This window comes from Sphingobacterium chungjuense (genome assembly GCF_011316935.1).
In the GTDB taxonomy this organism is placed as follows: Bacteria; Bacteroidota; Bacteroidia; order Sphingobacteriales; family Sphingobacteriaceae; genus Sphingobacterium; species Sphingobacterium chungjuense.
The window spans coordinates 519,043-634,385 of sequence record NZ_WLYS01000001.1 but is presented as its reverse complement, the minus strand read 5'-3'; the positions used below and the strand labels follow the sequence as shown (position 1 = coordinate 634,385).

The 115,343-nt window shown below is 41.2% G+C and carries 100 protein-coding genes, 1 pseudogene and 1 riboswitch (1 of these 102 running past the window's edge); of the genes and pseudogenes, 83 read left to right on the top strand and 18 right to left on the bottom strand.

What is annotated here, in order from left to right:
• Positions 1-596: the 5' portion of a UDP-glucuronic acid decarboxylase family protein gene (locus GKO22_RS02890; protein ID WP_166332587.1), read on the bottom strand. The gene continues 400 nt to the left of window position 1, outside the view; the window shows 596 of its 996 coding nt (coding positions 1-596); its start codon is at positions 594-596; its stop codon lies beyond the left edge, outside the window.
• 84 nt (positions 597-680) lie between these two features.
• Here GKO22_RS02890 and GKO22_RS02885 point away from each other — a divergent pair, with 84 nt between their 5' ends.
• The gene (locus GKO22_RS02885; RefSeq protein ID WP_206367813.1) at positions 681-1,727 is read left to right on the top strand and encodes a Stealth CR1 domain-containing protein; all 1,047 of its coding nucleotides are present in this window, start codon (positions 681-683) and stop codon (positions 1,725-1,727) included.
• A 20-nt stretch (positions 1,728-1,747) separates the two neighbouring features.
• Positions 1,748-2,530: a glycosyltransferase family 2 protein gene (locus GKO22_RS02880; protein ID WP_166332586.1), complete on the top strand. Its 783-nt coding sequence runs from the start codon at positions 1,748-1,750 to the stop codon at positions 2,528-2,530.
• Position 2,531: 1 nt separating this feature from the next.
• Here the strand turns inward: GKO22_RS02880 and GKO22_RS02875 are convergent, their stop codons facing one another.
• Positions 2,532-3,449: a glycosyltransferase family 32 protein gene (locus GKO22_RS02875; protein ID WP_166332585.1), complete on the bottom strand. Its 918-nt coding sequence runs from the start codon at positions 3,447-3,449 to the stop codon at positions 2,532-2,534.
• Positions 3,450-3,726: 277 nt separating this feature from the next.
• On the opposite strand from GKO22_RS02875, the gene GKO22_RS02870 reads away from it, so the two are divergent.
• The 5 genes and pseudogenes from GKO22_RS02870 to GKO22_RS02850 all read left to right on the top strand — a co-directional run bounded on the left by GKO22_RS02870 (position 3,727) and on the right by GKO22_RS02850 (position 9,637).
• Complete coding sequence (locus tag GKO22_RS02870; protein ID WP_166332584.1) at positions 3,727-4,938, top strand: glycosyltransferase family 2 protein; 1,212 nt, start codon at positions 3,727-3,729, stop codon at positions 4,936-4,938.
• A gap of 8 nt (positions 4,939-4,946) precedes the next feature.
• Positions 4,947-5,603: a glycosyltransferase gene (locus tag GKO22_RS02865; RefSeq protein ID WP_166332583.1), complete on the top strand. Its 657-nt coding sequence runs from the start codon at positions 4,947-4,949 to the stop codon at positions 5,601-5,603.
• Between the two features lie 119 nt (positions 5,604-5,722).
• Positions 5,723-7,009 carry a glycosyltransferase family 4 protein gene (locus tag GKO22_RS02860; RefSeq protein WP_166332582.1) on the top strand — a complete coding sequence of 429 codons (1,287 nt, stop codon included), beginning with the start codon at positions 5,723-5,725 and terminating at the stop codon, positions 7,007-7,009.
• A gap of 28 nt (positions 7,010-7,037) precedes the next feature.
• Positions 7,038-8,285: a glycosyltransferase family 4 protein gene (locus tag GKO22_RS02855; protein ID WP_166332581.1), complete on the top strand. Its 1,248-nt coding sequence runs from the start codon at positions 7,038-7,040 to the stop codon at positions 8,283-8,285.
• Between the two features lie 269 nt (positions 8,286-8,554).
• Positions 8,555-9,637, top strand: a pseudogene (locus GKO22_RS02850) (IS3 family transposase).
• A 123-nt stretch (positions 9,638-9,760) separates the two neighbouring features.
• Here the strand turns inward: GKO22_RS02850 and GKO22_RS02845 are convergent.
• Positions 9,761-10,309, bottom strand: coding sequence for a hypothetical protein (locus GKO22_RS02845; RefSeq protein WP_166332580.1), 549 nt, complete (start codon positions 10,307-10,309; stop codon positions 9,761-9,763).
• An 832-nt stretch (positions 10,310-11,141) separates the two neighbouring features.
• Between GKO22_RS02845 and GKO22_RS02840 the strand changes: the two genes are divergently transcribed.
• The 4 genes from GKO22_RS02840 to GKO22_RS02825 are packed head-to-tail and all read left to right on the top strand — an operon-like array spanning position 11,142 to position 16,714.
• The gene (locus tag GKO22_RS02840; protein WP_166332579.1) at positions 11,142-11,774 is read left to right on the top strand and encodes a TlpA family protein disulfide reductase; all 633 of its coding nucleotides are present in this window, start codon (positions 11,142-11,144) and stop codon (positions 11,772-11,774) included.
• Positions 11,771-14,953 carry a SusC/RagA family TonB-linked outer membrane protein gene (locus GKO22_RS02835; protein ID WP_166332578.1) on the top strand — a complete coding sequence of 1,061 codons (3,183 nt, stop codon included), beginning with the start codon at positions 11,771-11,773 and terminating at the stop codon, positions 14,951-14,953. The genes GKO22_RS02840 and GKO22_RS02835 overlap by 4 nt, the downstream gene beginning before the upstream one ends.
• A 12-nt stretch (positions 14,954-14,965) precedes the next feature.
• The gene (locus GKO22_RS02830; protein WP_166332577.1) at positions 14,966-16,324 is read left to right on the top strand and encodes a RagB/SusD family nutrient uptake outer membrane protein; all 1,359 of its coding nucleotides are present in this window, start codon (positions 14,966-14,968) and stop codon (positions 16,322-16,324) included.
• A gap of 39 nt (positions 16,325-16,363) precedes the next feature.
• Positions 16,364-16,714 carry a hypothetical protein gene (locus GKO22_RS02825; RefSeq protein ID WP_166332576.1) on the top strand — a complete coding sequence of 117 codons (351 nt, stop codon included), beginning with the start codon at positions 16,364-16,366 and terminating at the stop codon, positions 16,712-16,714.
• 276 nt (positions 16,715-16,990) lie between these two features.
• On the opposite strand, the gene GKO22_RS02820 is transcribed toward GKO22_RS02825, so the two are convergent.
• From GKO22_RS02820 to metF, 5 genes are all read right to left on the bottom strand, one after another.
• On the bottom strand, positions 16,991-17,344 hold the full coding sequence (locus GKO22_RS02820) for a hypothetical protein (protein WP_166332575.1): 354 nt from the start codon (positions 17,342-17,344) through the stop codon (positions 16,991-16,993).
• A 268-nt stretch (positions 17,345-17,612) separates the two neighbouring features.
• Positions 17,613-18,221: a Crp/Fnr family transcriptional regulator gene (locus GKO22_RS02815; RefSeq protein ID WP_166332574.1), complete on the bottom strand. Its 609-nt coding sequence runs from the start codon at positions 18,219-18,221 to the stop codon at positions 17,613-17,615.
• A 580-nt stretch (positions 18,222-18,801) separates the two neighbouring features.
• Positions 18,802-19,719, bottom strand: a complete 918-nt coding sequence (locus GKO22_RS02810; protein ID WP_166332573.1) for an AEC family transporter — start codon at positions 19,717-19,719, stop codon at positions 18,802-18,804.
• On the bottom strand, positions 19,706-21,241 hold the full coding sequence (locus GKO22_RS02805) for an FAD/NAD(P)-binding protein (RefSeq protein ID WP_166332572.1): 1,536 nt from the start codon (positions 21,239-21,241) through the stop codon (positions 19,706-19,708). Before GKO22_RS02805 ends, GKO22_RS02810 begins: the two co-directional genes overlap by 14 nt.
• Before the next feature lie 37 nt (positions 21,242-21,278).
• Entirely contained in the window at positions 21,279-22,235 is a 957-nt protein-coding gene (gene metF, locus GKO22_RS02800; protein ID WP_166332571.1) for a methylenetetrahydrofolate reductase [NAD(P)H], read from the bottom strand.
• 60 nt (positions 22,236-22,295) lie between these two features.
• Positions 22,296-22,401: riboswitch (SAM riboswitch) on the bottom strand.
• 163 nt (positions 22,402-22,564) lie between these two features.
• Here metF and GKO22_RS02795 point away from each other — a divergent pair.
• The 52 genes from GKO22_RS02795 to GKO22_RS02540 all read left to right on the top strand — a co-directional run bounded on the left by GKO22_RS02795 (position 22,565) and on the right by GKO22_RS02540 (position 83,963).
• The gene (locus GKO22_RS02795; RefSeq protein WP_166332570.1) at positions 22,565-23,041 is read left to right on the top strand and encodes an adenylyltransferase/cytidyltransferase family protein; all 477 of its coding nucleotides are present in this window, start codon (positions 22,565-22,567) and stop codon (positions 23,039-23,041) included.
• Positions 23,042-23,110: 69 nt separating this feature from the next.
• Positions 23,111-24,403, top strand: a complete 1,293-nt coding sequence (locus tag GKO22_RS02790; RefSeq protein ID WP_166332569.1) for a nucleotide sugar dehydrogenase — start codon at positions 23,111-23,113, stop codon at positions 24,401-24,403.
• Positions 24,404-24,554: 151 nt separating this feature from the next.
• Entirely contained in the window at positions 24,555-25,019 is a 465-nt protein-coding gene (locus GKO22_RS02785; protein ID WP_166332568.1) for an adenylyltransferase/cytidyltransferase family protein, read from the top strand.
• A 33-nt stretch (positions 25,020-25,052) separates the two neighbouring features.
• Positions 25,053-26,102, top strand: coding sequence for a dTDP-glucose 4,6-dehydratase (rfbB, locus tag GKO22_RS02780; protein ID WP_166332567.1), 1,050 nt, complete (start codon positions 25,053-25,055; stop codon positions 26,100-26,102).
• Positions 26,103-26,170: 68 nt separating this feature from the next.
• Complete coding sequence (locus GKO22_RS02775; RefSeq protein WP_166332566.1) at positions 26,171-27,049, top strand: beta-1,6-N-acetylglucosaminyltransferase; 879 nt, start codon at positions 26,171-26,173, stop codon at positions 27,047-27,049.
• 256 nt (positions 27,050-27,305) lie between these two features.
• Positions 27,306-29,792, top strand: coding sequence for an SLBB domain-containing protein (locus GKO22_RS02770; RefSeq protein ID WP_166332565.1), 2,487 nt, complete (start codon positions 27,306-27,308; stop codon positions 29,790-29,792).
• 12 nt (positions 29,793-29,804) lie between these two features.
• Positions 29,805-30,866: a GumC domain-containing protein gene (locus GKO22_RS02765; RefSeq protein ID WP_166332564.1), complete on the top strand. Its 1,062-nt coding sequence runs from the start codon at positions 29,805-29,807 to the stop codon at positions 30,864-30,866.
• Positions 30,867-30,932: 66 nt separating this feature from the next.
• The gene (locus GKO22_RS02760; RefSeq protein ID WP_166332563.1) at positions 30,933-32,456 is read left to right on the top strand and encodes a lipopolysaccharide biosynthesis protein; all 1,524 of its coding nucleotides are present in this window, start codon (positions 30,933-30,935) and stop codon (positions 32,454-32,456) included.
• 230 nt (positions 32,457-32,686) lie between these two features.
• Positions 32,687-34,000 (top strand): Coenzyme F420 hydrogenase/dehydrogenase, beta subunit C-terminal domain, encoded by a 1,314-nt coding sequence (locus GKO22_RS02755; protein WP_166332562.1) that lies wholly within the window; start codon positions 32,687-32,689, stop codon positions 33,998-34,000.
• Positions 34,001-34,024: 24 nt separating this feature from the next.
• On the top strand, positions 34,025-35,167 hold the full coding sequence (locus GKO22_RS02750; protein WP_166332561.1) for a polysaccharide pyruvyl transferase family protein: 1,143 nt from the start codon (positions 34,025-34,027) through the stop codon (positions 35,165-35,167).
• A gap of 15 nt (positions 35,168-35,182) precedes the next feature.
• Positions 35,183-36,088, top strand: a complete 906-nt coding sequence (locus GKO22_RS02745; RefSeq protein WP_166332560.1) for a glycosyltransferase family 2 protein — start codon at positions 35,183-35,185, stop codon at positions 36,086-36,088.
• Between the two features lie 18 nt (positions 36,089-36,106).
• Positions 36,107-37,282 carry a glycosyltransferase family 4 protein gene (locus GKO22_RS02740; protein WP_166332559.1) on the top strand — a complete coding sequence of 392 codons (1,176 nt, stop codon included), beginning with the start codon at positions 36,107-36,109 and terminating at the stop codon, positions 37,280-37,282.
• Positions 37,283-37,305: 23 nt separating this feature from the next.
• Positions 37,306-38,232 (top strand): glycosyltransferase, encoded by a 927-nt coding sequence (locus GKO22_RS02735; protein ID WP_166332558.1) that lies wholly within the window; start codon positions 37,306-37,308, stop codon positions 38,230-38,232.
• Positions 38,229-39,014 (top strand): glycoside hydrolase family 16 protein, encoded by a 786-nt coding sequence (locus GKO22_RS02730; protein WP_166332557.1) that lies wholly within the window; start codon positions 38,229-38,231, stop codon positions 39,012-39,014. Before GKO22_RS02735 ends, GKO22_RS02730 begins: the two co-directional genes overlap by 4 nt.
• Positions 39,001-40,062 carry a glycosyltransferase family 2 protein gene (locus GKO22_RS02725; RefSeq protein ID WP_166332556.1) on the top strand — a complete coding sequence of 354 codons (1,062 nt, stop codon included), beginning with the start codon at positions 39,001-39,003 and terminating at the stop codon, positions 40,060-40,062. Before GKO22_RS02730 ends, GKO22_RS02725 begins: the two co-directional genes overlap by 14 nt.
• An 8-nt stretch (positions 40,063-40,070) precedes the next feature.
• Positions 40,071-41,150 carry a glycosyltransferase family 4 protein gene (locus GKO22_RS02720; protein ID WP_166332555.1) on the top strand — a complete coding sequence of 360 codons (1,080 nt, stop codon included), beginning with the start codon at positions 40,071-40,073 and terminating at the stop codon, positions 41,148-41,150.
• A complete protein-coding gene (locus tag GKO22_RS02715) occupies positions 41,129-42,241 on the top strand; it encodes a glycosyltransferase (RefSeq protein ID WP_166332554.1) in 1,113 nt (370 codons plus the stop codon). Before GKO22_RS02720 ends, GKO22_RS02715 begins: the two co-directional genes overlap by 22 nt.
• Entirely contained in the window at positions 42,231-43,334 is a 1,104-nt protein-coding gene (locus GKO22_RS02710) for a hypothetical protein (protein ID WP_166332553.1), read from the top strand. The genes GKO22_RS02715 and GKO22_RS02710 overlap by 11 nt, the downstream gene beginning before the upstream one ends.
• 2 nt (positions 43,335-43,336) lie before the next feature.
• The gene (locus GKO22_RS02705) at positions 43,337-44,563 is read left to right on the top strand and encodes a hypothetical protein (RefSeq protein WP_166332552.1); all 1,227 of its coding nucleotides are present in this window, start codon (positions 43,337-43,339) and stop codon (positions 44,561-44,563) included.
• A 47-nt stretch (positions 44,564-44,610) separates the two neighbouring features.
• Complete coding sequence (locus GKO22_RS02700) at positions 44,611-45,795, top strand: glycosyltransferase (protein WP_166332551.1); 1,185 nt, start codon at positions 44,611-44,613, stop codon at positions 45,793-45,795.
• A 101-nt stretch (positions 45,796-45,896) separates the two neighbouring features.
• Positions 45,897-46,625, top strand: coding sequence for a DUF3575 domain-containing protein (locus GKO22_RS02695; RefSeq protein ID WP_166332550.1), 729 nt, complete (start codon positions 45,897-45,899; stop codon positions 46,623-46,625).
• A 40-nt stretch (positions 46,626-46,665) separates the two neighbouring features.
• On the top strand, positions 46,666-47,217 hold the full coding sequence (gene rfbC / locus GKO22_RS02690) for a dTDP-4-dehydrorhamnose 3,5-epimerase (protein WP_166332549.1): 552 nt from the start codon (positions 46,666-46,668) through the stop codon (positions 47,215-47,217).
• A gap of 12 nt (positions 47,218-47,229) precedes the next feature.
• Positions 47,230-48,093 carry a dTDP-4-dehydrorhamnose reductase gene (rfbD, locus tag GKO22_RS02685; protein ID WP_166332548.1) on the top strand — a complete coding sequence of 288 codons (864 nt, stop codon included), beginning with the start codon at positions 47,230-47,232 and terminating at the stop codon, positions 48,091-48,093.
• A gap of 12 nt (positions 48,094-48,105) precedes the next feature.
• Complete coding sequence (gene rfbA, locus GKO22_RS02680) at positions 48,106-48,987, top strand: glucose-1-phosphate thymidylyltransferase RfbA (RefSeq protein WP_166332547.1); 882 nt, start codon at positions 48,106-48,108, stop codon at positions 48,985-48,987.
• A 59-nt stretch (positions 48,988-49,046) separates the two neighbouring features.
• On the top strand, positions 49,047-50,423 hold the full coding sequence (locus tag GKO22_RS02675; RefSeq protein WP_166332546.1) for a nucleotide sugar dehydrogenase: 1,377 nt from the start codon (positions 49,047-49,049) through the stop codon (positions 50,421-50,423).
• An 8-nt stretch (positions 50,424-50,431) separates the two neighbouring features.
• A complete protein-coding gene (locus GKO22_RS02670; protein ID WP_166332545.1) occupies positions 50,432-51,340 on the top strand; it encodes an NAD-dependent epimerase/dehydratase family protein in 909 nt (302 codons plus the stop codon).
• A 33-nt stretch (positions 51,341-51,373) separates the two neighbouring features.
• A complete protein-coding gene (locus tag GKO22_RS02665; protein WP_166332544.1) occupies positions 51,374-52,348 on the top strand; it encodes an MraY family glycosyltransferase in 975 nt (324 codons plus the stop codon).
• Positions 52,349-52,350: 2 nt separating this feature from the next.
• Positions 52,351-52,791 carry a WxcM-like domain-containing protein gene (locus GKO22_RS02660; protein ID WP_166332543.1) on the top strand — a complete coding sequence of 147 codons (441 nt, stop codon included), beginning with the start codon at positions 52,351-52,353 and terminating at the stop codon, positions 52,789-52,791.
• A gap of 506 nt (positions 52,792-53,297) precedes the next feature.
• A complete protein-coding gene (locus tag GKO22_RS02655) occupies positions 53,298-54,872 on the top strand; it encodes a polysaccharide biosynthesis protein (RefSeq protein ID WP_240920088.1) in 1,575 nt (524 codons plus the stop codon).
• 262 nt (positions 54,873-55,134) lie between these two features.
• Entirely contained in the window at positions 55,135-56,736 is a 1,602-nt protein-coding gene (locus tag GKO22_RS02650) for a tetratricopeptide repeat protein (protein WP_166332542.1), read from the top strand.
• Positions 56,737-57,174: 438 nt separating this feature from the next.
• Complete coding sequence (locus GKO22_RS02645; RefSeq protein ID WP_262886470.1) at positions 57,175-58,593, top strand: exopolysaccharide biosynthesis polyprenyl glycosylphosphotransferase; 1,419 nt, start codon at positions 57,175-57,177, stop codon at positions 58,591-58,593.
• A 35-nt stretch (positions 58,594-58,628) separates the two neighbouring features.
• The gene (locus tag GKO22_RS02640; protein ID WP_166332540.1) at positions 58,629-59,369 is read left to right on the top strand and encodes a hypothetical protein; all 741 of its coding nucleotides are present in this window, start codon (positions 58,629-58,631) and stop codon (positions 59,367-59,369) included.
• Positions 59,370-59,399: 30 nt separating this feature from the next.
• On the top strand, positions 59,400-61,016 hold the full coding sequence (locus tag GKO22_RS02635) for a hypothetical protein (protein WP_166332539.1): 1,617 nt from the start codon (positions 59,400-59,402) through the stop codon (positions 61,014-61,016).
• 186 nt (positions 61,017-61,202) lie between these two features.
• Positions 61,203-61,946, top strand: coding sequence for a tyrosine-protein phosphatase (locus GKO22_RS02630; protein ID WP_166332538.1), 744 nt, complete (start codon positions 61,203-61,205; stop codon positions 61,944-61,946).
• Between the two features lie 32 nt (positions 61,947-61,978).
• On the top strand, positions 61,979-62,794 hold the full coding sequence (locus tag GKO22_RS02625) for a polysaccharide biosynthesis/export family protein (RefSeq protein WP_166332537.1): 816 nt from the start codon (positions 61,979-61,981) through the stop codon (positions 62,792-62,794).
• A gap of 56 nt (positions 62,795-62,850) precedes the next feature.
• Positions 62,851-65,217: a GumC family protein gene (locus GKO22_RS02620; RefSeq protein WP_166332536.1), complete on the top strand. Its 2,367-nt coding sequence runs from the start codon at positions 62,851-62,853 to the stop codon at positions 65,215-65,217.
• Positions 65,218-65,226: 9 nt separating this feature from the next.
• Positions 65,227-66,177: a GDP-L-fucose synthase family protein gene (locus tag GKO22_RS02615; RefSeq protein WP_166332535.1), complete on the top strand. Its 951-nt coding sequence runs from the start codon at positions 65,227-65,229 to the stop codon at positions 66,175-66,177.
• A 42-nt stretch (positions 66,178-66,219) separates the two neighbouring features.
• On the top strand, positions 66,220-67,332 hold the full coding sequence (gene gmd, locus GKO22_RS02610) for a GDP-mannose 4,6-dehydratase (protein WP_166332534.1): 1,113 nt from the start codon (positions 66,220-66,222) through the stop codon (positions 67,330-67,332).
• Positions 67,333-67,372: 40 nt separating this feature from the next.
• Positions 67,373-68,743, top strand: coding sequence for a lipopolysaccharide biosynthesis protein (locus GKO22_RS02605; protein ID WP_166332533.1), 1,371 nt, complete (start codon positions 67,373-67,375; stop codon positions 68,741-68,743).
• Positions 68,744-68,754: 11 nt separating this feature from the next.
• The gene (locus GKO22_RS02600) at positions 68,755-69,660 is read left to right on the top strand and encodes a polysaccharide pyruvyl transferase family protein (RefSeq protein WP_166332532.1); all 906 of its coding nucleotides are present in this window, start codon (positions 68,755-68,757) and stop codon (positions 69,658-69,660) included.
• A gap of 13 nt (positions 69,661-69,673) precedes the next feature.
• Complete coding sequence (locus GKO22_RS02595) at positions 69,674-70,720, top strand: CgeB family protein (RefSeq protein WP_166332531.1); 1,047 nt, start codon at positions 69,674-69,676, stop codon at positions 70,718-70,720.
• Positions 70,710-72,275, top strand: a complete 1,566-nt coding sequence (locus GKO22_RS02590) for a hypothetical protein (RefSeq protein WP_166332530.1) — start codon at positions 70,710-70,712, stop codon at positions 72,273-72,275. The genes GKO22_RS02595 and GKO22_RS02590 overlap by 11 nt, the downstream gene beginning before the upstream one ends.
• 42 nt (positions 72,276-72,317) lie before the next feature.
• Positions 72,318-73,313, top strand: a complete 996-nt coding sequence (locus tag GKO22_RS02585) for a glycosyltransferase family 4 protein (RefSeq protein ID WP_166332529.1) — start codon at positions 72,318-72,320, stop codon at positions 73,311-73,313.
• 1 nt (position 73,314) lies between these two features.
• Positions 73,315-74,460 (top strand): glycosyltransferase family 4 protein, encoded by a 1,146-nt coding sequence (locus tag GKO22_RS02580; RefSeq protein WP_166332528.1) that lies wholly within the window; start codon positions 73,315-73,317, stop codon positions 74,458-74,460.
• Between the two features lie 15 nt (positions 74,461-74,475).
• A complete protein-coding gene (locus tag GKO22_RS02575; protein WP_206367783.1) occupies positions 74,476-75,651 on the top strand; it encodes a glycosyltransferase in 1,176 nt (391 codons plus the stop codon).
• Positions 75,639-76,211 (top strand): WcaF family extracellular polysaccharide biosynthesis acetyltransferase, encoded by a 573-nt coding sequence (locus GKO22_RS02570; protein ID WP_166332527.1) that lies wholly within the window; start codon positions 75,639-75,641, stop codon positions 76,209-76,211. The genes GKO22_RS02575 and GKO22_RS02570 overlap by 13 nt, the downstream gene beginning before the upstream one ends.
• Before the next feature lie 3 nt (positions 76,212-76,214).
• The gene (locus GKO22_RS02565; RefSeq protein WP_166332526.1) at positions 76,215-77,120 is read left to right on the top strand and encodes a glycosyltransferase family 2 protein; all 906 of its coding nucleotides are present in this window, start codon (positions 76,215-76,217) and stop codon (positions 77,118-77,120) included.
• A gap of 10 nt (positions 77,121-77,130) precedes the next feature.
• Complete coding sequence (locus tag GKO22_RS02560) at positions 77,131-78,366, top strand: WcaI family glycosyltransferase (protein WP_166332525.1); 1,236 nt, start codon at positions 77,131-77,133, stop codon at positions 78,364-78,366.
• Positions 78,367-78,379: 13 nt separating this feature from the next.
• Complete coding sequence (locus GKO22_RS02555) at positions 78,380-79,834, top strand: capsule assembly Wzi family protein (RefSeq protein WP_166332524.1); 1,455 nt, start codon at positions 78,380-78,382, stop codon at positions 79,832-79,834.
• A 50-nt stretch (positions 79,835-79,884) separates the two neighbouring features.
• Positions 79,885-81,270: a nucleotide sugar dehydrogenase gene (locus tag GKO22_RS02550; RefSeq protein ID WP_166332523.1), complete on the top strand. Its 1,386-nt coding sequence runs from the start codon at positions 79,885-79,887 to the stop codon at positions 81,268-81,270.
• A 66-nt stretch (positions 81,271-81,336) separates the two neighbouring features.
• Positions 81,337-82,335 carry a mannose-1-phosphate guanylyltransferase gene (locus GKO22_RS02545; RefSeq protein ID WP_166332522.1) on the top strand — a complete coding sequence of 333 codons (999 nt, stop codon included), beginning with the start codon at positions 81,337-81,339 and terminating at the stop codon, positions 82,333-82,335.
• A gap of 71 nt (positions 82,336-82,406) precedes the next feature.
• Positions 82,407-83,963, top strand: coding sequence for a gliding motility protein RemB (locus tag GKO22_RS02540; protein ID WP_166332521.1), 1,557 nt, complete (start codon positions 82,407-82,409; stop codon positions 83,961-83,963).
• A gap of 86 nt (positions 83,964-84,049) precedes the next feature.
• On the opposite strand, the gene GKO22_RS02535 is transcribed toward GKO22_RS02540, so the two are convergent.
• Positions 84,050-84,550, bottom strand: a complete 501-nt coding sequence (locus GKO22_RS02535) for a hypothetical protein (protein WP_166332520.1) — start codon at positions 84,548-84,550, stop codon at positions 84,050-84,052.
• Between the two features lie 247 nt (positions 84,551-84,797).
• On the opposite strand from GKO22_RS02535, the gene GKO22_RS02530 reads away from it, so the two are divergent.
• On the top strand, positions 84,798-85,451 hold the full coding sequence (locus GKO22_RS02530) for a hypothetical protein (protein ID WP_166332519.1): 654 nt from the start codon (positions 84,798-84,800) through the stop codon (positions 85,449-85,451).
• Between the two features lie 81 nt (positions 85,452-85,532).
• On the opposite strand, the gene GKO22_RS02525 is transcribed toward GKO22_RS02530, so the two are convergent.
• Positions 85,533-87,980 (bottom strand): TonB-dependent receptor, encoded by a 2,448-nt coding sequence (locus tag GKO22_RS02525; RefSeq protein ID WP_166332518.1) that lies wholly within the window; start codon positions 87,978-87,980, stop codon positions 85,533-85,535.
• 333 nt (positions 87,981-88,313) lie between these two features.
• Between GKO22_RS02525 and GKO22_RS02520 the strand changes: the two genes are divergently transcribed.
• From GKO22_RS02520 to GKO22_RS16620, 8 genes are all read left to right on the top strand, one after another.
• On the top strand, positions 88,314-89,486 hold the full coding sequence (locus GKO22_RS02520) for an amidohydrolase family protein (RefSeq protein WP_166332517.1): 1,173 nt from the start codon (positions 88,314-88,316) through the stop codon (positions 89,484-89,486).
• A gap of 85 nt (positions 89,487-89,571) precedes the next feature.
• Positions 89,572-89,850 (top strand): acylphosphatase, encoded by a 279-nt coding sequence (locus tag GKO22_RS02515; protein WP_166332516.1) that lies wholly within the window; start codon positions 89,572-89,574, stop codon positions 89,848-89,850.
• Entirely contained in the window at positions 89,851-91,386 is a 1,536-nt protein-coding gene (locus GKO22_RS16795; protein ID WP_166332515.1) for a lipopolysaccharide biosynthesis protein, read from the top strand.
• A gap of 25 nt (positions 91,387-91,411) precedes the next feature.
• The gene (locus GKO22_RS02505) at positions 91,412-92,725 is read left to right on the top strand and encodes a dicarboxylate/amino acid:cation symporter (protein ID WP_166332514.1); all 1,314 of its coding nucleotides are present in this window, start codon (positions 91,412-91,414) and stop codon (positions 92,723-92,725) included.
• A gap of 179 nt (positions 92,726-92,904) precedes the next feature.
• A complete protein-coding gene (locus GKO22_RS02500; protein WP_166332513.1) occupies positions 92,905-93,672 on the top strand; it encodes a sulfite exporter TauE/SafE family protein in 768 nt (255 codons plus the stop codon).
• Positions 93,673-93,830: 158 nt separating this feature from the next.
• On the top strand, positions 93,831-95,195 hold the full coding sequence (locus GKO22_RS02495) for an ATP-grasp domain-containing protein (RefSeq protein ID WP_166332512.1): 1,365 nt from the start codon (positions 93,831-93,833) through the stop codon (positions 95,193-95,195).
• Positions 95,196-95,207: 12 nt separating this feature from the next.
• On the top strand, positions 95,208-95,552 hold the full coding sequence (locus tag GKO22_RS02490; RefSeq protein WP_166332511.1) for a response regulator: 345 nt from the start codon (positions 95,208-95,210) through the stop codon (positions 95,550-95,552).
• Between the two features lie 79 nt (positions 95,553-95,631).
• On the top strand, positions 95,632-98,193 hold the full coding sequence (locus tag GKO22_RS16620) for a hybrid sensor histidine kinase/response regulator (protein WP_166332510.1): 2,562 nt from the start codon (positions 95,632-95,634) through the stop codon (positions 98,191-98,193).
• 24 nt (positions 98,194-98,217) lie between these two features.
• On the opposite strand, the gene dusB is transcribed toward GKO22_RS16620, so the two are convergent.
• The gene (gene dusB / locus GKO22_RS02480; protein WP_166332509.1) at positions 98,218-99,219 is read right to left on the bottom strand and encodes a tRNA dihydrouridine synthase DusB; all 1,002 of its coding nucleotides are present in this window, start codon (positions 99,217-99,219) and stop codon (positions 98,218-98,220) included.
• Positions 99,220-99,256: 37 nt separating this feature from the next.
• Positions 99,257-99,901, bottom strand: a complete 645-nt coding sequence (locus tag GKO22_RS02475) for a 4'-phosphopantetheinyl transferase family protein (protein ID WP_166332508.1) — start codon at positions 99,899-99,901, stop codon at positions 99,257-99,259.
• Positions 99,902-100,003: 102 nt separating this feature from the next.
• On the opposite strand from GKO22_RS02475, the gene dcd reads away from it, so the two are divergent.
• From dcd to GKO22_RS02450, 5 genes are read left to right on the top strand one after another with little or no spacing between them, the layout of a single operon-like run.
• A complete protein-coding gene (gene dcd, locus GKO22_RS02470; RefSeq protein WP_166332507.1) occupies positions 100,004-100,540 on the top strand; it encodes a dCTP deaminase in 537 nt (178 codons plus the stop codon).
• A 36-nt stretch (positions 100,541-100,576) separates the two neighbouring features.
• The gene (locus GKO22_RS02465; RefSeq protein WP_166332506.1) at positions 100,577-102,523 is read left to right on the top strand and encodes a polysaccharide biosynthesis protein; all 1,947 of its coding nucleotides are present in this window, start codon (positions 100,577-100,579) and stop codon (positions 102,521-102,523) included.
• A 35-nt stretch (positions 102,524-102,558) separates the two neighbouring features.
• Positions 102,559-104,535, top strand: a complete 1,977-nt coding sequence (gene dnaG / locus GKO22_RS02460; protein ID WP_166332505.1) for a DNA primase — start codon at positions 102,559-102,561, stop codon at positions 104,533-104,535.
• Between the two features lie 9 nt (positions 104,536-104,544).
• A complete protein-coding gene (locus GKO22_RS02455; protein ID WP_166332504.1) occupies positions 104,545-104,901 on the top strand; it encodes a YraN family protein in 357 nt (118 codons plus the stop codon).
• Positions 104,902-104,935: 34 nt separating this feature from the next.
• On the top strand, positions 104,936-105,979 hold the full coding sequence (locus GKO22_RS02450; protein WP_166332503.1) for a glutaminyl-peptide cyclotransferase: 1,044 nt from the start codon (positions 104,936-104,938) through the stop codon (positions 105,977-105,979).
• A gap of 1 nt (position 105,980) precedes the next feature.
• Here the strand turns inward: GKO22_RS02450 and def are convergent, their stop codons facing one another.
• The gene (def, locus tag GKO22_RS02445) at positions 105,981-106,604 is read right to left on the bottom strand and encodes a peptide deformylase (RefSeq protein WP_166332502.1); all 624 of its coding nucleotides are present in this window, start codon (positions 106,602-106,604) and stop codon (positions 105,981-105,983) included.
• A 137-nt stretch (positions 106,605-106,741) separates the two neighbouring features.
• Between def and ruvX the strand changes: the two genes are divergently transcribed.
• The gene (ruvX, locus tag GKO22_RS02440) at positions 106,742-107,158 is read left to right on the top strand and encodes a Holliday junction resolvase RuvX (RefSeq protein WP_166332501.1); all 417 of its coding nucleotides are present in this window, start codon (positions 106,742-106,744) and stop codon (positions 107,156-107,158) included.
• Positions 107,158-107,595, top strand: coding sequence for an rRNA maturation RNase YbeY (gene ybeY / locus GKO22_RS02435; protein ID WP_166332500.1), 438 nt, complete (start codon positions 107,158-107,160; stop codon positions 107,593-107,595). Before ruvX ends, ybeY begins: the two co-directional genes overlap by 1 nt.
• A gap of 104 nt (positions 107,596-107,699) precedes the next feature.
• Here ybeY and GKO22_RS02430 read toward each other — a convergent pair whose 3' ends face one another.
• The 5 genes from GKO22_RS02430 to mutY form a co-directional block, all read right to left on the bottom strand.
• Positions 107,700-108,119, bottom strand: a complete 420-nt coding sequence (locus GKO22_RS02430; RefSeq protein ID WP_166332499.1) for a nucleoside-diphosphate kinase — start codon at positions 108,117-108,119, stop codon at positions 107,700-107,702.
• A gap of 77 nt (positions 108,120-108,196) precedes the next feature.
• Positions 108,197-108,772: a TetR/AcrR family transcriptional regulator gene (locus GKO22_RS02425; protein WP_116775130.1), complete on the bottom strand. Its 576-nt coding sequence runs from the start codon at positions 108,770-108,772 to the stop codon at positions 108,197-108,199.
• Positions 108,773-108,824: 52 nt separating this feature from the next.
• Positions 108,825-109,865, bottom strand: coding sequence for a phenylalanine--tRNA ligase subunit alpha (gene pheS / locus GKO22_RS02420; RefSeq protein ID WP_166332498.1), 1,041 nt, complete (start codon positions 109,863-109,865; stop codon positions 108,825-108,827).
• 81 nt (positions 109,866-109,946) lie between these two features.
• Positions 109,947-110,390 carry a single-stranded DNA-binding protein gene (locus GKO22_RS02415; RefSeq protein ID WP_166332497.1) on the bottom strand — a complete coding sequence of 148 codons (444 nt, stop codon included), beginning with the start codon at positions 110,388-110,390 and terminating at the stop codon, positions 109,947-109,949.
• 18 nt (positions 110,391-110,408) lie between these two features.
• Positions 110,409-111,461 carry an A/G-specific adenine glycosylase gene (gene mutY / locus GKO22_RS02410; protein ID WP_166332496.1) on the bottom strand — a complete coding sequence of 351 codons (1,053 nt, stop codon included), beginning with the start codon at positions 111,459-111,461 and terminating at the stop codon, positions 110,409-110,411.
• A gap of 128 nt (positions 111,462-111,589) precedes the next feature.
• On the opposite strand from mutY, the gene GKO22_RS16945 reads away from it, so the two are divergent.
• From GKO22_RS16945 to GKO22_RS02390, 4 genes are all read left to right on the top strand, one after another.
• Positions 111,590-112,444: a M23 family metallopeptidase gene (locus tag GKO22_RS16945; RefSeq protein WP_166332495.1), complete on the top strand. Its 855-nt coding sequence runs from the start codon at positions 111,590-111,592 to the stop codon at positions 112,442-112,444.
• 30 nt (positions 112,445-112,474) lie between these two features.
• Positions 112,475-112,876, top strand: a complete 402-nt coding sequence (locus tag GKO22_RS02400; protein WP_166332494.1) for a bactofilin family protein — start codon at positions 112,475-112,477, stop codon at positions 112,874-112,876.
• A gap of 25 nt (positions 112,877-112,901) precedes the next feature.
• Positions 112,902-113,339, top strand: a complete 438-nt coding sequence (locus GKO22_RS02395) for a hypothetical protein (protein ID WP_166332493.1) — start codon at positions 112,902-112,904, stop codon at positions 113,337-113,339.
• Between the two features lie 94 nt (positions 113,340-113,433).
• Positions 113,434-115,299 (top strand): M1 family metallopeptidase, encoded by a 1,866-nt coding sequence (locus GKO22_RS02390; RefSeq protein ID WP_166332492.1) that lies wholly within the window; start codon positions 113,434-113,436, stop codon positions 115,297-115,299.
• Positions 115,300-115,343 lie beyond the last annotated feature (44 nt).

Genomic DNA, 115,343 nt, shown 5'->3' with positions numbered 1-115,343 from the left:
GCGATAAAAGTAGGCAAAGCTCGCCCATCATTAAGGCGCATTCGCGGTCCGAAGGTGTTGAATATGCGAACAATACGCGTGTCTATACCATGGAAGTTGTGATAAGCCATCGTCATCGCTTCTTGAAAACGCTTAGCTTCATCATAAACGCCTCGCGGGCCAACGGGGTTGACATTTCCCCAATAAGTTTCAGCCTGCGGCGAGACCAGCGGATCGCCATATACCTCAGATGTGGAAGCGACCAATATTCGCGCTTTTTTAGATTTTGCCAATCCCAAAAGATTGTGCGTGCCTAAGGAACCTACTTTGAGCGTTTGTATCGGGATTCGTAAATAATCTACCGGACTGGCTGGCGAAGCAAAGTGCAGAATATAATCCAGGTGCCCCGGAATGTGTACAAACTTGGAAACGTCGTGCTGATAGAATTCGAAATTTGGTAGCTTGAAAAGGTGTTCAATATTGCGCAAGCTACCTGTAATCAAGTTGTCCATGCCTATCACTTGGTATCCTTCACGAATAAACCGATCACTAAGGTGCGAACCCAAAAAACCGGCTGCACCAGTAATAAGTATACGTTTAGGAAAAGCTTGCTCCACAGTATTTCAAGACATGTTTTAGTGAACGAATATAGGCATTATTTCTAGGGCTTAGAATACATATGCTGGAAAATATCTATCTTTATGCACTCCAAAAAAAGTGAAAGACAGGAGCACGCTATGGACATAGATTTTGTGATCACTTGGGTAGACATGAATGACCCGATCTGGCAGGAGAGCTTTGCAAAACATTCTGGAAAGATCAACAACGCTAAGAACGAAGTGTCAGAAGCACGTTTTCGTGATCATGGACTTTTAAAATATTGGTTTCGTGGCGTAGAGCAGTTTGCTCCTTGGGTGCGTAAGATTCATTTCGTGACTTGCGGACAAAAACCAGATTGGCTCGATGCCAATCATCCCAAGTTGAATTTGGTGCATCATAAAGATTATATTCCGGAGCAATTCCTTCCGTTATTCAATTCAAGTGTGCTTGAAGTGCACTTGCATCGTATCCCTGATCTCGCAGAGAACTTCGTGTATTTCAATGATGATTTCTTTATTATCAATGACTTGAAGCCAAGCCGTTTCTTTAGCAAGGATGGAGTTCCACAGGATATTGCTGCGTTTCGGATGAATCTCGGCATGTCTTTATGGAGCAAATGTTTGAAAAATAATATCCGCATAATCAATCAGCGGTTTGATAAGCCTGCCGTGATGAAACGCGATCACGATAAGTGGTACAACCCGATGTATGGAAGCAAAGCGAGGTTGACGTATCTGCTATCTTGGTACAATAAATTCATTACTTTGCGTACACCGCATAATGCGCAGCCGTATACGAAGAGCACCTTTCAGGAGGTGTGGGACTATGCGGAAGCGGAGTTGATGGAAATGTCGAAACACAAATTTCGTTCTCCAGAAGATTTCACGCAAGAATTGTTCAGAACTTGGCAAATCTGCCAATCTAACTTTGAAGCGTACAATACCTATCAGGATACCAAGATGTTTCCGTTATTATTTCGCTCCAAAAAAGCAATCAAAGCGATTAGAGAACAAGCTTATTCATTGGTATGCATCAATGATAATGAACATATGCCAAATTTTGATCAAACCATGATGGAGATCGAAAAATCATTTGAAAGTATTCTATCGAAGCGGTCGCAATTTGAGTTGGCTGACCGTTTAACATAATTATTTTATCTTATCCTTATATGACGCAAGGGCCTTTGATTTCTGTTGTTATTCCTGTTTATAACGGAGAGGAGTACGTCAAATCATGTTTGGACAATATGTTTGCGCAGAGCTACAAAAATCTAGAGATCATTGTTGTAGATGACGGTTCGTCCGATCGCTCTGGCCAAATTGCATTGCAATATCCCGTGAAGTTAATCCGCTTGGATGAAAATCGAGGTTTGTCTGCAGCAAGGAATACGGGGATCGATGCGGCATCAGGTACTTACATTCATTTTATGGATGTAGACGATGGTATCAACTTAGCGTACTATCAGCAGATGGCTGATGCGGTGATGGCAACTCAAGCTGATATCGCCTGTGGCGGCATGCTCAACGAAAAGCATAGTTACAAAACGTGGCGTTTTAAGAAGCAAGTCGTATATCACACTGCAAAGGACAAATTAAAGGCAACATTTGTCGGTAAATGGGGCTATGTTTGGCGCTATCTGTTCCGTTTAGACTTTCTCAAAGAGCAGAGCTTACGTTTTGAAGAAGGGCGATTTATCGAAGACCTGACTTTCTCGCTTCCAGCAGTGTTTTATGCAAAGAGTATCGTGGTCGTTCCAGGTGCAGAATATATCTACTATCACCGCGAAAACTCAATCATGAGTAAGAAAGAGAAAGCACATCGAGAAAAGAGAAGGTTGGATTGGTCGCACGCGAAAGCGTTTCGGAAAGAGTTTGCCCGCGAACACAATCTTAAGATTCCGGGAATAGATACGGGTAGGTTCGCATATTTGTTAAGAAAGGTTTTTCGGTAGATTATTTTGACTCTTTTTTTAAGATAAGGTCTCCCATCCACGAGCCTTCTTTATACATGCCTCTTTTAATATAGAAGTCCAACCTTCTTCGTGCATAGCGTATTAGCTTTACCGTTTTAGGTTTTGGATCAGGAGTTTTATTTAGTAATAATATTTCTGCCATGGCCACTTCCCCCCATTTTTTTCTAATTCCAAGAGAATAAAGGAAAAAATCATCTTCTGCTCTTATGATGCTTAACCTAAAATTTTGATCTCTGCGCATTAATACTTGAGCAGTCAGGTAGATTGGATAATAGTCTAGATCTAGCGGGAATTCTGTGATATCAAAATTTCCAAACTTGTCCATGTACTCTATCGAAGAATCCTCCGACAAACATTTTTCGAATTCGGCCAACCATTCTTTAATAAATCGGGAGCCTTGTATAGCACCGATAAAAGAACTTTCTAACATGGGATGTTGTTTGCTAATAGTATTCTCATCGGTATAATATAGGACGGCTTCAGATCCATCCTGCTGTTGTAGCGCGCTCACCCAATCTAGATTTTCAGACAATAGCGTGCTAGCGTCTAAGTAGAATCCGCCATGTTCTGCCAACAGTTTAAGTCGAATCAAATCCGAACTCAGCGCTGGAGATTTTTTTAAAATTTCGAGCGGAAAGTTGGGCAGATAATCCGATAAAGTTTCTTTATGCAACACGAAAATGGTATAGTCTGGATGTAGTCTCTTGATTTCGGCAAGGCAGATCTCCACGGTAGGAGAATCAATCGGATAATTATTCCAATAAATCCAGATTTTTTTAGGAATCTGATCGTTTTGCTTATTTGCTGTACCCCAATTTTTTATATATACTTCATCTATGCTTGGCGTTTTCTCTCGGAGCGATGGAAGTATATAACGAATCCAATGGGATAATCTCATTTATTTTTTTTATTAAAACAGTTACTTACTAATGTAAAGGTCAGTTTTTTTGATGAAATTGAATCAAAGTAATTTGAACGATGATTAATTGTGCCGGCAAATTGATGTGTATTAGTCATCTTTTAAAAATTTATCTCACACTTCTGCTGTTTTGAAAGTAATCTTAAATTCCGGTTTTTAGATTTAAATATCAAGTTTCTAGGATTGGTCGATTTCTTTCTTATATCGGATTTTGGAAATTTTTAGTGGAGCAACATAAAACAATTATCTTTACCTAATGGAAAAACAGAAAGAAGATCAAGCTACTTTATCATTAATTGTTGGGTTGAGGAATAATCTGGATTATACCAAACACTTTTACAAAACATTACGCGATAAATACCCACGAGTTGAATTGGTCTTTGTGAGTTATGGGAGTCAAGACGGTACGCACGATTGGTTGGATAGCTTAGAAGATCCCTATCTAATATTTTATTATTCACAGTTTTCCAAAACGCTATCGGATACCTATAATAAAGGCGTTTCTATGGCTACGTCAGATTTAGTCGCATTTCTTCACAACGATATGGTCGTCGGAAATGGTTTTGTAGAGTCCCTTTTATCAGTTTGGCTACCAAGAACACTATTGTTCTATACGGTGGTTGAGCCCCCATATTTTGAAGAGGATAAGCATGACTGGAAAATCACCAAGGACTTTGGAACAGATTTGAAATCGTTTCACATGGGGGCATTTGAAGATTATCTTCGGGAAAATTCAAGTGTTTCAATTCAAACCCCACACCTCACAACGGATGGAACTTTTTTTTTATGTGTAGAGAAAAAATGGTTACTGGACATGGGAGGCTTAGATCCGGTTTTCAACCCTATGTTTTGCGAAGATACGGATCTTTTACTACGGTTTCACCTACAGCATGCAACAATGTATGTGGTGCCGGGAGCTAAAGTATACCATTTTGTGAGCAAGACATCCAGGTTCTCTTCCGAATACGAAGCAAAAACTCGTCAAGTCGAAAATGAATCTATAAATAATTTTTACCGAAAATGGCGTTTCGGACTTCATTCTTCTATAAAAGAAAGATATGATTTGGCTGCGATTGTGAAGTCGACAGATCCTTTAAAACTTGATAAGATCGAGCCCTATTTTGGCACTATATATCTAGACAGCAATTCAAATATAGAACACTATATTGGTTTACACCAATCCAGTACCGACTTCGATTTACGGAAGCGAATTTTGCCAAGGAATAAGTTGAAAACACATAGCATTCTGGTTGAATTTGATATGAGAAACCTTAAAGATTGGGATTACGATAATATCAAAACACTTCCGCAAATTATTCATCAAAAAATCTCGAAAAAAAGAAGTTTTTTTGGAAAGCTGTTTTTTAACAAAAGAAAATTCCGAATAGGAAGACTGAAGTTTAATATTAAAGACCTAAATTCTACGGCACAGGAACTTGTTTGCAAAAACTTGGTGATAGATAAATAAATCAATATATGGGCATAATATCTTTTTTTACACAAATACCTTCAGTTACCTTTGGAGTCACCGTCTGCAATGAGGAGCACGAGCTTGAACGTCTCCTATCACATCTTTGTCAGCACATTCATAAAAACGATGAAATTATTGTGCTACAAGATGTTACAGACCCTCATGCTGGAGTGTCTACAATTATCGAAAAGTTCAAGCCGCGTGTAATCCATATCGAGGATAAATTAAATCACGATTTTTCCCGATTTAAAAATAGTCTGATTAAGCACGCTACTAAGGATTATCTGTTTCAGATCGATGCCGACGAAATTCCTGCTATAACTCTCTTAAAAAAATTACACCATTTCTTAAGAAGGCATCATAAATTCGACTGTTTTTGCGTACCCAGAATCAATATTGTGCACGGCATAGATGAAACGTTACTCAAGAAATGGAACTGGAAACAAAATTCGGAAGGATACGTAAATTTCCCAGACTATCAAATGCGATTATTCAAAACCGCAGCAAAAGAAATAGTCTGGAAGAACAAAGTGCACGAAGAGCTTCACGGATTTAAGAGATTGATGGATTTACCTATCGAAAGTTACAATTATTGTCTGTGGCATGAAAAGACAGTCAAAAAGCAGATTCATCAAAATGATTCGTACGAAAGTAACTTCTAATGGGTGATAAAGTTCGTTTAGGATAAAATAGAAGCAGCTATATAATAAAGTAATGAACAAGGGTAGGTCTGTTTTTCCTTGGCGATGTATCACTATGCTACTTCTATTCGTTACCTTCTATGAGTGAAATATTGAGCAATTATGGCGATTTAAATGAATTTATGGATAAAATAGGAATAGTGGTTCAGCGGTACAGTGAGGAAGTTAATGGTGGGGCTGAGCTTCACGCTAGACAATTAGCAGAACATTTACAATACAAATATGAAGTTGAAGTATTGACTACGTGTGCAATAGACTATGTGTTTTGGGAAAATTACTATCCGGAAGGTGAGGATTTTGTTAATGGAGTCAAGGTCATTCGTTTCAAAACAAAGGATAGAAATGTTAAAATGCATCGCAGATCCTCCAGGTACTTACGAGGCCATGTAAGATCAAATAATAGCGACAAGGGTTCGAAGAATTTTTTGATCCAATCGTATTTAAAACTTCGCTATAGACGAAGAAATGAACACGAAGAAATCTTTAGCCGGTGGATTGATGAAATGGGGCCAAATTGTCCTGGTTTGATTACTTTTTTAACGAAGGAAAGCAAACAATATAAGGCAATTGTTTTTTTTACCTTTATGTACTATCCAACAGTTAAGGGTCTTCCCGTGGTCGCAGAAAAGAGTATTTTTATTCCTACGGCTCATGATGATCCATACTTCCACATGGATGGATACAAACAGATTTTTTCGATTCCTCGATTTATCATGTATAACACTCTTGTCGAAAAGGAGTTGGTACAATCTGCCTATCCGGCGTCTAAAAATATAAAATCTGATGTGGCTGGAGTTGGCTTTGATACAAGTCCGAGAGGAATAGTTGCTGAGAGACCAATAAAGGAACGGTACTTTGTTTATATTGGAAGAATAGATATTAACAAAGGATGTAAAGAACTGGTATCCTTTTTCCTGAAATTTAGGAAGAATATTCGGGAACACGTGCGTCTCGTAATGATTGGCAAAAATAGCATGGAAGAGATAACAGTTCATCCAGATATTGTCTACACTGGTTTTATTAGTGAGGAAGAAAAGTTGGTGTATCTCCAATATAGTGAGGCCTTAGTCATTCCTTCACCATACGAGAGTCTATCAATGGTAACATTGGAAGCGATGGCATTAGGAAAGCCAGTACTTGCTACTGAAGAGTCTTTAGTCTTGAAAAAACATATTGAGCTTAGTAAGGCAGGATACATCTACAAGACCAATAAGAACTTTTGTGAATTATTACTTAAAATTTTAAATTTACAGGAGCAAGAAAAAAATGTCATTGCTACCAATGGTATAGAATATGTGGATAAAAACTATAAATGGGAAACGATAATTAGTAAATTTGAGGACGCAATCAACTATGTCAGCAAATAGTTATTTAATAATCCTTAGAAGTTAAGCCTTGAATAAGATAGCTATCATCGTGCATCGATATGGACCTGAAATTAATGGCGGTGCAGAAGAGCATGCCAGGCAATTAGCAGGTCATCTAAAGATCAACTATAAGGTCGATGTACTTACATCATGTTCGTTAGCATATCCAGAATGGGATAATTATTATCCTGCTGGAAAGCAAGATATTGACGGAATAGATGTGTTGAGGTTTCACCATGAATCAAGCAATTTAAAACTATCTCGCCAATCGGGACGTTATCTGCAAGGCAATTTGAAATACTATCACAGAAAATTTAATCTCAGTAATTTTTTTTATCTGCTTTTGAAAAGAATATGGTACAAAAGGCGCAAAGACCACGATCAGCAATTTGAAAAGTGGATAGATAACGATGGGCCAATTTGTACAGAAATGTTGTCTTATTTGAGAAAAGAAAAGGATAGTTATAGGGCATTCATATTCTTTACATATATGTTCTATCCAACTTTTAGAGGCTTACCTCAAGTTGCTCAGAAAAGTATTTTAATACCAACAGCTCATGATGAACCTTTTTTTTATTTAGACGGTTTCCGAGCGTTGTTTGCTAGTCCTCGATTCATTATGTATAATTCTATTGTAGAAAAGGAATTGACCGAATCTGTTTATCCTACTACAAAAAATATTCGATCAGATATCGCTGGCGTAGGTTTTGATGACATTTCATCAAATCTCGCAAGAAAAAGGCCTATGACAGCAAGATACGTCGTATATCTCGGCCGGATAGATGAAAAAAAAGGATTTAAAGAACTTTTTTCCTATTTTGTAAATTTTAGGAAGACTAGTGGCGAAGATATTCAGCTAGTTGTGATTGGGAAAAACTATATGAAGAGCAAGCCACAAGCTCAAGGCATACTGTATACAGGGTTTATTAGTGATGAGAAGAAAATCGAGTATTTACAGCATAGTGAAGTATTAATCATTCCTTCGCGTCTCGAAAGTTTGTCTATTGTGACTTTAGAAGCGTTGAGTTTAGGGAGACCAGTCTTAGCCAATGGGTACTCTCCTGTATTAGCCATGCACGTTGCGCGTAGTAATGCCGGTTTCATTTATTATAATCAACGAGATTTCAATGACGGGCTAATATACCTTTTAAATTTAAGAGAAGAACAGAAAAACCAAATTTCAAAAAATGGAATCACTTATGTAAGGGATAATTATAATTGGGACAGCATTGTGCATAAGTTTAATGATGCAATTAATTATGTTGGGAGACAGTAGTGGGGATTTCAAACTCTTATCTGCTTGTAATATCAATTTTTATGTCATGAATACTTACTTTATCGAAATGTTGAGATTTATAATTTGGATAAGACTTACCTGTAGCTTTTATTCGATTCATCATTAATTGAATCGTTAATATTTGGGGTCACTGAAAAGTGAATTGATCCCTATTTTTTTATGTTTACCTGACCACCTTCCATAAAACTGGAATATTTAAAGTAAAGAATTTGGGATCGAATTATTAATTTTTAATAGGAGGAAACAGGATGAAAAGCTCGAAGTTTACCGAAGCGCAGATTGCCTTTGCAATAAAGGAAGCAGAGCCGGGTACCCGTGTTGAAGAGGTTTGTCCAAAGATGGGTATTAGTGGAAGCGACATCTTACAATTGGAAGAAGAAATACGGCTGTCTTGGTGTGGCAGAATTACGCAAACTTCGCCAGTTTGAAGCAGAGAAAGAACAACTTAAGAAACTTGTTGCAGACCTAAGTTTGTACAAGCAAATGTTACAGGGCGTCTTCAAAGAAGTATTGAAGCCTTCTCAACGTTGAAAGATAGCAAGTGGGCTCGTTTCGAATTACAGTGTTTATTTTATGCATAGCATGTCAAATTTCTTATAAAGCACATCGCCGCGAGGATCATCCTTTACACTCAAGAATTCGTAATATTGCTGAAACTCGTATCTGTTATGGGCTTTGGCGCATCTACTTTTTGCTTCGATGTGAAGGCTGGTTCGACACCCATAAACGTGTTTGTAGGATCTATAAAAAAAGGGTGAAACCTCAGATGTGGACGTCCAAGCCGCTGCCGTGCAGCTACATACCTCTCTGAAAAACATACTTATTCTAACTTACACGACCGCTGGAGCATGGACTTTGTCGCTGATGCATTGTTCGACAGAAAAAAATTCGCTGCTTAACAATAGTGGATAATTATAGTCGCAAATGCATGGCAATTCATGTTGCACAAGCAATAAAGGGATGTCAGATGGCCGAATTTTTTGGAAGATTTCCGACTTTTTAAAGAAGTAAAGCCCTAAAAATTACCAGTTGATAGTGGCTCAGTTATATCCAAAGAAATGGATCTTTGGGCTTACCAGCAGCAAGTGGAGTTAGTATTCTCTAGACCTGATAAGCCCACGCATAATACGTATATTGAATCATTCAATGGTAGCTTCAGATAAGAATGCTTCAATACGCATTGGTTTCTATCAGTAGAAGATGCCAAACAGAAAATTGAAGATTGGCGAGTGGGATATAACACCTTCAGACTCCATAGTTGTTTAGGTGATTTAATACCTGACATGTACTTACAGAAACAGGATACAACAGCAGGTTTTTCTATTTTATAATACTCCTAAATTTGGGATGAGGTCAGTTAAAGATTACAGAAGTTTAAAATATGAATTTATCTGATTATAGATTTTGCAAGTTTATAGTGAGTGTTGATTACCTTGATCTACTTAATGCATGGCTTATTTTTTCCGGCGTTCGTTAGCTCGTTTGTTATATTCTTTCAACATTTTTAGTCGAAGCTGATAGTCCTTCTTATTATTTAGTTTTATTTTTGGAAATTGTAGATTGCATATGGCACCTACCTCTTCACCAAGCGCTATTTCCAATCGGGTTATTTCTTCAATTTTGATATTTTGGTCATCCTTCTCAATTAAATAATCTATCCTACTAGATGCGAGATTCGTAGCCTTCACAAGCTCCTTTTTGGGTAGTATTTCAAATTGATGTCGTTCCTTAATAATCTTGCCTAAACAAGTTAATTCAGGCTTATACACAATCTTTCGTATGTCTTCAAAATAGTCGGCACCAAAAATTTCTTTGATTAATTGAGAATGCTCCTTACGCAGTAAAAGTTTAAGAATTAAAAACTCCTTACAATGCAAGCTTGGGTGTTTCATGTTTTTCATTGCAGAAATTTTTGGCATATCAAGGTTTGTCCACGCTGAGATTTCAATCAATTGAAATCCCGAATTAATTATGACTTCCGATAGGTTTTGTTTCCATGTCATACTACACTTTTTTTATTTTTAATTTGATTATATTGAAAGTGTTTTTTATATTTGATTAACTAATGCGACACCGAGTAGGGAAGTTCCCTACAGAAACGATGTTGACTCGTTCGAAATCCGCCAGATTGCCACGAGTTGACCGAGTGATCGCCTATTACTGGGATTTACTATCTTTGCGATATTCCAGTATGGCGTTCCTCGTTAACTTTTGAGGCAACCTTGATTCTTTTGATGATAGGGGTTTCTGGCGGAACCACGAACAGAAGTAGCGAGGACGCTTACTGGTTTTTGATAATCAATTCGTTTTCCTTCAAACTTATCGAGTTCTCATTGTTATCATAAACCAGAAAGAATTATGAAAACGAACCGTAAGTACAGTACAAAGACCACTTGCCTGATTCAAGATCAGCAACCATGGTTTTCCCGGAAACATCAAACAAAGAACATCACTTGTGCCCCAGAATAAGTTAGGATATGGAAGATAGGGCAAGGTATATAAAAATAAGCATCTTGAGATACCCATGAGGTACAAGTTGATTTGCTATTGAAATAGCAAACCAATATATTCCCCCTTAAATACGGAGATAGTACTACCTGAAGATGATACCATTGCGGTTATTCCTGAACTCTAAATCTACATTAGTAAAATTTGCCAATCCTTCTATTTTACAAGGCAAAAATAAACTGTAGATTCTTTTTCTTAAGCACTTTAAAATTAGCTTTTCTTTTTCAATACTCAAAGATGATTTTGGCCTGAGTCACTAGTGCCTATAGTTTGAGGCGTGGATGAGATATAGCTAGTTGCAATATCAATATTATCAATCCTATTAAAATGACGTATCAATACGCCTTGGCCGCGCTTTGGCCTAAATCCAAATACATTTATAGAGCCTTTACACGAATAGCCATAACAGTCATTATTACTTCATACGTGTTTGTTAATAGTGCCTTTGCCCAGTCCCGCGATGATAGTGGGGCTGAGGCGGAGGTTACTTTTTCAGCTCACCTATTAATTGGTGCACAGCTTCCTGAAGCCTTTTGGAGCATGGAGCATCTGATCTATCAAGACGGTGATACCATCCGCACTAACCTAGAATCTTACCGCGGTAAGCTGCTGATTCTGGATTTTTGGGCAAGCTGGTGCGGCGCTTGTTTAGTAGAGCTAGGTAAACTGGAATCCCTATCTAAAGACTTTGCCGGCCAGGCAAACATCCTGCTGGTAAATTCTGCCGACACGCGAGACGACTTCCAAAAGGTAGCGAGTAGCTATCAGAGATCTAAAGGGAGTTACTGGCGTGGAACGCTTAACAGTATTATCGTGGATAGCTATATCAAATCTCTTTTTCCGCACATTGGTATCCCTTATCAAGTATGGATTAATCCTAAAGGGACAGTATATGCCTTTACCCGTTCGAGTTTTGTTGATCCCAAAGTCATTACCACTATAAATCAGATTTACCGATGAGTATCCGCTATCTATTGACCACGATCGCTGCTGTACTTGTTATTACTTTTTGTTACGGGCAGCAAGATACACTCTCTGGTAGAATTAGAAACCAATCAGGACGCTTTCTACCCGGAGTAAATGTTACTGTTCAGGCTCGCGGTATTACCCAGCAAAGCGATACACAAGGAGTTTTTCAGCTTATCGGACTTAGTTCGGGTGATTTAGTATCCTTTAAATTCATTGGATTTCGTGACACCGCCATCGTTTACTCTACAGGTTTGAGAACGCTGGATGTAGTACTTACAGAAGATTCAGGGGTAATTCAGCAGGTGGATATCGCTGCCAGCACCGGTTATCAGCGCATTCCCAAAGAGCGGGCGGTGGGTGCTTTTGAGACCATTGATGCGGCAAGGTTGGAGAACGTCGTATCTCATAAGATTTTAGATAAACTGGAAGGACAGACGAGCTTGCTTTTTGATAAGGCAGCATCGCGCCCAGCACTTACTCTTCGGGGCATAAATACGATGGAAGGAAATACCCAGCCCTTAATTATTCTAGATAATTTTCCATATCAAGGAGATATAGAATCGATTAACCCGCTGGATGTCCAAAACATTACTTTACTAAAAGATGCTTCGGCGGCTTCGATCTGGGGTGCCCGGGCCAGTAATGGAGTAATTGTCATTACTACCAAGCAGGGTACTAGCGGCCCGCGCAGCAGTATTACGGCCAGCTCCATCATCACTGTGGGTGAAATCCCGGATCTATATTATCCCAACGTGATTGATAGCCGTAGCTTGGTTGAGTTAGAACGGGAAATGTTTGATCGGGGAGTCTACGACTCCTTTTTAAACAATGTTCAGCGCACCTGGCTGTCTCCGGTAGTGGAAAGTTTGTTTGCTCACCGAGATGGCAGGCTGGATGAACAAACTCTGCAAGGGCGGCTCGCTGATATTGCGGGTACCGATAACCGCCAGCAGTATGGAGAGTTTATGTACCGTCCATCATTCAATCAGCAGCATTATGTCTCGTTAAGTTCAGCTACCCGCGGGTCAACCTACTACGCCTCGGCAGGCTATGACCGAAATGTCAGTAATCTTGCCAGCCGCCTGCAAAGATTCAGCATGCGGGTGAACTACAACTACCGGTTGCTGGAAGGCTTACACTGGAATAATAGCCTGCAACTAGCTCATAGCATCCAGCGAAGTGGGCATAGCGGATATCCTGCTGCAGGTTACCACGACCGGCCATACCTAAACTTGGTGGATGATAACGGTCAGCACATACCTCACTATAATCTGGAGCGGGGCTATGCCGATAGCATGCTGGAGAGTGGTCAGCTGCTGGACTGGCGGCGCTACCCGTTACAGGAAAAGGACTTGGATCGCCAGCAGACCATCACCCCATCAGCGGTTATCTCTACGGGTTTGACCTACACCATTATGGATGGATTGAGCGCCCAAGCGGTATACCGCTATGACCGCCAAAGACAGGAATTGCTGCACATGCGTGAACTAGGTAGCTACTTTACTCGGAACCTGATCAATACCTTTACCCAGCTTAGCGATAACGGTCCTTTGCGCAGAGTACCTATCGGTGGGATCCGGCAAGACGGTACAATGGATCTGCGGAGTCATAACTTGCGGGGTCAACTGACATGGGCCAAATCCTGGGGGCGTCATCATTTGAACGCACTAGCCGGCGGCGAGGTGCGTAAGACTAATGAATCATTGGTGCAGGGTGGGGTATATGGTTATGATCCAGGTACACTAACCTCCGGACTGGTAAATTATATAGATCCGGTGCGCCACCTGTTGCTAGGCACCAACCAGTTCATTCCAGATCCCCACGTGTTTCGCTCGCGACAGGACAACTTTGTTTCTGGCTTTTTTAATGCCGGCTACGACATGGATGGTAAGTACCTATTGACTGTCAGTGCACGGCGGGATGCTTCTAATAATTTCGGGATGGCTGCGAACGAACGCTGGAACCCCATGTGGTCGTTTGGTGCGGGCTGGAATCTGCACAATGAGTCGTTTATCTCGCAGGGGCTTTTTGATTTGTTCAAGCTGCGGCTGACCTACGGCATGACCGGGAATATGGATCCCAGCAAAAGTGCACTGACGATTATCCGCTTTGCAGGCCAAGACCCGTTATCTCGACAACCCCGGGCAGCGGTTGCCCAAGACGCTAATGATCAGCTGCAATGGGAAACCACGCGAACGATCAATGGCGGGCTGGACTTTTCCATGTGGTCGGCACGTGTATCAGGACAGCTTGATGTATACCGCAAGTGGAACGAAAACCTCTTTGCTCCAGCACTCAACGATTTAAGTAATGGCGCTAATCGGTATGTGGTGCGTAACGTCGGCAGCATGCAGGCCGAAGGAGTGGAGGCTTCTTTGCTAGTGCGCTGGATAAGCCGCCAGCATTTGAACTTCGAAACCCGCTTTTTATACAATTACAACCGCTATACAGTTACTGAATACCGAAGCAACTTTGACCGCGTCAGCCGAAATAACATCAACGATGGTCTTAATCTACTGCGTATCAGGGAAGGACAATCGCTCTACCCGGTGGTATCGTATCCTTTTGAAAGGCTCGATGAAAACGGGCAGATGATATCGCGCCTCATGGGAGAGCCTTCCGCCGATTATTCGGCAATACTGAATGCCGATATAGACAACTTGGTGTACTCTGGGATGGCTACTCCATTGCATTTTGGTAATGTTAACCTACATTTGAGCTACCATCGCTGGCAGTTGGGAGCGATATTCAACTGGAAGGCGGGCTATGTGTATCGCAGGCCGACGGTACGGTATGGCGTGCTCAGCACGCAGCAGCCGCTGGGCATGGGGTCAGGATCGGGAGACTTTGCTAGGCGGTGGAAGCAGCCCGGTGATGAGCTGTACACCACCATTCCTAGGTTTGACTACCCTATCTCACCATCGGATAACCTTTATCCACTTTCTGAGGCTACCGTAGCATCAGGCAGTCATGTACGTCTACAAACAGTACACCTGCTTTACAATCTGAATTTAGATCCTCTTAAGGCTGTGCAATCTGTTCGAGTAGGGGTGAATATCACCAACCTCGGGCTACTATGGCGCGCTGGGAATGGGGATATTGATCCGGATTTTCCGACAGGCATATCCCTGCCGCGCACCTATTCCTTGAATCTGCAATTACAATTTTAATGCAATACTCCTATGAATGATATAAAGATAAAAGTCAAATCCATTTATTTAGTTGCCCTGCTGCTTAGCACGTTTTCTGGATGCAGCAAAATCCTCGAAGAGAAGTCTGATCAGAGCCTCAAACAGATGGAAACCATCGATGATCTTCAAGCGCTGTTGAACAATTCAGGTATTTTTAATGATGTTCCGGCTGGAATGGGAGAGGTGTGTTCGGATAATGTCTATTTTGTGCCCGATTTTATCAATGCTCAACCTGAGTTCGACCAAAACCTGTATGTATGGCATGCACCGAACTCGTCTGCGGATGGTCTGCTGGCTGATGCATGGAATAATTGCTATCTGGCTATTTACTATTCAAATCTGGTTATTGAGCAGTCTCAGCGAATCAGTCTAGCACATACAGGAGATGTAAACCGCCTGGAGCAGATCAAGGGATGGGCACATTTTCTTCGGGCATATTACCATTTGGCGTTGGTGTCTACTTGGCGCGGGCCGTGGACTGCGCAGCGAGACCAGATGCTGGCTATTCCCATTCGGGTGGTTTCCGACATTAATGCTCCAAATATCCGCAACACTTTGGGAGAAGTGTATCATCAAGTAGAGCAGGATATGCTGTATGCCATAGCAAGGCTACCCAGTTCGGTAAGCATTGTTACTGCGCCTGATAAAGCGGCAGGGTATGCGCTTGCTAGCCGATTTTACCTGCTAAAAGGAGATTACGAAAAAACGCGATTGTATGCAGATAGTACGCTAAGTTTGAAAAACAGTATCATGGACTACGCTACACTGGATCAATCTGCGAACTTTCCTTTTACTGCCATGAATGCTGAGGTCATATTCCATGTATATCGCGGGATTAACCTAGTGAACCGCGCACTTACGGATGGAGTTTCCCCGGAGCTTCATGCGCTATACGGAGGAGGTGATCTTCGCAGAGAACTGTATTTCAGACGCAATCCAAACGGTACGCCCCGTTTTAAAGGGCTTTATAATGGGACACTAGGAATTTTTACTGGTCCTACCACCAGTGAGGTTGTTCTTAATCAGGTAGAAGCGCTATGGCGGACGGGTCAAATTGAAGAGAGTAGAACGGCTTTGGAAAAATTCCTGCGTCATAGATACCGGTCGGAGTTTGATCTGCCGGGGTATGTAAGCGGCGCGCCGATAGATAGTTTGATCAAAGTTGAGCGTCGCAAGGAGCTTGCCTTTCGAGATATTCGCTGGCAAGACATGCAGCGCTACCATTATACAGATGGCGATGAGTATATTATGATCAGAGAGTTACGAGCCGAGAAATACTCGTTTGATGTGGCAAATTTCAACATACCTTATCCAGAAAACTTCTTAGTTTTTAATCCTCTTTACCGGTAGAAATTTGGATAAGAAGGGGATTTGTCTGAACTCCTAACTATGAGGATTTACTTCACCTATGTGCTAGGAAAATATAAACATTGTTTGCAAACAATATTAAAAGAAATGATAAATCGTAGAATTATTGAAGATTATTTACAGAGCCATGCTATTGTTAGCAAGCTGGAAAAAAAGGATGCTGCGCTGTTGCGGCGTATTTTGATGATTTTTGAAAAGTATCATGATTCAGAGTTTTTGGAAAGGGTGGACATCTTGATGGCTTGTTGCAATAGGGGATTAATAGGTTCCTACTTTCCCGATACAGCGATTGCCAAGGTGGCCACTAAAGCTTTGGAGATGTTACTAAAAGATTTTGATCGGCAGATATTTTTGAATTACGGAAAGGGATAGTGCGGCGCAGTTGCTTTAAAAGACACGAGAATTTGAGAAAAGTACTTCCATAGCTTGTAGCCTTAAATTTTGATGCGCAGTATTTACTGTAGAACTGGTTCAGACATCATGTTATAATGTGTCATGGCGGATATAGTTTTGATCCGTTTCATGAACTTCTTTCACATATATCCAATTTGACTGCATCGGGGTGCATTCTATTTATTAGGGCTAATTGTGAGGGGAGGTTTAAAGAAGCTATAGATCCACAAAGTGAACCTATAGCTCATTATCGCATTAATCAACTCTGAATGATTTTTGGTAAAGGTCTCCAGTATCTTGATTGACCTGGCCATGAGTCATGTTGGGTTGATTCGAATTTGAAGGATCGGCTTGATCCACGATGCTACAGACTGTAGGTGAACTACCACCACATTGTACACCATCTATGGGCTCAAGAGAATACAAAGTTGGATCATTAGGGTCATTTTGATCGGTGCCCGTAAAATACCAGGTTTGATTCACGGTGCCAACTAATTCAACTTTATTACCTTTATTATTCATCACTGCGGTAAATGCAAACGTTCCGATTGCAATTAGCGCTAATATTAATGTGAAGAGTGATGTCTTCACTGCTAATGTATTTTTCATATGTTTAAAATTTTGAATGTTTGTTATTTGCCTATGCAGATCCTTGCCCAGAAAAGGCGTTTGATCTTTTTTACTGTGGTGGCCTACCTGCCATTAGTGTTTAGCAAGTAGACCTTCAGCCAGAAGAGCGCAAATTTCATCTTGAACTTTTTCATATTAAATATCTTAGGTAATTCAATAATTCAATCGTATTAATACTATTGTTAAATGTTGATAGTCAAAATTATATAAGTCAAAATGCGTGAGTTGCACATCAAATGTGCAATTTTCAGCGGTTTAAGCTTTTTAGGAAAAGATATTGGCATTCTTGCAGGGTTCGTTTGGATATACCCAAATAGTCTGCTTGTTCCTGCTGGGTCATAACTGACTGTATGCCCGCGAGCTGTTCGCGGAAAAGCCTATACCGATCAAATGGCGATTTTGATAGCAAAATGGAGATATGACTTCTATGCTGTCTTATTTCTCTATTTGTGAGAACATCAAATAAAATATCAATTACGGGATCACGGTTTTTAAGTTTTTTTACACGTTCGTATGCTATGCGCAGAATTAAGCTTGATCGGAGTGCTATGATACTCCCTGCTCTGGGGGTGTTCGTGTAAAGGTGATTGGTAGTTTTTATGGAGTTATGTGCTAGAGCAACACTTTCAATTTTTCTTTTTTTGATAGAAGGATCAGTCGATACGAATGCGATAATTCCTTGGCAGACAAAATATAGGTTTCTTTGTGGGGATAAATGGCTGTATAAAAGTTCGCCACGACTTACATGCATTGGGTGCAGATTGTCTCGAGCCCATTGCCTCTGATATTCGTCGGTCTGAACATACTTTGACCAGAATTGAAAAAAGATATTGAGGGCTTTGGGGTCTTTCTTCATAGAGTAAATGTATTGTCTAATATTCTAATAGTAGCAGGCTAAATATTCATATATAGTTGGTTTTCAAAGGTAATTAACCTTTTCGGGGGATAGGTTTGACATGCGCATAATGCCATTTGATAGAAGTGAACTGCCATTTGCATAGGGCGAAATGCTATTTGATCCTTTGAACTTGAGAGAGTTTGCAGGTTGAAACTTGGCTAAAAACCTTAATTTCACTCATAAAATCTAAAGTTTGACAAGGGAAACTGTAAATGGGAGGGCGCGTAGGTTTTCTTTTAAATGTCGACAGAATCCGAAAAACTATGTGTCTTTTGACTGATCTGTATCAAACATAAAATAGATAAACGTTAACCAAAATTCTACTTTCAGCCTATCATAGTATTATGGTGAAGGCTAACAGCTATCTATCTTCATTATCTACTACTTCTACGCCTGATCACGCATTGTTTCTAAGGGAAATTAGTCGACGATGCGATGAGCAACAAGTAAATGTCGGTGAACTGTTTGTTTTCAGATATGAATTGCGAAAACAGCTATTTGAGTCAAAATGACTATTAATGAGGGTTGCTAAAGCCAGCTAGAACAATAGTACACTGACGATCGGAACGAGGATTAATGAAACAATAGATGAAATTCCTACTAGCAATGCCGCATTCTCTTCCTCCGTTTCTAAAAAGGACGCAAATACCACTAGATTGGCTGCGATAGGAAAACTGGCCATCAGCAGCATTAACATCGACTGATCATCATCCAACACGCCGACCCATTGCGCTTCCGCGAAAACCAAAAGGCCCAAGAATATGGCGCCAGCTACATAACGCAGACCTAATATCTTGCTAAATGTGGCGTAAGCTACTTTTTTAAAGTCAATCCCGCCCAGCGTAACGCCAATGATAAGCATGCCCAAAGCAGAGACGATCCAACTTACCACATTACCCACCGGTTGGACGCTTTCGGGTAGTTCTACAGAAAGTAAATTGAGCCCGATCGCGACAATGCATGCATAGACAGCGGGAATTTGAAACACTTTTTTAACCGCTTCTTTAGTCGGCACATCTTTGGTGCGCGACATCAAATAGAATCCAATTGTATCACCATACAAGGCATTGCCCACATACGCGGAAATAATCAGTGGCATTTGTTCGTCGCCAAATAGTGCCATCACCACTGGGATACCAAACCAACCAATATTATAATAGGAAAATGATCCCTTTAAAAGGCTGCCATCATAATCCGAAGCAAAACTTTTATTTGCAATAATCGCTGGAATGTTCATGACTAAGGCCAACAAAAAAATCATGGAACCGGATACCGCTGTTTCGGCCAGATCAGCTTTCAACAAATTCTCAATAATTAGTATCGGAATCAACGCGTATAGCAAGACTTTGGAAATCCATTTGCTCTTCAAATTCCATTTGGCATGTGCAAACCAGCCTACTAGGATAAATCCATAGAGCGGAAGTACACGAGTCGCTAATTCGTTAATGATATCCATGACCGAGCTGTAAGAGTAAATCGTTAGTCAGAAGGTCTGCCTGTTCGACGTTGAACCACAGTGAATTAATGTCCAACTGCGCGCCAGCAAGCTGATGGCCGATTACATAGAAAGGGGATAATTCATTCTGGGAGGAAGTCCATACGCGCATAGTATTCAGATCGGCTAAAACGCCGGAAATGGGATGCGGTTCGATGTGTTTTTTCGCCAGTAAATCGGGCCACAACGGCTGATCTTGCATTTTTTCAATGTCGCTGGACGGACCAGAAGCGTTGATAACATAATCTGCTTCGTGCGTTCTACCATCTTGTTGTTTCAGGATAAATCGATCGTTTTTCCACTCAATATCATCGGTATGGCCAATGATTTCTAACTGTCCTGAACGCAGGATGTTGCGAATCTTGATTGCATTTTCCAGCGGAATAGCATGTCTGTTGATGTCGAAATGTGTTTTTACCCATTTGCCAAAAAGCATTTTCTGGTCGGGTGGCAACAGACGCCAGATGCTGTAGGAGTCTTCTCGCAAGGAATACAAGATTGTCTGAAAAATGTTGCCATCGCCTGTCGCATCTTGAATGTCCTTCTCTAACAGGGTCAACTGATCTTTATTGATGCGATCTTCGTTGCCCCAATCAATGTGTTTTTCCAAAGCACTTTCTACTTCAGAGCGGAAAAGTCGGATCAGATCGATGATGCGAAGTGTTCTTTGCTGTTGGCGGATGATGCTGCGAATGCTGGACAAAGTCAACACTTTCCGTTCGTACGGTATTTCGGAAGGCGTCTGCACGCGTGGCAATAAGCCAGTGAGTGAGAAAAATTCAATCGGTCCTTCGTGTCCGTTGTCCACCAAAGTGATTAATGCGTCAATCGCCGTCAGGCTGCTACCTACAATGCTGACGCGCGCTTGCTTATCTTGAATCTCTTGGAGCAAGCGGCTGGTAGGCCAGGGCGAGCAAAAGAAATGATCGGTCTTTTTCAACTTCGCAAATGTAGAAGATTCTGGATTTCCTGTGGCAAGAATGACGTAGTCAAACGGTAGCTTACGTTGGTCTTCGGTTTGTAGTATCACAGTGTTTTCTCCGGTGATATCCGCGGCGATGATTTCGGTGGGTTCTGTTTTGATATCGATACCAGCTTCCAATCCCCATGTACGATAGGCATCCAACATCGCTTGCACATAATTGCCGTACAACATCCGAGGCGGATAGCTGTCGGGATGCGTGCTTACCTGCGGATAATTTTCTTCAATCCAATCACTATGTTGATGCATCCATTGCACGAAGTGCATGCGCTCTTTTGGGAAAATGCCCATAAGCCCTGCTTTCGTATTGAGAAGATGACCTTGTTGTTCTGTGCCAAACGCCAATCCATCACCAAATTCTTTTCGTTTTTCAAATAGGGTGATAGAAAGTGGAAATGGATTTCCTTGCGTCAGGTGCTTTTGTACCAATTGAAGAAAGCAGGCTACACCGCTAGCTCCCGAACCCACAATGGCAATGTTTTTTTCTAGATGTTTGACCATACAACTAGAAGAACAGCAATTAGTAGCGATTGTTTAACTAAGCCAATTGCTGCACAATGTTTTTAGTTGGCCCTGGGTTACTCATCGTGTAAAAATGTAATACAGGCGCGCCAAAGGCAATAAGTTCGCGACATTGATTTACCAACCATTCTTCACCGACTTGTCGTACTTCCGCATTATTCTTACATCCTTCTACTGCCTCAGACAGTTCTTCGGGTATATCTAGATGAAATATACGTGGTAACGTGATGAGTTGTTTTTTAGTAGTCAATGGTTTCAATCCTGGGATGATCGGCACATGAATATCGTGTTCACGGCACTTCGTCACAAATTCTTTATAGCGCTCTACATTGAAGAACATTTGCGTCACGATGAATTCGGCGCCCATATCCACCTTCTTTTTTAGCCACTTGAAGTCGGCCTGTGCATTTGGTGCTTCAAAGTGCTTCTCAGGATAGCCAGCTACTCCGATACAAAAATCAGTTTTCGACGATGTCGTGATATCTTCATGTAGGTATTTGCCATCATTCATATCCTTCACCTGTTGCAGCAAATCAGTGGCATAGGCATGTCCACCTTCAGTCGGGATAAAATCGGCGTCGCCTTTTCGCGCATCACCACGAAGCACCAATACGTTATCTATTCCCAAGAAATCCAGATCAATGAGTGCGTTTTCGGTTTCTTCTTTGGTAAAACCGCCACAGATCAAATGCGGTACGGCATCGACCTTGTATTTATTCATAATCGCTGCACAAATAGCTACCGTGCCCGGACGCTTACGATAGGAAACGCGCTCCAACAACCCATTCGGATGTTGTTTATATAAATAATCTTCGCGGTGATAGGTGACGTCGATAAAAGGCGGTTTGAATTCCATCAACTCATCCATGGTTTGGAAGATGTTTTGGATTCCCTGACCTTTTGCAGGAGGTAGCAGCTCAAAAGAAAACAAGGTCTTTCCTTGTGCATTCGTGATATGATCAATGATCTTCATATGTGTCTGTTTCTTGAATGGAAGGCTTGCAGAGAAGAGGTGCTGGTTAGTGCTTCTGTTCGCTTATCATTCCCTTCGTTGTGAACGGGTAGATTGTAGCACCTTGACATGCGCCAGGTTGCTAAGGCGTCCGCGGGTCTAATCCCTCAGCCTTTCTCTATAAGCAATCACAAATATGGGAAAACGGTTTGGGATAACAAAATGCTGAATGATTTTAATTCGAGATCGTGCTTTGTCCACCTTTTGTCCACGGCCGTTTCGACGTTGTCCACCTTGTGTACTGAAAAAATAATTTATCCTTGTGAACACAAATAGACAAACGTATCAACATGGAAAACAAGAATCACCCCGATTACAATCCTGGGCCACGCATTGGCATTACTTTCTCTACTTTCGATTTATTGCATGCTGGTCATATCATGATGTTGGCCGAAGCCAAACGGCAATGTGATTACCTGATTTGTGGTTTGCAGATGGATCCCACCTTAGATCGTCCGGAGAAAAATGCCCCAACACAAACCGTCGTAGAACGCTATATACAGCTGCGAGGTTGTCAATATGTCGACGAAATCGTGCCTTATTCTACAGAACAGGATTTGGAGGATATCCTACGATCTTTCAAACTGGATGTACGTATTGTGGGCGATGAATATCAGGACAAAAACTTTACGGGTAGACAATATTGTGAGCAAAAGGGAATTGAGTTGTATTACAACAGCCGTGATCACCGATTTTCTAGTTCTGGTTTGCGTCGTATCGTTGCCGAGAAAGAGGCTGAAAAACTAGTACGCGAAATAGCTCCTTAGTACGTTGAAAACTACATTACGGATTTTCAATTTTCTGAATTATCAGACTATTTAGTACATTCGTAGAGAATGAAGAAAATAGCCGTTATCGGACAAGGATACGTCGGGTTGCCTTTGGCATTAGCGTTTGCCGAGCATACGCAGGTCGTCGGATTTGATATTGATGAAGCGCGCGTTGGCGAGCTAAACAATGGTGTTGACCGCACGAAAGAAGCAGATCGGGAAGCTTTACGTTCGGCTCTTCAATTTTCGGTGGATACAGACGATCAGAATGGTTATATTGCTTCATGTGCTGTGGAAGATCTACGCTCCTGTACGATCTACATCGTAACTGTTCCTACACCAATCGATGAATTTAATGCGCCAGATCTTAGGCCCTTGCGCAGTGCAACGCGTATGTTGGGCAAAGTCTTGAAAAAAGGCGATATCGTGATTTACGAATCTACGGTATATCCGGGCTGTACAGAGGAAGATTGTGTACCTATCTTGGAGCAAGAATCAGGATTGCTATTCAATGAAGATTTTTTTGCTGGTTATTCTCCCGAACGGATCAATCCGGGAGATAAGATCAATACCTTGACTACCATTAAAAAAGTAACTTCTGGATCTACGCCGGCTATTGCCGAAGAAATCGATCAGCTTTATCAAGTTATTATTCATGCAGGTACGCACAAAGCACCAAGCATTAAGGTAGCAGAGGCGTCTAAAGCGATCGAAAATGCGCAACGTGATGTGAACATCTCCTTTGTTAATGAATTGGCGCTGATTTTTGATCGGGTCGGAATTGATACGCAAGATGTATTAGCCGCGGCTGGTACCAAGTTTAATTTTCTCCCCTATAAGCCGGGTTTAGTTGGCGGACATTGTATATCAGTAGATCCTTACTATCTCGCACACAAAGCGGTTCAGCTCGGCTACCATCCCAATGTTATTCTTTCTGGTCGACGTGTCAATGATTCTGTGGCAGAATTTATTGCTTCCAAAGTCGTCAAGTTGATGATTCGTAAAGACATCGCAGTAAAGGGTGCTAACGCTTTAATATTAGGCATCACGTTCAAAGAAAACTGCCCAGATATCCGCAATACAAAAGTGATAGATTTGCATACGGCCTTAGAGGATTATGGTGTGCAGGCTGATATTGTTGATCCCTGGGCCATTGCGGATGAAGTACAGCATGAATATGGTTTACGTTTAAAATCCATGGATGAAGCAAGGCAATCCGGCGGTTATGATGCGATTATCATGGCCGTAGCACATCAAGAGTTTTCAGGATTGGATTTGACGAGCTTTTGTAGGGAGCGTGTCGTGGTTTTTGATATTAAAGGGATTATCGCACGTGAAATCGTAGACGCGAGGTTATAATTGAAGTTTCTAGATAGCCGCTGGCATATTTTTTGATATTAAGGCGCAGTACGAAGGCAACTATTCATTCACTTTCTTAACATTCATAAGAGGGGAAATACTCATCATAATAAATAATAGTTAACTAGGTAAATTATACGTACAATACACTATGGAAAAAAATAAGAATAAAGATTACAATCCCGGGCCGCGAGTTGGCATTACCTTTTCTACTTTCGACTTATTGCACGCGGGGCATATTATGATGTTGGCTGAAGCTAAAAGGCAATGCGACTATTTGATATGCGGTTTGCAGATGGATCCTACATTGGATCGTCCAGAGAAGAATGCGCCTACTCAAACAGTCGTAGAACGGTACATACAACTGAGAGGATGTGAGTATGTAGATGAAATAGTACCATACTCAACAGAGCAAGATTTGGAAGATATTTTGAAATCCTTTAAATTGGACGTCCGTATAGTGGGAGACGAGTATGCGGAAAAAGACTTCACAGGGCGCCAATATTGCGAGCAAAAAGGGATTGAGCTTTACTTCAATAGCCGCGATCACCGGTTTTCCAGTTCAGGATTGAGAAGAATTGTGGCTGAAAGAGAAGCAGAGAGAAACAATAAATAAACCTTGCCATCACAATTTTATCTAACAATCGATATGAATAAAACGATATTGATTACCGGCGGAGCCGGATTTATCGGTTCCCACGTGGTCAGAGAGTTTGTCAATAAATACCTCGACTATCATATCATAAACTTAGATTCGCTGACGTATGCAGGGAATTTGGAGAACCTAAAAGATATTCAGGACAAAGCGAATTATACCTTTGTTAAAACGGATATTACCGACGCGGCTCATATTTTTGAAGTATTTAAAAAATTCCAACCCGATGGCGTGATCCATTTGGCAGCAGAATCTCATGTGGATCGTTCGATTGCAGATCCTTCTGCCTTTGTGATGACCAATGTGATTGGTACTGTCAATTTATTGAATGCTGCTCGTGAAATCTGGAAAGACAATTTCGAAGGAAAACGTTTTCATCACGTATCTACGGACGAGGTTTTTGGTGCTTTAGGTAGTACAGGTTTGTTTACAGAAGAAACGAGTTATGATCCGCATTCGCCATATTCGGCTTCGAAAGCATCATCAGATCACTTCGTGCGCGCATACCATGATACGTACGGCTTGCCCATCGTGGTGACGAACTGCTCGAATAACTACGGGCCAAACCATTTTCCTGAGAAGTTGATCCCATTATGTATTCACAATGTTTTAAATAATAAACCTTTGCCAATCTATGGTGATGGTAAATATACACGCGATTGGTTATTCGTGATCGACCACGCCAAAGCCATCGATTTGGTATACCACAAAGGTAAGAATGGCGATTCCTACAATGTGGGTGGTTTTAACGAATGGCAAAATATTGATCTGGTTAAAGAATTGTGCCAACAGATGGACGAAAAGTTAGGCAGGACGAAAGGAACTTCCGAAAGCTTAATCACCTACGTGAAAGATAGACCAGGTCATGACCTTCGTTATGCGATCGATGCCACTAAAATTAACAAGGAACTAGGATATGTGCCGTCCGTTACTTTCCAGCAAGGATTATCACTCACTATCGATTGGTTCTTAAACAATGAAGAGTGGTTACATAATGTAACTTCTGGTGACTACCAAAAGTATTATAAGGATCAATATTCCTAAGTGGAACTACATTATAGGGAGGTCATCGAGTCAAGGTAAATTGTAACGATTGACAAACAAATTTGGACATGAGACACGCTATTTTAATAACCGCTTATAAAGACGTAGAATCGATAGTGGATCTCATTGAAACTATGGGTAGTTATTTTAATTATTACATACATTTTGACAGAAAAAGTCGGATAAATTTTGAGAAATTAGCTGACCTGCCTAACGTATTCATTACAAATGAATTAGAAGTGAACTGGGGTGGTGTAAACCACTTTTATGTAATTTTGGGTTTAATCGAGGAGGCCTTAAAAAATGAGGATAACGATTTTTTCCACCTAATTACTGGTGAAGACTTCCCCATTAAGACGACACAATATATTTTGAAGTTAGATAGATCAAAATCTTTTATTAAATCCTCCTCTTTTCCATTTTATAACTGGGATTCAAGCGGCGGGCATGATAGATATCGAAGGTACCATTTTTATGACTTCTTTAATGCAAAAACTAAATTTGGAGCTCGACTGATCTACACTTTAACGCTTCTTCAAAAAATATTTCAGATAAAGCGCAAGGATTTTTCAGTTAAAAAAAAGTTTGGCGGTTCAACCTATTGGAGTCTTAATCGGGAGGTGTTAGGTTATTTATTAAATCAATTGGATAGCAATAGACTTAAAAAGCTTCGATATACCTTTTGCGCGGAAGAATTCGTTTTTCAGACTCTGTTGCAAGACTCTCCATATAAACACACCATTGTGAATGACAATCTTAGGTTTATTGACTGGACTTCTAAAAGGGGCGGAGATCCGGCGTTCTTAGATGAAACAGATTTTGAGAAACTAAGGTTGTCTAACGCAATTTTTGCGAGAAAAATACGTAAAATACCAAATAGTCCATTATTGGGATTGTTGAAGAAACATCTGAAAATTGAAAGCAAGATTTCTGAATATAATACATGATGTCATTACTGTTTCGCGATACCCCTAATTAACTTAATTTATGCTTTTAGTCGATAGACACATGTCCCGCATTTTAACTACATTTGCAAATATGTAACTTATGAAACAGCGCTTGCGATGAGGTTGTTTTTATAAATTACCTATAAAAGATTGCATAATCATGAGACATGAATGGGTATACAATTATTTAAACAGATATTAACTTTAAAGCGCGTAATCCTGTGTGTTTCACTTAGATAAGCGATTACTTTTTTATATGATGGAGAGATTCATACTTAATAGCATAGCTGTATTTATTCTTGTGTTAGGTGGTTTTATTAACCAATCTTTAGCGCAGGCAGTGGATTACAGTAAGGTCAAAGTAGAGACGCTAAGTAATACACAAGTGTTACAATTAATGACTCGCGCAGAGGAGGAGGGACTTTCACAAGATGAAATGTTTGCTAATCTGATTAATCAAGGAATGCCTGAGAACGAGATTTCTAAATTACGAACTCGTGTGGCAAGAATCAGGCGAGATCAGCTCGGCAAAGATCAGCTTACACTGATGGTTGATCCTTCTGAGCAGGGGCGTAAGGCAGACAACTCCGGAGATCTATTAAATACATCTAATGGAGAGCTTGTTGAGAATGAAGATGCACCACCTATTTTTGGTTCATCTCTATTTAGAAATGGAAATATTCGATTCGAACCTAACCTGAATATGGCTACTCCGGAGGACTACATAATAGGAACGGGTGATCAGTTATTGATTGATTTAACCGGTGATAATGAAGCGAGTTATCAACTTACTGTTTCTCCAGAAGGGACTATCCGCGTGGAATATGTGGGTATTGTTTCGGTAAGTGGCTTAACTATTCAAGCTGCTCGCGCCAAACTAAGGAGTCAACTAGCACAAACTTATACATCTATACGAAGTGGTCGTACGCAAGTCAACTTGAACCTAGGCAATATCCGAAGTATAAAGATAACATTAACCGGTTTCGTTACACAACCTGGGACGTATACACTACCTTCCGTGGCGACTGTATTCAATGCGCTCTATGCTGCTGGAGGACCATCCGACAAAGGAACTTTCCGTAACATTCAGGTCATTCGAAATAATAGAATTTTGGGTAATATTGATGCTTACGATTTTTTAGTCAACGGAATCCAATCCGGAAATATCCGCCTAGAGGATCAAGATGTGATCCATATTCCCGTTTATAGAAATAGAGTCGAATTTCAAGGCTTCATTAATAGACCGGGATTTTATGAAGCGAAAGATGGGGAGCGGTTTGCCGAACTCTTGGAATATACAGGCGGTTTTACTGCGAACGCTTATACCGCGAAAATACGCGTGTTTTCTACTACCGACAGAGATCGTAGAATAAACGACATATATCAGGCTGATTTTTCTAGCTATCAGCCTAAAAATGGCGATCAATATATCGTGGAAGAAATTTTGGATAGATACGAGAATCGTGTTCAAATGGAAGGCGCCGTATTTAGGCCAGGATTTTATCAACTGGACGATGGACTTACGGTGAAGCAGCTCATCCAAAAAGCTGATGGTATTAAAGAGGATGCTTTTATGAGTAGAGCGTACATCAATAGGCTCAATTCTGACAATACGCAACGCTTGATTTCTTTTGACCTAAAAGGCTTGTTAGATGGGACGATAGAGGACATATCGTTAAGACGCGAGGATAGGGTTATTATATCGTCCATTTTTGATCTTCGAGAAGAGTACAGTGTCAATATCGATGGCGAAGTTCGTAAACCTGGTAAATTCAGCTTCGCAGAAGACATGACGCTAGGCAATGTGATACATATGGCGGGAGGATTATCGGATGCCGCCAATATAGAAAGAATTGAAATCGCCCGTCGTATCCGTAAAAATGTCAATCAAAGGGATTCAGTTTTATCTGAACTATTGATAGTCAACTTTGATAATAAGGAAGAGGCGCTTCAGTCCGATTTTGAACTGAAACCTTTTGACATTATCAATATTCGCACCAGCACTGGTTATCAGTATCAGAAGCAGATTCGTATAGAAGGAGAAGTTCTGTATCCGGGAGTTTATACGCTAATTTCACGGGAAGAGACTATATCGGATATCATCCAGAGAGCTGGTGGGGTTACTGATATAGCGTATTTAGAGGGATCTTCTTTGCAAAGGAAAATATCAGATTCTCGTATCGCACTTGATAATAGCCAAAGCTCGGTTGATGCAGATTCTGCTATTAGTGAAGTCTTGGAAGACGACGCCATAACTAAGGAGAAAATTCTAGCCAGCACTCCAGGATCGGCGGCGCGAAATACACCATTAAATTTTAGTAGCTATGTGGGTATTGATTTGGATAAAATTATTTCTAAACCACACTCTAGACATGATTTATTGATGGAAGACGGCGATATTATTATCGTGCCCAGACAATTGCAGACAATTACTGTTCGGGGCGAGGTTTTGAATTCCAATCGTATTGTATATCGGAAGGGTAGGCCTTTAACTTACTATATCAATCAAGCTGGGGGATTTACTAGTAGAGCCCACAAAAGCAAAACGTTTGTACAGTATGCGAATGGAGAAGTTAGATCAACAATAAAGGGGTTAGGCAGAATTTACCCGGAAGTCACACCTGGAGCGGAAATTATTGTTCCACAAAAACCACTGAAATCTCCTATGTCTGCGCAGGCCGTAGTCGGTCTATCATCTGCAGTTATCTCCACGCTTGCAATATTGTTGAGTCTTTTACGGTAATTAAGAGTAGTTATGCAAAAAAGTCAAGACGAAATAGCCCTTAAAGATCTATTTATCTACATTGGGAAAGGCGTTAAGTATCTTCTTTCTAAATGGTATATCATCTTAATCTTTGCTTTGCTTGGAACGGCAGCTGGATATTTTTTAGCTAAATCTAAAGAGGTACTTTACACAGCAACGACTACCTTTATTTTAGAGGGTAATTCTACTGGTGGACCTTCGGGTTTGGCGGCATTAGGAGGCATGACAGTTGGCGGAATGGGAGGGGCAGATGGCCTATTCCAAGGCGAAAGTCTTTTTGAGCTTTACAAGTCCCGATCCATTTTACGTAAGACACTGATACGCAAAATAGATACTGCTGAGCTTTTCGTGCAAAAATTCTATCAGATAAATCGGGGTTTTCGTGAAAGTCTAGAGGAGCGTCCTGAGCTCGCTGTTAAAATTGCTGACACAGAGTTTTTTCTCGCTCCGGATAGTTTAGAATCTAGAACCCGAGACTCCATTCTTTTACGTGTTTGTGATAAGATAAGCGACAGCTATATCGAAGTAGATAAGTTGAATAAAAAGGCTAATTTAATTTATGTCACAGTATCGGCAGAAGATGAAGTGTTTGCCAAGCGCTTTAACGAAGAATTAGTAAATAACGTAAATGAATTTTATTTGGAAACAAAGGGGGGGATCTCTAGAGATAACATTGCCACGCTTCAATTGAAGGTTGACTCTGTTCGAAGGGCTATGTCTCGATCTATCTCCTCCTCTCAGAGCGTAACAGATCACACTCCGAACTTAAATCCTACGCGTCAATCTCTTCGGAGTATTCCGCTACAGGAGGCTCAATTATCTACGGAATCTAGTAGAGGTGTATTAGCGGAATTAACCCGGAATTTAGAGCAAGCTAAAATTGCTTTGAGTAAGGAAGCACCAATCATAAAAATTGTTGACGAAGTGATGTTTCCGCTTCCTATAAACCGTGCTAGTATTATGCTTTTCTCCATTGGAGGAGCATTTTTGAGCGTGTTTTTGGTCATCCTAGTATTATCTACTATTAAGATCATTAGCCATATTGTTAAGTAGTATATACTATGATTTTTTGTGCATATCGACTATTTATGATCTCACGTTTAAATATCATCAAAGATTTTGGCAAGTAATAACAGTAGAATAGCTAAAAATACGCTGTTTTTATATGTGAGGATGTTCCTTAATATGGGACTTAGTCTCTATACCTCGCGAATCGTATTAGGTGCTTTAGGGATTGAAAACTTTGGTATTTATAGTGTTGTAGGTGGAGTGATTACACTCTTTAGCTTCTTCAACTCAGCGATGTCTTCCGCGACACAGCGATTTTTAGCAATTACTATTGGGGAGAAAGATAGTGCTAAACTTCATAAAGTTTTTAATGTTTCTTTGCTCGTCCACATAGGTATAGCAGCGATAGTATTGCTATTTGCGGAAACTTTGGGACTATGGTTTGTAAATGAAAAATTAAATCTCCCTTCCGATCGAATGGGGGTGATAAATATTGTGTATCAACTTTCTGTTCTGGCCAGTATTATCGGCATTATTCAAGTACCGTATCATGCCATGATCATTGCACATGAGAGGATGAATGTTTTTGCAGGCATAAGCATATTAGAGGCATTGCTGAGAATCTCAATTGTCTTCCTGCTATACCATTCGATGTTCGATAAGCTTATTAGCTTCGCTGTGATGATTTTCGTGATGAATTTTATTCTATCAGCTATTTACGTGCTTTACTCAAGGAAACAATTTCCGGAGAGTAATTTCGAAATTCAGAGAGATAAAAGCATTTATAAGAACATGATGAGCTACTCTAGCTGGAATCTTATTGGTAATATTGCAGCGGTTGCTAAAGGACAGGGTGCTAACGTCTTGCTGAATATCTTCTTTGGTACAACGGTCAATGCCTCTTACGGCGTAATGTTACAGGTGCAGGTTGCTGTACAGTCTTTTGTAAGTAATTTTCAAATGGCCATAAACCCACAGATATATAAATCTTATGCAGCAGAAGATTTAAAGAGAATGCACAATTTGGTATTACAGGGCTCAAAGTTCTCTTTTTTTTTAATGGCTTTGATTATTGCACCTTTATTATATAGTATTGACTATATTCTCGCGTGGTGGCTTGATAGCCCACCTCCGTATTCCGGAGTATTTGTGTTTTTTTCGTTGGTTAATATTCTATTAGAGAGTCTTTCGGGACCTTTAACAAGTGGCGCGTTGGCCGGTGGCAAAATCAAGTGGTATCAGATTGCTCTGGGGGGAACCATGATGCTTAACCTTCCTTTAAGTTACCTGTTGTTTTGCTGGACTGGTGAGCCTGTTATGTTTCTCTATGTAGCTATAATATTATCAATCATCATGCTTTTTTTAAGACTTCTGTTTTTGACAAAATTGATTCGTTTCAGTGTCGCGATTTTTTTTATTAGGGTTATGCTTCCTGTAATACTAGCTACCACATGTTCTGCAGCTGGGATAGTATTGTTATATTCACAATACGGTGTGCCTACTGGGTTTTTCGATCTGATTAAAATTACGGGCATAATTTTAATATACGTTCTTATAGTATTTTATTTTATTGGGTGTTCAAAAGCAGAGCGGAGTATGATTTACAAATTCGTGATGGATAAAATTGCTAAATGAGTTTTTTAGTCTTAAGGGTTTGATTGGTTGTATCCTTATTATAACATAAGTTACAGTGGTGTCTATCTTTGGTTTTACGTAGCAACGTCAGGCATCGAACGGTCATAAGATAAGGCCTATTTCATAGCTAACTGAAAGATAGGGTATTTGTAAGCGTGTCGTCAAGATTACGAATGTTATACCCCTAACGGTGCATTGGCAAATATGATGAAGAAAATTATTGGAAAAATATGAATATCTCAGATATCGTTAAAAGCGACCTGTGTACTGGCTGCGGCGTATGTACTTCAGAGTCTACTGGCCGATTGGAAATGCAGTGGGACGAAAATGGATTTCTTTTACCAGTTTTGAAGTCAGGAAAGTGGAGCGACACCTATGATGCAGTGAAGGTGTGTCCGTTCAATCCAGACCCTCAGCTGGAAGTTTCGGACGAGGATAAATTAGGGAGTCAATTTCTTGCTGAGGCACAGAAATTCGATGAGAAGTTAGGGCGCTATGAGAATACTTATATTGGATACAGCATAGATTATAGAACGGATTCATCATCGGGAGGTATTGCTACATATGTATTTTCAGATCTTTTAAAGCGCAAAATAGTAGACCATTTGTTTATAGTAAGAGAGTTTGATGGTAGTTACGAATATGGATTATACAGCGGGGAATACGATATAAAACAAACATCTAAAACTCGTTATATTCCAGTTACCTTAGAACATTGTTTCACAGTCATAGACAACCTGGAAGGAACTGTTGCGATCTCTGGTGTCGCTTGTTTCCTTAAAGCTATTAGACTTAAGCAGTTCTACCATCCTCATTATAAGCATAAGATTCCATTCTTGGTAGGGATTATATGCGGAGGATGGAAAAGCCGGTTTTTTAGTGATTTTCTGGCGCAAGGTGCAGGTGTAAGCGGGAAGTATCACAGTCAAGAATACAGAATAAAGGATCCTAATAGCTTATCGTCTGATTATTCTTTTGGCGCTTTTGATCGCGACGAGAATTTTAAGACCATGAAGATGTCTAAAGTTGGCGATATGTGGGGAACAGGCCTTTTTAAATCTAATGCTTGTGATTTTTGTTCTGATGTAACAACAGAATTGGCAGATATATCTTTGGGAGATGCTTGGCTTCCGGAATACAGGTCTGATGGGATGGGCAATAGTATCGTCATTACGAGAAGTCGATTGGCAGAATCTATAATACAACAAGGTATCCTCAACCAGGCCCTTGTCATCGATTCGGTCACGGAAGATGCAATAATTAGATCCCAAAAACCAAGTTTTTTACATCGACAAGATGCTATAAATTTTAGAATCCGAATTAGGAAGTTGAAGAGAATGATGGTTCCAAGAATCAGAGATAGAGTGTTAACTAAAATCTCGCTTCCATATTTAACTGTGCAAATACAACGAATGAGAGTTCGAAAAAACAGTATTAAACACTGGAGACGCTATCCATTTTTTGGTAAGTTTAAAGAGAAAATGTCTATCGATCTCAAAATATTAGCTCTTTTTACAAGAGTTTACCACAAGTTGAGATCATAATATTTACGTTTTATACCCTAATAAATGAAAATAGGAATACTTACACTACCTCTACACACTAATTATGGTGGTAACCTGCAGGCGTATGCATTAATGTCTATCTTGAAAGAACTAGGTCATGAAGTCTACCTCATAGATCGAAAAAAAGATAGAATAGCTATTAAAGACTTTCCGATTACGGTGATAAAGCGATTCGTAGGGAAATACATTTTACGTAGGCCAGGGATTGAATTGTTTAAGGAATATGCCGAAGAACAGCAATTAAAAATTTTGGGAAAGCGGACTAAGTTTTTTTTGGATAAATATGTTCAGCCAAAAACTAAAGCGTTTTATTCCTCTTTAATGCTGCATCGCAATATCGAAAATTACCAATTCGACGCAATAATCGTTGGTAGTGATCAGGTCTGGCGTCCACGTTATACTCCTAATATTTTTGATTATTTCTTAGGTTTTTTATCAAGGGAATCTAGTACAAGACGTATTGCCTATGCCGCCTCGTTCGGAACGGATGAATGGACATTCAGTAATCAGGAAACCATCGGGTGTGCCGGTCTATTACAAAAGTTTAATTATGTTGGTGTACGAGAAGATTCAGGAGTCATATTATGTCAAGATAAATTTAGTACACCGGCCACACATGTTTTAGATCCTACGATGCTTATAGAAGAAAGTTATTACACAAAATTATTCACTCCCTCAGATACGGATAAACTCGGCAAGAAATTGTTAGTGTACGTCTTGGACGAGAATGCAGACAAAACTCGTGTAATAAACCATATCGCAGAGAGGTATAATTTGGAAGTGTCACGTGTAAATAGTGAGATAGAAAACAAATCAATACCTCTAAAAAATCGTGTGGCACCGCATACAGAGGAATGGGTAAAAGGCTTTTATGAGGCATCTTTCGTAGTTGCCGATTCATTCCATGCCTGCGCATTTGCCATCATATTCAATAAGCCCTTCGTAATCTATGGAAATCCAAAAAGAGGGCTAACTCGTTTTACATCTTTATTAAAAATGTTTGAGCTCGAAGACCGATTAATTATAGATTCGAGTATGCTCAATGACAAATTGATGAACACACCAATAAACTGGGAACGTGTGAATTACTTGCTCAACGAGTACCGGATCAACAGCAAATCATTTTTAGAAAACGCATTAAATTAAATTATTAATGCGCTTATGAAGAAGTTGTCTATTGTTATTCCCTGTTATAATTGTGCAGATCGCATTTCCTCTTTATTGGAGTTACTGCTGGAACAGTATGACCCGAGCATTGAGGTTATACTAATAAATGATGGTTCTACGGATGACACTGAGAATGTGGTTAGAAATATCATCAGCCAGATCCCGAATATGGATTTTCGTTTGTATTCCTACGATAATAGTGGTGCAGCGAAAGCTAGGACGATAGGCTTGGAAAGGGCGAAAGGAGAATATATTGCTTTTATCGATTCTGATGATTCGGTTAGCAAAAACTATGTCAGCCGATTATTGATGTGTATGGATGATGGTCACGAGGTAATATACTATAGTTCTGTACAGAAGTTACAAAATTCTAATGGTTATAGAAAGAAGATCCGTTTCGAAACGTCCGAAACTTTTGCTAACACAGACGTTTTTCTTCGCTCACAACTGGAGCACGATCAGTGGTCTGCAGCAGTTTGGACATTTGTTTTTAAAAAGACACTAGCAATCTCCTCTAAGGCACGATTTACAGAACGCGTAGCGCACGAGGATCATATCTTCTCCTTAGCTATTGTCTCTCATGCAAACACTATTTATGCGATAAAGGATACGCTGTATATTCAACATATCACAGAAGGATCATTGACGAATTCGGCCAAGACAATAGCGTACATCGAAGATAGGTATGACGCATATAACGAGGCGATATCTTTAGTTAGAGAAAGATTTAGTGTAAAAACTTCGAAATTATACACTAGATGGTCTTTAAAGCAGTGTGTGAATTTGTGGCAGGATTTGTTTAGACTGAGGGCTTTGTTCTTTAATCGCTCATTTTTAAAAATGGGCAAGAGGTCGCCCGCTTTATTTATCTCGGTCATAACATCTATTTTTCAGAAATAATATTGCAAGTAAAGTCATATGCGTATTCTCTTCGTTCTTTCAGAGTTTCCTTCGTACTCGGAAACCTTCATCGCTAACCAGATCAACGACTTGATCGATAATGGTAATGAGGTGACTATTTTTTCATCTGATATTGGGAAAACCATTGATAGTTCACTCTTCAACCGCAATGATTTATACTCCAGGTTGGTGCCGGCGCATCAAAAGACAAGTTTAGTTTCGCGTCTACGTCGCCGATTTCTGAAGCTATTTTTAGATAATAGAGCATATCAAAATAAAGATTTATTGACAATGTCTGAATCAATAGATGTTGTACATTGCCATTTTGGAGATAACGCACTACTTTTTCACGAGGTGTACCTTAAATATGGTTGGTTCAGTAAGTCGAAAAAAATCTGTACGTTTCACGGATATGACATTTTACCGTCAAGTGTCGCTATGTTAAAAGATACTTATAAGCCTCTATTTGATTCTTTCGATGGATTTACGTATAATACACCATACATGAAGGAAATCATTGATAGCTTTCGAATCCACCCAAGAAAAATGCACGCATTACCCGTTGGATTTGATGCAGACTTCTTAACAAATTACCTTCGTAGAAATCCGAATACTTATGCACATGGAGACTGTCTCCATCTAATCTATTGTGGCAGGCTAACTTATTTTAAAGGATGTCTAATGCTACCTGATATCGCGGAAAAACTAATTGCTGCAAATGTCCAAAATTTTATACTTCATATTGTTGGTGCGGGTGACCAAGAATATGAATTACGAAGCAAAATAGAAGCGCAGGGTTTGGAAAGGCATTTTACTCTTTATGGAGCATTAAATCAGGAAAAAGTTTTCGAACTTATGTCTGCCGCACACCTATTTATTTTGCCAGGTTTGGAAGAGCCGAAAACCGCACGTGCAGAAACACAAGGCTTAGTAATTCAGGAAGCACAATTTTTGAAACTTCCCGTATTGGTTTCTGATGCTGGAGGTGCAAAATATGGGTTGATGGATGGTGAAACTGGTTATGTTTTGCCAAAAGGGAATGTTGTTGCCTTTGTCGAGAAGATTAAATGGTTTGTAGAGAACCCAGATGAAATCCATTCATTTTCAGAAAAATCACATATCTTCGCAAGGGAGAATTACAATATCGCAGTCTTAGGAAAGCGATTATTAGCGATCTACACAGGAGATCATTAAGATCAAAAATCGGAGTAAAGTATATGAAGAACAAAATATCCATCCTAATGGCAAACTACAATAATGGCCATTATATCCGCGAGGCAATTGATAGTGTACTTAACCAAACCTATACCAATTGGGAATTAATTATTGTAGACGATTGTTCTACGGACGATTCTTTGAAAATATTACAACCCCTTCTTGTTGACGAAAGAATTAAAGTATTTGTAAACGAAGAAAATAGAGGATGCGGTTATACCAAAATGCGCTGTGCTGAAGAGTCTTCAGGAACGTATTGTGGTTTTTTAGATCCAGATGACGCACTAGTTCCTCATGCACTTTCAACAATGCTTGAAGCTTTTGCAAAATATCCTGACTCCGCTATGATCAATTCGAAAGATGTGTTTTGTGATGATCAACTAAATCCAGTAGAAGTAGATCCAAACTCTAAAGATGTATCCAATCTCGGGTCGTATTTACTATACGATGGAGGTGGGGTAACACATTTTGCAGTGTACAGAAACGATCTTTATCGCAAAACAGCGGGTATTTCACCAGAGTTTACCAAAGCGGTTGATCAGGATTTGTATTATTTGATGGACCAGGAGGGGACTATCAACTTTGTTGATGACGTATTGTACTACTACCGTATACATACTGGTGGGATTTCGACCAACAAAAACGTTATTCCAGCGACTTACCAGCACTTCAAAGTAATGCGTAAGTCGGCAAAAAGTCGTTTATTAGATAGTCGATTTCGGGAAAACTCTTATGCCTATAAGCGCTTAGTTGCTCGATGTGATTTTCATTTGAGTATATTAGATAAAAAATACATTACAGCTATATTTAGGATAGTTAATTATATTAGCAAAGGAGGAGGAGGTGAAGTTGGTCAAATGTTCAATCGCTTATTTCGACATCCTAAGCGCGTATTTAATTCCTTATTTAATGTTTATCGTGTAAAATGAAGCTGATTTTTTATCTGTCAATTTTTTGTTTACTGCTATCATCTTGCCGAAAGGATTCGGTGGGACTTGATAGCAAGCCTTTGGTGTCACTTCCGCCAGAGGGTTACAAGTTGGTTTGGAGCGACGAATTCAACGGTTCTAATTTGGATACCACAAAGTGGTCTTACAGAGGCTTGGGTTTAAGAAGGCAGGCTTATAACGTTCGCGAGGCAGTGTTTATTGATACGACTCTTAACGAGCTGGTTATTAGTAACTTTATGCGTAACGATACGGCTTTTACAGGTATGATTGGAACGCAAAGAAAATTTCAACAGAAGTTCGGCTATTACGAATGCAGAGCTCGAGTCGATTCTATCTCTATGGGACATTGGGCTGCATTTTGGTTACAATCCCCGGATATGGGTAGAACTCTTAACCCTATAGTAGACGGGATGGAAATTGATATTATGGAATTTGTGAGAGGGGATCCTTATAATATAAACCATGCACTCCACTGGAATGGGTATGGAGCGAATCAACAATCAAGGTCTGCAGAAACCAGATCAGATGTTAGGTTAGATAATGGTCAATACCATGTCTATGCTTTAGAATGGACACCTGAGTATTACCGATTTTTCGTAGATAGTCGACTTGTTTGGGAGGTGAGCGAGCCTATTTCACATATGGATCAATATATTATTTTGAGTTGTGAAATTAGTGACAGAAATGCTTTTAAAAGAGATTTTGGATTCAGACCGACCAATTTCGTTGTAGATTACGTAAGAGTATATGCTAAACAATAGCCAAGCAATTTCTGAAAAAGAAGAGGTTTTTTTTTCAATTGTTGTACCAGTCTATAACGTAGAGAAATATATTATTAGTTGCTTGAACTCTATAAAAAAGCAATCCTATAGAAATTTCGAAGCGATTATTGTAAACGACGGCGCTACCGACAACAGTGGAATCCTTTTAAAAACGTTTTTTGAGACATCTCCATCAAACTTCATACTCATTGAACAGGAGAATAAAGGACTAAGTGTAGCAAGAAACAATGGGTTTGAGAGATCTTCTGGCCAATATATTCTGTTTCTAGACAGCGACGACACCATTGAAGGCGATACCTTACACTCCTTAAACGAAATGCTTATTGCTAACCCGGATGTAGACTATATAAATTTTGCGAGATCCTATATGTACGAAGGGCAAGGCTTCGTGTCGCGCTCTTTTGTTGATTTGCAGTTTGAAGAAGACTATAAAGTATTTGAAGGTAGTGAGATCTTGAAGCAACTTTTGAATTACAAAAACATAAGCACCTCCGCCATCGATAAAGTATACAGTAGGAGTTTTTTAGAAAAATTTAGTCCAAATATTTTTGAGCCGGGAGTTAACTTTGAAGACCACATATTTTGTTTTGCTTCGGCCCAACATCTGAATCGTGTAATTAGCTCGAAGAAAAAGTTTTTGAATTATTTAATTCGAGGAGATTCAATCATGCGAACAGCTAGTGAACGTATGGTAAACGACTATATCGTTATGATGGATTTCTTTTATCAACGACGAGATCAATATTTGAAAGATGACATCACCCCTGAAGAGGTCAATCAGCATTTGTTAATACAGGTAATCTCTTTTTTTCGAGCGCTTCACGACATTAAAACATTGTCAGCCATTCAATACAAGCATTTGGTTTTTATTTTTAAAGAAAAATTGAGAAGCTATAATTTGTTTTTTGTGTTGGAAAAAAAGTATACTCTAAAGCGGGGTATTGTTGCAGGTTACTGTCGCAGTTTTTTAAGTAATCAAAAAGTTTTCAATGACTTTTTTTTCGGCATTGTAGATAACAAAAAATAAAAAACCGCATGTCCAAAATTTGCTTTTTAATACATAATTGGTCTCACACAGGAGGAACCGAACGCGTTTCTGCAAGTATTGCTAATGGATTATCAAAGCAAGGCTTTGATGTTCACTTATTGAGTATCTGGGGAGATGGGTCTCCTAGTTTCGCGCTAGTAGAAAATATCGTTGGGTCGCAATTGGTAGAGGGTAGTCAAGCACGATTATTTCAAAAAATGGCTGTTTACTTAAAGGTGAGAAGATATGTTAAAAGACACGCCATTACTCACCTGATCATTGTGGAGAGTATGGTGGCATTAATTGGTTTACCGGCATTAGCATTATCATCTTGTAAAACGATCGTATGGGAGCATTTTAATTATTCCATTGATCTTGGGCGAAAGACAAGGAGTTATGCGAGAAGTCTCGCAGCAATTATGGCAAATCATATTGTCGTATTAACTAACCGAGATCGTGATCTATGGGTACAACAGGGAAGTGTGAGTCCGTCAAAAATTAGTGTAGTTTCCAATCCTATTCCATTTGATAAGGTTCAAAAAAGTTTTATAGATCGAACTGAGAATAAAACAATGATTGCTGTTGGTAGGCTTACGTACCAAAAAGGATTTGATCTTTTAATAGAATCTGCCACGCCATTACTACGTAAATATCCATCTTGGCGCCTATTGATAATTGGTAGCGGAGAGGATGAGCAGTTGTTACGAAGTCAAATAGACCGTGCTGGCGTAGGCGAGCAGATTCAGCTTATTCCTAATACGTCTTCCATATCCGAGTACTATTGTCGGGCTTCTTTTCTGGTGATGAGCTCACGCTTTGAGGGATTACCGATGGTATTACTTGAAAGTTTAAGCTATGGTTTGCCAATTTTAAGTTTTGATTGCCTTACCGGGCCATCGGAAATTGTGGAGCATGGTTTAAATGGTTTTTTAGCAGAAGATGGTAACATTGTAGATTTACGTACAAATATGGAACGATTAATCTCCGAAGAGCAACTTCTTCCTGCCATGGGAATGCAGGCGTTAAAGAAGAGTGAAAATTTTAGTATAGATAAGGTTCTCCAACAATGGCGGAAGATATTAGTTTAGATAAGAAAAATATTGTATTCGTCATTACGGGGCTACGTATGGGGGGTGCCGAAATGCAATTGCTTTTGCTTTCAAAAACACTGGTAAATATTGGTTATCAAATAACAGTCGCGGTCATGCGACCTGATGGCGTTTTAAAGTCATCTTTTTTAGAAGCTGGTGTGAAGGTGGTGGATCTTAATATCAGGGGTATACTATCTTTGTTCATAGGATGGCGTAAATTGAGGAATATCCTGGTGTCCCAATCGCCGCTTGTTGTACATGCGCACATGATCCACGCCAATTTATTTACTAGATTATTGAGGTTGACCACTAGGGTGCAAAAATTGGTGTGTACGGCTCATAATATCTCAGAAGGAGGTCCATTTATAATGGGACTTTATAAACTCACAGATCATCTTTCTGACATAGATACCAATGTGAGTGTCGAAGCTTTAGAAGAATACCTTCGCGCGGGATATTTTTCCGCCGACAAATCCAGGTTTGTCCCAAATGCTATTGATACCAAACGGTTTTTATACAGTCCGATTGTTAGAGATCGTATGCGTATAAGCTTATCAATACCAGCGTCTACATTTATCTTTTTAGCAGTCGGTCGCTTGCATGCGCAAAAGGATTACCCAAACATGCTTGAGGGGTTCAAAAAATTTTTAGATTCAGGAGGTGCTGCAAAGCTCCTGATCGTAGGGGAAGGACTTGAATTGGAGTCTTTGCAATCTTTAGTAATGTATTATGATATTTCGACGCATGTTCAGTTCTTAGGAAGAAGGTCAGACGTAGCGGATCTGATGAGTATGGCTGATACGTTTCTACTTTCATCAGCTTTTGAGGGCTTTGGTCTGGTTGTGGCAGAAGCGCTATCAAGTAGCTTGCCTGTGGTAGCCACGGACTGTGGGGGTGTAAAGGAGGTTATAGGGCGTAATGGAATTTTAGTGCCTCCTAAGAATGCTGATCGCTTGTCAGAAGGAATGCTATCCTATTATAAACGTGGGCAGATACGTGATTCTGAAGGAAGAGAGCATGTACTTCAACAATTCTCTATTGATCAAATTATACAGATTTGGTTGAAATTATATAAGAATGAAATTTAGAAAATTCTGGGTCGCCTATTTCGGCGTCAAAATTTTTTATTTGTTTTTTGCTTTCTTTGTCTACGGAAGAATTACTTCTTTAGGCGATACATCTACTTATCTAAATAGTGGCATCGTACTGGGGCCTAATGTACTATACTCTTCGACCGCTATGATGGTGTTTTTCGGAGGAATATTTAAGAAAGTTTTCTTTCTGGATGTTTTAGCGAGTATTCCCTCGATGTTGCTTTCCTTGTACGGGATCTATTATGCCGTAGAGCGACTATTTCTATATAGATACCCCATCTTGTTATTTATTCTTTTAAGTTTGCCCAATTTTGCAGTTTGGACGAGTGTGCATTCTAAAGAAGCGGTCGGCTGCTTCTTTTCTGGTGTGATCGCGGTGATGATCGTTCGATTTTTAAATGGGAACTTCCGATTACACGCGATTTACTTTGTTGCGCTGTATTTGGGCATGCTATTCAAACCCCAATACTTTCTATTTATTTTACAAGTATTAGTTTATCTGCGTTTAACAGGTTGGCTTAAGTTGGGTTCTGTTGGGGGCTTTACTTTCGGCGCTTTTGTCGTTTTTTGTAATGTTTTTGCCATCTTTTTTTTACGAGATACAATAGATCTTCTAGCGCGAGGCATGTACATCCATTTTACATACGATGACCCAGATCTCGCTCAAAGTACGCGCTCAGCAGATGCGTGGCTAGAACCATATGGTTTTTTTAAAGTAGCTCCTTATGGCATGTTTATCGCTTTCTGGGGGCCTACAATCAGCGAGATGTTGGCTAAACCTGCCCAATTGATTGCTGGTTTAGAGAGCTTTTTCTTAGTGACACTTTTCCTTTTTCTATGTTATCGAAGGGTATTGCGTTTCGTTAAATTTGGCTATTTTAATCCATATCTGTTTTTTACCCTTTTCATAATAATAATAGGCATCTTATTTGTTCATTACCCTTTTGGTTATCTTAATCCAGGATCTGGTATTCGGTATAGAGCTAATTTCTATCTATTGTTTTTATTACTACTATTCTACCTGTTTGATCTTGTAAGTGTAACAAATAAAGTAAAAGTTGGTAAAGACTTGAAACTAAATATATAAATATGAAGAAGAAATTGATTTTATGCTTAGCACTATTGTTTTCGTTGGGTTCAGCCTTTATTCTTAACGCTGCTCAGGGTAATGATAGTAAAGAACTGAATGGACTTATAGCAAAAGCGTTGTCAGAAAATAAGACGATTGTACTAGATCGTAATAGGACCTATCATATTGATAAGGAGATTAAACCAATTCAGCTAAAACCAGGTCAGCAGTTTTCTATTGAAGGAAATGGTGCCAAAATAAACTTTGTGGCAAATACAGGCAATCGAGAGTCTTATCTTTTTCATATCTCTTCAAAGGATTATAATTCTACAGGGTCGGTGAGTATAACGAACTTACATATTGAAGGTGCAGAGAACCCTACGCAATTTGCTGTACGCGATTACAATAAATTGCGATTAGCTATCCCCCTGTTCACGGAACGTATATTCTCAGTCTCCATTAGCAATGTATCGATGAGGAAGATTTACGGAGCTGGTGTGCGTGTTAATGTATTTGGTCAGTTTTCAGCACGTAATTTAGACTTTAAAGAAGTAGGTGGGAAATGGTATACGAGTAACGACTATGATTCGTTCGGAGATGCTATATACTTAGGCTTCGCGCGTGGTGATTCACAGGCGGTAATAGAAAATTGTCATCTAGAAGGATACAGCGCGACTCCATTTCAAGGTGGATTCGCACAAAACCTATCTCGTTCGGCCATCGTTACAGAGTACAATCAAAAGAATTTATTAAACTTATCTGTTAGCAATTGTATACTTATCGGTTATCATAGATCTATCCACATGGAAGCAAGTAAAACTGCTCTTGATGTAAAAAACACGGAGTTTAACAGGTTTGGTTGCGGTGTGTTTGTCTACGGTTTTGAAGCTCGCGATATTAGTATAGAGAATTCTAAATTTATCGATAATGTAGATGCTTTTTTCGGAGGCGCTAAAGGCGTTGTAACTGGATTTGCTAATAACAATAAAGCGGTTGTAAACAATAGTGAGATCCGTTCAGACGCCTTTTGGCGAGAGAATGAAATGAACGTAACGTATAGATCTTCCCAATTTAAATTTAACACCTATTCGAGACCGAGTCGTGCGTCTAGATTTGAAAATTGTACTTTTCAAACAAGGGCAAACTTAGGGGACGATTTTGGTAAAATGGATAACCAATCAAGAACCAAAAAGGGAAATTCTCTAGGTACCTTTATTGAAGATTTGGTTAAGGCACTATTTGGTTAGATGCTTTGCCTAAACGTAAGAAGCGATTCATTCACGAACACAATTAAATGAAGATACAGTTCATCATTACGGATTATGGTAGTTTCAACAACTTTTTAGGCGATGTGGCTGTAGAACTGTCCCGAAACTCGCACGAAGTTCATGTAATATGTTCACCTGATCGGGTAATCAAGGTTGCCGATCATTATGACTATGCGGCTGAAGGCATACATTTTACATTTGTAGACTTGCCGCGAGGTTTTAATCCTTTTAAGCACTGGAGAGTAAGTAGAATTATACATCAAAAGGTAGCCATTTTTCAACCAGACATTGTTTCTATTCACTTTACTACAGGTATATTTACGACAACATTTCATAAGAGATTACCCTATAGAACTGTTGGTACATTCCATGGATTAGGATACCCAGTCGTGGAAGGACTTTTAAAGCGTATTATTTATAAGTATGTCGAGTCTCGGAGCTTAAGAAGAATAGACGAGGCATGGGTATTAAATAAATCAGATTACCAGCTGTTGAATCAGGATTTTCCAAATAATATTATTTATCAGTTACCCACCAAGGGGCTCGGATGCGATCTTATACGTTTCGATCCAGATAAATTTACGGCGGTTGATAGATTAAAGATGCGCCAGCAGTTAGAAATTAAAGAGTCTTCTTTTGTCCTTTGCTTTACAGGTAGGTTTGTATTTTTTAAAGGTTTCTATAAAGTCTTGAGGGCATTTAAAGAATTGATTGATAGATCAGGTGATTTAGACCTCCATTTGATATTGATCGGAGGGCAGGACAATGCGCACCCCACTGGCTTAAATGATGAAGAAACCAGTTGGATGGCGACGCACCCTAATGTACATAATATTGGATTCTCCAGCGAGGTAGAGAAATATTTGAGTATAACGGATCTTTTTGTTTTTCCGAGTGAAAAGGAAGGTATGCCTGTATGTATTATTGAAGCTTTAGCTATGGGAGTACCAGTCTTAACATCGGATTCTCGTGGCTGTCACGACTTGATAGTACATGAGAGAAATGGGTTGATCTCCGGGTCAAACCCTACACCTGAAAAAATAGCTGCTGACATTGACGGCTTTATACATAATACCGAACTACAGCAGTCTATCAAGAAAAATATTGTGATACAACGCCCTTCACTAGACCGTAGGGCATTTGTTGAACAACAGTTGAAATATTTTACGGGAAAAGAAAACCAAAGCGACATTACTATTGACGAAATATAGTAGTTCCCGCAAAATTTAGATATATTTGTTTTTCCCTTTTTTGACAAAATACCTGAATGTCTATACTTAGCAGATTCTTTAGTAAACCATGTCATCAGCTGATGATAATTTTATTTGCTTTCTCCACTGTTCCTGATGTATACGGACAAGACCGTCTATTTAAAACGCAGGTGTTAAAAGTTAACCTATTACCGCTGGGTGTACGTAGTTATAATGTCGGTTATGAGACAACTTGGAGTGATCAGTGGTCTGTATCAATCGCTTTTGGTCTTCGCCCCCAAAATTCGTTCCCATTTCGAGAAGATATTGAAGGCTATTACTCAGATCAAGATATCAAGATGCATCAAACGAAGCTGTATCATTTGTCTGTTACGCCTGAATTGCGCCGTTACTTCAGTATTGTAAGTGGGTTGCGGGGATTTTATGTAGGTATGTTTTTGCAATATGCTCGTTTTGGATATAATGGTCGGATAGATTACGTTGGGGGGGCTGCGGCTAATTCTTCCGATTTTATGTTTGATGGTGGAATCAATACGTTGACCGCTGGAGCATCTGTAGGTAGGCAGTGGCGATTCGGGCAGGCAGTATATCTTGATTGGCAGATTTTTGCTCCTAGCTTTGGCCTTAACAAAGGTTTAATAACTGGGACAAGAATCGGGGGAAATCCATTGGATCACGTTGGTATAAGTGTCTTGGAAAATAAACCCAATGAATTTAACACACCATTAGTTGACGTTGATGTGGATGCTAGACCGGATGAAGTACTATTGAATACCAGAGGGGCTTGGGCAGGGCTAAGAATGTGGCTATCATTAGGATACCGTTTCTAATCATTCCCTTTACCATTGTAAACAAGTTGAAAATATTTATATGAAAATAATTGGGACAAAGTTGTCAGGTTGCTATATCTTAGAAGCGAAAAAATTCGAAGATGAGCGTGGCTTTTTTTTTGAAAGTTTCAATGTAAGGACGTTTCAAGAATTGACAAAATCCGATACCTGCTTTGTGCAGGACAATCAATCCTTTAGCAAGAAAGGTGTCGTTCGAGGATTACATGCTCAAAAAGACGACCACGCACAGGCTAAACTCGTTCGTGTGTTGGAAGGTACGGTATTGGATGTGGCGGTGGATATGAGAGAAAATTCTGCAACTTTCGGCGAACATATTGCGGTCGAACTTTCTTCGGAAAATGGAAAACAATTGTTTGTGCCACGCGGCTTTTTACATGGTTTTGCAGTTTTAAGTGACTCAGCAACCTTTTTCTATAAATGTGATAACTACTACCATAAAGATTCGGAATGGGGAATTAGATTTGATGACTCAACGTTGTGTATCGATTGGCAGATGTCGTCGGATAGAATAATTGTTTCTGAAAAAGACCTCCTATTACCCACCTTTAAGGACCTCTATAAAGGAGAATAAAAAATCATTAAAATGAAGATAGTCATAACCGGGGCCAATGGACAATTGGGTTCAGAGTTATCCGAAATACTAACAAACGACAATAAGGTTAGTGTAGTTTTTTTAGACAGAGCGTTGTTACCCCTCAGCGATCTTTCACAGATTCCAGAAGTATTGCAAAAATATAATCCGGAGCTTATTATTCATGCCGCAGCGTATACAGCTGTAGATCGAGCAGAGTCTGATCAAGAGAATGCTAATATAGTAAATCACTTAGCGAGTGCCCAGATTGCAAAATTTTGTGCGGAGAATAATGTCAAACTCATTGCTATTTCTACAGATTACGTGTTTGATGGATCGTCTACCCTACCTCTTTCCGAAGAAGCTGAGGTAGATCCGATAAATGTATATGGGAAGACTAAATTTGATGGGGAAAAGGCTATGCAGAAATATAATCCCTCCTCTATCATTGTCCGAACTTCTTGGGTATATTCTATTTATGGAAGTAACTTCGTTAAGACTATGCTTAAATTGATGGACGAAAGAGATGAAATATCTGTTGTGAGCGACCAAATTGGTTCCCCCACTTATGCACGTGATCTTGCACAAGTAATTATCAAAATAGCGATTGCAGACGTATGGAAGCCAGGTATATATCACTATTCCAACGAAGGTAAGTGTTCTTGGTATGAATTTGCATCGATGATTCGGGATTTAAGCAAATCCGTCTGTCGAATTCTCCCCGTACACTCTAATGAATTTCCAACAGCGGCGAGGCGTCCTAATTACTCATTGTTGGACAAAACTAAAATAAAAGATACATTTGATATCGAAATACCGAATTGGGAAAATAGTTTAGGTGATATGTTAACTAAACAGAAGTCTCGGATATCGTAATAAAATTAAAACATGAAAGGGATTATACTAGCGGGAGGTTCGGGAACTCGCCTCCATCCACTTACGATTGCGGTTTCTAAACAGCTATTACCTGTTTATGATAAACCCATGATTTATTATCCTTTGTCAGTGCTTATGCTCGCTGATATCAAAGAAATCCTAATAATATCGACACCCCATGATTTACCTAATTTCGAGCGGCTACTAGGAGATGGTTCACAATTCGGCATAGAACTTTCGTACGCAGTACAACCAAGTCCCGACGGATTAGCTCAAGCTTTTATCATTGGGGCGAATTTTATCGGTAGTGACACAGTGTGTCTCATCCTCGGAGATAATATTTTTTATGGTGCTGGTTTGCAAAAATACCTTGCCGATGCTCGGAAAAAAGTAGAGTCGTCAGAGAGGGCTGTTGTATTTGGCTATTATGTGGAAGATCCCGAAAGATATGGTGTAGCTGAATTCGATACCACTGGTAAGGTGTTGAGCATTGAAGAGAAGCCGACTAAACCTAAGTCAAATCATGCTGTCGTAGGTTTATATTTTTATCCGAACTCTGTTGTGCAGGAAGCTAGAAGAACACAACCTTCCGATAGGGGGGAGCTTGAGATAACGTCAATTAACCAAGCATATTTGTTTAAGGATATTTTGCACCTTCAACCCTTAGGTAGGGGGTTTGCATGGCTTGACACGGGTACTCACGAATCATTAAGTGAGGCTACAGAATTTATAAAAGCGATAGAAAAAAGAACATCCCTTAAGGTGGCTTGTCTTGAAGAGATAGCGCTTAGCAAGAAGTATATATCTGTCCAATCACTCTCTAAAAGTATTGACGGTTTGAAAGGTGAATATTTTGAGTATGTTAGAAGGTTGGTTTCAGAGCCTCGGATATAGTTAATATCTTAAAGTGTGCGAATCTAATCAATAGACATACAGTAGTAAAATAGAGACTAATGATAAAAAAAATAACCTGTATAGGAGCCGGCTACGTCGGCGGACCAACCATGTCTGTGATTGCGCAGAAAAATCCCCATGTCGAAGTTACCGTTGTGGATTTGAACCAGCAACGGATTGCCGCTTGGAATGACGAAAATTTGGAGAATCTTCCGGTTTACGAACCTGGCTTAGATGCGGTAGTCGCGGAAGCACGTGGTCGCAATCTATTCTTTTCTACCGATGTGGATAAAGCGATCGATGAGGCCGATATGATCTTTATCTCGGTCAACACACCTACTAAAACCTTCGGTAAAGGCAAAGGACAGGCAGCCGATTTAAAGTTTATCGAGTTATGTGCTCGCCAGATTGCTGCAGTAGCCAAGTCAGACAAGATCGTAGTCGAGAAGTCTACGCTTCCGGTACGTACAGCCGAGGCTTTGAAAAGTATTTTAGATCATACCGGAAATGGTGTGAACTTCCATATTCTTTCTAACCCTGAATTCCTAGCAGAAGGTACAGCAGTAACCGATTTGCACAATCCAGATCGTGTACTCATAGGCGGTGAAGACGCAGAAGCAATCGAAGCGCTAGTACAGGTCTATGAAGCGTGGGTGCCGAGAGAGCGCATTTTAACAACCAGCTTATGGTCTTCCGAGCTTTCTAAATTGGTGGCAAATGCATTTTTGGCGCAACGTGTTTCTAGCATCAATGCCATCTCCGAATTGTGTGAGGTAACGGGTGCGAACGTTGATGAAGTGGCACATGCCATAGGTAAAGACAGCCGTATTGGCTCTAAGTTCTTAAAAGCATCGGTAGGTTTTGGTGGATCATGCTTCCAAAAGGATATTCTGAATCTTGTATATATTGCGCGTTCTTATCACCTAAACGAAGTGGCTGATTATTGGGAACAAGTTATTTTGTTAAACGATCATCAGAAAACACGCTTCGCGGAGCGAATCATCAAAACCATGTACAATACGGTCAATGGCAAGCAAATTGCTTTCTTGGGTTGGGCATTCAAGAAAAATACTAACGATACGCGCGAATCGGCCGCTATTTATGTAGCAGATCATTTGTTAGACGAAGAGGCAAACATTATCGTGTACGACCCAAAAGTATCTGTTGAACAAATCTATCGCGACTTGGATTACCTAGGTACGCGCTCCTCAGAGGAAAATCGTCGTTTAGTAAAGGTTGTGAATACCGCGGAAGAAGCGGTAAACTGTGCGCATGCCGTAGCTGTTTTAACCGAGTGGGATGAATTTAAGCAGTATGATTGGGCGAAAATCAGGGAAAATATGAAACGGCCAGCCTTCCTTTTTGATGGTAGGAAATTGCTCGATGGTGCGGAATTACAAAAGATAGGATTCTCCTATTACGCGATAGGAGAATAGAAACTGATATGATATATATTACAGGAACTTCCGGCTTCGTTGGAACAAATCTTTCAACATACCTCAGGGCGAAAGGTCATGCGACTACAGCCATCTCTCTTCGTGATGCAATGTGGCAGTCGCAGGAATGGACAAATGCCACCGCTATTATTCATCTGGCCGGGAAAGCGCACGATACAAGTAATACTTCAGACTATTTAGAGTATTTCAAGATCAATAAGGATCTGACGCTAGCTGTTTTTAAGAAATTCTTGCAATCCGATATACGTGACTTTTTTTACTTTTCATCTGTTAAAGCGGTCGCAGATACAGTCGAAGGTGTTTTGACAGAAGATGCAATCGCTGACCCGCTTACACCATATGGAAAATCTAAACTGGAAGCAGAGAATGTATTATTGAAAACTCCGTTGCCAGAAGGGAAAAGATTATTTATCATCAGGCCTTGCATGATACATGGGCCAGGAAATAAAGGCAATCTAAATCTTTTGTATAAAGTTGTAAGCAAAGGTTTGCCTTGGCCTTTAGCAGCTTTCCATAACAAGAGATCTTTCGTCAGTATAGATAATCTTTGCTATCTCATTGACCAAATGATTAGAAATCCGGATTTAAATTCTGGTGTGTATAATTTCGCAGATGATGAAGTGTTGTCGACCAGTGATATTATCTCAATAACTTCTGCAGTTTTAGGTAAAAAAGCAAAACTCTGGAAAATACCTAAAGGGTTTGTAATCAAACTGGCCGAAATAGGCGACATCTGTTCCCTGCCCTTAAACTCCGAGCGACTAAAAAAGTTGACGGAATCATATATTGTCTCCAGTCAAAAGATAAAAGACGCCTTAGGCATCGATAAACTTCCGCTTACAGCCCGAGAAGGTATGGAAAAAACAACCCGATCTTTTGTCGATAATAAGTCGTAATTCTGCTATTTTCGCTAAATACCATCATATAACATGCTTTACATTCTGCTATTAGCTGCATTCCTCCTGTTTGAATTACTCTATTTTAGTGTCGCGGATCATTTCAATATTATTGATAAACCCAATGAACGGTCGTCGCACACAGAAGTAACCTTACGCGGTGGCGGTGTGGTGTTTTATTTTGCCGCCTTAGTCTATTTTGTTACGTCTGACTTTTCTTATCCGTGGTTTTTTCTTGGATTAACCTTGATGACGGCCGTTTCTTTCGCGGATGATTTATTAACGCTTTCCAACAAACTACGATTAGTAATCCATTTTTTGTCGGTTCTATTGATGGCGTACCAATTAGAATTATTTACAATGCCTTGGTTTTACCTGCTTGCAACGTTCGTGCTGGTCGTCGGAGTTATCAATGCGTATAATTTTATGGATGGTATTAATGGTATTACGGCCGCATACAGTTTAGCAGTAGGTGGTCTTCTGATGCTGGTCAATAATACCGTAGGCTTCATTGATCCAGATCTCCTATCTTATACAATGCTTGGTGTACTTGCCTTTGCGTTCTTCAATTTTCGTAAAAAAGCCAAATGCTTTGCAGGAGATGTCGGTTCGGTAGCTATTGCCTTTATCCTAATGTTTGCGCTGGCTAAGCTGATATTATATACAGGAAACTTTATTTACATTCTATTCCTTGGGGTTTACGGTATCGACGCTGTATGGACAATCGTTCGAAGGCTCTATCTAAAGGAAAACATATTTCAAGCCCATCGATCGCATTTATATCAATATTTGGCCAATGAAGCTGGTATTCCCAAGCTTATGGTATCGGCAACATATGGAATTCTTCAGTTTGTTTTCGGCATGCTAGTTATTTACGCAACTAATTTTGATGTTAAAGCGCAAATTCTGTTTTCAATTGTTTCATTATTAGTACTCAGTATAGTATATCTCCTTCTGAAGGAATTTATAATAAAAAAACACATAAGAGGTAACCAGCAGACAAGTTAGATATGCAAAATTCAGATTATAGTTTTATCGCCGGCGGTATCGCAAAAGACACACGCGGGCAGATTCGCTTTGTCAATGCCTTTGATATGACGCAGGTGAAGCGGTTTTACCTTATTCAAAATGCTGACCTTGAGGTGATCCGAGGTTGGCGAGGTCACAAAATCGAGCAGCGTTGGTTTTATGTGGTATCAGGTGAGTTTATGGCGTGTTTAGTCAAGATTGATGATTGGAAGAGCCCTTCGCCAAACCTGCCTGTCGACGAGTTCTTACTCAGCGCTTCCGAGGGCCAAATTTTGCACGTCCCAGCAGGCTATGCTACGGCCTTTCAAGCGACAGAGAATAATGCTGAGCTATTGGTTTACGCTGATTATCCAGTAGACCATGCGGCATTGGACAATCACCTGTGGCCGAGTAATTATTTTGTGGGAGAAAATAACAAATAGTCTTACAAATATCAGCAGGCCTTTTACTGTTTATTTTCATATCTTTATGCCTTTATTACCCGTTATTTAATCTAGTGGGTGAAAATAATTAGTGGCAGATCTTGATGTTTTTAAGCTCGGATGTAAAATCAAAGTTATTAATGCACGGACCAAGTTGGTTGGTGTTGCTCATTGACTTTGTAGTTGTTTGGTGCTGTTTCTGTCTGAGTTATCTGCTCATCATGCGGTTGGTAGGAAAGGTGAATATCAGTACGATGTTGAGTCAATCTGTTGTAGTATCGCTGGTATATTTTATTTCCTTCCTCGTTTACAGGCCTTTTAAAGGGATTATCCGTAGAACGAGCCTGAATGATCTTTTCTTGATCGGGAACAGCATATTACTTTCTATGCTAGTTCTTTTTGTGTCGGCTTATAGTGTCGATTCGTTTTTTTTAAATCAGACATCATCACGTACAATTAGCCATAATATTTTTCATTTTTCCCACACGCAACTTCTTTTACACGGTATGATGGTGGGAATTACTATGAGTGGGTTGCGACTGCTATATCGTGAATTGTTTCACCAATTGTTTTGGTACAACAAGGAGAATGCGATTTCAGTTATACTTTTTGGTGCGGGTAATATGGGGCATAATACGTATAACATGCTGCATTTAGGGTCCAGAAATAGGTATCGGGTAGTAGCCATTGTGGATGATAATCCCAAACGAATTGGGAAGCACATAAATGGTTTGCCAGTTCGCCCCTTAAGTCATTTATCGTATGATTTGCTAGGGCAGATCGGTGGAGCGCAAGAGCTTATTATCGCTATCGACGATATAGACCCTGAACGACTGAGTCGAATCTCTAGTGTGGCAGAGAAACTTCCTTTGAAAATCAAGGTTATTCCCCCTTCGTCCAAATATATCGAAGGAGCTGTTGCTGCGCAGCATATTCGAACCTTAAAAATTGAAGATCTTCTGGGAAGGAAAGCGATTAATATCGATAATCCAGTCGTATCAGATGCATTTCAAGGGAAAACAATACTTGTAACTGGTGGTGCAGGTTCTATTGGTGCTGAATTGGTGCGGCAGATCGCGCGTGCTGCTTGCAAGAAATTAATTATTGTAGATCAGGCAGAGTCTGCCCTTTACGATGTACAACAGGAACTCAAGCATCTAAAGCGACCTCAGAATATAAAGCCTGTGGTAGGTGATGTGCGAGACGTTATTTTTATGGAAGCTCTCTTTGAGGCTGAACGGCCAGAAATCATATTCCATGCGGCGGCTTATAAGCATGTGCCATTGATGGAGGAGAATCCATACGAAGCGGTCTGGACAAATGTGGTTGGTACAACGGTGATTGCGCAATTAGCTGATAAATATAAGGTAGAAAAGTTCGTAATGATTTCTACCGATAAAGCCGTAAATCCTACCAATGTGATGGGAGCTACAAAACGAATTGCAGAGGTGTATGTCGCTGCACTGAATAGAAAATCTAAGACTTCATATATTGTAACTCGGTTTGGTAATGTGTTGGGGTCTAATGGTTCCGTGATACCGCTTTTTGAACGACAAATAAAAGAAGGTGGACCTTTGACAATTACACACCCCGATATTACGCGGTATTTTATGACCATACCAGAAGCTTGTCAACTGGTGCAAGAGGCTGCCGTTATGGGTAAGGGAGGAGAGGTGTTTGTGTTTGACATGGGGCGGCCAGTTAGAATTATTGAACTGGCAAAGAAAATGATTGCCCTCAAGGGACTTCAATATCCTGTTGATATTGATATCAAGATTGTCGGTCTTCGTCCAGGCGAAAAAGTTTTTGAGGAACTGTTGGCGAATGGCGAAAATACGATCAAAACATACCATGAGAAGATTATGATCGCTAGAGTCAATACGGACGACCTCGCTGAAAGATATATGGAGATCGAGGAGTTGTGTGATTACATAAAATGCATGCCTACGAGCTATTGTAATATTGAGTTGGTCTCAAGAGTCAAAGCTATTGTGCCAGAATTTAAATCACAGAATTCAGAATTCGAGGTGCTGGATAATCCCGAGTCTGTTTACGTGGTTCCGAGTGAGAAATCTGCCTAGATTTTAGCTCTTCTTTTGAAATTATTTCATTTTTTCTTCCAGAACAATGTTTTTCTGAATGTTTGTAACATGTTTTTGATTTACCATCCACAATCGGTATCATTGTATTGTCAACCTTTGAAAAAGATTAGCTCTATCCATGTCTCGTTTACTTTGCGTGATAGCTTTTTTGTTGTGTCATGTGATTGCGCCTGCTCAACATAGATCCTTATCGAATAAATCTAATAGCGTAGGTAACGTATCTTCTCTAGAGTCTATCTTAATGGATAAGAATTATCAATCCAAAGATAGTGTAGCAGTGGTTGCGAATCTCAACAAGTTGCTTCAGAGCTCAAAAGCCCAAAAAAGTGCCGAGTTAGAGATTATTCACGATTTGTTGGCCGCTGATTATTACTCTCAATTGAGTGATAAGGTTAATCCGAGATCAGACCTTTGCTATAAGAAAGCCTTGTCTTCTGCCAAACGTATTCAAAATGATGAACTTCGTCTCATTGCGCTTATCAGGCAGGGATATTATTATTTTGTATACCGGGAGTTGGAGGCAGCTATTCCTCACTTTCTGCAAGCAGGAGAATTGATCGGAAAAGTTAATTACAAAGCAGTGCCGCTTTTTAGTCGCCACATCCATCAGATCTCTTCTTTTTACGGATATATTGGTAATTATTCGGGTGCTATCAAGTTGCTGCAAGTAGGTCTTCCTTATTGCAAAGATGGTACAGCTTTACATATTAGCATGGTGAATTCCATGGGAGTCTATAGTGAAAAGCAACAGCAACTGGGGCAAGCTGTGGTACATTTTCAACGGGCACTTGGTATTGCCGAACGCAATCAAGATAGTTTGTGGATGGGGATCGTATTCGGGAATCTGGCTTCTATAGAAGAGCAGAAGGGAAATCCGTACAAAGCTATTCGATTGCTGCGAGAAAATGTACGATTATCCGTAAAGTATAACGAGCATCTGGATGCGATGCGTTCTATGATTAAGCTAGCTGATGTACTAATCGACATAGGTGGATGGCAAGAAGCAGAGAGTTATCTATCGCGCAGTGAAGTATACGTGAAGTCAAAGCCTTTTTTTCTCCCCATCAAAACCCGCATGTCTAAGTTACGCTCCGAAATTGCTCGCATCAAGGGAGATCAATCCGACGAATTGCATTATTTAAAGCAGTATGTACAGTACGATGATAGCCTGCGTGCTACCGAAAGATATGATGAATTGCAAAGAGCCTATTGGCAATGGCAATCTGATGACTATCAGCGCGCGATAGAGGCTTCCAAAGGCGAAAGAAAAACTACCCTGTTGCTAGAATTAACATTTGGACTTTTGCTCACCTCTGTTTTAATTATTATCATCCTCCTACTTAATAGAAGTAAAAACAAACACAAGATCAAATCCACGCTTTTAGAGAAGGAGCAATTAACCTACGCACTGGAACGTGAAGTGTTGAATAAGGAACTGGAAACAATTACAAACTCATGGAAGCAGGCGGATGAGAAGTCAAAAGAAAACACAACACTTATTGCAGGTCTGCAGAGTGATTTAGAAAAACTGGGTAAGGAAAATAGTAATATCAAAGTCCGCTCTGTCGAAGCGCTGGATGAATTGCTGAAAGAGCCTATTATGACCGATGATCGATGGACAAAATTCAAGCTCACCTTTGATCAGGTCTTTCCAGATTATTTAAAGAAAAAGAAAGTAAAGTATCCCCGACTTACAGAAGGCGATCTGAGGTTGTTGGCTTTAATGAAATTAAAGTACAGTAACATGGGGATGTCTACCCTCTTAGGCATTTCGATGGATGGCGTAAAGAAAGGGAAGCAACGACTTAAAAAGAAGATGGAAGACGCTGCTGCTGAATCTTAGCTGTTACAACATCTAACTTTTTTAAATTTTCCCACCATATTTTGCGTTTTTATCAAAATTTTCCCTTTTATTTTATGTTTTTGCTATTTTTTGTCGGGTGGACAAAAGGTGGACATAGATTGTAAAAATCGTTGTCTGAGTCCTTTTGACGCCCCATTTTTGTTCTTGTCCCTTATTTGTCTACCCCTGTCTTCTGTAAAATCATTGTTTCCAGCAATTACTGCACGTATCTTTGGCAAGTAGTCAAAAATTAGGTTTGAATGTGTTTTCTAAAGGTTTTATCAATCATTATTTGGGTTGAAGTTAAAAACTAAGTGCACGATGAACCAGATTGTATTATTTTTTTTCATAATCCTTTTCCAAAATGTGATTTGTGAAAAATGAAAGGCAAAAAAATATGGAGTTATTATAGAATTGTCCACTAACTCATGAAAAACTATGTTTAGGTACGTGCAAAATCGAGTATTGGTCTATTTAAGGGCTTTTTGGGTTGTTACAGATTTTTTTTGTGTGAATTTGGCTTTCTTGCTTGCTTTTGATTTAGCATTAGAGCTTAATCTGATCAAATACATCGACAAGTCGTCTTCGGCTTTCCAATCCCTATGGATGATGTATAATTTGCTAGCTATCTTAGCAGCTTTGCTATCACATCTATATCGGGATGTCTCTATGGAACGTCTTGAAAATATGTTTCGAGCTACATTACGTGGAGGTACAGGTTTGATCATCTCCTTTGGTGTTTGTGTCATGTCAGGTTTCCAACTAGCGCATGCATGGCCATTTGTTGTCATCCTTTCGGTGGTGCTAGCAACTTACTTTATTGTGTCTCGTTTTTTCATGACTTATATCTACCCTGCGTTTGCTAAGCGATTCAATTGGTCTAAGCGAGTTGCTATTATTGGTCACGGAGATCATCTGGCGCCAGTTGCCGAGTATTTCGAGAAACAAGGCGATTTCTACAGCATCAATACTATCGGCTATAAAGATCAGGATGCTTTGCATAATAAGGAAAAAACACTTCAGCGATTCAAAGAATATTTCGAGACGGTCTCAAAAGATGGTATCCACGATGTATTTCTGGTGACGACACCCGAAGTGAGTGCATATAGCGAAGATCTCATCGTAGCGGCAGATTTTCAATGTGTACAACTAAATTTCGTTCCGGCGATTAGTGCGCGAATAACTTATAATGGGAATGAAAATGCCCTAGTTAAATTCGATCTACCCGTACTTAAGTCTCACGAGGAGCCCATGTCCACGATGGAGAATAGATTCAAAAAGCGCTTGATTGATCTATTCATTAGCAGCATGGTCATTATCTTTATTCTGAGCTGGATGATACCTCTTTTTGGTTTGATCATTAAAATCCAGAGTCCGGGTCCCATTTTCTTTAAGCAACCTCGTTCTGGCAGAAATAACCGTGCTTTCGGTTGTTACAAGTTTCGGAGTATGGTCGTAAACAAGCAATCCAATGCACAACAGGCAAGCAAAGGTGACAAACGCATTACCCCAATTGGTCAATTTCTTCGAAAAACCAATTTAGATGAGTTTCCACAATTCATCAACGTGTTTCTGGGTCAGATGAGTGTGGTTGGACCTCGTCCGCACATGTTGTCACATACAGAACATTATAGTCAATTGATCCAGCACTATATGGTACGTCACTTTGTGAAACCAGGAATTACAGGTTGGGCTCAGGTAAATGGGTTTCGGGGAGAAACCAAAGATCCATCGCTGATGGCTAAAAGGGTAGAGTACGATATCGAATACCTGAGAAACTGGTCAGCTATGCTTGATTTTAAGATTGTCTGTATGACTGCAATCAATATGATCAAAGGAGAAGAAAATGCCTATTAACAACTAAATCTTTTTTTAATATCAAATCAACCTTTATGAAATTTAAATTCACATTTGTCGTGATGATGCTGTTCGGTCTCTGCAGCCTATTCGCGAGCACAAGCGTGCTTGCAAATGGTAGCGATCGAGACAGTATCCCTACATCGGCCTATGAGTATGGTTACCCATATCCTGTAGGATTAGGTGTGCATGTCGGGACTACCGGCGTTGGCTTACATTATTATCAACCGCTTGGGACGCACTTTGGAGCGCGAATAGCTGGTAGTATTATGCCGTTTAATACGAGAATTCAGGGCAACTACAGCGGCCGCGATACCAGAACCAACGTGTTTGCCAAAGCACATAATGTGTCTTTACTATTTGGCTGGACACCATTTGCCTCAAGAACAGGTTTTTTCCGCTCTTTCAATGTGCAACTAGGAGGCGCTTACTTCTTCAAATTAGATGGCCGATTGGAGACACGCTTAGCTGATCCTTACCAATACGGAGAGATCGCAGTCGATCCAGAGTACGTCGGTACTATTACCACACACGTGAATTGGAAAGAGACTGTCAATCCATACGCAGGTATAGGCTGGAGTAATATTGTGATAGATAGTAGATTCTCAATGAATATTGATCTAGGAGCTTATTACTTATCAAAGCCGTCAGTTCTTATGGAAGCCAGCGGTTTATTGGAAGAAAATGTGGCTAATGCGTCGCGGATCGAAAATAATATCCGCAACTATCGCTATTTACCACGTGTAGAAATTGGATTTAGTTACCGTTTTTGGTAAGGGGGTATCATCCATAAGCACATGACAAAAATGAAAAAATTAGCTACATATATATGCGCACTTATTTTGATAAGTGTTGCTGGTTCTTGCGAGAACCCATTAAAAGATTTTGATTTACTGATTAGTACCGAGGTGATCAAGCAATCTGCGACTCTACGTATTGTTGATGAAAACGGAAGTACGATCAATGGAGTTTCGGTAACACTTGAATCTGGTGATACCCAAGATATTTACAATATGAATGGTTTCCGTGACTTCAAGCCAACGGAAAACCTAGTTACCTTTGGACTAGATCCAAAAAGAACTGCATCGGCATCCGCTCCAGTGCGCTTTCGCGTCACAATTAGCGCTAGTGGTTACACCACGCAAATTGTTCCCGTATCTATTACGGATGCATCTGCTGGTATCGAAACGATCACCCTGAGAAGACCATCACAACTTCCTGATGGCGTGACTGAGGTTCGTCGCAATATTACATTAGGCGCTAACGGCGCTACGTTAGAGCCCATCACGATTTCTTTCCCTGCGGCAGATGGTAGTGGGCAAGTTTCATTAGATATTCCAGCAGGAACACAATTTAGAGATGCAGATGGTAACCTGATCGTAGGTACAAACCTTGAAGTGGTTGTTGGAAGTATCGATGGACGTAACCGCGATGCACAATCTATTCTACCGGGCGGTAGTCTTAGAAGTAGCAATGTTGTTTTAGAAGGTGGTGCTAGTTCAGCGGGTACATTCAGTCCAGGAGCTATTACAAGAATCAACATGGTGATCAATGGCATTGCAGTCAGACAATTTAGCCAACCACTATCTCTTGGATTACCAGTCTCAAGTGATTACATTAGTCCACTAACAAATCGTGCGATCAGTACTGCAGAAAGCTTCCAAGTGTTCACCAATAGTAGCACTGATAGAATTTGGAGATTCGAACAAAATACGGTTGTTACTGGCGACGCTACTGCAGGTTACCGAGTAACCTTCCCGATCACTCACTTAACCTTCTTCTTAGCTGGAGAGTTTGGTGCAGCTTGTAGTGTTCAGCCTGTCATCAGTTTTACAGGCGATTGGATGACCAATGGTTCTACTTACCCAGTTACCGTAGAAGCGGGATGGGGAGGAAATGTGATTGCTTCTGGACAGTATTCTATTTCTAGTAGCATGAAAGATATCACCGTAGCAGACTTACCTGCTTCAGGAGTTACGATTGTAGTGAAAAATTCCGCTGGAACAGTTTTGGCGGAAACATTGCTAGGTGCTTGTGGGCAGACTACGCAAATTGCGTTGCCTAATCCAGGAGATCCTGCCAATCCGACTGCGACTTTACAATTGTATGTACGTTGTCCAGATAAGGTAGATCCTATTACTTTGTTGCCAACCTTCCAGTTGTATTATCGTCCAACAGGTACGCAAGCTTATGCATTCTTAGGAACCGTGACTAATGGATTTTTGAGAACGACGTTGTTGCGTACGGATGGTACTCGATACGATTTCAGAGCAATCTGGAATAACCGTGTGAAAGTAGTTGGTGGAAAAACCATCAGCGTAGACAACACAGCTACTGTTGGTATACAGCCAGGAGATATCATCGGCGAAAAAGCGGGTGCGACCAACTTGGCTATCTTGACAGAAGAGTGTGGAAAATTATAATATACATTAAACGTGAAAAATATCGTATTCCATCTGGTTTTGGACAATTCTACGAACCGCGTTCGTAGCCAAAAAACGGTATGGTTTACAAAAGAAACAAGTGTTAGCTTGTAATTGTAGGGGAATATCCCGGGCGGTCGCTCCGGCCGGGTATTTCTACAATTATGACGCTTAGCAAAACAATATATGCTCAACATCTTCCGCGGAAAAAGAAAGTTTCAGAATTTAGATTGGATGCAAATCGATATGCACTCCCATATCTTACCCGGCTTGGACGATGGTGCCGCGACGCTGGAAGATGGCTTGCAATTGATAGAGCGTCTATCTGGATTGGGAATCCAAAAGTTCTTTTTTACTCCGCATGTTTTTCAAGGGATGTATCCCAATACGCCAGCGCGTATTGCGGAGTCTTACGAAAGCATATTGAGTAGCAAATATGCCGATCTGGCAGGAGGGTTTGCAGCAGAATATATGGTCGATACGTCTTTTGACAGCCTGATCCAACATGGCGATTCCTTAGCTACTTTGCCCAACAACCATATCTTAATAGAGATGTCATACATTCAAGAAAGCGCTTTGATTGAAAAAGTCATTTTCGACTTACAGATGAATGGTTTAAAACCGATTTTGGCTCATCCAGAGCGTTATGTTTTCTATCACGGCAATGTGCAGGCGGTCAAGCGCTTACGCGAATTAGGATGTTTGCTACAACTTAATCTACTATCACTTTATGGCTATTATGGTTCTAACGAAAGAAAGGCCGCCAAGCAGTTATGTGAAAAAGGGTTGGTGGATTTGGTAGGTAGTGATGCGCATCATATGCGGCACATCAAAGCGCTCGAACACTGGATCGGGAAAGAAGACCTTTGGCCTTCCTTCAAAAAATGCAATTTACAAAATCAGGCACTATTTGATCACACGCATGCCTAACAAGACTTATTAAAACTACAACTACAATCACAATGACTAACAACTTCAAAAAATCTTTTCCGCGAACACCCCTTTGGTATCTTATCAGTGGTCTGCTGTTTGCGACCTTGCTAGGAAGCTGCTCGGTGAAAAACATCGTCTACTTCAGTGACCTGCCGGCAGACTCCTTAAAAGTCATGAAAGCCGCTGCTGACTTTACCGAACCTGTAATTCAAGGCGATGATATCCTAAGCATCACTATTCAAACCTTGGATCCTACTACGAGTAGCGTGGTGAATCAGGCCGAAGCCGTGCAAGCTGTGGGGGCAAGTAGCGCTACTAGCGTAGGAAATCAGCTTATCACCGGTTTTTTAGTCGATAAAGATGGTTATGTGCATATGACCTTACTCGGGAAAGTAAAAGTGCTCGGGCTAACTACCTATCAGGCCAGAGAACTAATTACCAAAAAAGCATCCGAGTTCTATCGTAACCCAACGGTACAGGTGCGCTTTGCTAATTACAAAATCACTATACTTGGTGAAGTAACTCGCCCTGCAACTTATACCGTGCCTAATGAAAAAGTAACGGTATTGGATGCTTTAGGTCTAGCAGGAGATTTAACCATCTATGGTAAGCGGGAAAATGTGCTGCTTGTACGAGAAGAAAATGGTCAGAAAGCTATGGTAAGACTCAACTTAACCGATAGCGACATCTTTCAATCTCCCTATTATTATTTACGGCAGAACGACGTAATTTATGTAGAGCCTGGTAAGGCAAAAGCAGCGGCAAATAATGCAGCTAGAACGCAAACTTATGCTATTGCAGGTACAGTGCTATCACTATTGATCGTACTAATAAGTAGATTGTAAAAACTATCCTATTCGGATAATTACATTAACGTATCGTTACATCAAGATTTTGATTTATGAGTAAAAAAGACTGGAATGAAGAGTTCGAGTTTAATGAGCAGCCTTCAGATAACAAAGAGTTTATAAGATTGCTTGGTCGTATTGTTTCCAATTGGTATTGGTTTGTGCTTTGTGGCCTACTTGGTCTTGTAGCCTCATATACATACTTAAGGTATACCTTACCTGTTTACACAGTTGATGCTAAACTATTGGTGTCAGATGATAAAAAAGGTGGAAATTCACTTGCTGGTTCTCCGATGGCTGATTTGTCTGGATTAATGGGTACTAAAAGTTCGGTGGATAATGAAGTAGAAGTGTTATCCACCAACGACTTAATGCGAGAGACCGTACTAGCAGATAGTTCGTATGTGAGCTATTTTGTAGAGGGAACATTTCATAATAGACCCGTTTATCATGCGCCTTTCCGCCTAACTGTATTATCTGATCCCGATTCTATTCGAGAATCTTTTAGCTTTAAAGTTGATTATTCTGGTGAAGAAGGGGTTATTCTTACTAGCAGTGATACTACCATTCAAACGGCGCTTGGTAAACCTTTTCTACTTGCTAATATTGGCTTAGTGCAACTTAATCCTAACCATGCATCTCGTGACGCTAATAATTATGGATTTACAATAAGACCAATTGGAAAAGTAGTAGCCGGTTTAATGAATTCGTTGAAAGTATCTGTTACCAATAAAAATGTGTCCACCATAGATTTAACGCTTAGCAGTACACAGCCGAAGCGAGGTGAGGAACAACTACAACAGTTGATTAAGAAGTACATGGAGCGAAATCTCCATGATAAAAATGTGGTAGCAGATTCTACCTTATCTTTTATTAATGCACGGCTCACAGCAATAACACAGGAGTTGGCAGGGGTAGAAGATCGCATATCTGGTTACAAACAAAGCACGCAATTAGCCGATATGACGGAACAGAGTAGAATTTTATTAGAGAATTCTGCGGAGTATACGAAGAGTTTGGCCGAGATTGATGTGCAATTATCGAGTTTGGATGCCATGTCTAGCTATTTACGAGATGCCAATAACCCGCGTGTGGTTCCTGCATCCATCGTTTTGCAGGATGTTGCATTTAATGGCTTAATCAACCGGTATAATGAGCTGGTGTTGCAAAGGGAACGCCTATTACTGGCCAATACCGAAGATAATCCATTGGTCAAGAACATCACGGTGCAGATTGCCGGCGTGCGGGAAGATATGATCAGCAGTTTGGCTTCGACAAAGCGTAATTTGGAATTATCTCAGTCAAAGCAAGCGCAGATGTCCAACCAATTAACCTCGCAAATTCAACGAGTTCCAGCAATTGAGCGCGGTTACATTGATTTGGCTCGTTTGCAGCAGATTAAACAAGCGCAGTATATCTTCTTACAGGAGAAATGGGAAGAAACTGCTATTGGTCGTACCGCCAATGTGTCCAATTCGAAGGTGATTGATACACCAAAGTCTCGAGAAGAACCCATCTCTCCCAAAGGTAAGACAGTCTATGCTATGGGATTGATTTTGGGATTGTTGATTCCACTTGGGTTTTTGTATATCAGAAATCTATTAAATGTTCGAGTAATGAGTATGGAGGATATCGAACGGAATAATAATCTACCTATTCTGGGTATGATCTCACATTCGGACGAGTATGAGCAGGTTGTTATTACAAAAACATCCCGCTCACCCATTGCCGAGCAGTTTCGAGCGATACGTACCAATCTGGAGTTTGCCCTACAAGGAAACAAGACCATTTTGTTTACTTCTTCCATGTCGGGTGAAGGAAAGTCCTATGTAGCGTTGAACCTAGCCGTTTCGCTGGCCTTATTGGGGAATAAGGTACTGATTATGGAACTGGATCTCAGAAAACCTTCTATTACTTCTAAGCTTAATCTTCCGACTGGAAAAGGTTTTTCACATTATGCGGTCAGACCAGAAATGCGATTACAAGATGTGGTCATGTCCTCTGGGGTGCATCAAAATGTAGACCTTATACAGGCTGGTGCGATTCCGCCTAACCCTGCGGAACTTTTAGTGAGTGCAAGGGCAGAGCAATTGATGAACGAAGTCAAGGAACAATACGATTATGTGCTGATGGATGCGCCTCCAGTGGGGATGGTGACCGATGCACAATTGTTAAATCGTTATGCGGATCTATGTCTTTATTTGGTAAGACATGGACATACCTATAAAGAACAATTGCGTATTCCAAATGACCTCGTTGCCAAAGATCGTATTAAACCGATACAACTCGTGGTGAATGATGTAAAAGCTACTGGTAGCTATTATAGTAATTACGGTTATGGATATGGATACGGCTATGGTGAGTACGGACAAGAAGGGAAAAGCAAAACTTGGTGGCAACAACTATTCAAGCGTAAATAAAAAATGCAAATGGAAAAACAGGCTAAAATATACGTAGCTGGTCACAGAGGCATGGTGGGCTCAGCAGTCATTAGAATGTTGGAACGTAATGGTTATACCAACCTGATTGTGCGAACCTCATCCGAATTGGATCTGCGCAACCAACAGGCCGTTCTGGACTTTTTTGAGCGAGAGCAACCAGAAGTGGTTATTGATGCGGCGGCTCGTGTAGGTGGCATTTTAGCGAATAATGATTTCCCTTACCAATTTTTGATGGAGAATATGCAAATCCAGAATAATCTGATTGATGCTGCCCATCGAAACGATGTTAAGAAATTCGTTTTCTTGGGGTCATCTTGTATCTATCCAAAATTGGCGCCACAACCCTTGAAAGAAGAATATTTATTGACAGATTCTTTGGAACCGACCAATGAGTGGTATGCCATCGCCAAAATTACGGGTGTAAAAGCCTGTCAAGCCATTCGCAAGCAATTTGGTAAGGACTTTGTGAGCCTGATGCCGACTAATCTCTATGGTACGAATGACAATTTTGATCTAAATACCTCACACGTGTTACCGGCTATGATTCGCAAGTTTCATGAAGCCAAAGAAAATCGGAATGTACCCGTTACACTCTGGGGTTCGGGCACGCCTATGCGAGAGTTTCTATTTGTAGATGATCTGGCTAATTCTGTTTTGTTTGCTTTGGAGCATGTATTACCAGAATATCTATATAATGTGGGGACGGGCGAAGATTTGACGATCAAAGAACTGGCGGAGACCATACAAAAGGCTGTTGGTCATCAAGGTGAGATCATCTGGGATAGCAGTAAACCTGATGGCACACCGCGCAAACTCATGGATATCTCTAAAATGCATCACCTCGGCTGGAAGCATACCGTAGCATTAAGCGAAGGTATTGCAAAGACATACGATTGGTTTTTAGCCAATCAGCAAGATTACAAGCAAGTCAAACTATAAAAGACAAAGTAGTTTTTTACTTCTTACTTTTTACTTTTTAATATGAAAACAGCATTAATTACAGGTATTACGGGGCAAGATGGTTCTTACCTAGCCGAATTATTATTAGAAAAAGGATATATGGTTCATGGCGTGAAGCGTAGGGCTTCTTCCTTCAATACCCACCGTATTGATCACCTTTATATCGATCAGCATGAGCAACATGTACGTTTTAAGCTGCATTATGGTGATTTAACAGATTCGACTAATCTAATTCGTATTATTCAGGAAGTACAACCAGACGAGATTTACAACTTAGGCGCGATGTCGCATGTAAAGGTTTCATTTGATTCACCTGAATATGTGGGTAATGTAGATGGGTTGGGAACGCTTCGTATTCTGGAAGCTGTCCGTATTCTTGGATTGGAAAAGAAAACCCGTATTTATCAAGCTTCTACTTCTGAGCTATATGGTGGTTTAGAAGAAAATAAAAACTCCGAGGGCTTTTATGATGAAAGTTCTCCATTTTACCCACGTTCACCTTATGGTGTAGCTAAAATTTATGGATTCTGGATTACGAAGAATTACCGTGAGGCCTACAATATGTATGCCTGTAATGGTATTCTGTTTAATCACGAGTCACCTCGTCGTGGAGAGACATTTGTGACCCGTAAGATTACCATGGCTACTGCGGCTATTGCTTTAGGAAAACAAGAGTGCTTGTATCTAGGTAATATGAATGCTTTACGCGATTGGGGTCATGCGAAGGATTATGTAGAAGCCATGTGGCGGATCTTACAGCAAGATGAACCCGAGGATTATGTAATTGCGACGGGTATCACGACTTCGGTGCGAGACTTTGTGCGTTTGGCGTTCCAAGAAGTCGGAGTAGAATTAGAGTTTACCGGCGAAGCCGAACAGGAGATTGCCACGGTGAAGAGCGTGAACAATACGGAGTATCAATTTGAAATTGGACAGATTGTCGTACGGGTAGATCCAACCTACTACAGGCCGACTGAGGTAGATTTATTATTAGGCGATCCTACAAAATCAAAAACCAAGTTGGGTTGGAAACCGCAGTACGATCTCGCTGCTCTGGTTTCGGAAATGGTCGTTTCTGACATCACGTTAATGAAAGGCAATTACAATACGCAGTGGGAGCATATTGTTGGGTAGTAATTTTAGTCGCACCGAAATAATTAAAATCTGATTTTACATGGTTGCATATAAAGCCATTATCAAGAACTTAGCGGCCAACTCTTTCGGAATGGCGATTAATTTCGTAGCCCAAATTGCGATGGTTCCTTTATTCATCACATTCTGGGGAGTAAGCAAGTATGCCGATTGGATTTTGATTACGGCCTTATCGACCTTTTTTGCGATGACTGATATGGGGTTGAATAGAGCAAGTAATAATGAGTTTGTTATTCAATACCAGCGTCACGAATATCGGAGATGTGAGAAATTGCAGCTAAATGCATTTCTGTTTATCATACTCATTTTCTTATGCTTCACTTCCGTATCAGCTTTAGTATCTACACAGTGGGGTTTGAAAGGGATGTTGGGGGTTACCTCATTTACCGAAGTGGAAGTATCGGCTACATTTATTTTGCTGCTCGCCCAAGTGTTTATTACCATGTATGGTAGAGTATATCACGGAGTATTCAGAGCTACTGCTAAAACACATATAGCAATAGTGGTTGATAATATCATACGGATTGCAGAACTAATTGTCTTGTTCTTTTCGGTGTTTTTAGGATTTGATATCATCGTATTGTCACTACTATACATTGCCCCTTCCATAGGGGGCTGCATATTTAAACATATTTACACGCGTTCAATATTTTCTGTTAAACTATCATTTGGAAATTTTGACAAAGATATTTTTGTTAGCATGATAAAGCCCTCTTTGGCATTTATGGCATTTCCACTAGGGCAGGCGATACAGAATCAAGGATTGGTATTTGCGGTGAATACATTTTTGGGGGGCGCTGTGCTAGTTGCTTTTACCACTACACGAACATTACTTAATTTCTTACGACAGATAATGAATATGTTATCCACTTCTGTTAATCCAGAAATATGTGCTGCATACGGCAGAAAAGACTACAAAGCAATATTTGATATCTACTACCGTTCGATTATAGTTACTTTAGTCGCTACTCTGGTTTGTATGATAGCACTTCTGGTCACGGGAAAATTTATTTTTCTAGAATGGACTAAACACGCCGTGCCGTTTGATCATACCTTTTTTATTGGTATGCTTTTCGTTATGCTCATTTCTTGTATTTGGGGACTAGCGAGTGTGGTTCCACTTTCGACGAATACCCATACAAAATTCACTCTAACCTTTTTGCTATTTCAGTTTTTAGGAGTAGGTGCATGTTATGTAGTACTATCGCTCTTTCCAGCATTGAGTTATATTCCATTGGTACTTTTTATAACAGAAACTGTTTTACTTATTTGTGTACTAAAGCAAAATAATAAATTTTTAAATACTGATTTCAGTGAAATGGTTATATCCTTATGGTCACAATCGAAATTTTTATGGAATAAAGGGTTTCGGATGATCAAAATACACCATTAAAAATATTTTACATGATAAATTCGTTAAAACGCATTTACCGTTATTTGATTAGTAATAATCGCTTCTTTTTGAAACTTCATCTGCAAAGATTTATTAGTCGTTATCCTTCAAAAATTTTGCATGAGAACGATGACAGCAAAAGTACTGTGCACTTTATACACCGATATATTACTAGCAATACAGGTGATATGGCTTGTGGTTACTATCGCTATTTTTTAGATCATTTTAAGGAATATCGTTGTTTGGCACATGATATAAATTGTGTCGATCTTGCGAAGATTAGTGCTGTTGATACTGTTATTATTGGTGGTGGCGGCCTTCTAAACGCTACGGAAGAGTGGAATTATAATCTTATTACTGCGGCAAAGAAAGCCAAAAAAAGCATTGTCTGGTCTGCTGGGTTTAATAGCTTTGCGGGCAAAAAATTTCATAATGCTATAGATTGGAATTTATTTGATTTGGTGGCTGTGCGTGATTTCAAATATGGCGATTTCAGATATGTCCCTTGTGCGACCTGTTTTATGCCAGAGTTAAGTAGTACATATGTAATTACAAGAGAGTTTGGTGTAGTCGGACATAAGGATGTCTTACACCATTTGCCGGCCGAGTTCAAAGAATACGAGATGCTTACCAATAGCGCGTCCCTATCTGAGTTCGTGGCGTTTATTGGCAGTTCTAAAATCGTATTGACCAATAGTTATCATGCAATTTATTGGGCTACATTATTAGGTAAAAAAGCGATTCTTTTTGCTCCGCGATCTGAAAAATACAATTTTTACAAATACCCACCTCATCTATATACAGGAGATTTAGCGGCAGATTTGATGACGGTTAAGACGTATCCTGATGCGATGTCAGACTGTAGAAATCTCACGATTGAATATTTAGAAGATATTAAATCAATCATTAAATCTTAATAAGCGATTGAATATGAAAATCTTATCAGTGGGTTCGTTTAATGGTTTGTCCAACACATGTCTGCATAGAAATTGGGCATTAACAGAAATTGCCGACGAGATTGATATGGTAAATATCCGTGAAAAACCTACTTCTTGGTTGTATCGAGTGGCTAATAAGCTGTTTCAGAAAGGGGTGTCTGTGCCTTTGCCCGATGATTCCAATGCGAATAAGCAGATACTTAAATTTGTACAAAAATCGGTCAATACTCCTTACGATATCGTCTGGGTAGATAAAGGACTAATGATTAATGCTAGCACACTTCGGAAGATCAAGAAAATCAATCCCAAGACTAGTATTGTAAGTTATTCGCCTGATAATATGGTGCTCAGACATAATCAAAGCGTAAACTATCTTGAAGGAATTCCACTTTACGATATTCACTTTACGACAAAGTCATACGTCATAGATGAACTTAAGCGTTTAGGTGCTAAGCGAGTTGTCTTTACCAATAAACATTATGAGCATACATTTCATTATCCTAGAAATTTATCTTCAGAAGAAATAGAGAGACTTGGAGGTGATGTTGGTTTTATTGGCATGTGGGAACAGGAAAGATGCGATAGTATTCTTTTTTTAGCTAAAAATGGAATAAAAGTTAAGGTATTTGGTGGCGGGAAATGGCAAGATTATAAGGATGTGGAAAATTTGGAGGTTTTACCGGCCGTTTATTCCGAAGATTACTCTAAAGCGTTGCAGGCCTTCAAAATTTCACTGTGTTTCTTGCGGAAAATAAATGCCGATTTACAAACCTCTCGTTCAATGGAAATCCCAGCATGTGGCGGGTTTATGTTGGCAGAACGAACTTCAGAACATTTGACACTCTTCTCAGAAGGAAAAGAAGCAGAGTTCTTCTCTTCTAACGAAGAGCTGCTTCAAAAATGTCATTATTATTTGAAACATGATAACGAACGTACTCAGATCGTTGATGCAGGAGTCTTGAGATGTCAATCATCTGGTTACTCAAATCGAGATGCAATAAAAAGAATGTTGGAAATTGTACGGTTGAATGGCAAATAAGTTTAACAAATCGAAAACAGGTAATATTATCGATTTACTACGCAAGTGGATGGATATCATATTATATGTTGCTGTAGGCTGTGAAATGATTTTTTTTCCATCTTGGGCCAACCTTGCAGGTTGCAGCATGACAGTATTGGTATGGTTGATTTTTAAGCAGTTTTTTCTAAAACAGCAGTTGATTATCTTACATCCTTTTTCGTTCTTCGCTTTTTTATCATTGTTTCTAGCACGGTATATTCCACTTCCAGCCACATTATTGGAAGGAAAACCGATAACCTATGGCTTTGAAACACCATTTCAGACTTTTTTTTGGGAAACTATTATGTTTATCGTTGCTTCGCTCGCATTCTACGCGGCGGCTAGAAAAAATATATCTCAGAATAATTTTATGCAAAAGGCACTGTATAAGCAAGGTTTTTTTAAGACGGATGCGATTACCTTATGGATTCTTGGAGCTGTGGGATTGGCGGTAAGAATCCAACAATTAGGTGCTGGGGACGAAGTGGAATTTGGCGATGTGAATAATAAATTTCTCGCCGGACTTATGTACTTGCAATATGCACCGCTCATCCTGTTATTTCCTAAGTTATCCAATATTTCAATTAGTAAGAGTAGAGACTTATATGTCTGGTGTTATGTTGGAATACTTTTTATGACAAGTTTTGCAACAAATAGTAGACAGGCTATGATTTATCCCATAATCACCATTGTACTGCTAGCGTTTCTACATATACTGCGGGAGCGAATCTCTATATTTAAAATTATATCTCCTACACGTATTGTTATCTTGTCTCTTGCTTTAATTTTCGGTTTGAACTTGTTCTCAGATGTATCACTCGCAATGCTCTATAATAGGAGTGCTCGAGCAAATGTAAGCCGAAGCGAATTATTTGATAAAACACTCGCAACGCTCCAAGATAATGCCACGATGGACGTTTTGAGAACAACCTCTCTCGAAACAAATGAAGGTTTAATGTCCTACAACGAAGGTTGGGATGAGCGTTATCTAAATAATTTTATGCTCAATCGTTATGGAAATCTACGGGTTTCAGACCAAACCCTCTATTATGCAGATAGGGTTGAATATGGTAATAAAAAGATGCAAGAAAGCTTCCTTAACAAAGTAGTAGGTGTTTTTCCACTACCTATGTCATCTTTTTTAGGTTTTGAAGTGGATAAAAATGAATTACAGTATTCTCCTGGGGATATGTTATTAACTACCGCTGGCAATACAAATGCATTGGGTGGATTTCGAGTAACGAGTTTGATCGCAGACGGCTTAGCTACTTTTGGATACTGGTGTTTTCCGATCCACTTTGTGTTATTATTTCTGTCGTTTAAACTTATGGATTGCTTTGTTATTTATAGAAATAAGCGTCTTTCCTATTCTACTCTTGGACTAATAAATGTTTTTGGTTTTTTAGGAATGTTCAGGAATTCGATAGGAACTATTGTACTAGTGACCTATTTGTTGAGGGGCTTCTGGCAACAATGTTTCATTTTTTGGTTTGTAGTGATCATTATAAAATTGTTGCCAATAAAAAAGGATTAAAAAGAACCAAATTAGCTAGTCATCAAATTGCTTTAGAGATTTATGAAAAAAGTAACATTCTTTTTTAGACCACCGATGAAAAACGTCTTTAGCATCGAAACAGTTTTTGATATACTACAGAATGAAATTTCGAAAACTTATACCATTTCATCATATTACTGTACCAATAAGTGGAAACGTTTCTACTCCTATTTCAAATCCATGAGTGTTACAAGCGATATTAATCATATAACAGGTGATATCCATACAATCACTCTTTTTTTAAGAGGCAGTAAAACGATTTTAACGATTCATGATGTAGGAGCACTAGAGCGTGGTGACGGAGGGAAAACGAAGCAAGGTCTACACAAATTTCTATTTAGGAAGCTATGGTTCGATTGGCCTCTGGCTAGAGTAAAGTACATCACTACAATTTCTGAATTTACCAAGGCTAGAATTCTCGAAAATACAAAGAACATCAGTCCTGAAAAGATTCAGGTGATACATAATCCAGCTGCTGATGATTTCAAATATAGTGACAAGGATTTCAATTGTGAAAAACCTCTCATTTTACAGGTAGGTAGCGGTGAACAAAAAAACCTATATAGATTGATTGAAGCAGTAAAAAACACGTCTTTCAGACTGCTGCTTGTGAGAAAGCCCGACCCCACAATTGAAAAGTTGCTTATAGACAACAATATAGAGTATATATGGCATTCTAATATATCTAGATCTGAGCTTTATGATTGCTATTGCCAGTCTGATATTGTGTACTTTGCTTCTGAATATGAGGGTTTTGGAGTTCCTATTTTAGAAGCCAATGCCGTTGGGAGGCCTGTAATCACAAGTACTGTGGCTTCTATGCCCGAAGTAGCTGGTGATTCGGCTATTCTTGTTGACCCATTTGATGTTGACCAAATCAAGATGGCTTTAAATAATCTTCGAAATAACGTTGAATTGAGAAGTCAACTTATTCAGAATGGAGCTGAGAATTTAAAGCGTTTCGATAAGGAGTTGATCGCTGCTAAATATGTGGAGTTGTATAAACAAATAGATTAATATGAAAACACATCGTAAGCTTTTCTTTTGGCAAAATACGAATAGCATTCATCAATCTGCATTATTGGAATCATTAGCAAAGAATCCGATGTATGAGGTGCATCTAATTGTTACGGAGGCGTTACCAGAGTTTAGAAAAGCTATGGGGTGGCAGGAACCTAAGCTTTATAATGTGAACGTACATAATTGCGTTGCAGGAGAGTTGCCACTGTCTTTTCTGCAAAAATCTACAGAATCAGATGTACACATTTTCTCGGGAATCAATGCTTTCCCCAATGTGCACAAAGCATTTAGATATGCTATTAAAAACGCCAAAGGATTAATATCAGTCTTTTCAGAACCATTAGATTATAGAGGAATTAAAGGGAAGGTTCGGATTATGCGCGCCTATTACCATAAGATTAGATTTGGTAGGAAAATAGATTTTATACTAGCAACAGGGAAGTATGCTGTCGAACAATTTTTAAATGTTGGATATGCGAAAAGTAAGGTATTTGAATGGTCTTACGTAGTCCATAAATCAAATACTCTGATTCCGAATCATGATGCTGATCTGGATGAAAATTTTCGTATAATTTTCGCTGCATCACTTATTCCGCGAAAGGGATACGACATCCTTTTGCGAGCGGTTAAAATGTTACAAGATATTCCGGTTCAGTTAGATATGTATTGCGTCAATGAGAAGAATAAGGAAGATGTGTCTACAATTGTAAATCAACTCGACCCTAGTCACTCTTCCTGTAAGGTGTCATTTTTTGAATTCTTGCCAAACGATGAACTTAGAAATCAAATCAATAATTATGATTTATTGGTGCTTCCAAGTAGACATGATGGCTGGGGAGCAATAATAAATGAGAGTCTGATGGAAGGTACTCCCGTAATCGTGAGTTCTAATTGTGGCTCCAGTTCTTTAATAAATTATCGACAATTTGGTAATGTGCTAAAAGAGTTAAACCCGGATAGCCTTAATCTTATACTAAGGTCGCAAATACAAAAGGGGAAAGTTGGTAAAGATCTTCGGAAATCGAACAGGGATTTGGCAAATAGAGTGATATCTGGAGAGGCAATGGCCTCATATTTTAACCAAATTCTATCCTATCAAATTGGGCAAGTCAATATAATGCCAAAGCCGCCTTATAGCAAATAAAGAACTAGAAGTAATATGAAAATACTACGCGTCATATCGTCAATGAATCCAGCCTCTGGTGGCCCTTCCCAAGGAATCCGTAATGCTGTTCCTCAATTGAAGGCTTTAGGGATAGAAAATGAGGTGCTTTGTTTTGATGAACCTAATGCAGACTATGGTATAGATGATAATTTCGCAGTTCATAAGATTGGTCCAGCAAAAAGTCCATATGCTTATGTACCAACATTATCAACGTGGTTGGAAGCGAATATCTATAAATTTGATAAAGTGATCATTCATGGATTATGGCTTTACAATAGTTTCGGCACATTCAAAGTGTGGAATCGCCTTAAAAAAAAGAATCAGGAAAAACTTCCTTCACTCTATGTCATGCCCCATGGAATGTTAGATCCCTATTTCCAGCGTGCGGCAGAGAGAAAGTGGAAAGCACTAAGAAATCTTTTTTTCTGGCATATAGTTGAAAATCAAGTTATCAATAATGTGGATGGAGTCCTGTTCACTTGTGAGAGAGAACTAATCTTGGCACGAGAAACGTTTAAAAATTACCACCCAAAGGCGGAATTGAATGTGAGTTATGGTGTGCAGCCTCCACCGTCAACAACACCTAATATGACAGCAGAATTTCTAAAAGTATCTGGTCTTGGTGCTACCGAACCATATCTTTTGTTTTTAAGTCGCATTCACACAAAGAAAGGAGTGGATATATTAATAGATGCATATAAATCAGTGACTGCCAAGAGACTAAAATTGCCAAAGCTGGTGATTGCTGGCCCTGATGATAGTGATTATGCACAACAGCTGATGCAGAGTACGAAAGGGAGAGAGGATATAGTATTCACAGGGATGCTGCGCGGTGATGCTAAGTGGGGTGCTATTTATGGTTGCGAAATTTTTATCCTACCATCGCATCAAGAAAATTTTGGTATTGCGGTTGTCGAAGCGATGTCCTGTGGAAGACCAGTGTTTATTACTAAGCAAGTTAATATCTATACCGTAATTGAAGATAGCGATTCGGGAATGGTATTCGAAGACAACCTGTCATCAGTTATTGATGTCCTGCGCAATCTCTCTATCAATTACAGTGCTGACGAGCTGAATAGAATGGGAATAAATGCTAAGAAGACTTACGAAGAGCACTATCTTCCTACAGGTGCGGCTCAGAAATTTATAAATGCGATATGTCAAAAATAAACACAGATACGTATACAGGAGCCTCTTTCTCTTTGCAGAATAAGTTGGCGAGAGTAGTTTGGGGCGTAGTATATGTCTTATTTTTTCGTTTCTCTCCTCGGCCATTGCATGCATGGAGGTCTTTTTTGTTGAGGCTTTTCGGAGCTAGCGTTGGGAAAAATGTGCATGTGTACCCAGGAGTGAAAATCTGGGCGCCTTGGAATCTTACATTGGAAGATGAATGTGGAGTTGGAAGCGGTGCCATACTCTATAGTCAAGGGCAGATCACACTCGGTAAGCGCAGCATTGTTTCACAAGGTGCTTATATATGCACGGGTTCTCATGATTATACCAAAATTGGACATCCCCTCATTACTGCCCCAATTACAGTAGAAGCGCATGCGTGGATCGCTGCCGAAGCGTTTGTGCATCCCGGCGTAACGATAGGAGAAGGAGCGGTTATAGGCGCTCGCTCGGTTGTAATCAAAAATATGGAACCCTGGATGGTGTGTGCCGGTAATCCTTGCAAAGCCCTTAAACAGCGTATCATCACAGATCAAACTACACCAAAACAGAATTAGCTCATGCTTGATATTTCTACCATAATTCTAACGTTCAACGAAGAAAAACACATTGCTCGTTGTATCGAAAATGCCCTTCAATTTTCCAAAGCGATCTACCTCGTTGATTCGTTCTCCACCGATAGAACAAAAGAAATTGCTGAATCGATGGGAGCTATTGTTTACCAAAATAAATGGGAAAATAATTATGCACGCCAGCTGAACTGGGGACTTACTAATATACCAGTGACCACGGAGTGGGTATTCCGACTAGATGCTGATGAGTATCTTTCTGCCGATTTGATCTCCGAGCTTAATGCAAAAGTGCCTCATGTACCTGCCGATATTACGGGATTGGTCATGGAACGGAAAATGGTTTTTTTAGGTAAAACGATTAATCGGGGAAATATCAAATGGAATATGTTGCGGTTGTTTAAGTATGGAGTAGGTACCTGCGAAGAACGCTGGATGGACGAGCATATCGTATTAAGTAAAGGCAGTTCTATACAGCTTGATTATTGTTTTTTTGATGACAACCTCAATCCACTGGGTTGGTGGATCACGAAACACAATGGTTATAGCATTCGGGAAGCCATTGATCTACTTAATATTGAATTGGGTTTTTTGCCTGATAATGATCAACCAGTTACTTCTGAAATGGCCAAAGATGCGGAAGAAAAGCGCCTGAGAAAAGAGAAGTATGCCAGCATGCCACTGTTTTGGCGTTGCTTTATCTACTTTATATATCGCTATTTCTTCAAGTTGGGATTTACCGAAGGTAAAGAAGGTTTTCTATGGCATTTTATGCAAGGCTGGTGGTATCGATCATTAGTAGACGCCAAGGTATATGAAATTAAGAAACATTGCGGTAGCGATGCACAGAAGATTAAGGCATTTGTCAAAGATAATTATCAAATAAATATAGGCTAGTAGGGATCGTATGAGGATTTTAATACATGGGATTAATTACGCACCCGAACTAACAGGTATTGGGAAGTACACAGGAGAAATGGCAGAATGGTTGGCTGCGCGTGGACATGATGTGCATGTACTTACAGCCGTCCCTTATTACCCAGAGTGGCAAGTGCATACAGACTATAGAGGAAAAAACTGGCATACAGAGATATTGCGTGGTGTCCATGTGCATCGCGTGCCGCTGTACGTCCCGAAAGAAGTGACATCAGTCAAGCGTATTATCCATGAATTCTCTTTTCTGGCAGCTACTATACCTTTTTGGATAAAAGCCCTGTTCTCTAAAAAATTTGACCTTGTCTTTTGTATCGCGCCTCCCTTTCACCTCTCGTCGTTTCCATGGCTGTATGCTGGCATAAGGCGAACCGTGTGGATAAATCACATACAAGATTTGCAGGTGGATGCAGCAAAAGATCTGGGAATGATTAAAAATCAGACCTTCTTGCGAGCTATGTTTGGCTTGGAGCGCTTCTTTTTAAACCGAGGTGCCCGAGTGTCGACCATTTCCGAAGGAATGCAGAAAAAGATTTTATCTAAAGGGATAGTACCACAAAAGCTTCTTTTTTTTCCTAACTGGGTAGATGGCAATGCCATTCAACCTTTGACAAAAGAACAATCGCTGCGTACTGAAATGGGGTTTTCTCTCGAAGATAAGATTGTCCTTTACAGTGGTAATCTTGGTGAGAAACAGGGCTTAGACAGCATTATTCGCGTTGCTGCGCAATTTAAAGACGATAGCGATGTCAAATTTGTGATCTGCGGCTCAGGAGGAGGAAAGGATAAGCTGGTAAAGCTTGCGGCAGAAAGTTCCTTATCCAATGTGTATTTTTTTCCGCTACAGCCGTACGAAAAGCTCTCTGCTTTATTGGCTATGGCCGATGTGCATTTAGTATTACAGAAATCGTCTGCAGCGGATCTTGTGATGCCAAGCAAATTAACGGGTATATTGGCTTCGGGAGGGTGTGCTCTGGTCACTGCAAGCGCAGGAACCACCCTTTTTGAGGTAGTTCAAAAATTCAATATGGGGATCTTGGTAGATCCTGAAAGCGATTCAGCATTAGAGCAGGGCATCAAAACAGCATTGTTTACCGATGTGAGCTTACTGAAACAAAATGCAAGACAGTATGCGCAGCAGTATCTGGAAAAGGAAGAAATCCTCCAGTCTTTTGAACAGAGAGTGATAAGATTGACGAAAAAAGATTAAAGCAGAGAAAGCTATGAAGAAACTAGGAATATTTTTAAGCATTACCTTTTTATGTATTAGCGCCTACGCGCAGTCTCGTTTTCCAGATTCCCTTCGTGTGCAAGTCGGAGCACAAGCTCAGGCTGCGTCCGAATCCTTTCAACCCTTGTGGACAAAGGCCAACCGTTTTGGAATGGCCAGTGATCGGCAATTCGATCAGATTACTTGGATAGAGGCGACTAATGCACATCATCTTGGTGGAATAAGGATATTCAGTGATTCGGTATCGCCTCTCACATTAGATTATGGTGCTACCGCATTCAATTCCGAACATTACAGTAGGCTTGTTTTGCAACAAGCTTACGCGCAGTTGCGTTATAAAAATTGGTTTATTCGTGCTGGTCGTCATCGCGATTTGTGGGACGATTTAGATCCACAACTTTCTATGGGTTCGCTAGGAACTAGTGGTAATGCCTTACCCATTCCAAAGATTACGATCGGCATTGATGACTATGTTAATATCCCCTATACGAAGGGAGTTTTACAGTTTAAGGGGATGATGGGACACGGCTGGCTAGGAAGCAATCGGTTTATGAATTCTTGGCTGCATGAAAAATCGTTTTATGGAAGGGTTAATTTAGGGAAATGGAAGCCTTATGGTGGAATTCAGCACTATGCCGAGTGGGGCGGTCAAAGACCTTCCGAAAACATCTATCTTGATCGATCTTTTCGAGGTTTTTTGGATGTGCTTTTCGTTCGAGAGTCAAATGATGGCTCTCTACCAATCGAGTTAGAAGAGGGAGGAACACGGCCAAATCGTGCAGGTACACAACGTGGACTTGCTGAATTGGGCGTATACTATGATCATGATGCTTATAGTTTGCATTTCTACAACCAGACGCCTATTGAAAGCGGAACAGGAATTGATATTCGAAATATAGACCGTCTACTAGGCGTCCATTTTCGCAACAAAAAACAAGATCAAGTACTGCAAGACCTAGTGGTGGAATTCATACATACCAAACAAATGGAGAGCTTTGGGAAAGAAATGCAAAGCTATTATAACAATGGTGCGATGAAAACGGGGTGGGAATACGAACAACTAGTTGTTGGAAACCCTTTGTATACGAACAGAGAGCAAGCAGCGAATTATTTACCCATTGAGCCATTTGATTGGAGAGGAACCGCGCCTATACCGGGAAACCATAATATCGTGAATAATCGTTTGATCGGTGGTAATATCGCCGGTATGTTTCGTGTTGCTAATGCGTGGACTGCGCTGGCTAAGGTCACACCAGTCATGAACTATGGTGCTAGAAATTACGCACAGTACTATGGAAATGAAGATGGTTTATTTCAATGCTATTCATTAGTAGGAGTTTCTCATAATAGAGGTTCTTGGCAATTCAATGCCAATTTAGCAGCTGATTTTGGTAAATTGTATCAAAATGTTGGTGGTACAATTGGCGTAAAATATCAGGTTAGATAAATTAAAATTTTAAGTAAATAAAAGATAATTAGCACTTTCATTAAGACATCATGACTACCATAAAAAAAATAACGTGTATCGGTGCCGGCTATGTTGGCGGACCAACCATGTCTGTGATTGCACAGAAAAATCCGAACGTAGAAATCACCGTGGTCGATTTGAACCAACAGCGGATTGCGGCTTGGAATGACGAAAACCTAGAAAATCTTCCGGTTTACGAGCCAGGTTTGGATGCGGTGGTTGGTGAAGCGCGTGGTCGTAACCTTTTCTTCTCTACCGATGTAGATAAAGCGATCGATGAGGCGGATATGATCTTTATCTCGGTCAACACGCCAACCAAAACCTATGGTAAAGGCAAAGGGCAAGCGGCAGATTTAAAATTTATTGAGTTATGTGCGCGTCAGATTGCAGCAGTAGCCAAGTCAGACAAGATTGTAGTCGAGAAATCAACATTGCCTGTACGTACAGCCGAAGCATTGAAAAGTATCTTGGATCATACCGGGAATGGGGTGAATTTTCATATTCTATCTAACCCTGAATTCTTAGCAGAAGGTACCGCGGTAACCGATTTGCACAATCCCGATCGCGTACTGATTGGCGGTGAAGATGCAGAAGCGATTGAAGCTTTGGTACAAGTGTATGAAGCTTGGGTGCCGAGAGAGCGCATTTTGACGACGAACTTATGGTCTTCAGAGCTTTCTAAATTAGTAGCAAATGCCTTTTTGGCGCAACGTGTTTCTAGTATCAATGCCATCTCCGAATTGTGTGAGGTTACCGGTGCTAATGTCGATGAAGTAGCCCATGCCATTGGTAAGGATAGCCGTATTGGCAGCAAATTCTTAAAAGCATCTGTAGGTTTTGGTGGATCATGTTTCCAAAAAGACATTTTAAACTTGGTGTACATCGCTCGCTCTTATCACTTAAACGAAGTGGCTGATTATTGGGAACAAGTAATCTTGTTAAACGATCATCAGAAAACGCGTTTCGCAGAGCGAATCATCAAAACCATGTACAATACCGTTAATGGTAAGCAAATCGCTTTCTTGGGTTGGGCATTTAAAAAGGATACCAACGATACGCGCGAATCAGCGGCAATTTATGTCGCAGACCATCTGTTAGACGAAGAGGCAAATATCATCGTGTACGATCCAAAAGTATCTGCTGAACAAATCTACCGTGATTTGGATTATCTCGGCACGCGGTCTCCAGAAGATAATCGTCGTTTAGTGACTGTGGTGAATACAGCAGAAGAAGCGGTAAATAACGCCCACGCAGTGGCTGTATTGACGGAATGGGATGAATTCAAACATTACGATTGGGCGAAAATCAAGGAAAATATGAAGCGTCCAGCATTCCTTTTTGATGGACGTAAATTGCTTGATGGGGCGGAGCTAGAAAAACTAGGCTTTTCTTATTATGCGATAGGAGAAGGCTAAGAGAAAGAGAAATACCATAACTTTACAAACAGATCATCATTTACAACCAAACTTAGTCATCAAGCTGTGAGCAACATCATCCACGTAATTCTGACAGGCGGCGTAGGAAGTCGGCTGTGGCCTTTATCTCGAAAAAGCAATCCCAAGCAATATTTAAAACTATTTAAAGAAGGTTCGCTCTTCGCGATGACCGTGATGCGCAATCAAACGCTGTGCGACCAAGTGACGGTAGTGGGCAACTGTGACAATCATCAATTGAGTCAAGAAGTGATGGATGCACAAAATATCGGCTACACCGATATTATTGAAGCTACGCCACGTAATACCGCTGCGGCTATTGCCTTCGCGGCCTTTGCAGCAAATCCAGATGATATTTTGATTGTAACACCATCCGATCACGTGATCGTGGGTGACGAAGCCTACAGCCAAGCGATGCAAGCCGGGATAGCCAAAGCGCAACAAGGCTATATCGTGACCTTCGGTATTAAACCAGTACGTCCAGAAACAGGCTACGGTTATATTGAGTTTCAAGAAGATCAAGTGCTTTCCTTCCGCGAGAAACCCAATCAAGATACGGCCGAAGACTTTATAGAGAGAGGAAACTTCCTGTGGAACTCAGGGATGTTTTGCTTCCGAGCAGACACGCTATTACACGAGTTGCAGCAGTTCGAGCCGCAGGTATATGCTACGGCATTAGCTACTTGGAAAAGCCAGAAGGAAGGGCGCTTGGATGAAGCCTTGTCGAAGAAAATTCCATCCATTAGTATCGATTATGCCGTGATGGAACGCTCCAAGAAAATCCGCGTAGTGGCGACAGAGTTTGCTTGGTCTGATTTAGGATCTTTCGAATCATTGTACGATTACTTGGTACAAACTGGACATCCGGTCGATGAAAACGGCAATATGGTGTTGGGGTCAGATTTATATACGGCCTTTGTTGGCTTAAAAAATACCATCGTAGTATCAACGCCAGATGCGATGCTTTTTGTCCAAAAGGAAAAATCACAAGACGTTAAAAAAGTCTATAATACCTTGGAAAAGCATCAATCCAAATTGATCGATTAGTCCAAACTTAACTTAGGCGAACATTCTGTTCTAAAAAGCGTATCTTCGATTCATCAATATTTGATGGATCGATGGATACGTTTAAAAAGACACACTACTTCACTAAAAGATTATCGCTTTTTCTCTTCTTTGCTGGACTTACACAATTTGCCATAGGGCAGATTACGTATCAACCCTATTCCTATCAACGATATCAGTATTTTCAGAAAGAACTGTATAACGATACGACTCTCGGGCATACTGCCGTAAAGCCTTTGGTTAAAAAATCATTGGGCTATTCTGACGATCCGCTGCGACCTGCCGACACGTCTAAAAATTGGTTTCTTCGCAAAATATTTGATGAGCATCTGGTACAGATCGTGAAGGAGGACCATACCTTTTATCTCGATTTTTTGCCCGATTTAATAGTCGGAACACAACGTGGCACAGATCAAAAAAACTTGTGGACCAATACGCGTGGCGCACAAGCAGGGTTGACCGTAGGGGAGAAGTTCTCCTTGTATGTCAATTTTTTTGAAAATCAAGCGCGCTTTCCAACCCATATAGACAATAGCGCTTTGCGCATTGGTGGTCTACCTGGCCAGGGGTTTTCCAAGAATGTTCCAACTAGCGAATTTGACTGGATGAATACGACGGTGAATATGACTTACGAGGTCGATACGGCATTTCGCGTCACTTTAGCGTATGATAAATTGCATATTGGCGATGGATATCGCTCCATGCTAGTGTCCGAAAGTCCCTACAACTTTGCTCACGCTCATTTCTCTGGAAAGGTGAAGCGTTTTCAATACAATAGTATCTGGGGTACCATGTTAGATAGGTTCAATCCACGTGAGTACGGTGGTGATCAGGCATTCACCACACGCTTAGGAGAGGGCGTAAAGTATGCGGCTTTTCAATATGTGGATTATCTTGCAACCAATAATCTGACGATTGGTGCATTTCATTCGCTTATCTGGGCGCAAGATCATGGTCTGGAGGAATCGGGAGCAAATGGTGGTTTGGGCTTAAATGTCAAGTATCGACCAATTCCTAAATGGATTATTTATGGACAGCTGTATGCGGATCAACTTTCCAAGTTTAGCTTCAACAAAGATAGTGATCGTCGTACTTCCTATCAGTTTGGTGTAAAAACGCATGATTTGTTTAATGTGGATCGATTGAATGCAACAGTCGAATTCAACCAAGCCGCAACATATACTTACCAGAATGAAAACAACCGCATCAATTACAGTAATAACGGCGAGCCGATCGCACATCCAAATGGCGCAAATTTTCGGGAAATACTAGGGATACTGACGTACCGTTGGAAGCGGTTTGATTTGTATGGGCAGGGCATGTATGCTCGTTATGGTGTAGATCCAGATGTATCAACTAATGTAGGTCAAGATATATTTCGGCAGGATATTCCGCAGTTGGGAAATCGTATTGGACAGGGCGATCTTCGCAATCTGTTTTATAATGAGCTAAGAGCAGCCTATATTATCAATCCTCGCTATAATCTGCGCGCAGAGGTAGGGTTTATCAATAGAATTCAAAATGCCCCCAATTCTATTGGAAAAACAACGGCTAACATATTCACGATCGGATTACGATCCACTTTCCGTACTTTCCAGACAGAATACTAAGTGATATAATGAGTTCTCATACAAAGAGAGCCTGATAATATGGATATCAGGCTCTCTTTGTATGATCGGGTCATAGTCAGATCGATTTATTTCATTTCGTTGAGTATAACTGTCCCGTCGTGCTTTTTATCAACCACCAAGGCAATGCTGGATCGCGTAGTATCTGGCTGCTGTGATCCGCTTACCCAACGGTAGGAGAAAACCACTTCGTTGGGTTCAGAGTCACGTAAGCTAATAGGTTGCACGGTGGTGCGTAAATTTGCATCGGGCGCTAACACCGCGATGACGTAATTTTTAGAAAAATCGATTTCGTGTGCCTTCTTGTCTTCTTCGGTGCAATAAAAAATGCGGTCGAATTCCTCTTTAGTTTCTATTTTGGGATTGGAAGGCACTTCTTTCACCGTATGTTTGACCAAAAAATGATCGGCTACTTTGTAGTCGATATGGGTGTTGTCATCTCCTGGTGTAGGTTCTTCCAAAGCAGGATCAACCGCTTGCTCATGGGCGTTTTGTGGGCCACTATTGCAAGCACTCATTAAAAATACGGCCGCGCCTGCGACCCAAGCTAAGTTGGCTATCTTTTTCATATCTTTTCTGTTTTATATTGATAACAACCAGAAGGATAGCGTATTGTTTCAAGGAAAAGTATTTAGACGCTGATTAAAGCTATAGACAGCACAGCATTTCCAGTAATATTCATTTAGCAAATTGAAGTGAGAATTGAACGTTTTGGCAAAACAATTTCGGTTCTCTTTAAGTTCTATCTTCGCCTTAGATGCGGTCTGTTATAACAGTGCTCTTTGTGTGATATTTCCAAAATTGCAATCTATTTTTATGATAAAAATACCATTTCTCATTATGCTTTGCATGCTTTTAAGCACTTCCTCACAGGCACAGTTTAACAGCTTGCCCTTTGAGTGGAATGTGCATGTGGGCGGAAGCTACTTTAGTGCTCCTGCCTTCAGCCGTGCGATGCAGGATCAAGATCTGGGCGCTATCTCACCAGTGGGCATTGACGTGGCATTAGGAATTGGTTATCGGTTGGGAAAAGTGGTCGCAGGTGGAAATGTTTCACGGATGTATGGTATCGGGCGTAACAGTAAATTTGAAGCGACAACGCCAACAGTTTTCGTCGCGACAAACATGTTCCACATCAATCGCTGGGTAGTTGTGCCGTCGCTTGGCTTCGGGGCACAATTCGCTTCAGCACTTCTTGATAAGGATAATATAGGGGGTAGTTTCGATGATTATTTAACCACAGAATCCAATCAAACACGCTTCAGCCACACCACACCGGTGGTAGATCTCGGTATTACCTTCAAGACTTATGATCTTTTTACGGCAACGTATCGTACAAAATTTAAAATGGGCTATCAAACCGGTATAAGTAGGCGGCCGTGGAAAGTGGGGAATACCCAACTCATGGATGCGCCACGCGATCGCACCGGTACGGTCTATCTGCAGCTAAGTATGGGAATCGGTCGGTAGTGCGTTTTATCAGAGCGAAAGAATCGTAAACAACTCTTCTGCCGACTACTAAACTGTCGATAGAAGAGTTGCTGTACTATCTTAGAAACGAATATTCAACCCGAATAAGAAGTTGGTCGTTGCTTGTGGGAAGTAGAAATTATAGAAATTATGCGTACCCGATGGATCAATAGATCCCCAAGTATAACCATTAGTGGCAAATTTAGCATTCAGCACATTGTTGACGGCCAAGTTCAGATCCACGCGCTCTAATCCCCATGCAGACAAGGCATACACCGCGCGAAGATTATTGACAAATGAAGGGTCAATACTTCTGTCTAAGGAGGAAGTATTATCCAAATACATGCGTGACACATATTTACTCGTCAGGCTCAACGCCAAAGGTTCTAATGGGCGGTAAGTAAAATCGCTGGATAATACCGTGCTGGGCGAAAGCGCAATATTCGTTTTGTCATACATGTTCACCTGCTCACCGGCTAATTCCCAAGCAGCATCATAGATTGGAATATACTCTACGAAATTGCGAATCTTATTCGCGCTCAATGCCGCCGTAGCGCGCCATTCGAACTGTGGAGATATTATCCATGCGCCATCGAACTCCACGCCAGTACGATAACTATCCGGAACATTCTGGCGGATGGATCCACCCACATCATTCAGAGCACCTGTCGAGATCAACTGATCTTTGTAGATCATCGCGTAGGCATTCACCCCCAAATTAAACTTTGCTTGGCGCAAGCGATAGCCCACTTCGACATTATGCATGCGTTCTGGTCTTGGGAATTCGTTGAGTGGATTCTCCGCATAATCTTTGCGCACCGGCTCCTTACTCGCGTACGCATACGAGCCATAGATATTTGTCGATTCGTTAATGAAATACGTGGCACCAGCCTTCGGATTAAAGAAATTCAGGTTATCTCGGAAGTTCAGGTATACTGCGCGCTGATCAGGACCTTCTGCCCGGTAGTTGATGTTGCGGTATTGTAGATCCAGATTCAGCAACCAATCCTCCGTTCTGTAATCGGCTTTACCATAGATATTGAAATCAGTCTTTTTGGCATCATTAAAATAGTAGCGATCCCCTAGATTTCCGGTTGAGGCATATCGCGCCCATATAACTTCACCATAATGATCACCAATGTATTCATTGTACGCGCCGCCCACCGTAAATCGCAAATTATTGGAAACGGCATAGTTGGCCGAATAGGTTACCCCGTAAAAATGATTGTCCAACCAACGTTGTCTTACCAAATCCGTGCGAGATATCGTATCGGTACCATGGATAACATTGGGAAGATTATACCGAGAAAGACGGTCATCTGCGCGGAATTCCTCAAAATAACCTGCTCCGCGTGTGTAGTGCAAGGCACTTTGTAAGCTCCATTTCTGGTTGGGCGTGTAGTTGTATTGCAGGTGTGCGTGTGTCTGCTGGTAATTATCCGTCTGGCCATCGTATGTGTAAAAATTGTAGCGGCGGTCTGCATTCAATAAGCGTTCGCGCTCTGGACCGTCATACAATTCCATCGCATCGGCATAGGCAGGTAGCTGCTCCCGATTTCCGGTAAGCAAAGGCTCTGGCGTGCCATACCAAGATTGGTAAGTCGTTTGTTTTCCAGAGAACAATGTCGCTTTCAAGGTGTGTTTTTGTGTGTACAATCCGCCATCCAGATAAAAGGATTGCATGTTGGCTGAAGCGCGCTCCACATAGCCATCCGTCGCGATGCGCGATAAGCGTGCATTGAAAGCATATTTATCTTTTAATAAACCGGATCCCACTTTGACCGTGTTTTTCCAAGAGTTGAATGATCCGTAGGAATTATTCAACTCGGCATAAGGTTGCGTTTCCAATACATCGGTCTGGATATTGACCGAAGCCCCAAAAGCACCAGCGCCGTTGGTAGATGTACCAATACCACGCTGCACCTGTATACTCTCTACCGAGGACGCAAAGTCGGGTAAATTCACGAAAAATGAACCCATACTTTCGGCATCGTTCAGCGGAATGCCATTTAAAGTAATGTTAATCCGTTCATTATCTGATCCGCGAATACGCATGCTGGTGTAGCCGATTCCGGCACCGGCATCCGAGCTAACGACCACGCCAGGAGTTTGATCCAACAAGAAAGGAATATCTTGTCCCAAATTTGTTTTGCGGAGTTCTTCTTTGCCGATGTTCCGAAACGTAGTCGCACTGTTTTCACGCGCTCTTGTTGATTGTACAAATACTTCTCCGGTCTGCCGTATAGCAGGTCTTAAAGTGATTTTTACGCTAGATTGCCCTGTCGGAATAGTTTGAGATACCGTTTCGTATCCTACATAACTTACCCGTACTAACATAGAGGCCGTACGTGTAGTGAATAAGGCGCTGCCACGTGAACTTGTTGTTTGTGTTACATTGCCCATAATTACTGTGGCTCCGCTGATCGGTTGATCTTGCTCATCGATCACAAGAATAGAAATTTGTTCTTGCGCTAATACCACGCAGGCCATCAGGCAAAGCGTGCATAAAGCAAAATAGTGCTTCATCATGTTAATTTGTTTTTTTAATCGTTAAACGGAGTGCTGCAAGGGGTTTACAACACTTTCTATTTAACTTCCCTCCCTACGCCGGCATTATCCGGATCAGGTATGTTCCCGCTTATGTGAAACTGGGTATAATCTCAGCCTGTATTTGTGTTATTAAAAACAAGGCACCCCTAATCGATGGCGCAAAGCTAAATTTTTCTTGCAAAATATAAAAGCCTAAATTTCAGAAGTAGCAAATTTTTGAATGCAGTTAATTTTTAAATCCGCTCAGATTTCTTTACGTTTGATTACAAGGGTGAAGGGTTATTTCTTCACCTTCACTCATTTTTACGCTAAATGACAACTTACTATACTGCAGATTACATTTTGCCTGTTACTTCTCCGGCCATCAAAGGAGGAGTTGTCGCTTTGGATGAAAAGGGCCTTATCATCGGAGTGTACCCATCCTCTGATCCACAGCTTCAAGATAAAGAGTTGATCCGGTACGACGGAGTATTGATACCCGGGTTTGTGAATGGACATTGCCATCTTGAACTTTCGCATATGAGAGGCAAAGTGCCTACAAGCACGGGCTTGCCTAAGTTTTTAAGCACCGTCATGTCGGAGAGAGGAGCTTCGCAGGAAGACATTACGCAAGCGATGATCAAAGCAGATCAAGATATGTATGCCAAAGGAATACAAGTAGTCGGAGACCATGTGAATACAGCTGTTTCAGCCGCAGTTAAGGCGGAAAGCCCGATCTGCTACCATACCTTTGTAGAACTGATTGGCTTTGATCCGGCGGTAGCCGACGAACGAGTCGATCAGGCAAGAGATACCGAATATGAGTTCGAGCCGCAACGCACTTCGATTACGCCACACGCAGCCTATTCATGCTCGAAGAAATTGCTACGTTCACTTTCCGATAAGGTGGATACCAAGAATATATTCAGTATCCATAATCAGGAAAGCGACGAGGAAAACAAGTTTTTCCGTTACAAACAGGGGGCATTTCTCGATTTTTATAAAGAAAATAACATATCGCATGAACATGTGATGGCCAATGGAAAGAATGCTTTGCAGAATAGCATCCAATTCTTGCCAGAAGAGAATCGTGTGGTGTTGGTTCATAATACGTACACTGCTCCGAAGGATATGGACTATGTCACGCGGATCGGAAGAGATGTGTATTACTGCCTATGTCCCAAAGCCAATCTGTATATTGAAGGGCGCCTGCCAAAAGTGCAAAACTTCGTGCTGAGCAAGCAGAAACTCATGATCGGTACCGATAGCCTGGCATCGAATGATACGCTGGATATTTTAGAAGAGTTGAAGACCATTCACGATGAGTTTACGGATTTATCTCTCGAAACGACCATCGCTTGGGCTACGATCAATGGCGCTACAGCGCTCCGCTTAGAAGACAAATATGGTTCTTTAGAGGTTGGTAAAGCTCCGGGATTACTTTTGATTAAGGATTTAGACGGCTTGTCTCTTACCGCACAAGCGTCCGTACAACGGATTGTTTAATCTTTTATCCTAATGATTACGAGGTCTTGATCGGATCGCAAAATGAATGGCATTAAATTGAAAATGTCCGATTATATTTGCAAGCATGAAACAGTGGAATATCACCGTAACCGGTAAAGTACAAGGTGTGCATTTTCGAGCATCTACCAAAGCCGTTGCCGATCAATTAGGCGTCAAAGGTTATGTGGTGAATCAAGCCGATGGCTCTGTTTTTTTGGAAGCTGTGGGTGATGATTTCGCGTTGGAAAGCATCAAAGAATGGTGCTGGGAAGGTCCTGATTACGCTCAGGTAGATGATGTACAGATCGTGGAAGTCGAACCAAAGACATACCACAATTTTGAAGTATACAAAAAACAACGGTAGGTGACTGGTATCAAGCGGCTTTTGACGGATACAATTATCTATGGTTTTACCACCATTGTCTCGCGGCTACTCAATTTTCTCTTAACGCCAATTTTCGTTAGTCGCCTGAGGGATGTGGCAGTTTATGGTATTTTCACCCATTTGTATGCCTGCATTTCCCTATTAAATGCGGTGCTAGCTTTCGGAATGGAGACCACCTTCTTCCGTTATCTGCAAAAGGTAAAGCCAGAAGATAAGGGAAAAGTGTATGATCAAGCGTTTTTGATCACGCTACTCACTTCTTTACTAGTTGGTTTTTTAATATTTTCTAATCAGTCGCAGATCGCCGCTTGGCTTAGTCAAGGCGATGGGCATTCCGATTATGTCATCTATGTACAATTACTACTCGGAGTGCTTGTTACCGATGCATTAGCAGTCGTACCATTTGCCAAATTGCGTGCTGAAGGGCGCGCTATACGCTACGCGATTGTCAAAATTCTCAATATCATTATTACCTTGGGGAGCAATCTGACTTTCCTGTATTTGTTTCCGAAGTTAATGGTTACGAGTACGTTCTGGAACGAGTTTTTGAGCAGCTGGTTCAGACCTGATTGGGTGTTGGGGAATATATTTATGGCTAACTTAATTGCCAGCGGGAGCACCCTGCTACTGCTATTGCCTCAATTAGCTTCTTTGCGCTTACGGATTGATACATCTTTAGTTAAGAGCATGCTCAACTACAGCTTCCCAATCTTGATTGCCAATATTTCCTTCATCATTAATGAGTATTTAGATAAAATTATCTTTCCATTTCTGCTGCCGGGAAAAGAAGGGGAAGATGCGCTAGGAGTTTATGGAGCTGTTTCTAAATTAGCCGTATTTATCGCACTATTTGTGACTGCGTTTAGATTAGGAGCCGAACCATTTTTCTTTGCCTACGCCAAAAATGAAAATGCCAAGAAAACCTATGCCAATATTATGCTTTACCTTGTCCTGTTTCTGGTTATTGGGATGCTAGGTATTTGTGCTAATCTAGATTGGTTAAAGTATTTCTTGAAAACGGATGATCCCGTAGAGCAGGCATTATTTTGGTCTGGCCTTTCGATCGTCCCTGTTTTGCTATTCAATTACGTGTTATTGGGCATCTACATGAATCTCTCTATCTGGTACAAGCTCACCGATCAAACACGGTATGGATTGTATATATCTGTGATCGGAGCCATAATTACGATTGCGCTCAATATCGTTGTCATCCCACGTTATTCGTATGTAGGAGCGGCTTTATGTACGACTGTTACCTACCTATGTATGATTTCATTGTCTTATTTCTGGGGGCAGAAAAATTATCCCATTCCTTACACGGTTAGTAAGATTTCTTTATATTTACTAAGTGCTATCATATTGTCCGCCATCATGCAAGGGCCGTTAAATAGCAATTTCTGGTGGTGTAATTTGCTGCTTGTAGTGTATGTCGCTGCGGTAGCGATTAGCGAAAAGGCGATGATTATGCGCCTTTGGAAAGGAGCTGCTAAAGCCTCCAATCAGCCATCGAAGTAATCTCTGAAATTTTAAACCTAATCGCATGCCAATCGAGCCGCAATCCATACGTGTGGACGCGCCCAAGCGTAAGCCAAGACTTTACGAGTTGCTCTATGTGCAAGTGCTATTTGCCATAGCAGCAGGAGTGTTTCTGGGTCATTTTTATCCCAATATAGGTGAGTCATTAAAGCCATTGGGTGATGGCTTTATTCAGCTTATTAAGATGATTATAGCGCCGGTAATCTTCATCACGGTTACCTTGGGCATCGCCTCCATGAATGATATGAAGAAGGTCGGTCGTGTTGCGGGGAAATCCTTTATTTATTTCCTTACATTTTCTACACTTGCGCTGGTCATCGGACTCATCGTGAGCAACCTCGTTCGGCCGGGCAGCGGCTTACACATCGATCCTGAAAGTTTGGATGTGGATAGCGTTTCGGAATACGTCGCTGGTGCGAAGGAATCTTCCTTGGTCAAGTTCGTCATGAATATCATTCCCCAAACCTTGGTGAGCCCACTTACTGGTACGAATATCTTACAAGTGCTGTTTACGGCAATCATTTTTGGAATCGGTATCGCTACCACGATCGATAAGAGTAAGCCCGTATATGATTTCTTGCAGGCACTCTCGCATCCCATCTTTAAGGTGGTGAGTATGTTGATGAAATTAGCTCCTGTTGGCGCCTTCGGCGCGATGGCTTTTACCGTCGGCAAATACGGCTTGAGTACCATGTCCAATCTCTTATTTTTGGTGCTTACTTTTTATTTGACGGCTTTCTTTTTTATCGCTGTGGTTTTGGGTGCAGTGGCGCGATACAATGGTTTTAACATTTTTAAACTGTTGCGGTATTTGAAAGATGAATTGTTATTGGTGTTAGCCACCAGTTCCTCCGAATCGGCTTTGCCAAGCTTGATGCAAAAAATGGAAAAGGCCGGATGCGCCAAACCGGTGGTCGGACTTGTTGTGCCGACAGGTTACTCTTTCAATCTGGATGGCACCAATATCTACATGACCTTAGCCGCCTTGTTTATTGCGCAAGCATGCGATATCGAGCTAGGATTAGATCAGCAAATTATTTTGTTATTGGTCGCGATGCTGAGCTCCAAAGGCGCGGCTGGAGTATCCGGAGCTGGATTTATTACCTTGGCGGCTACGCTCGCCGTCGTGCCTGAAGTTCCTGTTGCAGGTATGACTTTAATATTAGGCGTGGATAAATTTATGTCCGAATGCCGCGCGCTTACTAATTTGGTGGGCAATGCCGTGGCCACAGTGGTGGTGGCGCGCTGGGAAAAGCAATTGGATTCTCAACAGCTGCAGGATGCATTGGATGGGGTAAATTACGAATTGCCTGCCTAGCCCCATATTCCTATTTTCGTAATTTTCTCATAAAGTTAAGAAACGTTAACGTTTTACTGTAAATACGTGTTTAACGCAGCGAAAATGGTTAGTTGGCTATTCTAGGACATCCTATTTTGCCTAAAAGGCATCATTTTTGATTCTTATGTCAGCATCGTGGCAGCATCAAACCCGTTTATATGTATTTAATATTCCTCATCATTGGGGTTATCATAACTTTTATCTTAAGTGTCCTCAGCGGAGGAGGAGCTAGTTTGCTAGTCATGCCGATTATTGCGGCATTCATTGGTGTGCAAGGTGTAGCGCCGATCATGACTATTGGAATTGCCTGCAGTAGCGTTTCTAAAACATTTTTCTTCTGGAAAGATATTGACTGGCATTTGTTCAAATGGCTTTTTCCTTCTACGGTTATCGGCTCGGTAATAGGTGCACGTTTGTTGGCCGAAGTGCCTACAGATCTGTTGCAAGTTATCATCGGACTGTTTCTGGTTTCCACTGTCGTACAATTCAAAGCGCCAGAGAAAACGGAAGTTGAGCAAAAAAAATCGATTAAAGCCTGGCATTTTGCACCCATGGGCTTAGTGGTGTCCTTTCTGTCGGGACTGATTGGCGGTGTAGGTCCGTTGATGAATTCGGCATACCTCAAGTACGGCATGTCCAAAGAGGCGCTGCTAGGAACCCGTTCGGCCAACGCGATATTATTACACGTTACTAAAATCATCAGCTATGCTGCCTTAGGGCTTATTAATGGTGAAATCGTGAAGTACGGTTTGATTGTTGGCGCAGCCTCCATGGTTGGTGTTTACTTTGGCCGCAAGCTGCTAGGTCGCATTTCCGAATACATGTTTCGTATGATCGTCGTATCGAGCATGGTGCTCAGTGGAATCTATATGTTGATTAAAAACAAAGCATATATTCTATCGTATCTGGCAGATGTGTCGGTGTAAATTAATATGATTTTTGCCTGATCTGTCAACAAAAGATAGGCAAGATAGGTTACCATGAAAAATAATAGTTAAAAAAGCGCTATCCGCTGTGTTCATTAAGGTACAAGCAGAGAGATCCGGATAGGGCGTAAGACCATAAAAAAGACAAAATTTAATATATGAAACTGTCCATTTCTAAAGGTGTTCATTTGGTAGAGCCGGGCGATTTTGAGCCGGCGGATCACTGGTATCCACGCGCATTGAACTCCAATCTACACCCATTGGTGTCTTATTTTTTAAATCTAAACAATCATCAGCTCGTAGAACGCTATGTGCGTTTGAATCCACATGTACAGAGCGAAGCATTAGAGAAGGTAATTAACTACACGCCAAAATATTTTAAATGGGCGGGTACCGACTTGATGCACGTAGTAAATAGCAAAGGGCAGAAAAAGCTCGTGGTTATCGAGACCAATTCGTGTCCATCTGGGCAAAAATCCATGCCACTGCCGGAGTTTGATCCAGAAAGTGGCGGCTATTACAAATTGATGAACGATACGTTCAAGCCGATGGTAGACGCACATGAAGAGACGGGTGCGCTCGCGCTGATCTACGATAAAAATCCGATGGAAAACGTGGGCTATGCTTCGGCGATTGCCGATGTTTTTGGTGAGCCAGTTTACTTGGCAGAATACAAGTCGAGCGACACGGAATCCGTCAAGTTTGAAAATGGCAAGCTACACATCGAAGACGAGCAATGTAATTGGGTGCCGATCAGAGCGGCATTTCGTTATGTCACGCAGCATCCTTGGGATCGCATTCCGGAGAAATCCAAAACTTTGTTGTTAAACCCGATTGAAGCTTGTTTGGCCGGAGGCCGAAACAAAAGTGCTGCGTACAAAGCGTATGCTGACTTCAACCAAGAATTTAAGAAAGATGGATTGGAGATCTACGTGCCCAAAACTTTCTTAGATGTGTCATTGGGTGAATTAGCTTCCTACTATGATCAATTAGAAGGAAGCATGGTGATCAAGGTGCCAGATAGCAATGCAGGACAGGGTGTGTACACCGTGACTTCGCAGGCGGAGTTTGATAAAGCGTACCAAGCGCTATCGGCCAATCCGGATGATAAATACCTGATTCAGGAATTAATTTTCAGCAATGCAAACGAAAAGTTCGAAAATGCCTTTTACCATATAGGTACCTTGCCCGACACGAAGAATCGAAGCTTTGCTTTCGACGCGCGGATGATGGTGCATGCAACAGACAAGGGAATGCGGCCATTAGCCATTTATTCTCGTAAGTCTAAGTATCCACTTAATCAGCCCTTGCCAGAAGGATTGGACTCTTGGGAAGTGTATGGTACTAATCTATCGGTGAAAAATACAGATGGCTGGTCATATGACGACGTGCGCCTGATCTTGTTCGATATTAAAAATTTCGGTATATTAGGTTTAGGACTGGATGAGTTGATCGAAGGTTTTGTGCAAAGCTGTATGGCCGTGTATACGATAGATCAGCAAGCTAAAAGAATGTTTGACTAAGCAAGAAAAGTTATGAATAATATATTAGTTATAGAAGATGATTTGATGTTTTGTAAGCTAGTGAGCAACTACTTAAACAAAAACGGACATCAAGCATCGCAAGCAACAGATGGAGCTTCTGCGAAGGAGCAACTACAACGAACGGAATTTGATGTGGCACTGGTGGATTACCGCTTGCCGGATACCAATGGTGTCGATTTGGTACGTTGGATTAAAGAAAATACGTCGGTGAGCAAAGTGATTGTAATGAGCCGCATGCTCGATGAGCAACTGCGCGAAGAAGCACAGTCTCTGGGCGTCACTACTTTCCTCAATAAACCTTTCAATCCTTCAGAGCTACTAGCGCTCCTGAAATAGAAGTAACCCCATTTCATGTTGATCGTATGGCGCTACCAGTGCTATGCGATTAACATATAGCTGCATAAATTGCTCGCTCGTGAATTCATTAAAAAGCAAGATATTCTTCATCCTTATGTTGTCGGCGCTCTGCATCGGCGGCATCGGATTTTATTCGATCAATAACCTGTTTGAACTCACGGATCGCGTTGCGCAATTGTCTAATCCGAATAAGAAATGGGAACTTTTCCGGAAAATTACAGCCGATTTACATCGTCTCAACGATGTGTTTTATAGCCAAAGTCTCCATCCAGCAGAAGATTTTGACAATCAACATGTGCTACTGATCGATTCTATCGGAGATAATATTCGCCAACTGCGATCACTGTATTCTAGTGAATTGGATTCGGCGGATATTCAGGATCTGGACTCCATCCCGGGTGTATTGGAGCAAATCAAGAATGAATTTCGCGTGCTTAAATCCATGCGCAGCGAAAAGCAATTAGAAGTACTGGATAACTTAGAAGAGGATCTATTAGCGAAGCTCGATACCTTTAGCTCGAGCGATTCGCTCAATATCGTGGATCGTATCTCGCTAGAGATACGCAGTCGCAATATTCCGGACAGTATGTTTTTCCAGAAGGAGAGTTCCGACAACAAAAAGCGAGGCTTCTTTCAGCGATTGTTTTCTAAGGCGAAGCCACCAAAGCCAGAGCCCAAAGTATTGCAGCAAACCTACAAAACGATTTCTGATACCGTGGTGCATACCGTCACGGATACTGTCGTGGTTGAGCGCGTGGATGTGCCCTCTACCGAAGATCGGGTGACCGAAGTGATCAAAGATGCATTCACGAATTACTACACCGACGAGTTGGAACTCATGGATCGCATTAAGCAGAATGAGATCAAGCTCTATCAGAAAAGCGCCCGTATTACCATGGATTTGGAGCAGATATTAAATGATTTGCGCTTTCAGGAGAATAATCAGACGATGGAGCAGGCACGCCGTACCGCCGCATTCTCTAAAAACTTCCAGCATACCATTATTGTCGTTATCGTATCTTTTGCCGTGTTGAGCTTCTTGCTGGTCTTCTTGGTAGGTCGAGATATCAATAAGAACAAAGAATATCAGGAACAGATATTGAATAATGAAGAGAAGGCCAAGCGAGAAGTCATTGCGAAGCAACAATTCTTGACGACCATGAGCCACGAGCTGCGTACGCCACTTACATCGATCATTGGCTATGCCGAATTGCTCGATGCGTCGGATACCAAAGCACGTTCCATCAAGTCATCTTCGCTGCATCTGCTTAATGTGGCCAATGAAATCTTGGATAGTGCCAAGATTGAATCAGGCATCATTGAGATATCGGATAATGTATTTGACCTGACCGAGCTACTACAACAGATTAAAGACAATACGGTCAATATGATCGCAGATGCCAAGTTAGAAGCACAATATACGCTGCCAGAGGATCCATTTTATGTGTCGTCCGATGCGTATCGTATTCAGCAAATCATCTATAACTTGATTCACAATGCGATCAAATTCAGCTATAAAGGTTTTGTGAAATTGAGCGCTGGCGTGGTGGAGACGGATGGCATTTACGAAGTGAGTATCGATGTGGCCGATTCGGGCATTGGGATTCAAGAATCCAATATCAATCGCATTTTTGAAGAATATCAGCAAATCGGTACCTACAAGAATAAGTCGAAAGGTATTGGATTGGGTTTGGGGTTGGTTAAAAAAGTAGTACAGCAATTGCAGGGAACTATTTCGGTCACGAGTAAAGTGGGCGAGGGTTCTACATTCCATCTTTTCCTGCCGTTGAAAAAGGCCGATGCGCCAGTTTCTAGCGACGAAATCGCCGGCTTATCAAAATCATTACTCAAAGGCAAAAAGATTTATTGTGTGGATGATGATCCGCTCATTACCAAGTTGTATGAAATGATCTTGAGCGAATATGGAGCGCAGGTTTCTTCCATAAACGAGCCATTGAAGGCGTACCAACATTTGAAAGCACACGCTGCGCAATACGATTTGGTCATTACCGATGTGAAAATGCCGGAAATGACGGGGCACGAGCTACTCGCTGCTTTGACGGCGGATGGTATGCGACCAAAGAAGGTAATTGCATCGACTGCAAATGTCTTGCTGAATGATGAGGAGAAGAGTGAGCTAGAAGCGTATGATGCTTACATTTCCAAACCAATCTTAAAGATCAAATTATTAAAGTCGATCACCGAAATATTAGATGTGTCATGGGATACCTCTGGTTCGCAAGAAATTAGCCCTGTGTCTAATAGTTCGGCACAGCCAATGTTTTACCTCGAAGATCTGGAAGCGTTTACGATGGGAGATGATACGATGCTAGAAGAGGTGTTGGAGGAGTTGCAGCAAGGAAATAGTACTATGTTGCAAGACGGCATGCGCTACTTGCGTGAGCGAAATGCGGTGGCGCTGGGTGAACTGGTGCACAAGCTCAGTTCGCGTTTCGCACAGATTAAAGTCAAAGAAATTCGACCGGTGAAACCACTGGAAAAAGCATTGCTTAATCAGGAAGATAAAATGACGGAGGCCGAAGAATTACTCACCTATTGGAGCGAGGTCAATCACCGTTTAGAGCAATATATTGCCGATCGATTTAAGCCAATTGGATAATAAGATAGACTTCGGGAACAGATTTTAGGAATAGATAAGTTCCGGGTCAAACTGATGCTCGATTTCTGCTAACACTTCCAAGATTTCGGCTAGCGTAGGAAGGCTCACCAGACGCATTCTATATTCTTTGAAGTTCGGAATACCTTTGAAGTAGTTGGCATAATGTCTGCGCATTTCAAAAATACCCGTTTTATCGCCTTTCCACTCGATAGATTTTGTCAGATGCGTTTTACACACATCCACACGCTCTTTGATAGTTGGGCCATCCAAGTGTTCGCCAGTTTCAAAAAAATGTTTGATCTCTCTAAAGATCCATGGGTAGCCAATCGCAGCACGACCAATCATGATGCCGTCCACTTCGTATTCTTGGCGCCACGCTGCCGCTTTCTCCACCGAATCCACATCACCGTTTCCGAAAATTGGAATTTTTACACGAGGATTTTTCTTCACATCCCGGATCATCGTCCAGTCCGCCTGTCCTTTATACATTTGCGCACGTGTGCGACCGTGAATAGAAAGCGCTTTGATGCCCACGTCTTGCAACCGTTCGGCTACTTCGTATACATTTTTGGTGTTATCATCCCAGCCTAAGCGCGTTTTGACCGTCACCGGTAAGTTCGTGCCTTCAACAACGGCTTTAGTCATCGCAACCATCTTGTCGATATCCTGCAACAAGCTTGCGCCTGCGCCACGACAAGCAACATTCTTCACAGGGCAACCATAGTTGATATCAATGAGATCTGGGCCAGCTTGAGAGCTGATCTCTGATGCCATGCGCATGTGGTCGATTTCAGAGCCGAAGATCTGAATCCCAATCGGGCGTTCGTACTCAAATATGTCTAATTTTTGACGCGACTTGGCCGCATCGCGAATCAATCCTTCTGATGAGATGAACTCGGTATACATCATATCCACCCCATTTTGCTTACACACGAAGCGAAATGGCGGATCACTCACATCTTCCATAGGTGCAAGTAATAGCGGGAACGCGCCCAAATCTATATGATCTCCAATTTTTACAGACATAGCGGCACAAAGATACGAAATATTTTATTTCAGGATGTTACGATCCTACTACATAGCCTAGCATGTAGTCGTTGAAGCGTTCGTAGTACACATCAAAAACTTGCGATGTATTATGCGCGTCCAATCGAACTTGCATCACGCCTTGAGGCGTGTATTCAAATGGTAAGATCGTCATATTGTGGTAGAAAGAAGTTCCTTTGTTTCCTTGCAGCTTATACACTGCCTCTTTGGCACACCAACAGGCATATAGCTGTTCGATACGATTCAAAGTGGCGGGAATAAAAGCCAACTCTTCCGGTCTCAGAAACTTCTCTCTGATCCGTTCAATCTTGTCTTTTACCAACTCTAGATCGATACCGCAAGCACCTTTTTTGCTCAACATCGCGCCGGCGTAGTCAAAAGAATGTGTTAGGGAGATTTGCAAAGGGTAGTCTGGAAGGTAAGGTTTGCCATTATTATCAGGTACGCATTGAATATATTCTTCCGTTTGCAATAATTGCCGTAGCAATACTCGAGTAGCCAACCAGTGCAGCGTGCGCTTTCCTTTATTGAGGGTTTTTAGCGTATGTGACTCCACATCACTCAATTGCAGAAACGATAATAACTCATCGGCTGTTTCTTCGATTTTCCAAATCGCAAATTTAGAGTCTGCGTCGAGCTCCCGTAGATAGACTAATCCCATATTCAAAAATAAGCAACAAAAGTGAAATTTGCCGAATATCATTCAATGATGTATTTTTGATGCCCGGCTATTTTCCTCATGTCGGGTTTAAAAAGAGAAAATATGATCTTATCTGATAAGCAAATACTGGCAGAGATTGAAGAAGGCTCAATAGTCATTGAACCTTTTGATCGTACCTGCCTTGGTACCAATTCTTACGATGTACACTTGGGCAAATACCTGGCCACCTATCGCGATCGCGTTTTGGATGCAAAGAAGCACAATGAGATAGATCATTTCGAAATTTCGGAAGATGGTTTTGTCTTACAACCTGATACCTTGTATTTGGGGGTCACGTTAGAATATACCGAAACGCACAAGCATGTTCCTTTTTTAGAAGGAAAATCGAGCACTGGACGATTAGGAATCGATATCCACGCCACTGCGGGTAAAGGTGATGTCGGCTTTTGCAATACCTGGACGTTAGAAATTTCCGTGGCACAGCCAGTTCGCGTTTATGCTGGTATGCCTATCGGACAATTAATTTACTTTGATGTAGAGGGCGATATCGAAACCTTGTACAACACCAAAGGAAATGCGAAGTACAACACCAAAACAGTACGACCTGTCGAAAGCATGATGTGGAAGAACTCTTTTTAGCGAATATAAATCGCTAAAGCATTCTTAATATTACACATGGCCATTCAATCCATTGCTAGAAGATTTCGGAAAGACAATCCTCGTTGGGTGATTTTACTCATCGATATGACGATTGTGCTTTTTTGCTATTACTTTTCGAGCTACGTCATCAATAGTTCCAAAGGACGGTTTGATTTTGAGCTGATGTTTCAAAAATCATTTACCGTAACACTAGTATATACGATTTCCTTCATTTTTTATCGCACGTATCGTGGCATTGTCCGACAGGCCGGTATTCAGGATGCTGCTCGGATCATGATTGCCACCTTTAGCGCGTTAGGTATATTGATGTTGATTTCTATCGTGGCTCGAAATACTTTTTCTAGAGAAGAGCTGTTCGGTCAATTTCTGCGCTTATCCTATGCAGTAAGCTTTATGCATGCTTTTTTGACGACCGTAGCGCTCGTAGCTGCACGCGTATTTTATCGTACGATTTACGAATCCCTTTTTCTGCATGGTCGCAAGCTGACACGCGTGTTGATCTTCGGAGCAGGAAATATGGGTACGATCACGCTTAACATTTTGCGAGGCGATATCAAGCAGAAATACAAAGTGGTGGCCTTCGCCGATGATAATCCGTCGCGGATTGGTAAGATGATTCACGGATATAAAATTTTGGGCATCAATCAGCTCAATGAGAGTTCGCTACAGTTTATGAATGTAGATGAAGTCATCATCGCGTTGGATGATAATAATCAAGAACGCTTAAATCACATCACGCAAGTCATCGAAGCCTGTGCAGTGAAAATTAAAATATTGCCTTCCTCCGCGAAAATGCTGCATGGTCAAATCGCGGTGAATCAATTGCGTCCATTGCAGATTGCTGACCTGCTGGGAAGAGCTGCAATCCAATTAGATAATCCGATCGTTGCAGAAGCTTTATCGGGTCGCATAGTATTGGTTACTGGAGGTGCTGGATCGATTGGAAGCGAATTGGTACGACAAATTGCCATGAATACCGAAGCTAAATTGATCGTTTTGGACCAGGCCGAATCGCCCCTGTATGATTTGCAACAAGAATTGAAACATCTTATCTCATCAGATAGCGCATTTATCGTCGGCAATGTGCGCGATAAGCAGTTCATGGAAAGTGTTTTCCAGAAATATAAACCTGAGGTGGTGTTTCATGCGGCAGCCTACAAGCACGTGCCACTGATGGAACATAATCCTTACGAATCCGTACGCACCAACGTGTACGGCACCAAGATCGTCGCTGATCTAGCTAGTGCTTATGGCGTAGATAAGTTTGTGATGATTTCTACCGACAAAGCAGTAAACCCAACCAATGTGATGGGCGCTACCAAACGAATTGCCGAAATCTATGTCTCCGCCTTGAATGGATTAAGCGCCACCAACTATATCGTGACCCGGTTTGGTAACGTGTTAGGATCCAATGGCTCGGTCATTCCGCTATTCGAAAAACAGTTGAAAAATGGCGGACCGCTGACGGTTACGCATCATGATATTACGCGTTATTTCATGACCATTCCCGAAGCTTGCCAATTGGTGCAAGAAGCGGCAATCATGGGCAAAGGTGGTGAAGTATTCGTTTTTGATATGGGCAAACCCGTGCGGATTACCGATTTGGCCAAGCGCATGATTCGTCTCAAAGGATACCGTTATCCAGAAGATATTCAAATCAAATACACTGGCTTACGCCCTGGCGAGAAGATTTATGAGGAATTACTAGCCAGTGACGAAAATACCTTGCAAACGCATCATAAGAAAATTATGATTGCTTTGGTGAATACCCAAGATGCGCAAACAAGTATATTAAAGATCAACAATCTATGTGTCTTTGTATGCGACGCAGATCCAGAAAAGGATCAAATGGATTTAGTGAGTCGGGTCAAAGCGCTGGTGCCAGAGTTTACATCGCAGAATTCTAAATTTATGGATTTGGATGTTCCAAACACGCAAAACAAGACGACGCAAAAACATTAATTTTTTCTTTTTAGTTATCCTTAGTACATTCGGGTATGATCAAGCAGGAGGTAGTTGACAAAGTCCTGGATACGGCACGTATAGACGAAGTCGTGGGCGACTTTGTGCCCCTAAAAAAACGGGGAACTTCGCTCATCGGGAATTGTCCTTTTCACGATGAAAAGACACCTTCATTCAATGTTTCAGTAGCCAAAGGCATTTACAAGTGCTTCGGATGTGGCGCTGGTGGCGATTCGCTCAAGTTCGTGATGGAGATCGAAAAATTCTCGTATCCAGAGGCGATCCGTTACTTAGCCAACAAGTATCACATTCAAGTTGAGGAAGTCGAACGATCGCCCGAGCAGATGGCCAAGCAAGATAAGCGCGAGAGCTTATTTGTGCTCAGCAAATGGGCAGGTCAGTATTTCGTAGATCAACTCTGGGATTCGGAAGAAGGCCGCTCCATCGGATTATCTTATTTCAAAGAGCGCGGTTACCGAGAAGATATCATCCGAAAGTTTGCACTAGGCTATTCGCCGGATAAATGGGAAGCATTGGTCACAGCGGCTGAAAATGCCGGATTTCAGAAAGAATACATCAAGGAAATTGGTCTCGCCATTCAGCGTGAAGATCAAAGTTTGTACGATCGCTTTCGCGGTCGGGTAATCTTTCCGATATTCAACGTGACAGGACGTGCTATCGGATTTGGTGGGCGAACGCTCAAAACCGAGAAGAGCGTTCCCAAGTATGTCAACTCACCTGAAAGTGAGATTTACCACAAATCCGATGTGCTCTACGGCCTAAATTTGGCCAAGAAAGCGATTTCGGATACCGATATTTGTTACCTCGTAGAAGGGTATGCCGACGTGATTTCCATGCATCAAGCAGGCGTGGAAAATGTGGTATCTTCCTCTGGTACCTCACTCACCAGCGGACAAATTCGCTTGATCTCTAGATATACCAAAAACGTAACCATTCTCTATGATGGTGATGCAGCAGGTATCAAAGCGTCTTTGCGCGGTACTGATATGCTGCTCGAAGAAGGATTGAATGTCAAAGTCTTGCTCTTCCCTGATGGGCACGACCCCGATTCTTATGTACAAAAGTTTGGTTCGGCACATTTCAAGGAATATATCGACAAGCATCCGGAGGATTTTGTGTTTTTCAAAACCAATATTCTCCTCAAGGATTCTGGGAATGATCCCGTCAAGAGAGCCGAAGTGATTCGTGATGTTGTGGAAAGTATTTCGTTAATTCCCGACGAAATCAAGGTATCGCTCTATATCCGCCAATGTAGCACTTTGTTGGATATGGAGGAGCGGATTCTCCTGTCGGAATTGAACAAAATGCGTATCAATAAATCGGCAGCCAAGGAGAAAAAAGCGGCTGCTAGCGCTGGCGATCAGCCTCCGGCCGAATTCTTTGCCGCAATGATGGGTTCGGATGAAGGTGCTGCAATACCGCAACCAGCAACCGCACCGCAAAGCCCCAAGCTGTCGCCCGAAATATTGCAAGAACGAGAATTGATCCGTATATTATTAAACTACGGCAACGAACTCGTTACTTGGGATCCAGAAGTGGAGAATATGCCTATTGCGCCGTATCTCATCAATAACTTTGACGATATCAGTTTCGAAGACCCCGCCAGTGCATACATCTTCGATGTTTTCAAAAACAAGATGGCCACCTTTGATATACCCGAAGCCAAACACTTTATCTCCGATCAGCAACCTGGAGTTTCTGATCTTGCCGTTACACTCATCGCTACACGGTATGAGCTGAGTCCAAATTGGAATGATGACAAGCGCAAGATTTATGTCACAACCGAATTGGATCACCTGAAAAGTTTGGTAACTGAAACCGTATACCGCTTGAAAAAACGGAAAGTAGAGCGCGAGCTGCAGAAGATTCGCGAAGAGTTAAAATCACCTCAATCGGCGGTTGATCTGGAAATATTGATGGCCAAATACAAGAAGTACAAAGATATGGAAATGATGCTAGGCGAATACCTGGGCAACACCATCGTCAAATAAGCCTACCGTATGACCGAGAAAAAAGATAAGGGCGATTTTGGTGAGCAACGCGCACAAGCTTATCTTCGGGGTTGTGGTTACGAAATACTTACGGTAAATTGGCGACACAAACATGTGGAAGCCGACATTATCATGAAGGATGGTGATATACTCGTGTTTGTAGAAGTCAAAACCCGTTCTTCGTTGCGATATGGTTATCCGGAAGAATCCGTGAACTATGCCAAGCAAAAGAACTTAGTGCGGCTAGCGAATGTTTATCTTGCAAAATACGGACACGAGGGTGAAATACGCTTTGATATTGTATCGGTCGTTTCCGAAGATGAAGTCTTAATAGAACACATTAAAGATGCCTTTTGGCACTATTAACATCATGCCAGCGTTGAAAATAAAAAATACACGTATGAAATACCAAGCTTTTGCGGTAGCGTTATCCGCCTGTTTATTCCTGATAGGTTGTAAAAGTCAAAAAGGAAGATTCGAATTTGTGACACCGGAAGCAGGCACATCTGTATTGAAAGGGGAGAAGCTTCAATTGGCGTTACGTTTTCCTGATGAAACAGTGGATTCGGTCATTTATTCGGTAGATGGCGATCTGCTAGCGAGTAAGACAGATACCACGGCCTTAGAATTCGATAGCAATCAATTCAACTACGGTAATCGCAGCTTGAGTGCCAAAATATACTACGGAGGCAAAGAAGATATTGCTTATACCAATATTCTCATTGTTCCACCAACACCAACAGCGTATCAATTTGAAGTGATCAATACCTATCCACACGATCCTAAAGCCTTTACGCAAGGCTTGCAGTACGAAAATGGTATTTTATATGAATCTACTGGTATGCAAGGTCGCTCTTCTCTCCGCAAAGTCGATTTGAAAACTGGCAATGTGATTCAAAAAACGGATTTAGATGGGGAGTTATTTGGCGAAGGAATGACCATCGTGGGCGATAAAATCATTTTCTTGACCTACACTAGCGGTGTCGGATTTGTTTACGACAAATCCAGCTTAAAGCGATTGCAAACCTTTGATTATACCAATCCAAAGCAAGAAGGCTGGGGCATTACCTACGATGGCACACGATTGATCAAAACCGATGGATCTTCCTTCCTGTACTTTGTAGATCCTGTTACATTCCGCGAACTAGGATCGATTGAAGTGTTTGATGATCGTGGACCGGTGGCGAATCTTAATGAACTGGAATATGTGGATGGTAAGATTTATGCTAACTTGTATTACGCCGATCGAGACGAAGCCGTCATCATCAACCCTGAAACAGGTGTCGTAGAAGGGAAGATCAATTTTGTAGGTTTGTACGATGGTAAACGCCAACCCACAGGTAACGAAATGAATGGTATTGCCTATAACGCGAGTACGAAAACCTTCTACGTGACCGGAAAAGATTGGACTCAGCTATTCGAAGTACGTTTGTCACCTAGATAATTTATAGTCGCGGAGCACCGTCTTTAGCAGAGAATTTTATCGATGTATTCAAAGACGTGCTCGGCGTCGCTTCCTGCTCGTCTACGCGGTCTGGATAAAGAACGCCAAGCAAGTGATCAATTTCATGCTGAAAAATCACTGCGGTAAAACCCTCCACGTTTTCTTCCATGACATCTCCCGTCGGCAATGCGTATTGCAAACGAATCGCGTAGCTACGCTCCACCTCCTCGCGACGATCTGGAATAGACAAACAGCCTTCCGCGCCAGTGCGCAATAACGTAGATCGCCAGATAATTTTGGGGTTAATATAGCTCTCAAATGGTTGTTCTGCTTTGTCAAATCGCTGAACTAAGATCAGATTTTTGTTGATTCCGACTTGTGGCGCTGCAATTCCTACGCCCGCATGCGCTTCATCTTTTACTGTCGCCAGCATGCGTGCAGCGAGGTTTTGCACGAGCGGGTCAGTCGGGTTGAGATCCTCCGAAATCGTGGTCAATACGGCCAATTCCTTTTCATCTGTCACCAAATAAACGTGCATCGTTCCCGCGCCATCGGTAATGAGCTTGCGTTCGTGTGCCGCAAAAGTGGTTTCATTTTTCTGCTTTGTGGAAGTTTTTTGTGCCATAAGCGTGCTGGTCTGGATCATGCACAATAGGATAATAAAAGCCTGTTGCATAGCGTGTGGATTAGTTTACCAAATGTATCGATTTTTTTGGAGTCTGGCATCCTACGTTTTAAATCGTATTTTTGTAAAAAAAAGATATGCGTATAATGGCTTTCGATTACGGAACCAAACGAGTAGGTGTAGCCGTGACGGATCCGTTGCAAATTATCGCCAATCCCTTAACGACGTTGCATCCCGACAAACTGTGGCCATTTCTCCATGAATATATAAAAAGCGAAGCCGTCGTCACTTTTGTTGTAGGCAAGCCGCGGCAGATGGATGGTACGGCTTCTCAATCAGCGGAGCACGTGGTTGGATTCACGCGGCGATTGCAACGTGAATTTCCAAACATACCGGTCGTCGAAATTGATGAGCGATTTACGTCCAAAATGGCATCAGCAGTGATCTCGCAGAGCGGCATGAACCGCAAGAAAAGACAGAATAAGGAAACGGTCGACACGCTATCGGCCACCATCATCTTACAAGATTATTTGAACAGCAAATCCATCTACTAATGGCATTAAAAGATATTACTTTCTTCGTCGAGGAGATCGACTTTACGTTAAAACAAAAGCAAAAGGTTCGTCAGTGGATCGCCGATACCATCAAAGCCGAAGGCTTTGCACGCGTCGGTGAGTTGAACTTTATCTTTTGCTCGGATGAATATCTGTTAGAGATCAATAAGCAATACTTAAATCACGATACATTTACCGATATCGTGACGTTCGATAGCTCAGAAGATGAAGATGTAGTGGCTGGAGATATATTTATCTCGGTAGATCGTATTCAGGATAATGCACAGAAGTTTAGCGTGCCGGAGAGCGATGAGCTGCATCGCGTAATTATCCATGGTGTGCTGCACCTTTGCGGCTATCTGGACAAGAAGCCAGCAGACAAAAAGTTAATGACTGCCAAAGAAGATCATTATTTAGGAATTCGTTCATTCGCCTAATTACATCTTTTCAACTTCTCCCTCGATAAGCTTCGCATTGGCCACTAACAAGAGCAGGCCTGAATTTTTGGAATTCAGGCCTGCTGTTTTACATTCGGGTTCGACTAGAAACGCTCTAATTGCGAGAAGAAGAAATCTCCTTCGATCGCTGCATTCTCGTCCGAATCAGAACCGTGTACCGCATTCGCCTCGATAGATTTTGCATATTTGTTACGGATTGTACCTGCATCTGCTTTCGCTGGATCAGTAGCGCCGATCAATGTGCGGAAATCCTCTACTGCATTTTCCTTTTCTAAGATAGCCGCTACGATAGGACCTGAAGTCATGAATTGTACTAGCTCTCCGTAGAATGGACGCTCTTTGTGTACTGCGTAAAAGTTACCTGCTGTTGTATCTGAAAGGTGTACATATTTCATCGCTACGATTTTGAAACCGCCAGCGGTAATGTCATTCAAGATTGCTCCGATATGTCCGTTTGCTACTGCATCCGGCTTAATCATCGTAAAAGTTCTATTAGTTGCCATATTGGGTGAAATTTTATGCAAAGGTATGAATTTGAGAGCGAAATAAAAGTGTTGCTCCAGTACAAATTGCCAGCTGTCTATTGGAGTGTAGCCGCTACCAAATGCGGCAGCATATCTTTCTGGAACGAAATGAAATTCTTGCGTACATCCGCATCAGATACGGCTGTAAAAGCAAAAGAGAATACAATGTTCTTACTGCATTTGATCAGAAATGTTAATTTCTCTTCCGGTACGACAGCACCAATTGTTTCATTTTGGATAAATGAACTAAGTAGCAGAAACTCCAAATCGTCGGATAGGATCTTGAGGTATTCTTGCGCATTGGCCGATTCGCGGATAAACTCCCAGCCAATAAATTCATTACACACCGTGTAGGTGACGCGACTCACTCGAAGAATAGTTTTTGCTAGAAAGGTGCGTAAATCCTGCTGACCAACTTCCTTACTCAGGATATCTTGTACATTTTCTTGGATATAATCCATCAGCACAGCGTGCAGGATGAGCTCTTTGCTACTGAAATGCTTGTAGAAAGTGGCTTTTGCCACATTAGCGTGCTTCGCGAGCTCGTTTACGCTGGTTTTATTATAACCATACCGCCGGAACAGCTCGCGGGCAGATTTCTTAATATTGTTTACAATAATATCCGTATCCATAAGGTCGCGCTTTACTTTGGCGGATGTGTATAACGTTTGTTGCGCTACTTTGTTATAAGATTTCTGTTTCGAATTGGGATAAGAACCGCGTGTCGTTTTCTGAGAAAAGACGCAGGTCGCGGATTTCGTATTTGAGGTTTGTGATCCGCTCTATACCCATACCAAAGGCAAATCCGCTATATTTTTTGGAGTCAATTCCACAGTTTTCCAACACATTCGGATCCACCATGCCGCAGCCCAAGATCTCTACCCAACCTGAGTTTTTACAAAGTTGGCACCCTTTACCTTTACAGATCGTGCACGAGATGTCCATCTCTGCTGAAGGCTCTGTGAATGGAAAGTAAGAAGGGCGGAAGCGTACTTTTGTGCCTTCGCCGTATAACTCTTGTACGAAGTGGAAAAGCGTTTGCTTCAAGTCGGCAAAGGATACATTCTCATCTACATACAAACCTTCCACTTGATGAAAAAAGCAATGCGCGCGCGCAGAAATCGCTTCATTACGGAATACTCTTCCCGGCATAATTGCGCGGAAAGGTGGCTGACCAGCTTGCATCAAACGAACCTGTACCGAGGAAGTATGCGTGCGCAAGGCAATATCGTTACCATCTTGTTTTTTGATGAAAAAAGTATCCTGCATATCTCTAGCTGGATGCTCCGGCGGAAAGTTGAGTGCCGAGAAATTGTGCCAATCGTCTTCGATCTCCGGTCCTTCTGCTACGATAAAACCCAATTTTTTGAAGATCTCCACAATTTCCTTGCGTACCAAAGAAAGTGGATGACGTGATCCCAATTGAAACCCTTCGCCCGGAAGCGTTAAGTCACCGTCGAAAGCTTTTTCTTGACTGTCGGCAGCATCGCCAACCGTATCAATGGCATGCTGTAGCGTAGATTCCGCTAGGATTTTGAATTCATTCAATACCTTTCCAAGCGTCCTTTTCTCTTCGGAAGAAACCGATTTAAACTCTTCAAATAGGGATTTGACAATACCTTTTGACACCAAAAATTTGAGGCGAAATGCTTCAATGTCTGCGGTGTTGGTCAATGAACTATCCTGAATCTCCTGCGTATACTGCGCTATTTTATCTTGCAACATGGCTCAAAGATACTGGAAAATATTAAAAATTCCTTGCATACCCGTGTTGTAACAAGAATCTGTTTTTATGGAGCGTAAGATTTAAAATGGAAGCCCATCGTTGTCGTCATCGTTCTCGCGGAAGTCTACCTTTGTCTCATCGGTTTGATCTTCGCCTCTATCTGTACTGCGATCGCCAGATTGTGGTTCAAAATCGGAGCGACGGCCTAATAAATTGAAGCTTTCGGCTACGATTTCCGTCGTGAAACGACGAACACCTTCCTTGTCTTCGTAGGTGCGCGTACGCAATTTCCCTTCAATGTATACCAGCTTCCCTTTTTTGAGGTATTTAACTGCTAAATCAGCCAAAGCGCGCCACAAAACGATGTTGTGCCATTCGGTTTGCTCCACTTTTTTGCCGTCTTTATTATAAAACTCGGAGGTAGCAAGTGGAAAACTTGCAACAGAAACGTTGCCGTCTAAATAGCGAATTTCAGGGTCTTTGCCCAAGTGCCCGACTAATATAACTTTGTTTACGCTCGCCATAATGGAGTAATTTAGGTGTTAGTTTGGGAAGTGATCCGTCCTTAGGAAGGAAAAGATCAGTTTATGTTTAGCTAATTTATCTAATTTATCTGACAAAATGTATTCCCAGTCCGTTTTTTTATTTTTAATCTCTGTGTTCTCCGGAAGCAAATAGAACTGTGCATAGATGTGCTGATGACTCAGTACTTGCTTAATAGGCGCACCCAATGGGATCGGTGTTGCGGAGTCAAAATGCGAAACAAAGGCATCGCTAGTCTGCAATTCTTCTGCCGCGATTGGAGCGCTCGTCTCTAGCATAGGGAATTCGTACAAGTTCGCCCATATATCGCCCTCTGGCCTTTTGGTTACCATTATTTCTGCGCCATGACGGACGATAAAATAATGGAAGTACCGTTTCCGAATTTTAGTGGTTTTCACTTTTCTTGGAAGTAGATCAATACGATTAGTCGCAAAAGCATCGCATTGATCGGCGAAGATACATGCCACACACAAGGGTTGCTTTGGCTTACATACTGTAGCGCCAAAATCCATAATGGCCTGGTTGTATAAGCCGGGTTGCGATTTGCTAACTAATGAATCGGCTAATTCTTGAAACTGCTTCTTCCCTGCGCCGCTATTGATGTCGGTATCTATGCCAAAAACGCGCGATAACACGCGGTACACGTTGCCATCCACTACTGCGCGTACTTCATTGCTGGAAAATGAGGAAATGGCGCTGGCGGTGTATGCGCCAATGCCAGGAAGCTGAATCACCTCTTCGTACGAGGTGGGAAATAGGCCATTGAAATTACTCATCACCGCCTTTGCCGCCTTATGCATATTGCGAGCGCGCGAATAATATCCCAAGCCTTGCCACAGCCGCAAAATAAAATCTTCATCTGCTTCCGCAAAATCGTGAACCGTTGGGAGCTGTGTTACAAAAGTGTGGAAATAGGGTAGTCCTTGTTCTACGCGAGTCTGTTGCAGGATGATTTCTGACAGCCAAATAATGTAAGGGTCGGAGGTTTGCCGCCAAGGTAACTCTCGCCCATATTTTTCATACCACGCGATGAGTTTTGAAGAAAATGACATGAGGCCAAAGTTTGAAAATATCGTGCCGAATTGCAAAGATTAGTGTTAAAAATTGTGAAAATATTGAGGTAAGTTCGATTATTCATTAAGTTTGCGACTTGTGTAAAAAAATATAAGAGCAAAAAATTATGCTGAAGAAGAAGACTTCTGTACTGATTGTTAGCGCTGATGGTAACCCTAACAAGAAGATTCAGATTCCTACATTCTTGCTGTCTTATTGGAAACATATGGCGTTTTCATTGGCTACAGTTGTGTTGTTGGGTGTTGTGGGGATTGTTTATTTTGTAAACCATCGAAATGAGAAACTGTATGCAGAGGTGTACCTGGAGAAGATTGATAAACTTCGACAACGTAATCAGCAGCTTACCTTAGACGACGCGAGTAAGCAGGTCAATATAGATGATGTAAGACGCTCCATCAATAGCTTTGATAGCACACTCAACCGCATCAATGCTAAAATGAAAAAACGTGGCTTGAAAGCCATAGCTCTCAACAACGCCGGTGGACCCCTGGTAGAAGACGATGATAATCTCGAAGAATTAGCGAAATATTATGTCAACATGCTCGAAGATGTAGAAAATCGTTTGGATGGTGCTCCATTCGGTCGCCCACATAGCGGTCGCATCACATCGCGCTACGGTTACCGAGGAAATCCATTCACCGGAGGTGGTCGAGAAAGACATTCTGGTATTGATTTCAAAGGGCGTACGGGAGAAAACATAAAATCTACTGCCAAAGGAACGGTGATATTTGCTGGATATAAAGGCGGATACGGAAACCTTGTAGCGGTACGGCACGCTAACGGATACGAAACGCGTTATGCACATTTGAGCAGAATACGCGTAAAACGCGGTCAACGCATAGACGTAGGTACAACTGTAGGTTTATTAGGTAGTACAGGTCGTAGCACCGGGCCACATCTGCACTATGAAGTATTGCAAGGCGGTCGTACCATCAATCCAGAGAAATATTTCCAATTTTAATAGATCCATAAAACGTCTGTAATAACCATTATGTTCAACGCCAAGCAAGATAAAGTCCGCAAACTAAATCGTCCAGAAGATTTCCAAATCAGTACGGTCATTGCAGAAGGAATCTCTATTGAAGGCGATTTGATCGGTGCAGAAAGTTTGCGCGTTGACGGCAAGATCAAAGGTAATATCCGCATCGGCAAAGGGGTTATTATTGGTGAATCAGCCTATGTAGATGGTGACATTTCCTGCGAGACATTAATCGTTTATGGTCACATCACAGGCGATGTGCAATGCAAAACGCTAACACTTAAATCAGCAGGGAAATTATACGGTAATGTGTCTATGACGCAGTTTTCTGTCGATATGGGAGGCCAGTTGATCGGTGCTGTTACGGTAGCAGATGCGCGTGAGCCCATTTTATTAGAAAGTAAAGCCAACTAATTCACCCTCGAACGGCGATTCAAACATGAGCGAAACAACCTTCGTGATTCATACTTTACATCGCGGGCGATTTATCCAAATTCTTCTGGGATCTTTATTTGCAGTTGGTATTGGCGCTTCTTATATCAATATAGAAGAGATTCCTAAGATTATTGCGTTGCTTGTTTGTTTACCTCTCCTCTTGTTTTTGAGTGTCAAATGGAGTCAGCAACCTTCCACTTGGTCTACGCATGCTGGTTTACTGCGCATCGTAAAAGGAAGCAAAACTTGGGAGTTCGATTTGAAGGATATCACCCATATTCAAAATCATTTGCGCTCAGGCGGTAACCTATTAGCCATCCACAAAAAGAAAAAATTCCAACCTGTTCGTTTTTGGCGCAATAAATTGTTTCAATCCGTAGATGAAATGGCCGAAATGCTACGGCACCTGGAAAGCTTGGGTGTGCCCGTCACCTTCGCTTAATTGTAAGCATGTAACGATTAAATACCGATCTATCGCATATTTTTTACGAAGGCTTCTCCGCAATAGTTTCTTTTGTTTTGTAAGTTTGGCCTCTATGAAGCTACTTTATACTTTTCTTTCCCTCGGCCTTTCTCTTTTGATGTTGCAAGCGCAAGCGCAGCGCAAAGGTTATTGGCAGCAGAAAGTGGATTACACCATGCATATTGATGTCGATGAAAAAGCCTATCAATATGCGGGCGATATGAAATTATTGTATACCAACAACTCCGGCAAAGCGCTCAACAAAGCGTATTTTCACTTATATTTCAATGCCTTTCAGCCCGGCAGCATGATGGATTATCGGTTGCAAACCATTTCTGATCCTGATAAGCGGATGATGGCTAAGTCAGGCAATTCAAATGTGTTGCAAAGTCGAATCTCTTTATTGCAGCCTAATGAGATTGGTTATCAAAAAATAAAATCGCTGACTTTTAATGGGGCTCCCACAAAGTACGCGGTAAGTGGAACCATACTAGAAGTAGAATTGCCAGCAGTTTTGGAAGATGGTGCCGTGGGCGAATTCAACATGACGTGGGATGCGCAAGTGCCGGAACAAATTCGTCGTAGTGGTCGCAATTCCAAAGAAGGTGTGGCCTTGTCGATGACGCAATGGTATCCGAAAATGGCGCATTTTGATGATTACGGATGGCACTTGGACGAATATGTGGCGCGTGAATTCATTGCGCCTTTTGGCGATTTTGATGTCACGATTCACTTAAATAAGGACTTTGTAGTGGGCGGATCGGGTAAGCTGCAAAACCCAAAACAAGTCAAAGGATATGATCGGTCGGCCAAACCAAACGTTGACAAAAACAATAAAGTAGCTTGGCATTTCAAAGCCAATCAAATCCACGATTTTGCTTGGGCAGCAGATCCTAAGATGGTAGTCGACTCGGCGAAAACCAAAGGCGGCGTAACGGTGTACACCGTTTTTTTGCCCACAGATAAGGAGGTGATTCAAAATTGGAAAACGGCGCTAGGTTTGGCGACGGAATTTTTTGATTTTGCTTCCGCAAAATTTGGTGCGTATCCATGGCCAACGTATAGCATTGTACAAGGTGGCGACGGTGGCATGGAATATGGAACGGCGACACTGGTAACGGGCGGACGGAAACTGGACGGATTGGTCGGTGTCATTTTCCATGAAGCGGCGCACTCTTGGTATCAACATTTGTTTGGCATCAACGAAACGGTCGATGAATGGTTTGACGAGGGTTTTACGAGCTACGTGCAAGATATTGCGTTCCAACAGTTGTTCGACAAGAAAGGCGCTGTTGAAACTAACCCAATGATCGATTCGTACCGCGCGTATTACAAACTCGTGCTGTCTGGAAAAGAAGAACCGATGAGCTTGTTGGCCGATTACTATAAAACCAACTATGGTTATACGCAAAGCTCGTACACCAAAGGTTCGGTATTGGCTGAGCAGTTGGGGTATATCATTGGTAAGGAAAACTTAGAGAAAACATTCTTGGCATTTTATGACCAATGGAAGTTCAAACATCCTACGCCGAATGATTTCAAACGCGTGGCCGAAGAGGTTTCTGGAATCAACTTGAAATGGTATTTCAATCTCTTCATCAATACCACGCGCACCATTGATTATGGTATAGAGCAGGTGACGGATCAGCAAATTGTATTGCGGAATAAGTCGGATCTTGCCATGCCTTTAGATGTGTTGGTAGAATATCAAGATGGTAGTCAGGAGTTGTTTTACATTCCGCTTCGCGAAATGCGCGGACAAAAGCCTGCAGAAGGATATGCGCTGTATGATGGCGTAAAACGGACGGTGTTGGAAGACTGGTTCTGGACAAAACCTACCTACAACATCGCTTTATCTAAAAAGCCAAAGAAAGTAACCATAGATCCTACGCAGCGCTTAGCCGATGTAGAATCGAGCGATAATACGCTGAGTAGATAGCAACAAAAAGAGCCAACTCGGAAGGAATTGGCTCTTTTGCTTTT

Bases quoted from the DNA above. Each gene is read 5' to 3' on its own strand.
- GKO22_RS02885 (WP_206367813.1), top strand. From the start codon at position 681: ATGCACTCCAAAAAAAGTGAAAGACAGGAGCACGCTATGGACATAGAT.
- GKO22_RS02880 (WP_166332586.1), top strand. From the start codon at position 1,748: ATGACGCAAGGGCCTTTGATTTCTGTTGTTATTCCTGTTTATAACGGA.
- GKO22_RS02875 (WP_166332585.1), bottom strand. From the start codon at position 3,449: ATGAGATTATCCCATTGGATTCGTTATATACTTCCATCGCTCCGAGAG.
- GKO22_RS02870 (WP_166332584.1), top strand. From the start codon at position 3,727: ATGGAAAAACAGAAAGAAGATCAAGCTACTTTATCATTAATTGTTGGG.
- GKO22_RS02865 (WP_166332583.1), top strand. From the start codon at position 4,947: ATGGGCATAATATCTTTTTTTACACAAATACCTTCAGTTACCTTTGGA.
- GKO22_RS02860 (WP_166332582.1), top strand. From the start codon at position 5,723: ATGAGTGAAATATTGAGCAATTATGGCGATTTAAATGAATTTATGGAT.
- GKO22_RS02845 (WP_166332580.1), bottom strand. From the start codon at position 10,309: ATGACATGGAAACAAAACCTATCGGAAGTCATAATTAATTCGGGATTT.
- GKO22_RS02840 (WP_166332579.1), top strand. From the start codon at position 11,142: ATGACGTATCAATACGCCTTGGCCGCGCTTTGGCCTAAATCCAAATAC.
- GKO22_RS02835 (WP_166332578.1), top strand. From the start codon at position 11,771: ATGAGTATCCGCTATCTATTGACCACGATCGCTGCTGTACTTGTTATT.
- GKO22_RS02830 (WP_166332577.1), top strand. From the start codon at position 14,966: ATGAATGATATAAAGATAAAAGTCAAATCCATTTATTTAGTTGCCCTG.
- GKO22_RS02825 (WP_166332576.1), top strand. From the start codon at position 16,364: ATGAGGATTTACTTCACCTATGTGCTAGGAAAATATAAACATTGTTTG.
- GKO22_RS02820 (WP_166332575.1), bottom strand. From the start codon at position 17,344: ATGAAAAATACATTAGCAGTGAAGACATCACTCTTCACATTAATATTA.
- GKO22_RS02815 (WP_166332574.1), bottom strand. From the start codon at position 18,221: ATGAAGAAAGACCCCAAAGCCCTCAATATCTTTTTTCAATTCTGGTCA.
- GKO22_RS02810 (WP_166332573.1), bottom strand. From the start codon at position 19,719: ATGGATATCATTAACGAATTAGCGACTCGTGTACTTCCGCTCTATGGA.
- GKO22_RS02805 (WP_166332572.1), bottom strand. From the start codon at position 21,241: ATGGTCAAACATCTAGAAAAAAACATTGCCATTGTGGGTTCGGGAGCT.
- metF (WP_166332571.1), bottom strand. From the start codon at position 22,235: ATGAAGATCATTGATCATATCACGAATGCACAAGGAAAGACCTTGTTT.
- GKO22_RS02795 (WP_166332570.1), top strand. From the start codon at position 22,565: ATGGAAAACAAGAATCACCCCGATTACAATCCTGGGCCACGCATTGGC.
- GKO22_RS02790 (WP_166332569.1), top strand. From the start codon at position 23,111: ATGAAGAAAATAGCCGTTATCGGACAAGGATACGTCGGGTTGCCTTTG.
- GKO22_RS02785 (WP_166332568.1), top strand. From the start codon at position 24,555: ATGGAAAAAAATAAGAATAAAGATTACAATCCCGGGCCGCGAGTTGGC.
- rfbB (WP_166332567.1), top strand. From the start codon at position 25,053: ATGAATAAAACGATATTGATTACCGGCGGAGCCGGATTTATCGGTTCC.
- GKO22_RS02775 (WP_166332566.1), top strand. From the start codon at position 26,171: ATGAGACACGCTATTTTAATAACCGCTTATAAAGACGTAGAATCGATA.
- GKO22_RS02770 (WP_166332565.1), top strand. From the start codon at position 27,306: ATGATGGAGAGATTCATACTTAATAGCATAGCTGTATTTATTCTTGTG.
- GKO22_RS02765 (WP_166332564.1), top strand. From the start codon at position 29,805: ATGCAAAAAAGTCAAGACGAAATAGCCCTTAAAGATCTATTTATCTAC.
- GKO22_RS02755 (WP_166332562.1), top strand. From the start codon at position 32,687: ATGAATATCTCAGATATCGTTAAAAGCGACCTGTGTACTGGCTGCGGC.
- GKO22_RS02750 (WP_166332561.1), top strand. From the start codon at position 34,025: ATGAAAATAGGAATACTTACACTACCTCTACACACTAATTATGGTGGT.
- GKO22_RS02745 (WP_166332560.1), top strand. From the start codon at position 35,183: ATGAAGAAGTTGTCTATTGTTATTCCCTGTTATAATTGTGCAGATCGC.
- GKO22_RS02740 (WP_166332559.1), top strand. From the start codon at position 36,107: ATGCGTATTCTCTTCGTTCTTTCAGAGTTTCCTTCGTACTCGGAAACC.
- GKO22_RS02735 (WP_166332558.1), top strand. From the start codon at position 37,306: ATGAAGAACAAAATATCCATCCTAATGGCAAACTACAATAATGGCCAT.
- GKO22_RS02730 (WP_166332557.1), top strand. From the start codon at position 38,229: ATGAAGCTGATTTTTTATCTGTCAATTTTTTGTTTACTGCTATCATCT.
- GKO22_RS02725 (WP_166332556.1), top strand. From the start codon at position 39,001: ATGCTAAACAATAGCCAAGCAATTTCTGAAAAAGAAGAGGTTTTTTTT.
- GKO22_RS02720 (WP_166332555.1), top strand. From the start codon at position 40,071: ATGTCCAAAATTTGCTTTTTAATACATAATTGGTCTCACACAGGAGGA.
- GKO22_RS02715 (WP_166332554.1), top strand. From the start codon at position 41,129: ATGGCGGAAGATATTAGTTTAGATAAGAAAAATATTGTATTCGTCATT.
- GKO22_RS02710 (WP_166332553.1), top strand. From the start codon at position 42,231: ATGAAATTTAGAAAATTCTGGGTCGCCTATTTCGGCGTCAAAATTTTT.
- GKO22_RS02705 (WP_166332552.1), top strand. From the start codon at position 43,337: ATGAAGAAGAAATTGATTTTATGCTTAGCACTATTGTTTTCGTTGGGT.
- GKO22_RS02700 (WP_166332551.1), top strand. From the start codon at position 44,611: ATGAAGATACAGTTCATCATTACGGATTATGGTAGTTTCAACAACTTT.
- GKO22_RS02695 (WP_166332550.1), top strand. From the start codon at position 45,897: ATGATAATTTTATTTGCTTTCTCCACTGTTCCTGATGTATACGGACAA.
- rfbC (WP_166332549.1), top strand. From the start codon at position 46,666: ATGAAAATAATTGGGACAAAGTTGTCAGGTTGCTATATCTTAGAAGCG.
- rfbD (WP_166332548.1), top strand. From the start codon at position 47,230: ATGAAGATAGTCATAACCGGGGCCAATGGACAATTGGGTTCAGAGTTA.
- rfbA (WP_166332547.1), top strand. From the start codon at position 48,106: ATGAAAGGGATTATACTAGCGGGAGGTTCGGGAACTCGCCTCCATCCA.
- GKO22_RS02675 (WP_166332546.1), top strand. From the start codon at position 49,047: ATGATAAAAAAAATAACCTGTATAGGAGCCGGCTACGTCGGCGGACCA.
- GKO22_RS02670 (WP_166332545.1), top strand. From the start codon at position 50,432: ATGATATATATTACAGGAACTTCCGGCTTCGTTGGAACAAATCTTTCA.
- GKO22_RS02665 (WP_166332544.1), top strand. From the start codon at position 51,374: ATGCTTTACATTCTGCTATTAGCTGCATTCCTCCTGTTTGAATTACTC.
- GKO22_RS02660 (WP_166332543.1), top strand. From the start codon at position 52,351: ATGCAAAATTCAGATTATAGTTTTATCGCCGGCGGTATCGCAAAAGAC.
- GKO22_RS02655 (WP_240920088.1), top strand. From the start codon at position 53,298: ATGATGGTGGGAATTACTATGAGTGGGTTGCGACTGCTATATCGTGAA.
- GKO22_RS02650 (WP_166332542.1), top strand. From the start codon at position 55,135: ATGGATAAGAATTATCAATCCAAAGATAGTGTAGCAGTGGTTGCGAAT.
- GKO22_RS02645 (WP_262886470.1), top strand. From the start codon at position 57,175: ATGTTTAGGTACGTGCAAAATCGAGTATTGGTCTATTTAAGGGCTTTT.
- GKO22_RS02640 (WP_166332540.1), top strand. From the start codon at position 58,629: ATGAAATTTAAATTCACATTTGTCGTGATGATGCTGTTCGGTCTCTGC.
- GKO22_RS02635 (WP_166332539.1), top strand. From the start codon at position 59,400: ATGAAAAAATTAGCTACATATATATGCGCACTTATTTTGATAAGTGTT.
- GKO22_RS02630 (WP_166332538.1), top strand. From the start codon at position 61,203: ATGCTCAACATCTTCCGCGGAAAAAGAAAGTTTCAGAATTTAGATTGG.
- GKO22_RS02625 (WP_166332537.1), top strand. From the start codon at position 61,979: ATGACTAACAACTTCAAAAAATCTTTTCCGCGAACACCCCTTTGGTAT.
- GKO22_RS02620 (WP_166332536.1), top strand. From the start codon at position 62,851: ATGAGTAAAAAAGACTGGAATGAAGAGTTCGAGTTTAATGAGCAGCCT.
- GKO22_RS02615 (WP_166332535.1), top strand. From the start codon at position 65,227: ATGGAAAAACAGGCTAAAATATACGTAGCTGGTCACAGAGGCATGGTG.
- gmd (WP_166332534.1), top strand. From the start codon at position 66,220: ATGAAAACAGCATTAATTACAGGTATTACGGGGCAAGATGGTTCTTAC.
- GKO22_RS02605 (WP_166332533.1), top strand. From the start codon at position 67,373: ATGGTTGCATATAAAGCCATTATCAAGAACTTAGCGGCCAACTCTTTC.
- GKO22_RS02600 (WP_166332532.1), top strand. From the start codon at position 68,755: ATGATAAATTCGTTAAAACGCATTTACCGTTATTTGATTAGTAATAAT.
- GKO22_RS02595 (WP_166332531.1), top strand. From the start codon at position 69,674: ATGAAAATCTTATCAGTGGGTTCGTTTAATGGTTTGTCCAACACATGT.
- GKO22_RS02590 (WP_166332530.1), top strand. From the start codon at position 70,710: ATGGCAAATAAGTTTAACAAATCGAAAACAGGTAATATTATCGATTTA.
- GKO22_RS02585 (WP_166332529.1), top strand. From the start codon at position 72,318: ATGAAAAAAGTAACATTCTTTTTTAGACCACCGATGAAAAACGTCTTT.
- GKO22_RS02580 (WP_166332528.1), top strand. From the start codon at position 73,315: ATGAAAACACATCGTAAGCTTTTCTTTTGGCAAAATACGAATAGCATT.
- GKO22_RS02575 (WP_206367783.1), top strand. From the start codon at position 74,476: ATGAAAATACTACGCGTCATATCGTCAATGAATCCAGCCTCTGGTGGC.
- GKO22_RS02570 (WP_166332527.1), top strand. From the start codon at position 75,639: ATGTCAAAAATAAACACAGATACGTATACAGGAGCCTCTTTCTCTTTG.
- GKO22_RS02565 (WP_166332526.1), top strand. From the start codon at position 76,215: ATGCTTGATATTTCTACCATAATTCTAACGTTCAACGAAGAAAAACAC.
- GKO22_RS02560 (WP_166332525.1), top strand. From the start codon at position 77,131: ATGAGGATTTTAATACATGGGATTAATTACGCACCCGAACTAACAGGT.
- GKO22_RS02555 (WP_166332524.1), top strand. From the start codon at position 78,380: ATGAAGAAACTAGGAATATTTTTAAGCATTACCTTTTTATGTATTAGC.
- GKO22_RS02550 (WP_166332523.1), top strand. From the start codon at position 79,885: ATGACTACCATAAAAAAAATAACGTGTATCGGTGCCGGCTATGTTGGC.
- GKO22_RS02540 (WP_166332521.1), top strand. From the start codon at position 82,407: ATGGATACGTTTAAAAAGACACACTACTTCACTAAAAGATTATCGCTT.
- GKO22_RS02535 (WP_166332520.1), bottom strand. From the start codon at position 84,550: ATGAAAAAGATAGCCAACTTAGCTTGGGTCGCAGGCGCGGCCGTATTT.
- GKO22_RS02530 (WP_166332519.1), top strand. From the start codon at position 84,798: ATGATAAAAATACCATTTCTCATTATGCTTTGCATGCTTTTAAGCACT.
- GKO22_RS02525 (WP_166332518.1), bottom strand. From the start codon at position 87,980: ATGATGAAGCACTATTTTGCTTTATGCACGCTTTGCCTGATGGCCTGC.
- GKO22_RS02520 (WP_166332517.1), top strand. From the start codon at position 88,314: ATGACAACTTACTATACTGCAGATTACATTTTGCCTGTTACTTCTCCG.
- GKO22_RS02515 (WP_166332516.1), top strand. From the start codon at position 89,572: ATGAAACAGTGGAATATCACCGTAACCGGTAAAGTACAAGGTGTGCAT.
- GKO22_RS02505 (WP_166332514.1), top strand. From the start codon at position 91,412: ATGCCAATCGAGCCGCAATCCATACGTGTGGACGCGCCCAAGCGTAAG.
- GKO22_RS02500 (WP_166332513.1), top strand. From the start codon at position 92,905: ATGTATTTAATATTCCTCATCATTGGGGTTATCATAACTTTTATCTTA.
- GKO22_RS02495 (WP_166332512.1), top strand. From the start codon at position 93,831: ATGAAACTGTCCATTTCTAAAGGTGTTCATTTGGTAGAGCCGGGCGAT.
- GKO22_RS02490 (WP_166332511.1), top strand. From the start codon at position 95,208: ATGAATAATATATTAGTTATAGAAGATGATTTGATGTTTTGTAAGCTA.
- dusB (WP_166332509.1), bottom strand. From the start codon at position 99,219: ATGTCTGTAAAAATTGGAGATCATATAGATTTGGGCGCGTTCCCGCTA.
- GKO22_RS02475 (WP_166332508.1), bottom strand. From the start codon at position 99,901: ATGGGATTAGTCTATCTACGGGAGCTCGACGCAGACTCTAAATTTGCG.
- dcd (WP_166332507.1), top strand. From the start codon at position 100,004: ATGATCTTATCTGATAAGCAAATACTGGCAGAGATTGAAGAAGGCTCA.
- GKO22_RS02465 (WP_166332506.1), top strand. From the start codon at position 100,577: ATGGCCATTCAATCCATTGCTAGAAGATTTCGGAAAGACAATCCTCGT.
- dnaG (WP_166332505.1), top strand. From the start codon at position 102,559: ATGATCAAGCAGGAGGTAGTTGACAAAGTCCTGGATACGGCACGTATA.
- GKO22_RS02455 (WP_166332504.1), top strand. From the start codon at position 104,545: ATGACCGAGAAAAAAGATAAGGGCGATTTTGGTGAGCAACGCGCACAA.
- GKO22_RS02450 (WP_166332503.1), top strand. From the start codon at position 104,936: ATGAAATACCAAGCTTTTGCGGTAGCGTTATCCGCCTGTTTATTCCTG.
- def (WP_166332502.1), bottom strand. From the start codon at position 106,604: ATGGCACAAAAAACTTCCACAAAGCAGAAAAATGAAACCACTTTTGCG.
- ruvX (WP_166332501.1), top strand. From the start codon at position 106,742: ATGCGTATAATGGCTTTCGATTACGGAACCAAACGAGTAGGTGTAGCC.
- ybeY (WP_166332500.1), top strand. From the start codon at position 107,158: ATGGCATTAAAAGATATTACTTTCTTCGTCGAGGAGATCGACTTTACG.
- GKO22_RS02430 (WP_166332499.1), bottom strand. From the start codon at position 108,119: ATGGCAACTAATAGAACTTTTACGATGATTAAGCCGGATGCAGTAGCA.
- GKO22_RS02425 (WP_116775130.1), bottom strand. From the start codon at position 108,772: ATGGATACGGATATTATTGTAAACAATATTAAGAAATCTGCCCGCGAG.
- pheS (WP_166332498.1), bottom strand. From the start codon at position 109,865: ATGTTGCAAGATAAAATAGCGCAGTATACGCAGGAGATTCAGGATAGT.
- GKO22_RS02415 (WP_166332497.1), bottom strand. From the start codon at position 110,390: ATGGCGAGCGTAAACAAAGTTATATTAGTCGGGCACTTGGGCAAAGAC.
- mutY (WP_166332496.1), bottom strand. From the start codon at position 111,461: ATGTCATTTTCTTCAAAACTCATCGCGTGGTATGAAAAATATGGGCGA.
- GKO22_RS16945 (WP_166332495.1), top strand. From the start codon at position 111,590: ATGCTGAAGAAGAAGACTTCTGTACTGATTGTTAGCGCTGATGGTAAC.
- GKO22_RS02400 (WP_166332494.1), top strand. From the start codon at position 112,475: ATGTTCAACGCCAAGCAAGATAAAGTCCGCAAACTAAATCGTCCAGAA.
- GKO22_RS02395 (WP_166332493.1), top strand. From the start codon at position 112,902: ATGAGCGAAACAACCTTCGTGATTCATACTTTACATCGCGGGCGATTT.
- GKO22_RS02390 (WP_166332492.1), top strand. From the start codon at position 113,434: ATGAAGCTACTTTATACTTTTCTTTCCCTCGGCCTTTCTCTTTTGATG.